This window comes from uncultured Campylobacter sp. (assembly GCF_937981295.1).
Classification (GTDB): domain Bacteria; phylum Campylobacterota; class Campylobacteria; order Campylobacterales; family Campylobacteraceae; genus Campylobacter_B.
Genome location: NZ_CALJPC010000080.1, coordinates 1 through 85465, shown reverse-complemented (window position 1 = coordinate 85465; position 85465 = coordinate 1). Strand labels below are relative to the sequence as shown.

At 47.6% G+C, this 85465-nt stretch carries 80 protein-coding genes and 6 tRNA genes; 39 read left to right on the top strand and 47 right to left on the bottom strand.

Annotated elements, in window-relative coordinates; genetic code table 11:
* Window positions 1-526 (top strand): DUF3883 domain-containing protein (locus tag Q0135_RS08050; RefSeq protein WP_297989687.1); only part of this gene is annotated, 526 nt, incomplete at its 5' end.
* Between the two features lie 722 nt (window positions 527-1248).
* Here Q0135_RS08050 and ttdB read toward each other — a convergent pair.
* From ttdB to Q0135_RS08005, 9 genes are all read right to left on the bottom strand, one after another.
* On the bottom strand, window positions 1249-1860 hold the full coding sequence (gene ttdB / locus Q0135_RS08045; RefSeq protein WP_297989686.1) for a L(+)-tartrate dehydratase subunit beta: 612 nt from the start codon (window positions 1858-1860) through the stop codon (window positions 1249-1251).
* The gene (gene ttdA, locus Q0135_RS08040; RefSeq protein WP_297989684.1) at window positions 1857-2756 is read right to left on the bottom strand and encodes a L(+)-tartrate dehydratase subunit alpha; all 900 of its coding nucleotides are present in this window, start codon (window positions 2754-2756) and stop codon (window positions 1857-1859) included. Before ttdA ends, ttdB begins: the two co-directional genes overlap by 4 nt.
* An 11-nt stretch (window positions 2757-2767) precedes the next feature.
* Window positions 2768-2977 (bottom strand): hypothetical protein, encoded by a 210-nt coding sequence (locus Q0135_RS08035; RefSeq protein WP_297989682.1) that lies wholly within the window; start codon window positions 2975-2977, stop codon window positions 2768-2770.
* Window positions 2928-4211 carry a DUF2809 domain-containing protein gene (locus tag Q0135_RS08030; protein WP_297989680.1) on the bottom strand — a complete coding sequence of 428 codons (1284 nt, stop codon included), beginning with the start codon at window positions 4209-4211 and terminating at the stop codon, window positions 2928-2930. Before Q0135_RS08030 ends, Q0135_RS08035 begins: the two co-directional genes overlap by 50 nt.
* Window positions 4212-4241: 30 nt before the next feature.
* On the bottom strand, window positions 4242-4988 hold the full coding sequence (larB, locus tag Q0135_RS08025) for a nickel pincer cofactor biosynthesis protein LarB (RefSeq protein WP_297989689.1): 747 nt from the start codon (window positions 4986-4988) through the stop codon (window positions 4242-4244).
* On the bottom strand, window positions 4975-5757 hold the full coding sequence (gene larE, locus Q0135_RS08020; protein ID WP_297989678.1) for an ATP-dependent sacrificial sulfur transferase LarE: 783 nt from the start codon (window positions 5755-5757) through the stop codon (window positions 4975-4977). Before larE ends, larB begins: the two co-directional genes overlap by 14 nt.
* Window positions 5729-7081 (bottom strand): nickel pincer cofactor biosynthesis protein LarC, encoded by a 1353-nt coding sequence (gene larC / locus Q0135_RS08015; RefSeq protein ID WP_297989676.1) that lies wholly within the window; start codon window positions 7079-7081, stop codon window positions 5729-5731. Before larC ends, larE begins: the two co-directional genes overlap by 29 nt.
* Window positions 7082-7083: 2 nt before the next feature.
* Window positions 7084-8334: a nickel-dependent lactate racemase gene (gene larA / locus Q0135_RS08010; RefSeq protein WP_297989674.1), complete on the bottom strand. Its 1251-nt coding sequence runs from the start codon at window positions 8332-8334 to the stop codon at window positions 7084-7086.
* A gap of 207 nt (window positions 8335-8541) precedes the next feature.
* On the bottom strand, window positions 8542-10209 hold the full coding sequence (locus Q0135_RS08005; RefSeq protein ID WP_297989672.1) for an anaerobic C4-dicarboxylate transporter: 1668 nt from the start codon (window positions 10207-10209) through the stop codon (window positions 8542-8544).
* A gap of 298 nt (window positions 10210-10507) precedes the next feature.
* Here Q0135_RS08005 and Q0135_RS08000 point away from each other — a divergent pair, with 298 nt between their 5' ends.
* The 20 genes from Q0135_RS08000 to Q0135_RS07905 all read left to right on the top strand — a co-directional run bounded on the left by Q0135_RS08000 (window position 10508) and on the right by Q0135_RS07905 (window position 32858).
* Window positions 10508-11665, top strand: coding sequence for a hypothetical protein (locus tag Q0135_RS08000; protein ID WP_297989671.1), 1158 nt, complete (start codon window positions 10508-10510; stop codon window positions 11663-11665).
* 12 nt (window positions 11666-11677) lie between these two features.
* Window positions 11678-14269, top strand: a complete 2592-nt coding sequence (gene nosZ / locus Q0135_RS07995) for a Sec-dependent nitrous-oxide reductase (protein WP_005870833.1) — start codon at window positions 11678-11680, stop codon at window positions 14267-14269.
* 42 nt (window positions 14270-14311) lie between these two features.
* Window positions 14312-15088: a cytochrome C gene (locus tag Q0135_RS07990; protein ID WP_297989669.1), complete on the top strand. Its 777-nt coding sequence runs from the start codon at window positions 14312-14314 to the stop codon at window positions 15086-15088.
* A complete protein-coding gene (locus Q0135_RS07985) occupies window positions 15085-16290 on the top strand; it encodes a nitrous oxide reductase family maturation protein NosD (protein WP_297989667.1) in 1206 nt (401 codons plus the stop codon). The genes Q0135_RS07990 and Q0135_RS07985 overlap by 4 nt, the downstream gene beginning before the upstream one ends.
* A complete protein-coding gene (locus Q0135_RS07980) occupies window positions 16287-17090 on the top strand; it encodes a 4Fe-4S dicluster domain-containing protein (protein WP_297989665.1) in 804 nt (267 codons plus the stop codon). Before Q0135_RS07985 ends, Q0135_RS07980 begins: the two co-directional genes overlap by 4 nt.
* Window positions 17087-17734 carry a hypothetical protein gene (locus Q0135_RS07975; protein WP_297989663.1) on the top strand — a complete coding sequence of 216 codons (648 nt, stop codon included), beginning with the start codon at window positions 17087-17089 and terminating at the stop codon, window positions 17732-17734. Before Q0135_RS07980 ends, Q0135_RS07975 begins: the two co-directional genes overlap by 4 nt.
* Complete coding sequence (locus Q0135_RS07970) at window positions 17731-18177, top strand: cytochrome C (RefSeq protein WP_297989661.1); 447 nt, start codon at window positions 17731-17733, stop codon at window positions 18175-18177. The genes Q0135_RS07975 and Q0135_RS07970 overlap by 4 nt, the downstream gene beginning before the upstream one ends.
* A 3-nt stretch (window positions 18178-18180) precedes the next feature.
* Window positions 18181-19083, top strand: coding sequence for a NapH/MauN family ferredoxin-type protein (locus Q0135_RS07965; RefSeq protein WP_297989660.1), 903 nt, complete (start codon window positions 18181-18183; stop codon window positions 19081-19083).
* A gap of 8 nt (window positions 19084-19091) precedes the next feature.
* On the top strand, window positions 19092-19730 hold the full coding sequence (locus Q0135_RS07960) for an ABC transporter ATP-binding protein (RefSeq protein WP_297989658.1): 639 nt from the start codon (window positions 19092-19094) through the stop codon (window positions 19728-19730).
* A complete protein-coding gene (locus tag Q0135_RS07955) occupies window positions 19714-20439 on the top strand; it encodes a hypothetical protein (RefSeq protein ID WP_297989656.1) in 726 nt (241 codons plus the stop codon). Before Q0135_RS07960 ends, Q0135_RS07955 begins: the two co-directional genes overlap by 17 nt.
* Before the next feature lie 652 nt (window positions 20440-21091).
* Window positions 21092-21919, top strand: coding sequence for an ABC transporter permease subunit (locus Q0135_RS07950; protein WP_291940222.1), 828 nt, complete (start codon window positions 21092-21094; stop codon window positions 21917-21919).
* A complete protein-coding gene (locus Q0135_RS07945; protein ID WP_297989654.1) occupies window positions 21916-22584 on the top strand; it encodes a nitrous oxide reductase accessory protein NosL in 669 nt (222 codons plus the stop codon). The genes Q0135_RS07950 and Q0135_RS07945 overlap by 4 nt, the downstream gene beginning before the upstream one ends.
* Before the next feature lie 216 nt (window positions 22585-22800).
* On the top strand, window positions 22801-25521 hold the full coding sequence (locus tag Q0135_RS07940) for a carbon monoxide dehydrogenase (RefSeq protein ID WP_297989652.1): 2721 nt from the start codon (window positions 22801-22803) through the stop codon (window positions 25519-25521).
* A gap of 884 nt (window positions 25522-26405) precedes the next feature.
* Window positions 26406-27398 carry an iron ABC transporter permease gene (locus Q0135_RS07935; protein ID WP_297989650.1) on the top strand — a complete coding sequence of 331 codons (993 nt, stop codon included), beginning with the start codon at window positions 26406-26408 and terminating at the stop codon, window positions 27396-27398.
* The gene (locus Q0135_RS07930) at window positions 27391-28167 is read left to right on the top strand and encodes an ABC transporter ATP-binding protein (protein ID WP_297989648.1); all 777 of its coding nucleotides are present in this window, start codon (window positions 27391-27393) and stop codon (window positions 28165-28167) included. The genes Q0135_RS07935 and Q0135_RS07930 overlap by 8 nt, the downstream gene beginning before the upstream one ends.
* A 618-nt stretch (window positions 28168-28785) precedes the next feature.
* A complete protein-coding gene (locus Q0135_RS07925; protein WP_297989646.1) occupies window positions 28786-30225 on the top strand; it encodes a DUF4139 domain-containing protein in 1440 nt (479 codons plus the stop codon).
* A 390-nt stretch (window positions 30226-30615) separates the two neighbouring features.
* Window positions 30616-31416 carry a hypothetical protein gene (locus Q0135_RS07920; RefSeq protein WP_297989644.1) on the top strand — a complete coding sequence of 267 codons (801 nt, stop codon included), beginning with the start codon at window positions 30616-30618 and terminating at the stop codon, window positions 31414-31416.
* 49 nt (window positions 31417-31465) lie between these two features.
* Complete coding sequence (locus Q0135_RS07915) at window positions 31466-31591, top strand: hypothetical protein (protein ID WP_297989642.1); 126 nt, start codon at window positions 31466-31468, stop codon at window positions 31589-31591.
* Between the two features lie 20 nt (window positions 31592-31611).
* Window positions 31612-32373 (top strand): hypothetical protein, encoded by a 762-nt coding sequence (locus Q0135_RS07910; protein ID WP_297989641.1) that lies wholly within the window; start codon window positions 31612-31614, stop codon window positions 32371-32373.
* A 116-nt stretch (window positions 32374-32489) separates the two neighbouring features.
* Window positions 32490-32858 carry a hypothetical protein gene (locus Q0135_RS07905; RefSeq protein ID WP_297989640.1) on the top strand — a complete coding sequence of 123 codons (369 nt, stop codon included), beginning with the start codon at window positions 32490-32492 and terminating at the stop codon, window positions 32856-32858.
* 533 nt (window positions 32859-33391) lie between these two features.
* Here the strand turns inward: Q0135_RS07905 and Q0135_RS07900 are convergent.
* A complete protein-coding gene (locus tag Q0135_RS07900) occupies window positions 33392-33964 on the bottom strand; it encodes an alpha/beta hydrolase (protein WP_297989639.1) in 573 nt (190 codons plus the stop codon).
* Window positions 33965-34022: 58 nt separating this feature from the next.
* Complete coding sequence (locus tag Q0135_RS07895) at window positions 34023-34844, bottom strand: DUF364 domain-containing protein (protein WP_297989637.1); 822 nt, start codon at window positions 34842-34844, stop codon at window positions 34023-34025.
* Between the two features lie 72 nt (window positions 34845-34916).
* Here Q0135_RS07895 and Q0135_RS07890 point away from each other — a divergent pair, with 72 nt between their 5' ends.
* Window positions 34917-35147, top strand: coding sequence for a hypothetical protein (locus tag Q0135_RS07890; RefSeq protein ID WP_297989636.1), 231 nt, complete (start codon window positions 34917-34919; stop codon window positions 35145-35147).
* Between the two features lie 309 nt (window positions 35148-35456).
* On the opposite strand, the gene Q0135_RS07885 is transcribed toward Q0135_RS07890, so the two are convergent.
* From Q0135_RS07885 to Q0135_RS07815, 15 genes are all read right to left on the bottom strand, one after another.
* On the bottom strand, window positions 35457-35966 hold the full coding sequence (locus Q0135_RS07885) for a hypothetical protein (protein WP_297989635.1): 510 nt from the start codon (window positions 35964-35966) through the stop codon (window positions 35457-35459).
* Window positions 35963-36916 (bottom strand): hypothetical protein, encoded by a 954-nt coding sequence (locus Q0135_RS07880; protein ID WP_297941331.1) that lies wholly within the window; start codon window positions 36914-36916, stop codon window positions 35963-35965. The genes Q0135_RS07885 and Q0135_RS07880 overlap by 4 nt, the downstream gene beginning before the upstream one ends.
* On the bottom strand, window positions 36913-37590 hold the full coding sequence (locus tag Q0135_RS07875) for an ABC transporter ATP-binding protein (RefSeq protein WP_297989634.1): 678 nt from the start codon (window positions 37588-37590) through the stop codon (window positions 36913-36915). The genes Q0135_RS07880 and Q0135_RS07875 overlap by 4 nt, the downstream gene beginning before the upstream one ends.
* Window positions 37587-38696 carry an FtsX-like permease family protein gene (locus Q0135_RS07870; RefSeq protein ID WP_297989633.1) on the bottom strand — a complete coding sequence of 370 codons (1110 nt, stop codon included), beginning with the start codon at window positions 38694-38696 and terminating at the stop codon, window positions 37587-37589. Before Q0135_RS07870 ends, Q0135_RS07875 begins: the two co-directional genes overlap by 4 nt.
* A complete protein-coding gene (locus Q0135_RS07865) occupies window positions 38686-38874 on the bottom strand; it encodes a hypothetical protein (RefSeq protein WP_295098450.1) in 189 nt (62 codons plus the stop codon). Before Q0135_RS07865 ends, Q0135_RS07870 begins: the two co-directional genes overlap by 11 nt.
* Entirely contained in the window at window positions 38871-39995 is a 1125-nt protein-coding gene (locus Q0135_RS07860) for a nitrous oxide reductase accessory protein NosL (protein ID WP_297989632.1), read from the bottom strand. The genes Q0135_RS07865 and Q0135_RS07860 overlap by 4 nt, the downstream gene beginning before the upstream one ends.
* Before the next feature lie 31 nt (window positions 39996-40026).
* A complete protein-coding gene (locus Q0135_RS07855) occupies window positions 40027-40860 on the bottom strand; it encodes a tetratricopeptide repeat protein (RefSeq protein WP_297989630.1) in 834 nt (277 codons plus the stop codon).
* Between the two features lie 10 nt (window positions 40861-40870).
* Window positions 40871-43561 carry a cytochrome c biogenesis protein CcsA gene (ccsA, locus tag Q0135_RS07850; RefSeq protein WP_297989628.1) on the bottom strand — a complete coding sequence of 897 codons (2691 nt, stop codon included), beginning with the start codon at window positions 43559-43561 and terminating at the stop codon, window positions 40871-40873.
* Between the two features lie 15 nt (window positions 43562-43576).
* Window positions 43577-44548, bottom strand: a complete 972-nt coding sequence (gene nrfD, locus Q0135_RS07845) for an NrfD/PsrC family molybdoenzyme membrane anchor subunit (RefSeq protein WP_297989627.1) — start codon at window positions 44546-44548, stop codon at window positions 43577-43579.
* 1 nt (window position 44549) lies between these two features.
* Window positions 44550-45257, bottom strand: coding sequence for a 4Fe-4S dicluster domain-containing protein (locus Q0135_RS07840; RefSeq protein WP_297989625.1), 708 nt, complete (start codon window positions 45255-45257; stop codon window positions 44550-44552).
* Window positions 45258-45285: 28 nt separating this feature from the next.
* A complete protein-coding gene (locus Q0135_RS07835) occupies window positions 45286-46059 on the bottom strand; it encodes an FKBP-type peptidyl-prolyl cis-trans isomerase N-terminal domain-containing protein (protein WP_005870892.1) in 774 nt (257 codons plus the stop codon).
* Between the two features lie 51 nt (window positions 46060-46110).
* Window positions 46111-48186, bottom strand: a complete 2076-nt coding sequence (locus tag Q0135_RS07830; RefSeq protein WP_297989623.1) for a cytochrome C — start codon at window positions 48184-48186, stop codon at window positions 46111-46113.
* A 104-nt stretch (window positions 48187-48290) separates the two neighbouring features.
* Window positions 48291-49709: a DUF3365 domain-containing protein gene (locus Q0135_RS07825; RefSeq protein WP_297989622.1), complete on the bottom strand. Its 1419-nt coding sequence runs from the start codon at window positions 49707-49709 to the stop codon at window positions 48291-48293.
* Window positions 49699-50388, bottom strand: coding sequence for a response regulator transcription factor (locus Q0135_RS07820; protein WP_297989621.1), 690 nt, complete (start codon window positions 50386-50388; stop codon window positions 49699-49701). Before Q0135_RS07820 ends, Q0135_RS07825 begins: the two co-directional genes overlap by 11 nt.
* Window positions 50389-50785: 397 nt before the next feature.
* On the bottom strand, window positions 50786-51391 hold the full coding sequence (locus Q0135_RS07815; protein ID WP_297989619.1) for a DUF6803 family protein: 606 nt from the start codon (window positions 51389-51391) through the stop codon (window positions 50786-50788).
* Window positions 51392-51701: 310 nt separating this feature from the next.
* Between Q0135_RS07815 and Q0135_RS07810 the strand changes: the two genes are divergently transcribed.
* On the top strand, window positions 51702-51920 hold the full coding sequence (locus tag Q0135_RS07810; protein ID WP_297895923.1) for a hypothetical protein: 219 nt from the start codon (window positions 51702-51704) through the stop codon (window positions 51918-51920).
* A 1246-nt stretch (window positions 51921-53166) separates the two neighbouring features.
* Here the strand turns inward: Q0135_RS07810 and Q0135_RS07805 are convergent.
* The 3 genes from Q0135_RS07805 to Q0135_RS07795 all read right to left on the bottom strand — a co-directional run bounded on the left by Q0135_RS07805 (window position 53167) and on the right by Q0135_RS07795 (window position 55832).
* Window positions 53167-53583, bottom strand: a complete 417-nt coding sequence (locus tag Q0135_RS07805) for a hypothetical protein (RefSeq protein ID WP_297989617.1) — start codon at window positions 53581-53583, stop codon at window positions 53167-53169.
* Between the two features lie 280 nt (window positions 53584-53863).
* Window positions 53864-55264: a multiheme c-type cytochrome gene (locus tag Q0135_RS07800; protein WP_297989615.1), complete on the bottom strand. Its 1401-nt coding sequence runs from the start codon at window positions 55262-55264 to the stop codon at window positions 53864-53866.
* Between the two features lie 10 nt (window positions 55265-55274).
* The gene (locus Q0135_RS07795; RefSeq protein ID WP_297895919.1) at window positions 55275-55832 is read right to left on the bottom strand and encodes a NapC/NirT family cytochrome c; all 558 of its coding nucleotides are present in this window, start codon (window positions 55830-55832) and stop codon (window positions 55275-55277) included.
* 200 nt (window positions 55833-56032) lie between these two features.
* Here Q0135_RS07795 and Q0135_RS07790 point away from each other — a divergent pair, with 200 nt between their 5' ends.
* The 3 genes from Q0135_RS07790 (at window position 56033) to Q0135_RS07780 (ending at window position 58863) form a co-directional block, all read left to right on the top strand.
* Window positions 56033-56878, top strand: a complete 846-nt coding sequence (locus tag Q0135_RS07790; protein WP_291940162.1) for a fumarate hydratase — start codon at window positions 56033-56035, stop codon at window positions 56876-56878.
* Between the two features lie 10 nt (window positions 56879-56888).
* Window positions 56889-57449: a Fe-S-containing hydro-lyase gene (locus Q0135_RS07785; protein ID WP_177389396.1), complete on the top strand. Its 561-nt coding sequence runs from the start codon at window positions 56889-56891 to the stop codon at window positions 57447-57449.
* Between the two features lie 385 nt (window positions 57450-57834).
* Window positions 57835-58863 (top strand): DUF3137 domain-containing protein, encoded by a 1029-nt coding sequence (locus Q0135_RS07780; RefSeq protein WP_297989613.1) that lies wholly within the window; start codon window positions 57835-57837, stop codon window positions 58861-58863.
* A gap of 359 nt (window positions 58864-59222) precedes the next feature.
* Here Q0135_RS07780 and Q0135_RS07775 read toward each other — a convergent pair whose 3' ends face one another.
* From Q0135_RS07775 to Q0135_RS07765, 3 genes are all read right to left on the bottom strand, one after another.
* The gene (locus tag Q0135_RS07775) at window positions 59223-60224 is read right to left on the bottom strand and encodes a hypothetical protein (RefSeq protein WP_297989612.1); all 1002 of its coding nucleotides are present in this window, start codon (window positions 60222-60224) and stop codon (window positions 59223-59225) included.
* A 190-nt stretch (window positions 60225-60414) separates the two neighbouring features.
* Window positions 60415-61866: a hypothetical protein gene (locus tag Q0135_RS07770; RefSeq protein ID WP_297989611.1), complete on the bottom strand. Its 1452-nt coding sequence runs from the start codon at window positions 61864-61866 to the stop codon at window positions 60415-60417.
* Between the two features lie 34 nt (window positions 61867-61900).
* Entirely contained in the window at window positions 61901-62620 is a 720-nt protein-coding gene (locus Q0135_RS07765) for a TerC family protein (protein ID WP_297943979.1), read from the bottom strand.
* A 326-nt stretch (window positions 62621-62946) separates the two neighbouring features.
* On the opposite strand from Q0135_RS07765, the gene Q0135_RS07760 reads away from it, so the two are divergent.
* Window positions 62947-63699 (top strand): hypothetical protein, encoded by a 753-nt coding sequence (locus tag Q0135_RS07760; RefSeq protein WP_297989610.1) that lies wholly within the window; start codon window positions 62947-62949, stop codon window positions 63697-63699.
* A gap of 580 nt (window positions 63700-64279) precedes the next feature.
* On the opposite strand, the gene Q0135_RS07755 is transcribed toward Q0135_RS07760, so the two are convergent.
* From Q0135_RS07755 to Q0135_RS07730, 6 genes are all read right to left on the bottom strand, one after another.
* On the bottom strand, window positions 64280-64843 hold the full coding sequence (locus Q0135_RS07755) for a ribonuclease HII (protein ID WP_297989608.1): 564 nt from the start codon (window positions 64841-64843) through the stop codon (window positions 64280-64282).
* Entirely contained in the window at window positions 64840-65265 is a 426-nt protein-coding gene (locus Q0135_RS07750) for an RDD family protein (RefSeq protein WP_297989606.1), read from the bottom strand. Before Q0135_RS07750 ends, Q0135_RS07755 begins: the two co-directional genes overlap by 4 nt.
* 95 nt (window positions 65266-65360) lie before the next feature.
* Window positions 65361-65972: an orotate phosphoribosyltransferase gene (pyrE, locus tag Q0135_RS07745; protein WP_297989604.1), complete on the bottom strand. Its 612-nt coding sequence runs from the start codon at window positions 65970-65972 to the stop codon at window positions 65361-65363.
* Between the two features lie 3 nt (window positions 65973-65975).
* Window positions 65976-66533: a ribosome recycling factor gene (gene frr / locus Q0135_RS07740; protein WP_297989603.1), complete on the bottom strand. Its 558-nt coding sequence runs from the start codon at window positions 66531-66533 to the stop codon at window positions 65976-65978.
* 101 nt (window positions 66534-66634) lie between these two features.
* Window positions 66635-67156 carry a preprotein translocase subunit SecG gene (gene secG, locus Q0135_RS07735; protein ID WP_297989601.1) on the bottom strand — a complete coding sequence of 174 codons (522 nt, stop codon included), beginning with the start codon at window positions 67154-67156 and terminating at the stop codon, window positions 66635-66637.
* A gap of 95 nt (window positions 67157-67251) precedes the next feature.
* Window positions 67252-67947: a Bax inhibitor-1/YccA family protein gene (locus Q0135_RS07730; RefSeq protein ID WP_297989599.1), complete on the bottom strand. Its 696-nt coding sequence runs from the start codon at window positions 67945-67947 to the stop codon at window positions 67252-67254.
* 130 nt (window positions 67948-68077) lie between these two features.
* On the opposite strand from Q0135_RS07730, the gene Q0135_RS07725 reads away from it, so the two are divergent.
* From Q0135_RS07725 to Q0135_RS07710, 4 genes are read left to right on the top strand one after another with little or no spacing between them, the layout of a single operon-like run.
* Complete coding sequence (locus Q0135_RS07725) at window positions 68078-68746, top strand: carbonic anhydrase (protein ID WP_297943776.1); 669 nt, start codon at window positions 68078-68080, stop codon at window positions 68744-68746.
* A complete protein-coding gene (locus tag Q0135_RS07720) occupies window positions 68712-70826 on the top strand; it encodes a mechanosensitive ion channel family protein (protein ID WP_297989598.1) in 2115 nt (704 codons plus the stop codon). Before Q0135_RS07725 ends, Q0135_RS07720 begins: the two co-directional genes overlap by 35 nt.
* Window positions 70819-70992, top strand: coding sequence for a hypothetical protein (locus Q0135_RS07715; RefSeq protein WP_005870938.1), 174 nt, complete (start codon window positions 70819-70821; stop codon window positions 70990-70992). The genes Q0135_RS07720 and Q0135_RS07715 overlap by 8 nt, the downstream gene beginning before the upstream one ends.
* Window positions 70992-71723: a superoxide dismutase gene (locus Q0135_RS07710; RefSeq protein WP_297989597.1), complete on the top strand. Its 732-nt coding sequence runs from the start codon at window positions 70992-70994 to the stop codon at window positions 71721-71723. Before Q0135_RS07715 ends, Q0135_RS07710 begins: the two co-directional genes overlap by 1 nt.
* A gap of 265 nt (window positions 71724-71988) precedes the next feature.
* On the opposite strand, the gene Q0135_RS07705 is transcribed toward Q0135_RS07710, so the two are convergent.
* The 5 genes from Q0135_RS07705 to Q0135_RS07685 form a co-directional block, all read right to left on the bottom strand.
* A complete protein-coding gene (locus Q0135_RS07705; RefSeq protein ID WP_297989596.1) occupies window positions 71989-72210 on the bottom strand; it encodes a hypothetical protein in 222 nt (73 codons plus the stop codon).
* A gap of 959 nt (window positions 72211-73169) precedes the next feature.
* Window positions 73170-74375 (bottom strand): toxin-antitoxin system YwqK family antitoxin, encoded by a 1206-nt coding sequence (locus tag Q0135_RS07700; RefSeq protein ID WP_297989594.1) that lies wholly within the window; start codon window positions 74373-74375, stop codon window positions 73170-73172.
* Between the two features lie 159 nt (window positions 74376-74534).
* Window positions 74535-75047, bottom strand: a complete 513-nt coding sequence (locus Q0135_RS07695) for a DNA-deoxyinosine glycosylase (RefSeq protein ID WP_297989592.1) — start codon at window positions 75045-75047, stop codon at window positions 74535-74537.
* A gap of 342 nt (window positions 75048-75389) precedes the next feature.
* Entirely contained in the window at window positions 75390-76601 is a 1212-nt protein-coding gene (locus tag Q0135_RS07690; protein ID WP_297989591.1) for a molybdopterin molybdotransferase MoeA, read from the bottom strand.
* Window positions 76598-77896, bottom strand: a complete 1299-nt coding sequence (locus Q0135_RS07685; RefSeq protein ID WP_297989589.1) for an MFS transporter — start codon at window positions 77894-77896, stop codon at window positions 76598-76600. The genes Q0135_RS07690 and Q0135_RS07685 overlap by 4 nt, the downstream gene beginning before the upstream one ends.
* A gap of 105 nt (window positions 77897-78001) precedes the next feature.
* Here Q0135_RS07685 and Q0135_RS07680 point away from each other — a divergent pair, with 105 nt between their 5' ends.
* The 7 genes from Q0135_RS07680 (at window position 78002) to Q0135_RS07650 (ending at window position 79262) form a co-directional block, all read left to right on the top strand.
* Complete coding sequence (locus Q0135_RS07680) at window positions 78002-78631, top strand: non-canonical purine NTP pyrophosphatase (RefSeq protein WP_297989588.1); 630 nt, start codon at window positions 78002-78004, stop codon at window positions 78629-78631.
* A 74-nt stretch (window positions 78632-78705) separates the two neighbouring features.
* Window positions 78706-78782, top strand: a tRNA-Pro gene (locus Q0135_RS07675).
* Window positions 78783-78787: 5 nt separating this feature from the next.
* A tRNA-His gene (locus Q0135_RS07670) sits at window positions 78788-78864 on the top strand.
* A 6-nt stretch (window positions 78865-78870) separates the two neighbouring features.
* Window positions 78871-78947, top strand: a tRNA-Arg gene (locus tag Q0135_RS07665).
* 15 nt (window positions 78948-78962) lie between these two features.
* Window positions 78963-79039: transfer RNA gene (locus Q0135_RS07660), tRNA-Arg, on the top strand.
* Between the two features lie 49 nt (window positions 79040-79088).
* Window positions 79089-79173 (top strand) — tRNA-Leu (locus tag Q0135_RS07655).
* A 14-nt stretch (window positions 79174-79187) separates the two neighbouring features.
* A tRNA-Asn gene (locus tag Q0135_RS07650) sits at window positions 79188-79262 on the top strand.
* A gap of 305 nt (window positions 79263-79567) precedes the next feature.
* Here the strand turns inward: Q0135_RS07650 and Q0135_RS07645 are convergent.
* From Q0135_RS07645 to Q0135_RS07630, 4 genes are all read right to left on the bottom strand, one after another.
* On the bottom strand, window positions 79568-79690 hold the full coding sequence (locus Q0135_RS07645) for a hypothetical protein (protein ID WP_291939188.1): 123 nt from the start codon (window positions 79688-79690) through the stop codon (window positions 79568-79570).
* Window positions 79691-79876: 186 nt separating this feature from the next.
* Window positions 79877-81853, bottom strand: coding sequence for an autotransporter outer membrane beta-barrel domain-containing protein (locus Q0135_RS07640; RefSeq protein WP_297989586.1), 1977 nt, complete (start codon window positions 81851-81853; stop codon window positions 79877-79879).
* Between the two features lie 15 nt (window positions 81854-81868).
* Window positions 81869-82243, bottom strand: coding sequence for a S8 family serine peptidase (locus Q0135_RS07635; RefSeq protein WP_297962011.1), 375 nt, complete (start codon window positions 82241-82243; stop codon window positions 81869-81871).
* A complete protein-coding gene (locus Q0135_RS07630; RefSeq protein ID WP_297962013.1) occupies window positions 82177-83142 on the bottom strand; it encodes a S8 family serine peptidase in 966 nt (321 codons plus the stop codon). The genes Q0135_RS07635 and Q0135_RS07630 overlap by 67 nt, the downstream gene beginning before the upstream one ends.
* Window positions 83143-83619: 477 nt before the next feature.
* Here Q0135_RS07630 and hcp point away from each other — a divergent pair, with 477 nt between their 5' ends.
* Window positions 83620-84948, top strand: coding sequence for a hydroxylamine reductase (hcp, locus tag Q0135_RS07625; protein WP_297989584.1), 1329 nt, complete (start codon window positions 83620-83622; stop codon window positions 84946-84948).
* Window positions 84949-85465 lie beyond the last annotated feature (517 nt).

The following is an 85465-nucleotide window of genomic DNA, read 5'->3' as shown; positions in this document are numbered from 1 at the left end:
TGCAAAATTTATTGCATTAGAGGGAATTGGGGATGCAAAACAACCTTTATCTAATAATAAAATTAATCAAAGAAAAAATAGTTCTCATATTTTTGTCGGCAGAAGAATCAACTGGTGTAGGAAAAGAGAAAGGAATACTGAGATAGGAAGTATGGGTGAAGAATTTGTATATGAGTACGAAAAAGAAAGAGTATCTAACTTTGATCTTTCATCTGTTGATCGTGTATTACATTTAAGTATATTGCAAGGAGACGGTTTGGGGTATGATATAAGCTCTGTTAATAATGATGGTAGCACTAGAAGAATAGAGGTTAAAACTACATCAAGTGGATTAGAAACCCCATTTTATATGAGTGAAAATGAAAAATTATTTTTTGAAACTTATAAAGATGATGGAGCGTATGTTTATAGGGTTTATGACTTTAATAGAGATACAAGAAGAGGTAAAATCGAGATAATAAGTGCAAATGATTTGCTAGATAATTACAACTTTGATCCTGTAACATTTGCGGTAACAAAAAAGTAATATCTTAGGCTATAAGAATGTTCTTTATTGTTGGATAATTTACAAAATGAAACCCGAGAATATATGCACCAATCTTGGGTTTGTAAATTTTCCCATATCTTTTTATTGCCTAAAAGACTTCATCTTAGCTTCCAAGACAATTAATGGGAGTCTTAATTTTCTATATACCATTTCTATCCTTTATTGATATCTTTAGGTTGCCAACTTGCTCCTAAATTAATATAAAGTTCAATTTAACATATTTTTAATAGTCTAGTTAAAGCCCTATAAGCTGACGCTACGCAAAATTACCACATTAGCCACACGTTATCATGTTGAATGCTTAAAAAGCATCGTCTATGAGTACTCTTTATACTCTTAATGTTCGTTTCTTGTATTGTATATCTCACAGATCGGCTGTTTTTTGAGTCTTTTATAGCAACTTTAACCATAGTATGCAAAAGGTTTGCCCAAATTTATAAATCTAACGCTAAACTTTAAACTAAACCTTGCACAAGTCCATAAAATCGGTCCAAATTAAAGCATTTTTGGGTGCCGTTAAGTCTACCAAGTTGCTTTGTCTGCACCTATGTATCAAGAGTCATAAAAATTTAGTTCTTGCTGAAGCGATAGAAATCTCAAAATTTTAACTACGCAAAGCGTTGCTGGCATGAGCAAATTCTTCTTTTGACTAGAGGTATTCGGATGTATTACTAAAATGCGTGCAGGCTAACCAAAATTGACTACTTTATAAATCCGACCTGCGGTAAAATTTCAGCCAAAGCCGCGTCCTTTTTCTCGTTAAATTTGATCTTATTTTGCTCGAAAAGATTATTTCCGTGCGCGTCAATCGAGACGATGAGCGGACCAAACTCCTTCACGCGGCACTTCCACAGCGTCTCAGGCATCCCAAGCTCCGTCCAGTCCGCGCTCTCGATCTCCTCGACCTGCGTCGCGGCCACTACCGCGCAGCCAGCCGGAAATACGCAGTGTATCGCGCCAAACTCCTTGCAGCCGCTCATTGTGCCCTCGCCCATGCCGCCTTTGCCCACGATCAGGCGCACGCCGGTTTTAGCGATAAATTCGCGCTCAAATTTCTCCATCCGCATGCTCGTAGTCGGCCCCACGGAGATCATCTCGAAGCACTCAACGCCCGTTTTTCTGATGATCGGCCCCGCGTGCAGGATCGCGCCGCCCCTGATATCTAGCGGCAGCTCGCGACCTTCCTCTACAACGCGTCTGTGCGGCACGTCGCGGCAGGTGACGATGTGTCCGCTGAGGTATATGACGTCGCCGATCTTTATATCTGCCAGATCCTCGGGCGCGATCGGCGTGGTTAAAATTTTCTTACTCATAGCGCGAACTCCTTGTGCGATTTTACGGCAAAGCTTAGCTGCTCGTCCCAGACGATATGGCCTTTGCGGTGCGACCAGCAGCCCACGTTTACGGCGACGGCGATGACGCTTGGGTGGCGGGCGCAGTTTTCGATATGTACGCCCATGACCGAGCTTGCGCCGCTCATGCCTTGCGGGCCTAGGCCGATTTTATTGATGCCATCTTCGAGCAGCTTTTCGGTTAGCGTGGCGCGGTCGTTTGGATTTCGCGAGCCTAGCGGCCTCATCAGCGCTTTTTTAGATAGCAGGGACGCCACGTCGATCGAGGTGCCGATGCCTACGCCCACTAGCAGCGGAGGACAGGCATTTATGCCGTAGCTTGTCATGATGTCCATGACGAATTTCACGACTCCCTCGTAGCCCATGCCAGGCATCAGCACGGTCGCCTTGCCGGGCAGACTACAGCCGCCGCCGGCCATATAGGTGTGTATCTCGCATTCGCTGCTTTGCGGCACGATCTCCCAAAATACGCTCGGCGTGCCCTTGCCGACGTTTTTACCGGTGTTGTACTCGTCAAAGGTCTCGACGCTGTTGTGACGCAGCGGAGCCTCGCGCGTCGCTCGCAGTACGGCCTCTCGCAGCAGCTCCTCAAGCTCGCCGATGAGCGGGAAGTTCGCTCCGCAGCGCACGAAAAACTGGATCACGCCCGTATCCTGACAGGACGGACGGTCTAGCTGCTTAGCTAGGCGCTGGTTTTCAAACATCGTTTTGTAGATCTCCTTTGCCAGCGGTTGCATTTCGCGCTCGGCGAGCTCGCTCAGCTTCACCGTCACGTCGTCGGGCAGCACCTTACCCGTGTAGCCGACGAATTTCGCCATGACCTCGGTCATCTTTTGCACGGCTTTTTGTTTATCCATCGCTTCTCCTTTTAAATTTCGTCCTCTAAAAACGGCTCGGGATTTTTAAGCAACCAAAGCACGAACAGGTATCTAAGCTTACCCACATCTTCAGCACGCCAGCTCTTTCTTAGATCATAAAACATCTCATCAAGCGCGTCGTCATTTAGCTCATCTAGCCTATCGCCTAGCTTAAAATATTTTTTTGATTTCGGCGGTGGTTTTATCGGTATAATCGTCATCCCATAAAATCCAACTTCCATATTCCCCGTTATAGTCCCAGTACCAGTATAAATTAGTAACCGCATGTATCATTTTATACTGCACGCTATCTTTTTGTCTTAAGAATTTCATCCAAAAATCATAGGTAAATTTACTGTATTCTTGCGGATCGTGTTTTTCCATATCCGTTGGATACTCGGGCACATATAGATATTCCAACCTTTTGCCGAAGCGGCGCCAAACATCTGTTTGTTCATCTGGTGATTTTGGTATAGTATTGTATATTATAAACGGCGTCATCTTATCCAAATCCCCCGATGCCTCTAATTGCATATGATATAAACCAAACATTAGCTTTTGCTCTGGATTAATGACATACTTTGATACTCTAGGCAGCATGTAATATACGTAATTGCACATTACGCCAAAATCAGTATTTAAAACCTCATTCATCTCTTTAGCATATTTATAAAAATAGGATCCGGGATGGGCTATAATTATTAGTTTTTGATGCGGTTTTAAATTTTTATATACATACCACATAAAATTTCTAAGGGGCGTCTCGCCCTTTTTATTTTTAGCGTTTATGTCGCCGCCTTGCATGATGATCCATTCGATTAAATTTGCGCCCATATACACATAGGGCGAGTTTGGGTCTTTTTTCTTGATATTTTTGTCCGCATGAAGCATATGCAGTATCGTGTTGCCGTCTTTGTCGGTCGCATTTATATCGAGGGCTTGAAATACCGCTTTGATCTTTTCTTCATCGCCGCTTTGCAAAATTTCATTAAAATTTTTAGGCAACCTTTTACGCCTCCATAGTCGCGCCTTATCATAAATGATACTTTCAGATACGTAAGCTAAAACACAGCCTATCGCGTAGCAGATGATGTCCGTCCAATTGAATGTTCCACCAAAAATTATCCGTAGCAAGGAATTTTGTATGCCTAAAATTTCAAGTACTTTAAAATATTGTGCAGTTTCGATAACTAGCGAGAGAACAAAGACCGCGAGCGCTAAAGCTTTAGGCGGCAGCCTAAACGCGGCTCGCCCGAATGCATAAAGCATCGCCGCGGCTAGCACATCGCCTAGATAGTAGCGTATGAAGCCGCCTTTGACGTAAATTGCGATAAAAATTTCAAATGCTAAAATAGCAATACCCGCCATCGCCCAGTTCATTCTAGTATCCCGACAATACTCACTTCTAGATGCGTCCGCAGGCGGAAGTACTGCTTTTTTCGTATCCTCTCGCAACTTTGCCCCTTACAAATTTTTTCTAAAATTTTAGAGATGATTTATCAGGCTCGCGTTGTACGCGGCGCCGAAGCCGTTGTCGATATTTACGACGCTCACGCCGTTTGCGCAGCTGTTTAGCATCGCTAGCAACGCCGCCAGCCCGCCGAAACTCGCCCCGTATCCCACGCTGGTGGGCACCGCAATCACCGGCACGCTCACGAGGCCTGCAAGCACGCTAGCTAACGCACCCTCCATGCCGGCTACCGCGATCACGACATTTGCGCCGCGTATCTCGTCTAAATTTGCGATCAGCCTGTGCAGTCCCGCCACGCCCGCGTCGCTAAATTTACGCACGTCGTTGCCTAGAAATCGCGCCGTTTCGTACGCCTCCTCCACTACTGCGCCGTCGGCGGTGCCGGCAGATACTATCGCGATGTAGCTTTGCGTGAGCGCGGGCTCTTTAAATTTGACGCTGATGACGCGGCCGCGAGCGTTAAACTCCGCCTGCGGCAAGATTTCGCGCAGCCGCTTGAAAACTCGCTCGTTCGTGCGCGTGATTAGGATATTTTGCCCTCTCGCGCCGATCGCACTAGCGATGCGCAAAATTTCATCATCCATCTTGCCCTCGCCGTAGATCACCTCGCCCGTGCCGTTTCGCAGGGCGCGCTGGGTGTCGATCTTGGCGCAGCCCACGTCCTCGTAGGGGTAGTTTTTCAGGTATTTTAGCGCCTCTTGCTCGCTCACGCGGTCGCTTTTTATCCCCGCGAAAAGCTCTAAAATTTCATCCTCTCTCATGCAAAACATCCTCTCTAAGCCCCTTTAGATCAAGCGTCACCTCCGCCGCGCCAAGCGTCACGAGCTGCCTAACGACGCTTTTAAATTTTGCGTCGTTTAGGAAGCCCCGCATGCTGGAAAAGGGCATTTGCAGCTTTATATTTTTGCGGTCGCACCGCGCGCGGACGTTTGCGTAGCCGCTTACGATGAGTAGATTTTCCGCCGCTTCGATCAAATTTAGCTCGCTCTCATCGATCTCGCGCCCGTGCGGCAGACGCGTTAGCAAACACGCGTAGCCGGGCTTTTCGGCGGTGGGTAAGCCCAGCTCGCGCGATAGCTCGCGGATTTCTGATTTGGTTAAATTTATTAGCGGCGAGAGCACGCCCAGCTCCTCTTTTGCTTTTAGCCCCGGGCGGTGTTCGCCCAGATCGTCTCGGTTCGTGCCGTCTGCGACGCGGCTAAAGCCAAGCTCGCGGGCGCGCTCGATCAGCCGCGAAAACAGCGCCTTTTTGCACAGATAGCAGCGGTTTTCGGGATTGTCTTTGATCTCCTCTGCGACGCCGAGCTCTAAAATTTCGTGCCTGATGCCGTAGATGCGGGCAAATTCTACGGCTTCGGCGATCTCGCGCGAGGACATGTAGGGCGATCTGATCGTTATGCCGATCGCGCGCTCACCCAGCGCGTCGTGCGCCGCGCGCAGCAGCAGCGAGCTGTCCGCGCCGCCGCTAAATGCGACTGCTAGCTCGCCCAGCCTGCGCAGATCAGCCTTTAGTTTTTCTAGTTTCGTCATAGATTTTCAGCACCTCTTTTCGCACCCGCTCGATCGTCGTGCCGTGCGCGAGCGCCGCGGCCTTGCAGTCCTCGAATTCGGGCTTGATTTTTAAAATTTCTCGGATGGAATTTGAAGCGGCGGAATTTTGTCGTGCGTCCGAATTCTGCTGCGCATTCAAATTTTGCTCCGCGTTCAAATTTTGTTGCGCGCTCGCGCCCGTTTCGCAAGCCTCGCCGCGCGAAATTTTAAGCCCTATCTCGCCGAATTTCGTCTGCACCCGCGCAAACTCGCGCTTTAGCTCGGTTTTAGCAACCTCTATCTCGCGAACGCCGATCGCCGTCGTGTGCGTAAAAATCAGATCCTTTAAATTTTGCGCGTCCTGTTTGCGGCACAGCGCGTTTAGTTCAAAGCCCGCGCGCCCCTTTTTCATAAAAATAGAGCGGCTAAATACGTCCAGCGCGCCGTTTTCTCGTAAAATTTCGCACGCAAGCGCAAAGCTCTCGGCATCCATATCGTCGATGTTCGTGGAGATTAAAATCTGCTTGCAAACCTCGCCGTAGCCAGCTCGTGCGGCTAAATTTGACTCGCCGCTTTTATCGCTTAAATCCGCCTCGCATATCATCGCGCGAAGTACGTTTGCAAAGCCCGCGGCGTCTTTGCCGCCAGCGCCGTAGCCGATCTTTTCGATACTAAAGCTCGCGCCGTCCATAAACTCGTCCGCGCAAGCCTTTAAAATCGCCGCTCCCGTGGGCGTAGTCATCTCGAAATTTGCGCGCCCTAAGCTTACGGGCACGCCTTTTAAAATTTCGCAAACGGCGGGTGCCGGCACGCTAAGTGCGCCGTGATCGCAGATCGCTACGCCGCCGCCAAGTTCGATTTTGGAGCTTAGCACGCGCGAGACGCCTAAATTTTCAAAAAGATATTCAAGGCAGATCGCCGCGCCCGCGACGTCGGCGATGCTATCTATCGCGCCGACCTCGTGAAAATGCACCCGCTCTATGTCCGTGCCGTGGACCTTAGCCTCGGCCTCGGCAATCGTGCGAAATATCGCGCCCGCTCTTTGTTTGCAGCGTCCGCTTAAATTTGAACTTTCTAAAATTTGCTTGATACCCGCGTAGCTTCTGGCGTGAGGCTTGGATTTTAGTGGCACGACGTCGATTTTTGTCGCGGCGATGCCGTTTTTTAGCACGTTTTTGCGCACGAGTTTAAATTCGCCGGCTAAATTTAACTTTTCTAGCTCGGCGCAAAGATAGCCAAAATCCACTCCGAGCCCCACCAGCGCGCCTAAATTCATATCACCGCTAATGCCGCAGCTCGCGTCGTAATATAAAATTTTAGCCAAGCCTAGGCCTTAGGCACCGTCATCGAGCCAAATGGCAGGATGATGATTTTAGCGTCCGCGCCCTTTTGCGCGAGCGCGTCGTCCACGGCCTTTTGGATGTCGTGATACGGTTTTAGATGCACGGCTCGCATCTCATCGTCGCTAAGCTCGCTCACCGCCCAGGTCTGCGCCCAGAGCGAGATTTCGGCCATTTTAGCGGCCTTGTGATAGCCGAGCTTAAAGCCCGCGCTGATCTTTTCGAGCACCTTTTTAGGCGTATCCGCGGATGCCATCAGATCAAAAAACGGCTTTGGCCCGATGCCTGTGCGGCACTTTGCGACCATTATTAAAATTCCGTCCTGTGCGAGTGCTAGTTTGCCGTTATCTAGGGCTTTTTGCGCTTGATAGAGATCGACGTCCATCGGATAGGGCGCGACCGAGATCACGATATCTGCCTTGCGCGGGATATTTACGCAAAAGACCTCGTCGGCCTTTTTCACGCAGTCGTAAAAGCTGCCGTTTAAGTCGCCCGTGCTTGCGTAATACACGCCGTGCTCGCTGTCAAGCACCGTCTGGATCGAAAAAACGTCGATATGCGCAAGAACTTTCATCGCGTCGATCATATCCTCGTGCACCGGGTTGCCCTCTAGTCGCAGAGCTTGCGCGTCGGAGCTTAGGGCGAGCTTGTGGTTTTGTGTGATGCTCTCATACGACGCGGTGCCAGGCAAAAAGGCCTTTCTGCCGCCCGTGTAGCCCGCGAAATAGTGCGGCTCGACCGAGCCTATGACGATCACTTTTTTGGCTTCTGCTACGATTTTGTTTAGATACATCTGCGTGCCGTTTTTGGACTCGCCTAGAAATACCATCTCGTCGTGCTTGGAGTCGTGATCGTGAACTTCGTTTTTGGCTCTGATTTCCGCGTAAATTTCTTTGCCGAAGATCATCTCGTATTCTTCCTGCGTGCCCTCTCTGTGGCAGCCGGTGGCGATGATGAAAATTTTATTTTTCTCGCAGATTTTCGGGTAAATTTGCTTTAAAATTTTTGCCGTCGGCGTCGGGCGTGTACCGTCGTTTACGATGACGACGATCTTTTCATCGCCTGCGATAAACTCGTCAAAGCTTTTTTGATTTATCGGATTTGCCAGAGCCTTTGCGATGAGCGATGTTTCGTCAAATTTAGCCACGGGGTTTGGATCAAAAACGCCGAGCAAATTTTTCTCGTTTATCTCTAGACTTAGATGATCGTCTTTGCCGTATGCGATAGGGATTTGCATATCTGCCTCCTGTGTGGAATTTGGCGGGATTATAACGTAAATTTTATTTAAAACGAATTAGCCTAGAGCGGGTTATGAACGGAATTTAGAAAGCTTTAGAATTTAAAAATTTAGAGCATTTAAAATTTCAAAATTTTATAAAATTTTAAAAAGCCACTGGGATTTAAAATTTAAAGCTCGCGAGCCATATGCCCGCGAGCGCAACTATTATAAATAGCCGTAAATATGAGCGAAGATAAAGCCCATCGCGCATGAAGTAAGAACGCCTATTAGCCCAGGGAAAATGAAGCTGTGGTTGATGACGAATCTGCCGATGTGTGTAGTACCGGAGCGGTCGAACTGTATCGCCGCAAGATCGCTCGGATAGGTAGGCAGGATATAGTATCCGTAGCAAGCCGGTGCAAACGCAATAATAAGGCCCGGATCAATGCCGATGCTAACCGCGAGCGGTACGAAAGTAGCAACCGCTGCCGCTTGAGAGTTAAGGAATTTACTAATTAAAAGCGAAACGATGACATATGTCCATGGATAGGCCTTAACGACCTCGCCAAGGGATGCCTTAAGCATTTCGATATGAGCAGTAAACATAGTCTCTGCCATCCATGAAATTCCATAAATGGCTACGAGCGCGATCATACCGCTATGAAAAATTTCATTTTTAGCGATATTGCCCGCTTTTATGCCCGAAACGATCATCATGATGGACGCCGCTAGGAGCATGAAAATTTGAATGGTTAAGACCATATTTAAATTTGTGGTCTTTTTCATCGTATCTTTTACGACAATGCTTGCGTTTGCGATGCTCTCGCTCTTATCGCCTGTCGTAATTACTACATTTCCGTCTTGAGCGACGATGCTTTGGGTAAGCTTTTTATCTTTGTCGTAAATTTCGACGCTATTAAATTTCGTCGCATCTTTGGCTTTGGACTCTTTGACGTTTGAGACGACCTTACCGCCGTCCACCATAGAAATGACCTGACCATCTTTGATCGTGATATTTTTGACCGTTTTTTTATCGACGATGATCTCTACGGATTTTCCAGGGACATTTTTAGTCCACGCAGGGCGTAAGCTTTTTTCGTAACCCAAAACCGCTACTAGCGCAATAGTTGCTAAGAAAATCCACATGCAAACCCACTTAATCCTAGGAAGCTTTTGACCTAGCAAGGTCGTGCTTTCGCCGTAGATATATTTTTTCTGCTCTGGATCTTTGATCTTTTCTTGGAATTCCGGATCTTTATCCAGATCTTTACCTCTAAAAATCGACCACGTTCCGATCGCAAGCATACCGATGAAAGTAGAAGGGATAGTGAGTTTTAGCAGATCCAAGTACGTACTAAAGCCCTCGATATGCACGCCTTGACCTAGCAAGATCGCGACCATCGAAACGCCGGCAACCGAAACGGGGCTAGCGATGATAGCAAGTTGCGAGGAGATCGTAGAAGCAGCCATCGGGCGCTCAGGGCGAATCCCATTTTTAATAGCTACGTCATAGATGATCGGAAGCAGCGTATAGACGGTGTGTCCCGTTCCGCATAAGATTGTAAGCGTCCACGCCACAGTTGGAGCGATGATACATACCATCTTCGGATGCTTACGAAGCAATTTCTCCGCTATTTGAAGCATTACATCAAGCCCTCCCGTAGCTTGTAGCGTTGCACTTGCTACGACAACTGCGAGGATAGTTAAAATAACGTCCACTGCCGGCTTACCCGGCTCTAATCTAAATCCAAACACTAAGATCACTAAGCCTATACCGCCTAGAATTCCCAGCGCCATACCACCTTTTTTAGCACCATAAAACAAACAGCCCAAGACTATAATGAGCTGCAAAAAGAATTGAGTGCTTTCAGACAAACTTGTCAGAAACTCCATAGTTTCTCCTTCAGTAAAATTTAAAACAAACTTTGGCGATTATACTAACTTTTTATTTAAACAAAATTAAAGGAGCGTTGCGAATTTTAAAAATCTGTCAAAATAAAAATTTACTGAAATTATAATTTTAAAGCGGAATTTATATAGCAAAAATGCGAAAAATAAAATTTTACTTAGAGCTATTTTTATATCGTAGAATTTCGTAACTTTTAAGAAATCTTAGAATTTCATTATAGCTCAAGCTTTAAACCGATTTTTAAGCCTTGGGGGAGTATCATTTCGCAAAGAGTAGATTAAGATGAATTTTAAAAAATTTTGTATTGCCCTTTTGATTTGTTTATCGCAGATAGCAGCAGCCGGCAGCTTTGATCTAAATGCCACGCTGCGTCTGGGCGCATTCGACGCAAGCTCGCACCGACTGCTTTTATGCGGCAGTGGCGGCGAGCTTAGGATGTTTGATACTGCTAAATGGAATGTGGAGTTCGCGCAAAAATACAGCGATAACGAAATCACGGCTCTAAATTTTAAAAACGGCAAAATTTATCTAGCTTGGGGCGGAGCCGAAATCGCGGTGCTAAACGATAGACTAAAGTTTTTACGCACGCTTAAGACGGGGCGTAGCGGCACAGCCCAAATAGATGTGATCTATGCCGCAAAAGACGCGATTTACGCGGTAGTGGATAAGAATCAACTAATAAGATTAGACGAAGACCCTGATAACAGCGCGGATGGCGGCTACGCCTCAGGCGAGAATTCCACCGCGAACGGGCAATCTTTAAATAGAAATTCCGCCCCAGATGGGCTGCGCGGAATTTCGTTTCATTACGGCAGGATCAATGCCGTTAGCCTGGGCGCTAACGGACTTTGCGTCGCAAGCTGGAACGGCGTAGCCTGTTTTAGCGCAGATCTTGTCGCGACTAAATTTAGCGGCATCAATACAGCGCCTAATCGAGCCGCGCAGGGAGAGCTTGGTAGCGTGAAATTTAAAGATGCAGAATTTAATAATGCGAAAAGCGCGCAAGGCTCCGAGCCAAACGAAACGAAAGCTGGCGGCGCAAAGAGCGCGGAATTTCAAAGCTTAGAATTCAAAGGCGCAAAATTTCAAGACGAGGGGCTTAAAACTCAAAGCGAAATTTCAGCCGAAGCTGGCAATAAAAATTTAAGCGGCTCTATAGCCACTGCGCTTGCAGACTGCGACGGGACGCTGTTTGTGGGCGATATAGAGGGGAATTTTATAAATTTAAAAAGCGGCGAGCGCAAAAGCGTGGGCTCTTGGATCAAATCCATCGTGTGCGCCCGCGGCACGCAGTTTATCGCTACTAAAGATAAAATTTACGAAAATCAAAAAGTAGGATTAAAGGAGGTTGTGGATTTAAAAAGCGAATTTTTAGCGATGTACGCAGACGGGGAAGCGATCCTCGTAGTCAGCAAATCAGGTAAAATTTTAAAATTCTAAGAAAGGATTAGTATGTTAAAAAGTTTCAAACCCGTGCTTTTGGGCTCGGTTTTGTTCGCCGCAAGCGCCCTGTGTGCCGCGGATAGCGACCTAGAGCGCGTGATGAAAGAACGAAATTTAAGCGAAAAAGACGTTTTAGCGGCGGCTAAGACCTATCAGCCGACCGGTAGGAAGGACGATTATATGGTCTTCTCTTCCGGCGGTCAAAGCGGACAGGTGATCGTTTACGGCGTGCCGTCGATGAGGATCTACAAATATATCGGCGTATTTACCCCGGAGCCTTGGCAGGGATACGGCTTTGACGAGGAGAGCAAGGCGGTCTTAAGATCGGGCTCCATTAACGGCAAAGAGATCAACTGGGGCGATACTCACCATCCAAATTTCAGCGAAAAAAACGGCGAGTATGTGGGCGATTATCTCTTTATTAACGATAAGGCAAACCCAAGAATCGCGGTTATAAATTTATCAGATTTCGAAACCACTCAAATAGTCGTAAATCCGGTAATCAAAAGCGATCACGGCGGCTCTTTCGTAACGCCTAATACCGAATACGTCATCGAAACCAGCCAATACGCAGCCCCTTTTGATAACGACTGGCACCCAATCGAGGAGTATCAAGCAGTCTATCGCGGTGCAGTAACGCTATGGAAATTTGACTACGATAAAGGTAAAATCGACGTAAATAAATCCTTCTCGCTAGAGCTTCCTCCATATATGCAAGATTTAAGCGACGCGGGTAAAGGCGAGAGTTTCGGCTGGGCGTTTACCAACAGCTTCAACTCCGAAATGTACACGGGCGGCATCGAAAAGGGTCTGCCTCCGATGGAAGCGGGTATGAGCCGCAACGATACCGACTACTTGCACGTTTATAACTGGCAAATTCTAGAAAAACTTGCTCAAGATAGCAAAAACTACAAGGTTGTAAACGGACACAGAATCGTTACGATAGACGCCGCCGTAAAAGCGGGAGCGCTATTTTTGATCCCTGAAGCTAAATCCCCTCACGGCGTCGATGTTAGCCCTGATGGTCGCTATATCATTATCGGCGGTAAATTAGATACTCACGCTAGCGTTTATGATTTCAAAAAGATCAAAGAGCTAATTGATAAGAAAGAATATGCAGGCAAGGATCCATACGGAATTCCGATCTTAGATATGCAAAAGACGCTTCACGGACAAGCAGAGCTTGGTCTTGGACCTCTTCATAATACCTTCGATTCACAAGACGGCGTAATCTATACATCACTTTACGTCGATAGCCAGATCGTAAAATGGAACTACAAGACGCTAAAGGTTTTAGATAGGATCAACGTTCACTACAATATCGGTCACCTTGATTCTATGGAGGGAAAATCCTCAAAGCCTGTCGGCAAATACGTAATCGCGCTGGATAAGCTTTCGATCGATAGATTTAATCCTATCGGACCGCTTCATCCGCAAAATCACCAGCTGATTGACATTACAGGACCTAAAATGGAGATGCTTTACGATCTTCCTATCGGTCTAGGCGAGCCACATGACGTAGTTTCTATCGCAGCCAGTAAGCTTCATACGAAACCTACCTATACTATGGGAACAAACTCTCGTACCGGCAAGCAACACCCTGCTATGACGCTAGCAGGTCAGGAGCGCATCGAGCGCGACGGCAAAAACGTAAAAGTCTATGCTACAGCGATCCGCAGCCATATTAATCCTGAGCACATCGAGGTTAATAAGGACGATAACGTAACGATCTATATGACAAATTTAGAGCGTGCCGAGGACGAAACTCACGGCTTTACGGTTGATGATTATGATCTGCATATGTCGCTTGAGCCGGGTAAGACTGCGAGCGTAAATTTCATCGCAGATAAAGAGGGCGTATTTCCTTTCTACTGCACGGAATTCTGCTCTGCGCTACACCTTGAGATGTTTGGATATCTATATGTAAAAGATCCGAATAAAAAATACACTTCAGCTAAAGCATCTATGCTAAAAGCTCTTAGCCCTGAAGCTCTAAAAGCCGAATACGACAAGGTAGTAGCTACGAATAAAGCCACCGACGACGTTATTCAATCGGTCGTTAAATTCTTAAAAGAGAAGAACTACGAGAAGTATCCTAAGGTCAAGGCTTTAGTCGATGACGCGCTGGATCAATACGGCAAAATTCCTGAAACCAAAGCCAAGGCAGACGCCGCGGTAAAAGCGGGCGATATGAACGGCGCGATACTTTGGGAAGGTCAAGTTTGGCAGTACCTAGTAAAAACCGCAGATGTCGGACTTCGCGCTAAAAACAACCTGATCCGCGAGCTCTCCACTCCTATGAGCGAGGCTGCATCTAACGGCGAGAAGGCTTACCTACGTGGAGGCTGCAACGGCTGCCACGTCATCGGTCAAGTAAGCTCCGGTCCTGATCTAACAGGCGTCCTACTCCGCCATGAAAACGGCGAGAAATGGGTAGCCGATTTCATCAAAGACCCTGCTAAATTCTACGAAGACGACTACGTTAAGGCAATGATAAATTACTTCAACCTTCGCATGCCAAATCAGCATATGAAAGACGAAGAGATCAAAGACATCATCGAATACCTAAAATGGGTCGATGAGAACGCGGGCCTTAACTAGCCCCACTCTCCCCCGCAAGGGGGAGAATTTAAAGGAGATGAAATGCCAAAATATAAAATTTACGCGATTTTAGCGCTGCTTATTATGACGGTCGCTTTTACCATCCCTACGCTCGGATTTTTCAAAGTCCAAGGCAAAATCGTATCGGGGCAGGTTAGCAGCGTCTCGCAGCTGCCCGCATACTCCGCACCGATATGGAATTTTTATACGAAAGCATCGTATAAAAATCACCTAATTCCTAGTGATGTTAAAAACGATCTAGGCGCGATGCTGGAGCATAAATTTGAAGTGGGCGTACCTAGCATACCGGTGTGGAAAATTTCACTTGAAGCGCCGAACTATCCGAAAGAGGCTTTCCCCGATGGAATTCCACTTTACGTCCACGTAGACGGCTTTAGCGGCGATGTCGGCGAGATGAATACCCTAAATCACTATATCGGCATGTATCCCGTCTGGCGCGGCGGCACGCTCGAGCACTCGCTATCGCCGTATTATCTCATAATCGCTACGATCGGCATACTTGCATTTTTGTACTACGACGGCAAGGGGCAGACCCTGCTTATGATCCTGCCGATCATTGCGCCGCTTATCTTCATCGGCTGCTACGTGGGTTGGCTCTATTGGTTCGGGCATAACCTGCAAGACTGGGGCGCGTTTAAAATAAAGCCTTTTATGCCTACAGCATTTGGCGACGGCAGCGTAGCGCATTTTACTACCCATTCATATCCGGCTCTTGGCTTTTGGCTGATGCTGGCCCTGTCGCTGCTATCGGCGTTAGCTCTACTATCTAAGAAAAAATTCCTACGAGAGCATAGATGAGGCTTTTGCTTCTAGCATTCTCGCTCGCGCTAAGCTTAGGCGCGGGCGAGCTTCAAGACGCGATCGATAGCGCAAAAGCGGGCGATATTATAGAACTAGCCGCGGGCGAATACCACGGCAATATTTTAATCAATAAACCCCTTACTATCGACGGACTAGACCGCTCCGCCGTGATCATAGGCGATCGCAACGCAACGGTCATCCGCGTCCGCTCTCCGCATGTTACAATCAAGAATTTAACAATTCAAAACGGAGGCTTCGAGCATCTTAGCGAGGATGCGGGGATCAACGTAAGCGACGTAAACAGCGTAATCATAAAAAATAATCTCATCAAAGACGTGCTCTACGGCGTCGTGCTAAGCAAGGCAAACGACGTAACGATCGAGGGCAACGAAATTTCAAGCAATACCTACCGCACGAGTTTTAAAGGCGACGGCATCAAGCTTTGGTATTCCAATGCCAATAAAATTTTAAATAACGACGTCCACAACGTCCGCGACACCGTTTTTTACTTCTCTAATGGCAATCTCGTCGCAGGCAATAAAGGCCACAGCTGCCGCTATTCTCTGCACTTTATGAACTCCGGGCACAACGTCGTGGAGGATAACTACTACGACGGCAACAGCGTGGGATTATTTTTTATGTTTTCAAGCGATAATATCGCCAGACGTAACGTCGTGCGCAACGCAGACGGCGCTTACGGCGTAGGCATAGGTATGAAGGATAGCTCAAATTTCAGGGTTACGGATAATAAAGTCATCTACAACGCCCGCGGATTTTATCTGGATCAATCCCCCTATCAGCCGGGCTCACTTAACGTTTTTGAAAACAACGATATCGAATACAACAGCATCGGCGTGCAATTCCATGCCACGCAGCTAAAAAGCGTATTTAAAAACAATAAATTTAAAGGCAATATGGAGATCGTACTGAACGATACGCCCCAATCCAAGCTCTTGCAAAACGAATGGAGTGGCAACTACTTCGACGATTACGACGGATTTGATCGCGATGGCGACGGCTACGGCGACGTTAGCTACAGCTCATACGCCTACGCGGATAGGCTTTGGGCGTATAAACCGAATGTGCGGTTTTTTTACGGCTCCAGCGGGATCGCGCTTTTAAATTTCATCTCCAAGCTCGCTCCGTTTTCAGAGCCTGAGCTACTGCTAAAAGATCCAAAACCTAGGATGAGGCAATGATAAAGAATAGACGCGAAGCGATAAAACTACTCGGCGGAGCGCTCGGAACACTCGGGGCAGCGAGCTTGTTTGCGGATGAAAATTCTGCCAATTCCGCGGGCAGTGAAGCGCAGAATTTAAACGAGCAAAATTCCATAAATTCCACAGGACAAAATTCCGCACCGAATTCTATAAAACAAAATTCTAGCGGGAATTCCGCCTCTTTATATCTGCGCCCGCCCGGAGCGCTAGCGGAACGAGGCTTCCGCTCTAGCTGTATCAAGTGCGGTCAATGCGTGCAGGTCTGCCCCTATCACAGCATCTATCTGCTCGATATTACGCATCTTTTTGATATCGGCACTCCCGTTATCGACGCGAAAGAGCGGGGCTGCTATCTTTGCGGCGCGCTTCCTTGCGTGCTCGCCTGTCCAAGCGGCGCGCTTAGCCACGAAACGAACGAACCTAAAAAGGTTGCGATGGGTATCGCCGTGATTAAAAATTTAGACGCCTGTTTGGCGTATCGCGGGCAAACTTTAAAGTCTAGCGATCTGCGTCTAAAGCCTGCCAAGACCGAGCAGGAGCGAGAGTTAAACTCCGCGCTGGCAGCCAAAGAGGGCAAGGTCTGCGATCTATGCGCATCGCTGTGCCCTTACCCGCAGCCATTTGATGCCATAGCTATGATAAAAGCGGGCGCGCATTTCGCCCCGCAGATCCGTAGCGCTTGCGTCGGCTGTGGCGCGTGCGCAGAGCTCTGTCCGGCGCGTATCATCGAGATAATCCCGCGGGCGGATTACAAATCAATCTATGAAGGAAAACAATGAAAAACTCTATTAAATTCTACCTCTACTCGCTAGCTGCGGCGCTTTTGCTGTGCGGCTGCGGAGATGATGGCGATTCAGGCTCTGCCGCCGCAAATTCTGCAGGGCAGAATTCCGTTTCGCAAGGCCCCGCAGGGCAAAATTCTGCGGATCAGAATTCCGCGAGTTCAAATTCCGCATCGCAGAGCGCGGAACAAAATCATACTGCAAAGCCTCGCATCAGCGTTAAAAGCGGGGAAGCGCCCAAGAAGGACGATAAGTTCGTAAGCTACGATTTTTACGGCGAGCGAAAGGTAAATTTTAACCTAAACGGCGATGTAAACGAAACGACCAAAAATATCGTGGCGTATTCAAGCATCAAAAACCAATACGAAAAGCTAAATTTCGACCTTATGAAAAAGCGCCTTGGGCATGATTTTATCCTGCGCTGTTCAGCGTGCCACGACGACTACGCCAACGGCATCATAGGTCCGTCGCTTCTGGATAAAACCGACGCGCAGATCGTGGATATGATTAAAAAGTATAAATTCAAAGAAAAGCCTAATCCTCTTATGGTGCAGCTCGTAAACGGCATGAGCGAGCAGCAGATAGAGACGATGGCGAAAGAAATTTACGAGTTCAATCAACAATTTAAGGAGCAGAAATGAAACCGGGCAAAATTTTAGCTTTGATGTTGGGTGTAGCACTGATCGCGCTGATGATCTTTATGGCTAGTTCGGACGATTCTAGCGCGCCGCAGCAAGAAGTCAAGCCGCAGGTGCAAGCAAAACCGGCGCCGCAGAGCAAGAGCGTCGATCTCATCGACGATAAGGACGTAAAAAATATTAAAATTTTAGAGCAAAGCGTCAAAGAGCGCGATTTTAAGGTTAGTAGCTCCTATCTGGTAAGCTGCGCGCCCTGCCACGGCGATGACGGACGCGGCAAGATCGCTCCGCCGATCGGTGGCAAGAGCAAGGATCAAATTTTAGCAAGCCTCAAAGATTATAAAGCGGGTAAGATCAAAAACAGCCTGATGAGCGGACTTTTAACCAACGTAAGCGACGAGAGCCTAGATAAGCTCGCGGATGAAATTTCAAAATTTAAAGAGTAGCTCTTGGATAAATATAATTCGCGATGCACGATCAAAAATACGAGCTTTTTCTCGACCTTCGCGCTTAAAAACAGAAGCGGCAAATGGCGCCCCAGCATTCGGGCGCTGCGCTATGCTACGGTATTTTTGGTGCATCTGCTTTTCGTGCTTTCATTTCGCGCCGATATTCAAATTTTAGAAGGCGACATCAGCGGCTCGCGAATACTTGGCTTTCACCTAGCAGATCCCTTTGCCACCCTTGAGGTGATCGCCGCGCACAAGGATCTGCCGATAAATCTGCTTATCGGCTCGGGCACTATTTTGCTGTTTTATTTCATCGCGGGCGGCAAGGCGTTTTGCTCGTGGATCTGTCCTTACGGAGCGCTTAGCGAGATCGGCGAAAAGCTGCATAATACGCTAATCGCTAAGCACGTCATCAAGGAGCGCGCCCTGCCTCGCGGTATGCGATATGCGATCTGGGCGGTGTTTTTGCTGCTAAGCGCGATTACGGATCTACTCGTTTTTGAAATTTTTAACGTCGTGGGAATTTTATCGCGCCTCATCATCTACGGCTTCTCGCTGGCGGGACTTTGGATCGTTTTTGTGTTTTTGCTCGAAGTATTTTTTAGCAGACGGGTGTGGTGCACGCACCTATGCCCGCTAGGCAGTACCTATTCGCTTGCGGCGAAAGCTAGCCTTAGCAAGATTACTTGGGATAAAAACAGGTGCGATCACTGCGGCGTTTGCCAAGACGTCTGCTTCGTCTCGCACGTGCTAGACATCACTAAAAAAAAGGCGTCCGAAAACCTGGGCGATAAGAGCAAATTTATGTTAAAAGGGATCGACTGCACGCTGTGCGGACGCTGTATCGACGTGTGTCATCAAGACGCACTCGGTATCGGCAATAAGCTAAAAGATATGATCTAAGGAAGCCTATGATAGAGATTAAAAACGTAAGCAAGAAATTTGCAGATCAATTCGTTTTAAAAGATATCGATCTAAATATCGCGAACGGCGAGCAGGTGCTTTTCGTCGGGCAAAACGGCGCGGGCAAAAGCTCGCTGATGCGGACGATTTTGGGCGAATACATACCCACAAGCGGCAGCGTCGCCATCGACGGATTTGATTCGTTTAAGCAGCGCAGCCGCGCTCTACGCGGTATCAGCTTCGTGCCGCAAACCCCGCCGCCGCTTAAGCTGAGCCTAAATGAGCTCATCTATTTCGCCGAGCGCACGGCGGACGCAAGTAGAGCGGACATAGTAAAATTTTGCGACGAAATGGAGCTTGATCTGAGTTCAAATTTAAACAAGCCTTTCTATAAGCTATCCGGCGGTATGAAGCAGAAATTTTTAATTGCGCTAGCATTCGGCAGAGCTAGCAAGGCGATGATTTTCGACGAACCGACCGCTAATCTCGATCCGAGCGCGCGCGAGCGTTTTAAGACGCTTTTGCACAACCACGCAAAAGATAAGAGCTTGATCTTTATTTCGCATAGGCTCGAGGAAGTGGGAGGACTGGTAAAAAGAATGATTTGTATGGATCTAGGGAGGATCGTAGATGATAAAAATGTTTAAAATTATGCTTTGCGCACTTGCGGCGCTTACGTTTTTAGGCTGCGGCGACGAGAAAGACTACGGCAACGTCCACTACGACAGAGACGTGTGCGAGCACTGCCAGATGGCGATCAGCGACAACCGCTTCAGCGTCGATGTGCGCGTGGACGGTAAAAACCACTACTTTGACGACATCGGCTGCTTGGTGGATTTTATGGTTACCAACGACAAACTAAACTGGCTGAAGGACGCCAAAATTTACATCAACGACGCTAGCGGCAACGGCGAGTTTATCGACGCACGCACGGCGCATTTTTACAAGGGCTTTAAAACCCCTATGTCGTTCGGCTGGGGCGCGTTTAAAAACAAGCAAGAGGGCAAGCAAGACTTCAGCTTCGATCAAGTAGTCGCGGCGCTTAAAGCGGGCGGCGGCTCGCACGGCATGGGAATGGGCGATATGGGTCGCGATGCGCACGGCGATATGGGAAGCATGCACGGACACGGCGACATGGGCGGAATGAGTGGAATGCAAGACCCTCACTCCGCAGAGCACGGCATGAGCGAGCCGCAACACGATATGGGCGGTATGGGGCATACTCACGGCTCAGATCATGGCATGAGCGGCGATGCGGGCAGCACGGCGCACCCTCAAGGCGCGCCGCACGATATGGGGCAGATGCACGAGGGTAATGGCACGGCACACGGTATGCCTTCTGGGCACGCGCATTAAGGATGTTCAGCTAAGATGAAATTTTAAGCGGCCCATGTTTTGCGCTAAATTTAAAGCGTAAAATTTCAGCGTGCCGCCCGTGCCGCCATAGATGAGATAAAATTTTAATTTGCAGCTGCGGCGTGAGGCAAAGCTAGGCTTAGAAAACGACCGCGAAATTTTATCTTGCGACGCGGCTAAATTTAACGCGCGGCATGAAATTCCGCTTTGCACGTTAAATTTACGCGGACGCGCCAGTTTAAAATTTTGCCGTAAATTTAAAATATCCGGTGCAAAATCTCGCTGCCTTGAGATTTTTAGAATTTTAAAATTTTATGCTGCGAGATACGCCTGGTTTTGAAATTTTACGGAGCTGAAATTTAAGAGGTCTCGTCAAGCGGCTAAATTTTAAAACTACGACGGATGACGGATAGCGGGCGGCAAACCGCGCGCTGTTTGAGTGCGCCGCAAGCGAGCCATAAATTTAAAATTTATGCGCGGTCCGCAGTCGCAGGCGGCGGATAAAATTTCGCCGCTTGTTTAAACGCTAGACGGGCAAAATTTAAGGCCACGAAATCCGCGCCGCAAAACGGAGCCGAGCTTAAAAGCGCGCATTTAAGCTGCGCGAGCATCTAAATTTAAAAGCGCACCGAGGCGCAATAAAGGAATATGAATGAAAAATTTACTCACCATCGCCGCTTTGGATATCAAAGAGTCCTTCCGCTCGCGCTGGTTTTTGCTCTATCTGTTGATCTTTAGCGGGCTCGTGGCGGCGTTTTTCATCACGGGGGTGACCGATTCGCGCGTGCTCGGTTTCAGCGGGCTTTCGCGACTGCTGCTGCTGTTTATTCAGATCTGCATCATCATCCTGCCCGTCTTCGTGCTCGTAACCACCAGCAAGGCGATCCTAGCCGACCGCGACCTAAATATCTTAGAATACCTGCTAAGCTTCCCGATCTCGCAGGCGCAGTATTATTACGGCAAGGCGCTGGGAAGGCTATTTGGAGTGTTCGTGCCGATATTTTTGTCGCTGCTGCTTGCGATCGTTTGGGGCGCGATCAAAGGCACGGGCATTCCGTGGGCGATCTGCCTGCTTTATACGGGGCTGCTTTTTAGCTTATGCGCGGCGTTTTTAGGGATCGCGTTTTTGATCTGCGCCGTCTCAAAAAGCCAAGAGATGGGGCTTGGGCTCGCGTTTTTCGTCTGGCTTTTCTGCCTCGCGTTTTTGGATCTCGTGCTGATCGGACTGCTCGCAAAAACGGGAGTGAACGAAAATTTAATCTTTGCGATCGCCCTAGCAAACCCGATGGAGGACTTCCGCATCGCCGCCATCAGCCTGTTTGATCCCGATCTTGCGGTCATCGGTACGACGGCGTATTTTATCCTAGATCACTTCGGGCGCGGGCTTTTTATCGCCTTTTCACTGCTCTATCCGATCGCTCTGGGCGCGGCGAGCCTCGTTTTGGGCTATTTTATCTTTAGATCGAAGGATTTAGCGTGAAATTTCCACTCATTTTGGCGGCATTTATAGCGCTTTGCGGCGCAGCGGAGATGCAAAATTCCGCGGCTCAAAGCTCCGGCTCGGCACAAAATTTAGACACACCTGATAGTATAGGCTCCGGCTTGGTGCAGAATTCTAAAAGCATGCGCGAGATCGCGTGGCTTAAAGATATAAATCTTACCTGCGCCAAATACGGCATCGATACTAGCGCGCACCCGGAATTTCGCGCCTATGCAAGGCTCAAAGACGGCAGCGCGCTAGCGTTTGCTTCGCCCAAGGCGATGTTTGCGTATTTTTTCGAGGGTGAGAGCTCGGGCGCAAATTTTAACGGAGCTTCCGCAAAGATGAATTCTGAGAATGAAAATTCTTTGGGAGCGAATTCTGCGAGCAAAAATCCAGTTAACGGCAATTTAGGTGAGGCAAATTCCGCTGATGCAAATTTTGATGGTGCGGAGCTTTACGTCACTGATTACGCAAACGGCGAAATTTTGCGGGCGCAGGACGCGTTTTATGTCTTCGGCAGCGTGCTGCAAAGCGCCAGAGGCGACGATCTCATCACGTTTGCGAGATTGCGCGACGCGCAAGACTTCATGCGCGAGAAAAAGGGGCATAAAATTTTGCAGTTTCGCGAAATCTCCGCCAAGCTAATCGATTATCTAAGATGATCGAGCCGCTTGGCGAAATTTAAACTAAGTTATTTAGTATATTTTATTCATAAAAATTTATCTTTTATTTTAGTGCGCTATTAAGGGAATTTAAAGCAATTAAAAAATACAATCACGTTAAATTTTATCTATAAGAATTAGATAGTGTAGTTTTTTAGTATATTTATTGAGGGCTGCATTCTCGCTTATTTTTAAAATAAATTTCAAGGAGACGTCATGGCAAACGACAAAATCGCAAAACAAAAAGGCTCACGCAAGAAGGCTGCGACGGATGAAAATTCCGCTGCGAATACGGGAGAAAATTCCGCCGCAAATGCGGTCAAAAGCTCCGCCGCGTCCGTTTTTGATAAAAGCGCAAATATCGCTCAAAATTCCGCTGCAAATTCTACGACTTCCGCCTCGCATACTCGTGACAAAATTTCTAAAAATCGCGCCGCAGGTGAGAATTCCTGCGACGAGTGCGACTGCGAAGCCAAAAATTCCGCACCGAGTTACGATGATAGCGCAAACTCTGTTTCAAGCACGAACTTTGCGGCGCACTCAAGCACTCAAAGCGCAGGCAACGCCCAAAATTCCGCGATAGGCTCTACGACAAATTCCATGGCTGATTCTTTGACAAATTCCATTTCAAATCCTGCAAAGAGCCCAAGCAGCAAAGGCCACATCTCTTGCTCGCACGAACATAGCGATAGCTCCGCAATCCACTCGCATCTACACGACGAAGATCTTGCGACCCACCCACACGATCAAGAAGAAAACCTCGCAGCCTATTTGCACGAATACGGTGCAAATTCTGCGGCGTATTCGCATGAGCACGACAAAGATTCCGTCATCAGCTCACACGAGCACGACAAACATTGCCATGATCACAAGCCTCACTCTCACCGCGCGATTATCGGATTTGACGAGCACGGCATCCCAAAAGTTTTAGTACCCGCAGAGGCTAGTCCGCACACGCATAAAGACGCACAGGGCAATCTTTTCGAGTATTTTCACGAGGCGGAATTTACGGCGGATTATATGAAGGCGGTGCTTGAATACAAAAAGACCTTCCCCACAAAACAAGAAGTACTTGAGAAAACCCCTGATCCCGCCGTGCGCGAAATGATGCTTAGGATGGAGCAGATCGGCGTAGATACGGCGTTTGATCGCTTCGATAAACAGATGCCGATGTGTAGCTATGGACTTACCGGAGTATGCTGTAAGATCTGCAATATGGGGCCTTGCAAAATTACTAAAAAGGCCGATCGCGGCACTTGCGGTGCAGACGCCGATCTCATCGTATCGCGCAACCTATTGCGTCAAGTAGCTGCAGGCGTAGCTCAACACGGCGCGCACGCCAGAGAGCTTCTGCTGTCGCTAAAATGGGCGGCGCAGGGCAAGCTAGATCTGCCAATCATAGGCGAATACAAAATCATCAATACCGCCAAAGCCTTTGGAATTCCAACTGAAGGCAGAGAGTTAAAAGAGGTAGCGATCGAGCTTGCCGATACGCTTTTGACAGATCTTTCGCAAAGTAGCGGCGAGTATAAAACCATCACTGCGCTCGCACCCAAGGAGCGTCAAGAAGTATGGCGGAAGCTAGATATCTTGCCGATTAGTGCATATAACGAAGTCTTTGAGGCGTATCACCGAACGGGTGTAGGCACGGATGGAGACTGGCGCAGCGTGATGCAGCATCTTTTGCGCTGCGGGCTTGCTTTTACATTCACTGGCGTAGTAGCTGCAAATATCGCTACGGATGCGCTATTTGGCGTAGGAGATCGCGTAACTTCCAAAAGCAATATGGGCGCGCTTAAAAAAGGCTGGGTCAATATCGCCGTGCACGGACATCTGCCGACATTAGTAAGCCTAATAGTAGAGATTGGAAATTCTAAAGAGTACCAAGACAAGGCTCGCGCAATAGGCGCGCAGGGGATCGCATTTTACGGCGTGTGCTGTTCTGGACTATCGGCGATGTATCGCAACTGGGGCGTCGTACCGCTCTCAAACGCCGTAACTGCCGAACTCGTCATAGGCACGGGAGCGCTTGATCTGTGGGTCGCCGATGTCCAAGATGTCTATCCTGCGATCATGGACGTGGCTAACTGCTTCCAGACCAAGGTCGTTACCACAAGCTCATCAGCTAGGCTTCCCGGAGCCGAGCATATCGGCTACGATCATCACCATAGTAATATCGCCGAGACTAGGAATTTAGCACGTAAAATTCTAGACCGCGCATTGCAATCTCACGAAAAGCGCAAGGGGCTGCCGGTATATATCCCGCCGTACGAAGTTGAGGCCGAAGTGGGCTTTTCGGTAGAATTCGTCCATAAACACTACGGCGGCATGGAGCCGTTAGCGCACGCGCTAAAAAGCGGTGAAATTTTAGGCATAGTAAATATGGTCGGCTGCACCAATCCTAAAGTGCCTTATGAGCGCGCTATCATAGATGTCGCACAAACCCTAATCGAAAATAACGTCCTAATCCTAACCAACGGCTGCGCATCGTTTCCGCTAATGAAGCTGGGCTTTTGCCAAAAAAGCGCGTATAAAAAAGCGGGCGCGTCACTGCGGGCGTTTTTAGAAAAAGATGAGCTTCCGCCGATATGGCACGTGGGCGAGTGTATCGATAATACCCGCTCCAGCGGAATTTTCGCAGGTATCGCAGGAGTGCTAGGCAAAAATCTCTACGAGCTGCCGCTTGCCTTCACCTCTCCCGAGTGGGCGAACGAAAAGGGTGTCGATGCCTCGCTCGGATTCCGCCTAATGGGCATCGACTCGTATCACTGCGTCGAGTATCAAATCCACGGCTCCGCAAATGTCATACACTTTTTCAAAGAGGGCACCAGGCGTGCGCTTGGCTCTGTGATGCACGTAGATACCGATCCGGTCGCGCTTGCGTTAAAAATGGTAAGCGACATGCGCTTAAAACGCAAAGCTCTAGGCTGGCAGTAGCGACGGATGGATTCATTTCGCATCGCATTTTAAGCGATGCGAAATTTCATGATAAAATTTAACCTCTTGCGGGCAAATAAAATCCCGCGGCCAAACGGCAAGTAAAATTCTACAACTAAGTGGCTAGCAAAATCGCGATCAAATAAAGAGAAAATTTTCGCGCAGCATTCGTTTGTGAAATTTTAAATCAAATCTTCAAATCCTACGTAAAATTTTGCCGCGCGTTGCGTCTGCTGCTAAATCGGCGGAATTTAGCCAGGCAAAATTCTGCCATCAGGTTTAAGTCTATCTTTCGCGAACGGATGAAATTTTAAAATTCCATCTCAGCATAAATTTCGTAGACGCTCATCTGAAATCCGCAAGCTAAATTTTGCTAAAAGCCTTATTGCACGGAGCTGCACGCCATTAGATTCGCTCACATACGCTCACGTATATGAAAGCCGAAATCATAAAAATTTAATATGATATGTGCTAAAATGCCACATCTGTTTAAGGATTTAGATGTATAAATCAAAGTCGCTGCAGCCACTGCGTCATCATCGGCAGAAGACGTCGCACGAGGCGGAGGCGCTGCTGTCAAGTCCTGCGTTTCGCAGCTTGAGACGGTGCAGCAAAAGTGCGTCTATGCTGTACCTGCAAACATTTTCGGCTGAGACCACACGGGCGCGAGGACGTCACTGCAAATCTTGCAGGCGGCTAAAATTTTCATCCGGATCTTTTCTAAAATATTGATCTTGGAGCTATCACGAAAGAATTTTACCGCAAGCCTTTCGCCTACGAGCTGGAAGGCGGAATTTAAGGCGAAATTTTAAGCGGGTTTCGATAAAGCGAAATTTCAAAGATTAAATTTAATGCAAAAGATAAAATTTAAAGCAAGGGAAGGTATGAAAAATTTTAAATTTATGCTCGTGCTGCTGATACTGGCGATGATCGCGACGATCGCGATATCGCTTTGTATAGGGCGCTTCGGCCTAAGCATCGCCGAGGTGCTAAAAGCGCTTAGCGGCGGCGAGGTAGCGCAAAACGTCCACAATGTCGTCATGCAGGTGCGCTTGCCGCGTATCATCGCCGCAGTGCTCGTGGGCGCGGCGCTGGGCATCAGCGGCACGGCGTATCAGGGCGTCTTTAAAAACCAGCTCGTCTCGCCCGATCTTTTGGGCGTCAGCGCCGGAGCTTGCGTGGGCGCGGCGATTGCGATCCTGCTTGATCTAAACATCCTTTTGATCCAGCTTTTCGCCTTCATTTTCGGGCTTGCGGCGGTTTGCGTTACGCTTCTGGTTACGCGAGCGCTGCGTTCCAGCGCCACCATAATGCTCGTGCTTGCGGGCATCATCGTAAGCGGTCTGATGGGCGCGCTGATCGGATTTTTAAAATTTATGGCAGATCCCGAGACGAAGCTTGCAGACATCGTGTATTGGCAGCTAGGAAGCCTCGCGAAGGTCGATCCCTCCGTGCTAGCGATGATAGCGCCGGTGATGGGGGTTTGTATCGCTATCTTGGTACTGATGAGTTACCGCATAAACGTCCTATCCATGGGTGATGCGACCGCGGCGAAGCTGGGCGTAAACGTCGTGCTGGAGCGAGGAATCATCATCGTCTGCGCGACGCTGCTAACCGCAAGCAGCGTGTGTATTAGCGGCATAGTCGCGTGGGTGGGGCTTTTGATGCCGCATCTAACGCGCATGATCGTGGGCGTGAGCAACACCAAAGCGATCCCCGCGAGCATATTTTTAAGCGCGATCTTCGTGCTCATCGTAGACGACGTAGCGCGCAGCATAAATCAGAGCGAGATCCCGCTAGGCGTGCTTACGGGCTTTATAGGCACGCTATTTTTTATATTCATCCTGCTTAAAAACAAAAGGAAGCTAAATGGTTAGGGTTGAGAGCTTAGACTTCGGCTACGTAAAATCCGCCCCTCTGACGCTGCGCGACGTGAATTTCAACCTCGAAGCGGGCGCGATGCTGACGATTTTGGGGCAAAACGGCGCGGGCAAATCGACGCTTTTAAATTTAATCAGCGGCACGCTTGAGCCTCTGCGCGGTAAAATTTCAATCGACGGCAAGGATATGACGAGCCTCAGCGCCAAAGGGCGCGCCGAGATCATCGGCTACGTCTCGCAAAGCGAGGTCTGCGAGTACGACTACAGCGTCTTTGAATACGTCCTGATGGGGCGCACGGCGCATATCGGGATCTTTTCGCAGCCGAGCGAAAGCGACTACAAGCTCGCGCAGCGCTACATGAAAATGCTTGAAATTTGGCACCTAAAAGACAAGATCATCACGCGCCTAAGCGGCGGCCAGAGACAGATGGCGTCTATCGCACGCGCCCTTTGCAGCGAGCCTAAGATCGTGATTTTCGACGAGCCCACCTCGGCGTTAGACTTTGCCAACCAATACAAATTCCTCCGCGCTACAAAAGAGCTTCTCAAAAACGGCTACACCGTCGTTTTGGCCACGCACAATCCGGACTTCGCGCTGCTTTTGGGCGGATACGTCGCGCTCGTAAAAGGTGGCGGCGAGGTCGCATACGGAAAGGCCGAGCAGATCATAAAGAGCGAAATTTTAAGCAAGCTATACGATCTGAAGCTTGACGTCAGCTACAACGAAAAGGTCGGTCGCGTCTGCTGCTTGACGTATCCATTCTAGTCTTTACTTCGCGGACGAGCACAGCTCGTCCTTGCGAGCGGGAGTGCAAGCACTCCCTGCACCTGAGCGGAGCAATACGAGCAAGCGTTAAGACGCTTGCGAAGTCTCCGCGAAAGATAGTCAGAAATTTTACTGCGTAAAATTTTAAAATTTATCGGTTTAACTTCGCGTGACAACTAAGCCACCGCTGCGATGAGGAGCTTCACTATTTCTCGTGAAGACTAGGAAGCGCCCCGCGCTTCCTTCGCATTGCTTCGCTCGCCTAAAGTTTCAGAAATTTTACTGCGTAAAATTTTAAAATTTATTGGTTGGCTTCTCGGGGGTAGTTGGCTGTGTAAAATTTTGAATTTATAGTTTTACTTCGCGGAGGGTACAGCTCGTCATTAATAATAGAAGCTTCGAAATTTTAAAATTTTATCGCTTAGGCTGCGCGAGTGAGAGGACTTAATGAACGCTATTGGCAGTAAAATTTTAGCGCCCGCGGCGGAGTTTTTACGGCGGCGAAATTTTAAAATTTCAAAGCGGGCGGCGGGGCCGGAATTTTAAAATCGCTCCGAATTTTAAGCATAAAAATCAAAATTTATCGTTACAATTACGTAAAATTTTTAAGGAGCAAAAATGAAAAAAATAGTGCTTTTAAGCGCAGCTGCGGCGCTTACCGTAAATTTGAGTGCGCAGGAAAATAGCCTTGAGATCTACGCGAACTCCGCCTTCTTGCACCAAAACTTCGGCGCGCAAAAATCAAACTTCAGCGTGAACGTGCCGGAGTACTTAGATATCCGCAGCATCGAGATTGTGGGCTCTTGCGAAGTGCGCGAATTGTCTTTGGAAGAGAGCGAGCCCGTTAAAAACGCGGAATTCGCCAAAAAAGAGGCGGACGAAAAGAGCTTGCGCGAGCTAAACGACCGCCTGGTCGCGCTTAAGGCGCAGCAGCGCTTTTTAAGCGACTTCGCGAGCTTAAAAGATAGAAGTTTGGCGAGTTTAAAAGCGGATTCGCAAAAAGTTTACGACGAAGTTCTGCTTGTAGCGGGCGAAATTTCAAAGACGGACGAGCAAATCGGAAAGCTCAAAGAGAAAATTTCAAAATACGCGATCAAAAACGAGCGCCGCTTAAATGTGAGCTTCGATTGCGATCCGAGCTTCGTTAAGATCAGCTACCCCATTGACGTAAGCGCCTACACGCACAACGAGCTCTCGGCAGATCTTGCTAGCGGCAAAATCGAGGTCGCGCAAAAACTCTCGGTGCAAAATCCGCTAAACGCGGAGCTAGCGAATTTAACGATCGCGCTGTATCCTTACGAATACTCTTCGCAGACCGCGCCGCAGCCATTTTATCCATGGTACGAGGGCGAGCCTGCAAAGCCGGCGCCCGCAGCGGCTTATAAAAAGGATGTGATGCTAGAGGAGGCAACTATGGATAGGGTCGCGCCTGCGATGGAGACTAGATCGTCGTATGCAAGGACGGGCGCGAATATCGAAAGCTCGCTCTCAAAGGTGTGGAAAATCAGCGGCGTAAGCCTCAAAGCGGGCGAAGCGGGCGAGTTTAGCTTCGACAAACAGAGCCTGGATGCGAAATTTGATCTACTCATCGACGGCTACGGCAGCGAGGCGGCCTACGTGCGGGCTAAATTTAGCCCTGAAAGAAACATAGAGGAGAGCGAAACGCTAATAAAGCTCGACGGCGTGCAGATCGGGCTCGTGCATCTAGGCTTTGCCGCAAACTCCGAGGCTACGGCGTATCTGGGTAAAAATAGCCTGATCGAAGTCAAAAAAGAGCAGGCAAACAACTTCACAAAAAACTCATTTTTCGGCGGCGAAAGCAAAAATTCCATGGCTTGGGACTACGAGATTAAAAACGGCTCCAAGCGCGCGTGGAACGTGGTTTTACAAGAGCGAGCGCCCGTTTCTACGCATGAAGACGTAAAGGTCGCGCTGAAAAACTCGCCCGAGCAGAGCAGCCTCGGCAAGGACGGACTGCTTAGCTGGGACTTTGAGCTAAAGCCGGGCGAGAGCAAAAAGATCCGCTTCGGCTATGAGCTAAGCAAACCGAAGAGATAACGAGCTTTGGCGCGGCGCGGATAAATTTTGCGCAGCGGAGTAGCTTTTTGCGGCGCGATTAAATTTTGCCGGCATAAAACTAAGGCGCGGCTTTAAAATTTATCTGAAATTTTTGGCGCCGCACCGCTGAATTTTACGCGCCGTGCCTAGAGAAATTTGAGCGTCGCGAGAACCAAAAATTTAAATGTTGCGGCGATTTAAAATTGGCTAGCGCGAGATATGAAATTTAGCGACGCACGGGATTTTGGCTCTAGGCAGAAAACTTTGAGCGTCGATAAAATTTATCTCAAATTTAAAAAGGTCGGGGCGATGAATGTGGAGCGAAGGTATAAATTTAACGCGGCGGCGAGGTGTGTGGTTTGTTTCAATGGCGGCATTTAAAGGATAGTTATGAAATTTCACAAACTTAAATTTAAAATCCTAGCCGCGGCGCTACTTTTCTGCGCCCTGTTTATCCGCATCGTGCCGGATTACTCCGCTTCGCAGGGCTCCTGCATAGTTAATATTTTTAGCTATTACAAATATCAAAAGGGATATTGTCTAAAAGAGAATAGAATTCTGAGCAACGAAGAGTTACTTCGAAATGCCGCTATAAATTATTTTAAAAGATATCACGACTATGAGGTTCTGCGAAATACCATTATCGATGAGCACGATATAAAAAATTTCGGCCATAGTTTTTATACGGCGCACATCTCCAAGCTCTATCTAATCGGCGATTTCAATGAAGAAAACTGGTTTGATTTTTTAGTTGAAAATACCGACAGAAAGAGTTTTGATTATGAGATAAAAGACAAGACGCAAATAGATATCTCCGATCTATCAAAATATTTTGTATATAAGGATGAAATTTTGGGCTTTAGACAGCCTATCATCTTGTCCGAAGAGAAAAATCCATTTCATAACGGAAAAATGTTTTTAGAAAAATCATTTTTAATAAAAGAGAATCAATTTTTTGTGAATTATGTTGATGTCGATGATATAAGTTTTTACATTGAATATAATGTTATTAAAAATTTAATGGCAATAAAAAGCGGATATGAGAGTTTAGAAAACTTTAACAAAGTCTTGGCTTATACTCATATGAAACATTATAGACGTAAATTCTCATACGATAATTGCGGAAATATAAATTTTGATATCAAAGCTCCGGCGGAACAGGAACTGGATATGTGGATTCACGGTGGATAAGATTGGTTGAAATTTTATCTTAACGAATGTAACCGAAAAAGGATAAGAGATGAGCAAAAAAGAAACTGATCTAAGATTAGAATTAGAGGGTAATTACGGAGCCGATATATTGAGTTATTATTTGTGGGGGAAGAAAACTCCTCCTGGTCCGGAAAGATTAGCCTCTAACGAATAGATGGATAGAAAAGGACTGATATGAAATTCTACAGGTCTATTAAATTTAAAGCCCTAGCGGGCACGCTGCTTCTTATAATAATACTTTGTGCCGCATTTATTCGTATAATTCCCGATTATTCCACCCCGCGAGGCTTCGCGATAGTTACTACTTCCGACTACGACAAATACAAGCAAGGATACTGCCTCAAAGAAAATAGAATTTTGCCGAAGGAGGAGCTGTATAAAAAAGTAGCAGGAGCATATTTAGATAATAATGTAAAATTATACCAAATGATCGATGCTTATAGGTTGAAAACCTTCGGTAGTCTTTGGTCCAGTAGATACGAGGTTGCATACTATGAACTAGAAAATATAAATTTATCGAATTGTTTTGAAGTATTAGAAAAATATTATCAAGAGGGAAAAACGACCGAGCAGATACTGATGAAAGAGCTAAAGGCTAAAAAAACCGATCCAAAGAAATATCTAAAAATAAATTTGAACGATACGAGCGTTGGATTTGACAGACCGATAGTTAGGGTTGACGGTGGCGAGGAAGAAGTCACAGGCACTTTGTTCCTTGATAAATTCGCTATATTTAACGGTAATTATATGCAGTTTAACCATTCGGAGTATCTGTGCGATACGATAGGAAATTTTATTATCGAGAAGAAATACTATAAAGAGAGAAAAAATGCCGTAGTCGGTATCGGAAAAGGTTTTAAATTTGATAACTGCGGGAATTTAAATTATCCGCTAGAAAAATACTATTTGGGCGGTAGAGATATAGAGATGCGCTAAATTCTCTAATATGAATTTTGTTAAAAAATTTAAGGGACTTAAGACCGATGAGTGCAGAGCAAAAATATAAATTTCATAGGACGGCGAAGTATTTGCTCGCTTAGCGGGTGGTTTTCTTGCTTGATTGGTGGGCGGCGGCTTTGATTTTAGCAGTTTTGCCTTTGGCGGGCGCGCCAAAAATCGCCATTTTTGCCGCAATATTTGCGATTTTGGCTTGCGCGCTGTTTTGGTATTTGTTCAAAAGGTATAAAAACTTTAAGCCAAGCAAGCTGTTTGTAAAAAATCCAAATCTTAGTTTACTGCTTTTTGCGGTAGAAAATTTATCGCTCGGCGCTTTTTACGGCGGGTTTTTGGCATGCCTCTCGGCGGGGTATTTTTGGGGCGAGCGTGCCGCCGGCTGGAGCGTGGCGTTTGCATTTGCGTTCGCGCCCGTTCGCCTGATCGTTTTTGTGATTTCGTATATGTTTAACGAAAAGAAAAGCTAAACTTATGCGTCTTTCGCGCCCACTAAATTTTATCTCTCGCGCAGCACGGGCTTAGGCACGGAATTTAGCCCGCGCGGGCCAAGCGAGATTTGAAATTTCATCATCCCGCTTGCTTTAAAATTTTAAAATTTCATCGTCGCAAAAGCTCCGGCGCGGGCTCTAAATTTTATCTTCTACGCGACACGGGCTTGAGCACGGATTTAGCTCGCACAAGCCGAGTATGAAATTTCGCCGCGGACAAAAATTTTGCGAACTGATAAAATTCTCGCTAGCCGCCATGCTTTGACATTTATGCAGAACACGCTTATGTCGCTGCGACATTTACAAAATTTTAAAACCGCGCGGAACTCGCCTCGCAAACGACGATTACGCCGCAGGCTTATCTATTTATTTATGCGGGTAGCGGAAGCCTTCGGCGGGCTAAAGACGAGACTCTTATCTTAGCCGCAAATCAAATCCAAGCTTCGGCAGAGAAAAACGCGAGCGGCGAATGCAGAAGCAAAACCAAGCGGGCGGGCGTGTTTGCCCCAAATCTAGCCCTTTAGCTTCATCATTTTTTCTAAAATTTCATAGACTAGATCAAACTTCGTAAAGCCGTCCCTGTCTAAAAAATGCCCGCCCTTCTCCACCTCGTAAAACTTAGCGTCCATCTGCCCCGCTAGCTCACGGCTGAAGCTAAACGGCACGATATAATCGTCCTTCGCAGAAATTACAGCGCGCTGTTTTGCGGCGGCTTTTATGCGCTCAAAATCAAAGCCTTTATCCATAAACTCGTCTAAAATTTTAAATTGCGGATCACTAAGCGGCTTTGCAAGCCCCGAAACTAGCACAACGCCCTCTACTGCGCCGCCCAAAGCGTCGCTTTGCAAAAAATTTAAGATCGTAGGGCAGCCGAGGCTGTGTCCGACTAGATAGACTTCGCCTTCAAATTTTACGCTTTCTCGCAGAGTTTTCAGCCACTCATCAAGCCTTGGGTGCGCAGGCGTGGGCATCGTTAAAATTTCCGCCCTCGCGCCCGATTTTTCGATCTCGTCTTTGAGCCAGGCAAACCAATGCTTCTTAGGCGAAGCATCGTAGCCGTGCACGATATAGACGCACTTTTGCATATTTTCTCCTTTAAATTTAAGCCCTTTGCGCGCAAATTTTAAAATTTCAATCCGCGCCCTAGCCCTTGCAAATCGTGATTTTATCAGCAAATTTACCCAAAAAGTGATACCCAGAGCCCGCCTGCGCGATGATATCGAGCACCGCGTCGGCATCCCGCACGAGCGTGCCGCCCGCAAAGTCCACGCCGCGCTCAAACAGCGCCTGCGGCAGTAGCGGCGTGGTAGGTCCCACGAGCACGAGCTTGGCGCCGCTTTTTTTCAGACGCAAAAGTCCATCGAGCGTGTCGTTGATGAGCGTCGTAGCCGTGATTATCACATTGTCGGCGCGCGGCACGACGCTGCTAGCCTCGCTTGCGGGCAGGTAAAACGGCAGCTCCGCCTGCTTGAGCGTACTTTTGTCAAGCTCTAAAATTTTAAAATCCGCGCCATTTTTCATCAGCGTCTTGATGTAGGGTACCAGCGCGCCCACGACGACGCTAAAGCTGCCGCGCTCAATCCGTAGCTGCTCAAAGGGATCGGCGCCGAATTTCACGTCGTAATCCGCGCGGATTTTATCAAAACACGCCCTTCCAAGCGCATTTAGCGCGGCAAGCGCGAGCGTCTTTTTAAGCGGCGCGGCAGAGCCCAAATCGCGCAGCAGATAGCGCACGCTCTTGCCTGCGATATTGCCCGAATCGGGCATCACGCTTGCTTGCGAGGGGCAGCAAACGGCGCCCGATAGGGACTTTAGCGGCGTATAGCTAAGCCCGCACGCGCCCCCTTGCAGCTTCACGCCGCTAAAAAACAGCCCCACGACCGCGCGCTCGATCTTAAGTTCCAGCGCCTGGACGCCTAAAATTTCTTTCGCGCGCTCCAGCGTCTGATCTAAAATTTCGCTCATTTTCGCTCCTTTAATGTGGAATTTGGCGCCATTATAGCTTAAAATTTCGGCGCCCGTATTGATATAAATTTATTGATCGCGCGACGGGCGAATGCGGCTTGGAATTTTAAACTAATCGGCGGCGCGGACGAAGCGGCAGGCGCGAGCAAGCGGTGCGGGCGGGTCAAATTTAACGAGCAAGCCGATGCGAACCCAGGCAAATGCGAGCTAAATTCCATAAGAGCGGACGAGCAAGAGCTTGGACATAGACGGGTAAATTTAACAATGGTAAGCCGATACAGGCTGAATTTTAGGCTAGCTTAATGAGCGAATGCGGGATAAATTTCAATGAATACGAATGGGCGCGAGCTTGGGCGGATACAGGTTAAATCTAATGAAAGTGGCGAGAGCAGGCTAAATTTAACGAAAGCGGCAGCGGGCAAAATTTAATAAAAGGTGCGGGCGCGGGTAAAATTTTCAAGCCGCACGCGGATAAAATTCAAACGACGAGCCGTATCTGCGACAAGTCGCGCTCGCTGAGGAGTTAAATTTTATTTCCTACCTGCCACACGGCTAAATTTTATTTCCGATCCATCGCGGGACTAAATTTCATTTTTCGAATTCGCCGCGAGGCTAAATTTTATTCTCCGAAAGCAGGATGTTGATGAGCGGATTTAGCAGCGTCTCGCCGCGCGCGGCGCACAGCACGATCTCGTCGTAGTAGTAATCGCTCCTGCCGTAGTTGTGAAACTCATATGCGCCAAAGCCATATCCCATCGGCGTGATCTCGACGCGCGAGTACCAGGCGTCCTTAGCGATGATGTATCTTTCGGTATCTTGCGAATAGACCCACACCACGATCTCATCTTTGTTTTTTTGCCGCATCAGCCACATAAAGACGTTTGCGATGTCGTTGAAAAAATATGTATCGCCGTTTGGCATAACGGCCTGAGCGGTGTTGTACAGATCGTTTATCACCGTGCCGCTCTCGTGGCATAGATATTTGCCAAATTCTATCTGCAGCGGCTGCTTATCGGTGTTGCCGTGGCGCACGGAAATTTTGGATTCCGCTATATCCATGGACGATATGAGCAGCCCCATCACGCAGGCGAGCAAAACCGCGGCAAAAATTTTCTTAATCATAGCAGCGCGCCCCGCACGAAGTAGTATTTGACGACGTAGGCGCTGCAGATGAGCGCGTTTAGAATGAGCCAGAACGAGGAGTATTTAAGCAGGTGGGTGTAGGCGCGCTTAGTAATGAGCTCCGTTAAAAACGGCACGATGCCGAAAAATATACCCAAAAACAGCGAGCCCCAGATCGCATAGCCGACGAAGTAATAATCCTTCAAAAGCATGCAATACGGGCATTTATGGTTGGGCTGCTCGTAAACGTAAAGCCCGAAAAAATAGGTGATCGCGTAGTATGCGACGAACAAAAAGAGCAAATTCAAAGCAAAGCTCGCCATCGACTGCTTTAAGAAATTTAAGATCAAAATGGCGCCCAATATCGCGTAGAAAAAAGTCGCCAAAAGCGCCTGCGTGTAGCCGAATGGGAGCTTCGGCGCGCGAAATACGACCGAGCAGCAAAACACCGGCACGCGCAGCGGGATGTTGGTAAAAAATAGAATCTCTAAAATAAACTCCGCCAAAACGCCCGTAAAAAGGATGGTAAAGATCAGGTATTTGCGCTTTAGATAGGGAAATTTGCCCGCTTTAAGATCGAGGCTGTTTAAAATAAGCCAGAGCCCAAAGCCGAAGATCAGTAAAATTTTTAAAAGCAGCAGGATGTTGCCGTAGCGGTTCGAGCCCACGACGCCTGCGGAGCACATTGCGCCGGGCACGATCGAAGAGAGCTCGTTTAAGCAGAGCGCGAAAAATATAAATAAAATGATCTTGCACGCTATCGTGAAAAACAAAATAGTGTTGATGAGATAGTTTCTTTTCTCCAGGGCGTATTGTAAATTTGAGGTGGCGTTAAAGTCCCAGTAGCGCATAATCCGCACGATGTGAAACTGTGAGATCGCCATCAGCGCTATTACGATTAGTTCTACGGCCAAAAACGCGATCACGCTACCCGATAAAAATACGCTCATGCTGAAATTTCTCCATCTTTTAAAAACACATATCGATCCACGAAGCTTAGCTCGTCGAAGAGTATGTCGTGCGTCGCGATCAAAACGGTCTTTTTAAGCTCTTTGAGCTTTGAAAGCATCTCGATAAAACCGAGCGAGTTTTGTTTGTCTAAATTTGCCGTCGGCTCGTCGGCTAAGATGATCTGTGGCCCCATCACGAGCGCCCTTGCGATAGCGCAGCGCTGCTTCTCGCCGCCGCTAAGGCTGGAGACGATCTGATCTTTTTTATGCGCGATATTAGCAATCTGCATCGCTTCGTCTATGCGCGCGCTAAGCTCATCTCTGCTCAGCCGCTCAAGGCTAAGCGGCGCAAGGACGTTTTTATAGACGCTAAGCGCCTCAAGCAGGTTGAATGACTGAAAGATAAAGCCGATTTTTTTATGGCGATACGCGGAGCTTTCGATATCGGCGAGCTTGGAGACGTTTGCGCCGTCCACCAAAACCTCGCCGCTGCTAGGCTTAGCAAGCGCGCCTATGATGGATAGAAGCGTGCTTTTGCCGCTGCCGCTAACGCCTTTTAAGATTACGATCTGCCCTTCTTCGACGCTTAGGCTTATATTTTTCAAAGCGCGAAACTCATTCGCCCTGCCCTCGTTGTAAATTTTAAAAAGCTGCTTAATCTCTATCTTGCTCATTTGACCGCCTCGCTCATATCGCCTATAGCGATGCGCCAGGATGGGATGATGACGAACGCCAAAAACGGGATCACACTAAAGACGAAGATCAAAAAGAGCATATTGAAATTTATCGCAGGCGTGAAAGTGATGAAATTTCGCAGCTCGCCGCCTAAAAATATATCGCGCAGAAGCGGCGCATCCAGGATAAAAACATAAGCATACGCAGCCGCGACGCCGAGTAGATAAGCGCTTAGCGAGACGATGAAATTTTGGATAAATTTCATCGCGATGATGTCCTTTATACAAAAGCCGATGCTGCGCAAGATCGCGATCTCCTTTTTCTTCTCGCCGTATGCGAGCGAAATTTGATTTTTCAGCAAGATGAAAAATGAGATCATCGCCACGGCGTAAAGCACCATAAAAATTCCACCCTTGTAATAATACAGATGCCTCACTTCGGCTACCGCGTCCTCCGCGCTAAGGGCTTCCGTGTTGGGGTATAAATTTACGATCTTAAGCGCCACTTCGCTTACTTCGTTGGGGTTGGGCACGCTTACGTAGAGCTTGGTGTATTCGCCCTCCTTCAGGCTTAGCACCTCGCGCGCGGTATCGGGGTTGAGATAGATCACGTCGTTTGAGACGATGCTGCTTTCGTGCGGCGAAATTTTATTGATCTTAATCGCGATTAGGCGCTGTTCGGTTAAGAAGTGAAACTCATCCTCGTAGTACCACTCGCCCATCGCCGCCTTTACCCCCTCGCCTACGATCATTTCGTTTTCGCTCAGGCTTTCGTCGCCTACGATATGAAACCAAACGCGCTTTTGAGCGAAGTAATACATCCCGTCCACGGCGCCCTGCACTTCGCTGACGCCCGCGATTTTGGCGATATCGTAGATATAGCCGTCGTGCATCAGATCGCGTTTGCCCGCGCGCAGAGCCTCTACGACGATGTCGGGTCTGAGCTTGATGACCTTCTCAAGATCGTTTTGAATGGAGCCCGAGATAAAAAGCACCGAGCTTAAAATAAAAACGATAAATGCAAAGATTGCGAAGCTAAAAGCGTGATCGGCTCTGTCTTTTCGCAGCAGAGTTACGGAGTAGTCGATAAAATTTTTATTTATCATAGACGAACTCCGCGTAGGCTTTGCTCTTAAAGCTGCTTGAGAGCCGCACGTCCTTTATCTCGCGCGCTAGCTTTTGCAGGCACTGCTCGCCCTTTGCGCGATCAAAGCTTACATAATGCACCGCAATGAGCGCGTAAAGGGCGGCAAAAAAGATCATTAAAGCGCAAATGAGCCTCATAGCCCTTCTATTACGCTCTCTTGAATTTCATCAAATTTAAGTACGTTCTTACCGCCGTGATCTTTAGCGAAGGTCTTAGCCGCGCTCTCGCTCTCAAATGGAATGAGCTCGTCGCCCATCGGCCCTAAGACGTTGGAGCCGAGCACAAAAAAGGCGCTTTTAGCATCGATCTTATGTAGTTTGTAGTAGTCGGTTACGAAAATTTTATCAAAGCCCTTGCCCTTTTGGAAGTAGTATTTCATCATATCTTTCACGCCGTCAAAATACAAGTTCTCGCCGCCTTGAACCTCTATCATCGCCGCCCAGTTAGGGTTTTTGCCCACTAGCATGCCGCAGACCGGGCATTTAGCGCCCTCAGGCACGACGATCTTTTCAGGTTTTTTCACTTTTGCGTTTTTGTCGCTGCTGCCTAAATTTGCCGGCGCGTCCCATAGATACAGCGCTGCGGCTTGTAGGTGCTTGTCGTATTCAGGAGCCTTGCTAGCGCCCTTTGCATCGCAAGTCTTTTTGAGATGAGCTTTGAGCTCGGATATGGCTTTGAAGCTTTTCGCTTCGGTTTTAGCGCAGTTTGTTTCGTAAAATTCTTTACCGTGCGCGTAAACGCCGCCCTCGCGCTTGGCTTTAATCATCTTGTTATCGCCCTCAAAATCCTGTCCCGCAATCTCGTAGGCTTTGGCGAAATTCATTATCTCGCCGCCGTTTTCGGCTTGGAATTCTTTCGCGTCGGCTTCGGTTGAAAAGGCGTATTTGCTATTACGCGTCATCGTGCCTTTGACCTTGCTGCCCACGACGTAAAAGGCTTTATTTACGTTGATCAAATTTAGATTTTTCGTATCGACGACCTGCGCATCGCTTGGAATTTTCCCCTCCGTTAGCTCGTACAAGCAGTGCAGAGAAGCTACTTGCTTGCCGTTCCAAACGTGGTTGGTTTTATAGAATTTAACCAAATTCATTCCGCAAACGGCGCAGTATTCTTTGCCCTCGCCGCTTCCTACGAGCGTAGCCTTGCTAGGATCCACGCTTTGAAACATCGGCATTTGTTTGTCTTTTTGCTCATTCATCGAAGCGCCGCAAACCGCTGCCGCCAGTAAAGCCGAAGCCAAAATAGAACGTAAAATCATACTATCTCCTTAAAAATTTGATGTTTTAAATTTACTTACTAATCGAGTTTAAAAATTCCAAATTCTCGCATCCCATCTTGATGCCGCCGTCGCAGCTTTTTTTGAAAAGCTCTTTTGCTTTAGCGTTATCGGACTTCACTCCTTTTCCTTCTGCATACATTATGGCTAGATTATTGCAGCCGTCGAAGTGGCCGAGGTTGCACGCCTTTTCATACTGCTGCTTTGCCTGCTTATAATCCTGACCTACCCCCTGCCCGAAGGCGTATAGATAGCCTAGGTTGTTGCAGCCGATGCCGATGTCACCGCCGCAAGCCTTTTCGTAAAAAATTTTAGCCTTTGCGAAGCTTTGCTGCACGCCTTCGCCCTTCAGATACAGATAGCCCAGGTTGTTGCAGCCCATCATATCGCCGTAGGTGCAGGCCTTTTCATAAAGGCTAGCGGCCTTGGCTACGTCTTTCGCGAGCCCGGCGCCGTTTGCGTATAAAAGCCCGAGCGATGTGCAGCCCTCGTTATCTTTGCAGGCTTTTTCGTAATAAGCCGCGGCTTTGGTGAAATTTTGATCCGCGCCGTTGCCGCTTTCGTAGATATAGCCTAGATTGTTGCACGCAAGCGCAAATTTAGCGCTGCACGCCTTCTCGTAGAGGCTGATCGCTTTTTCGAAATTTTTCTCTACGTTGCCGGTACCCTCAAAATACAAAACGGCTAGATTATAGCAGCCCGAAGCTTTATTTTCCAAACCGCACGCTCGCTCGTAAATTTCTGCGAGTTTTTTATGATCGCCGCTTTGCTGAGCTTGAATGCCCTCGCTGATAAAGCCCGCGTTTGCTGCGGCGGCCAAAATCAGCGCTATTAGAAATTTTTTCAAATTTACTCCTTTATATCGTTTTTACGTCCCTGCCTCTGAAGGCAAGAGCGATTATTAAAAAGATCGCCGCTATTATACAATAAAACGGCGCGGGTATCTGCGGCGCATCGCCCGCGGCGTAAGAGTGCATGCCGGTGAGGTAGAAATTTACGCCGAAATAGGTCATTATAATCGAGCTATACGCGAGCGTCGAGCTCACGCAATAAACATAGATCGAGCCGAGCTTCGGGATCAGCTTTAGATGCAGCACGATCGCATAGACGATGATCGAGACATACGACCAGGTCTCTTTGCTATCCCAGCCCCAGTATCGCCCCCAACTCTCATTCGCCCACACGCCGCCGAAGAAATTTCCGAGCGTCAGCATCGAAAGCCCCACGATGAGGCTAATCTCGTTGATCGCCGTTATATATCTGATCTGCGCGTTGAGCCGCTCGCGATTGGCGCCGTTTTTAAGCGCCATCAAAACAAGAGCCAAAAGCCCAAGCAAGCAGCTAAGCCCTAAAAATCCATAGCTAGCCGTGATAACCGAGACGTGGATGCTAAGCCAATACGACTTTAACACCGGCACGAGGTTGGTAATCTGCGGGTTTACGAAGCTCATATGCGCTACCAGCATCACGATGCTGGCCAGCAAGCAGCTCGCGCTTAGCGTAAGTAGGGACTTTCTAAAAAATATGATCCCCGCAAGCGCCGCCGACCAGCCGATGTAGATCATCGACTCATAGCTATCGCTCCACGGCGCGTGAGCCGCCACATACCAACGCAGCGCGAGCGCGAGGGTATGTGCCGCAAAGCTTGTAGCAAAGGCCGCAAATAAAATTTTTTGCGCGAGCATGAAGCGCTTACCGCAAAGTGCGCCTAAAAGCGCCAATATTAGAGCTATGCCGCCTAGGATCATATAGCAATAAACGAGCTTTTTAAAAACCGAAGCTTTGTTGTAAAACACCTCGGCTTTGACGCGGTTTTCACTCGGAAGTATAGCTGCCGAGGTAGCCCTTTGGTAGTTTTTCAGCTCTGCAAGTGCTGCATCCGCTTTATCCCAATCATTATCCGAAATTCCATCCTGCAAGCCGTTTAGATAGTCGTTTAGCACGCCTTTGATCTGCGGAGCGATACTATAATCCGCGAAGGCGTCGTTCGGCGAGAGCCAGGTGTTTTGCGGATCGTTCGGCACGGGAATAAATTTAAAAAACACCCCTCTAAAGGTCAGATACGCGATATTTAGCCGCTCGTCGAATTTAATCAGCTCGTTATCGAGCACGCTGCGGCGCGAGGCGCTTTTTTCATTCGCCTCGTCCAGGGCGTGGGCGAGCTTGTAGTTGCCGTTTTCATCAAAGACCGAATTAAAGCTCGCATATCGCTCCTGCGGCGCTAAGCCCAGCATCTTTTTGATCTCGTCGTTTTTGATCTTGATGATCTTTTGATCGCGCCAGAACGCGGGGTTTAGGCTCATGCCCAAGATCATCTGCTCGGCGCTTAAGCCGTAGAGCGAGTCCGTGCCTGAAATTTTATTTACGATCTCGCTTGCTTCGGTGCTAAGCGGCTTGATCCTGCCCATATAATCTTGCACCAAAAGCTCCGCAAACGCGCCGTTTGCGTGAACGCGCGAGTTGGCTTTAAGGTTTGCTAGATAGTTCTCATCCGCGGCGTGAAGCTCAATGCTGAAAAAAAGCGGCGCGATTAGAAGCAGCGCGGCGGGTGCGTTGTTTTTAATAAATTTAGCGAGCTTTTTAAACCTACTGCCCGCGGTAAAAAGATTGCCGATAAATCCGACGCAAAGCAAGAAATAACCGAAGTAAGTGGGGATTTTACCCGGATCGCGGTTAAGCTCCAGCACCGTACCCAGCTCGTCGGTGTCGTAGGAGGATTGAAAGAGCTTAAAGCCGCCAAAGTTTAGCGGATGGTTCATATAAATTTCATACTCCCCCGCGCTCTTGCCCTCTTTTAAAATTTCAACGTCGCTGGCGTAGGATGACGGGCTTTGCGAGCCTGGGTAGCGCTCGAGTTTAAATTTCAAAAGCTTTACCGCAAACGGAAGCTCTATGAGCTTCGAGCCCCAGCTTAGCATTATCTCCTCGCCGTCAAAATTTAAAATTTTGGGCTCACCCAGCCAGCCAGCGCCGCCGCGCAGCTGCGCTTCTTGCTCGCTTCCGCCCTCAAAGCCCGCTTTCACCGCAAGCGTGCCCTGCTCGCCTTTGGGCGCGGGTTTGTAGGAGCCAAATTTGACGGTGAAGCTTTTGGAATTTATACTTTGCGTGAAGCTAAAATCGTTATCGCCGATCTGGCTTAAATTTAGCGGATGCTCAAACAGCGCGTCTTGCGTGCGGATTTGCAAGTATGGTTTGACGCTTACCATCTCGCTTTCGCTCTCGCCCGCTCTTACGTGCAGCACGCCTTCGGTGCCGAAATAGCGCGTTAGCGCCGCGCCGATAAAGATGACGATAAATGCCGCGTGCAGAACGAAGGAGCCGAAGCGGCGCCACATTTTGGTTTTAATTATAATGCCGAGCAGGCTAAGCGTCGCAGCGCCCATGACGCACTCATACCAGCGCGCCTCATAGACTAAAATTTTAGCAGTTTGCGTGTCGTAGATACTCTCTAAAAAGGTTGCGACGCCGGCACCTGCGGCTAGGATAAAGAGGAGGCAGAGCGCGAACTTATAAGAGATGAAAAATTTTAATATTTTTAGCGCGCTCATTAACCCTCCGCAGTTTTACATTATTATATCGTAAGTTTGTCCCGCATACAAAATAAACATCCTAAGAAGCAGCACGCCCATGACGCTGGCAAGCGCGCTAACGTAGAATGCAAACGCAGAGTGAGCGATCTTTTTGCCCAGTGCGAAATTTAAAACTAGCGGTACGCAAAAGCCTACGCCCACGACGCCTAGCCAAAACATCTTCGCATAAAATCCCTCGTTAAATGCGGCGCTCGCGGCTTTTTGCACGTCGCTGCCCGTGACGAGCGAAACGAAAATCATGCCGATTAGTAAAATTTCCATCGCTAAAACCGGCCACTCGACGGCGTGTAAAATTTTAAGATCGCCACCGTGCGGGTCTGCTTTAAAGAAAAGCGCGGCTATCAGGCTTGAGCCTGCGATGCCTGCCGATAAGCCAGACGCCACGAAAAGCGCAGGCAAAACGGCTGTATTAAGGATAGGAAATCTAACTAAAACCGAGATCAAAAAGCCCGTATAGGCGCAGATCGCGACCGCAAAAACTAGCGTAAGCGCAAGAAGCAGCGGGCGAAGCGCGTTTAAAATTTTCATCGCAAGCTCGAAAAGCCCTTTTAAAAAGCTAAGATTGTGCGTCAAAAACTCTCTAAGGCACTCTTCAAACGCGTAAAGGCAAGCTACGAAGGTAAGCGGGATATAGACGCAAAGGGCCGCCACGCCCACGGACATAACCGATGTGAAGTTATAATTAATCAAAATTTTCCAGAAAAGTAGCGGTCGCTCAAGGTCGGCTACCAGGCAGACCATGCCGAGTAAAATCGTGACGAAAGATAGCAGCGACGCAGCTTTAAATAGCGGCGTGCTTTCGGTCTGTTTTTTGTAAAATTTGACGAGGATCGCGACTATCAAAGCGCCGCCGCTCATACCCGCTAGCAAAAGATAAACCGCTATCGGCCAGCCCCACTCTACGCCGTGCGAGAAGGTCGCAGTGAAATTTATAGCTCCGTTCATATCACACCCCCAATTTAACCGCAGGAATATAGCGAAGGCTCGGCTTCGTGCCGCACTCAGGATGCATTCGTAGGCTGTCTTTGACGCGAAGCAGCTGGCTGATGTGCGAGTTTTCGTCGTTTAGATCGCCGAACACGATCGCCTCGTATCTGCACGCCTCGATGCAGGCAGGCTCGTGACCGTCCTTTAAATTCGTATCCAAGCAGAAATTGCAGCTCTCTGCGGCTTTGGTTTCGTGATTTATAAAGCGCACGTCGTAAGGACAGGCGACGATGCAGTATTTACAGGCGATGCAGTCGTCGGTGTTCATCGTCGTGATGCCAGTTTTTTCGTCTTTGTGGCAGGCTTTCGTCGGGCAGACGTTCACGCACGGCGCGTCCTCGCACTGCTGACAAGAAACCCTAACGTAGCGCTTTTCTTTCAAATTTAGCGGATCGGTTTTATCCTGGATAAAAAGCCTCATTTGACCTTTCGGAACCAAATTTACCTTTTTACAGGCGATCTCGCAATCAGTGCAACCCACGCATTTGTTCTGATCGAATATCATGCCGTAGTGTGGCTTTTTCGGCTCTTGCTTTTGAACGCTCGCATTTGCGTCCTGCGCACTTTTATCCGCGCTGTTTTGCGCGAGTAAGCTTGAGGCGATTGCGCCAAGCCCTAAAGAGCCTAGTGCGGCGGATTTTATAAAATTTCTTCTTTGCTTTTGCATATTCTCCTCCGACTAAATTTAAGCAAAACTACTTTGTTTTATTCGCGTCGTGAAAGCTTTTAGCCTCGCTCTCGCTAAGCTTTTTGGCTGCATCGGCAAGCTCACCGGGCTTTAAAACTTTTAGTAATTCGGCTTCAAAAATCACCACAGAACCTGCAGGAATTCTATCTACGTCCACGTTGCCGTAGGCTAAATTACTAGGGATTGTAAATTTATATTTAGAGCCCGTATTCATCAAAAGCAACCCCTCGCGCAATCCGTCGATTAAGCCTATCATAGAAAGATGCGCCGGAATTTTAGACGCGAAAGTATCGTCAAATACACTACCATTCGTCAAATACGCCTTGTAGTTCATCACTACTACGCTCTCAGGCTTTGGCTTTTCGCCCATACCTAGCTTTAGAATTTCATATTGAAGACCGGATTTTGTGGTTTTAACGTCCGGATTTTTGGCATTTTTCGCCATAAATTCCTTGCCTGCTTTTAAATTTTTATCAAGCTCCGCTTTGGAATTTGTTTCTACGATCTTATTTAGCTTATCGGCTCTTTGATTCAAAAGCGCAATAATTTCCTCATCTTTTAGCTTCTGCTGCTTTTTAAGAGCATCCAAAAACCCCTCTATCACCGCATCTAAGTCGTATTTGACGCCTAATGCGGCTTGTGAATGCAGCTGGTTTGAAACATAGCTTCCAGTAGAAGCTCCGATGCTATAAGATTCTTTTTGTTCTTGCGTAGTTAAATTCGCGCCCAACGCGCAGCTTGCCAAAACGATAGGCAAGAAAATTTTTAGTCTTTTTTGCATACATTTGCCTTTTAAATTTCGGGGCCGCGAGCTTACGCGACCCCGAAAGAATTATAAATTATTATTTAAAATTCTTTGAGCCTCTTTGATATACTCTTTAGCGGCTTCTAGCCTTTGCTTAGTATATTTAAAGCCATGCATTCCCCATGAGCCGTCTTTTTCGATAAGATCGACGGTGTCTTGAGCTTTTTCTATTAGCTCGTAAACGCGAGTTTTGTCGCTGGAGTTAAGCTTTTTAGTCTCAAGGATAGAGTAAATTCCTTGAATACCGATCTTAACTTGCGAGAAGTCGCTCTTAATCGGAGTTTGCCAGCCCATAACCTCATCGTAAACCTGCTTTTGGTTCTTGAAGTGAAGCGTCTCTTTTAGCTCGGAGACGACTGGACTATGGCAGCCTTTGGTATCTTGCATATCTTTATCAGCCCACGAGGTTCTCGCGCACGACCACATAAGATCGACGAAATTTCGTCCCTCTTTATTTCTTTGGAAGTGCCAATCTTTCGCATCTCTTGGACCTTTAGCGGCATCGCCTGCGACTAGAGATTTTCTAGCAGGATCGATGTCGATCTTCCAGATGTGAGATCTTCTTTGAGTATCGAATCCCGCGTTGTCTTGAAACTGAATAGCGTAGAAGTTCTCGCAGCTCATCATAAACGGCATGTGGCAAGATGCGCAGGTATTGTCTTTATGCGTATCGGCTCTTGCAGCGATGTAGGCTTGCTCTTGGTGGCAATCTTTGCACTCTTTTGTGATCTTAGGCTTTGTATAAAACGCGCTCAAATAGCCCTGCTCTGAGTTATAATTTACGCCCTTGACGGTTTTATCACCAACTACCGGTCCGGTGTTATCGTGCGGATCGTGGCAGGTTACGCAGCGCATACCCTTCTCGTAGTGAGCGGTGAAGTAGGACTGAGAGCCTTCAGAGCCACATCCTGGTCCCATAGATTTAAATTTAGAGCTAAGAGATAGATCGGGATTTCCGTTGTTTAGTGGATTAGCACGAGCTAAATCAGGGCTATAGTTAAATCTTTGGTGGCAGCGTTCGCAGTTTGAGGTTCTAAAATTTGTAGCGCCGTCAAGGTGACCGCCCGCTCCATGGCACTCTTCACAGGTGATACCCTTGGAGATAGTGTGCTTTTGAAGCTCTTTTGCGTTACCCAAAGCGGCGTAAAATTCTTTCTTAGTTTTAAAATCGAATTTGAATGGGTGGCAGACTTCGCAATACGAGCTGTTTGCTTGGAAAAACATCGATTTTTTGTATTTCGCAGCATATGACGCAAGACCTCTTACGTAACCACCGTTATCGCCGTATTCCTCAAGCGTACCCGGGAATTCCGGAACGATCTTTTTGATCTTTTTGACCGTCTCATCGTCTAAATTTAACGCCCAAGTCCTTTGGAATTGGTTGCCACCGGCTACGATTTGACCGGTGCCATCTCTTAGCAAGCCGCCCTCTACATGATAGGTTCCGCGTAGAAGCCACGCATCTACGTAGCCAAATTTTGTCCTTAGATGTCCCACGGTCGCATAAATTACGTCAGGGGTAATACCTTTTGGAAGGATCGACGCCGTATCTGGGCTAAATACAGGATCGGTTAGGTTGTTATTAACCTCCGGGTGCTCGCCCGGGAAGCGGATAGTAGTGGCGTGGCGCGATCTGCTCCATGTCTCATACTGCGCGGGGTGGCACTCGCCGCATTTTTCAGGACCTATGAATTTATTCGGAAATTGCAAAGAAGAGCCCGCAGGGATTCTATACATCATAGAGCTATAGCCCTTGCCGTCGTCTCTTTTACTCGCCTTTGAAAAGTCAAATCCATGACCTTCCGCAAGCCACTCCAAACCTCGGTCATGTACATCCATCTTACCGACCGTCTTACCGCCGTATTTGGTAAAAATCGGGTGATTTTTAAATAGCCAGTCATACATCTCTCGCTCTTCTACGACGTAGTCCTGCAAGGATATGACGCCTCTGCTTTGCAACGTGCCCTTAGGATTTGCGATGACGTCGCGCGATTTTTGCGACATTTCCATCTCATGCCCCATGCCTTCATCAGCACAGGCTCCTGCGGCAAAAATGCTAATACAGGCTAGCGCGCCTAGTAGCATCTTATTCCATTTTTTCATGGCTCCTCCTTTGAAAATCGAAATTTTAAATTAGCAAAGTTCTACGCTCGAAATAATATCAACAAAAAAGGGTGAAAAAGGGAGAAATTTAATGAAGTCTAAATTTAACGAAAAGAGATCGTAAATATCGCGCCTTCGTCGGAATTTGCAGCGCTTATGCTCCCTCCGTTTTTTTCGATTATCATCTTGCTCATATATAGCCCTAGCCCGCTGCCCTGCTGTTTTGTCGTAAAGTGCGGCTCAAAAATTTTATCTAGCTGCGCTTCGTCGATGCGGCTTGCGTTATTTTCGATCGTGATTACCCGCTCGCCCTGTTTTAAAAACGAGCGGATTTTAATCTCGCGCCGTTTAAGCGGTACGTCCAAAAACGCCTCCTTTGCGTTATTTATGATATTTATGATCACCTGGATTAGCTCGTTTACGTTGCCGTAAAGCGTGAAATTTTCCTCTATCCGCACGCTTATGTCGATGACGTGTTTTTTAAGCGAGGCGTTTAAAATTTTACGCGCCTGCTCGATCGCCTCGCTGGCGTTAAATTCCCTCTTCGGCATATTCGGATTGAAGAAATTTTTAAAATCCTCGATCGTATCGCTCATAAATTTCACCTGCTCGCCCGCGTCTTTTATGCCGTCTTCGAGCCTTTCTTTTGAGAGCTTGCCTCGCTCGTTGTAAAGCTCTAAATTTATGAGCGTAGAGCTGATCTGCGATAGTGGCTGGCGCCACTGGTGCGAGATATTGCCGATCATCTCGCCCATGAGCGCGAGGCGGCTTTGATTTATCAGTAAAAGCTGAGTCTGCATCTTTAAAGTCGCGTTTTTTTTGTGAATTTTATAGATACAAAATATGCAGATCAAAAACACCACAAGCAAGCTTAGACCACTAACGACAAACTCTTTGGTGTGATAAAGCAGAATGCTTTTTATCGGAATTTTAAAGCTTATCATCGCGATCGTATCGCCCAGGTCGCCTTTGAAATTTCCCACATCGCCGTAGAGCTCTTGCATCTTTTTAGGCGCTGCGTTGATGCTGTGGCACTCAGTGCACGAAGGCTGAGAGTTTGTTATCGGCAGGCTCAAAAGATATGAGGCGCCACCTTTATCATAGATGACTCTGGAGTATTCTTTATATCTGTTTTCTTTAAAGCCCTCTAAAATTTCATTCTCAAACTCGCTTCCTTCGTGCTCGGGATTGAGTGGATCGGTGGCGACGAGCTTGTAGTCGTAGTTGATGTGATTTTTGGCGAGCTGAATTTTATAAATTTCGCGCGTTATGTAGGTCGAGGACATTAGCCTCGGATCGAAAAAATCCTCGCTTAGAAGCTTTTTCTCTTTAAGCTCGTTTATTAGCGGGCGCTGCACGGTCGAGACGTAATCGCGCACCGCATTCATCGTATCTAGGATATAAAACGCCTCGCGCCTCGTGTCCTTTAGCGCAAGCTCGCGGTAGAAGTTAAAAACCAAAGCCGTAATTACGATATATAGCAGCACGAAAAGCGCTACGATAAATTTAAATTTATACTTCAAAGAGATACCCCACCGCATATAAATTTTTGATCACGTCCTTGCCGATCTTGCGGCGTAGCTCTTTGACGATCGCCTTGATCGCCTCCTTGCTGGGCTGCTCGAACTCCCACATATAGTTGAATAGCTGCTCGTAGGTTACGGTTTGATTTTTGCGCGCTAAGAAGTACTCCAAAAGCTTGCTCTCGCTTTTGGAAAGATGACAGGCGCTGTCTTTGACGTAGATGATCTTTTTGGCAAAATCATACTTCAGCTCACTGCTTATGCTAAATATCGGCGCGTGATTTATCAGCTCCGCCGCAACGTCTTGCAGCGCCTTTATAAAGGCGTTTTTGTCGTACGGCTTAGGCAGATACCTAGTGATCTTAAGCTCCACCGCCCGCCACAGATACTCCTGCTCGGTGTGGCTCGAAAGTATCACGATCGGCACGCCGATACCCGCGGCACGGATCTTTTTAACGACCTCAAGCCCGTCCATATGCGGCACGCCGATATCAAAAACCAGCGCGTCGTACGAGCCGCTCATCGCCTCATCAAGCGCCTCCAGCCCGTCCTTAACCCCCACTACTTCGCCGAAAAACAGCTGTAGCGATTCGGTTATATTTTTTAAAATCCCGGGCTCATCCTCCAGGCAAAGAACCCTTTTATTGGACAAAACGTCCAATAATTCGTAATCTTGCATTCTCTATCCGCCTCCAAACTTAGCGCATTTCATTCTTAATCGCCTCTTAAAATATAACTAGACTTAGATTATATAAATTTAGCATTAAACTAACGTTAAAAAATATACCAAAGTGGTTCACACGTAAATTTAAACTGGAAACTACCTATACGTGAGCTTTACGTCTGCATAAGTCGAATAAAAATATCACAAGAACATAAAAAGGCAGGGCGATAAGCTTGATATTAAATTTTACCACCTCGTAGGCGACAGATGAAAGGCAGTAAAATTCTATTTTAGAGGGGCTTGCATATGCATTTCGCAGACGAAAGGCAATCAAATCATGAAGTATTTATCAACCCCGCGCTATCGGCGAGATAGAATTTTAAAATTTAGCCCAAGCTGAGCATGCTAAAAGTTAATGCGAATGCTCCATCTTTGAGTGATCCATGCCACCGTGATCCATGTTCTCCATCGAGCCATGATTCATATGCGAATGATCCATCCCCTCCATCGAACCCATATCGTGGCTCATCCCGCTCATCGAGCCATGATCCATCATAGAATGATCCATGCCGCTCATACCGGGATCGGTCATTCCAAAAATCATCGCGACGTGTCCTAGCACCAAAAATACAATCAGCGCCAAGAAATGAAATTTAAGCCTAGCTCTAAATTCCGCTCCTTTTGCGATAACTCCGAGCTCCAAAAGTAGCAGCACCAGCGCAGGCAGCGCCGCCGCTACGTATGCCGCCAAAGCTAAGGTGTCCGCAGCGCCACGTAAATGAATAGCGGGCAAAATTTTAACCGCTACGTAAATGATTAATATCGTAAAATAAGCGCCGAGAATGATGCTAAGGCATTTATTGATTTTTAGCGCCAAAGAGCCCTCCTTCGCGCGGTACAAGCTAAAAAATTCGCTCGCTACTATCGCTTCTGCTAAGCCCATCGGCACCGCCATAAATAAAATCAAATTCCACGGCTGATTTGCCATCAAAAGTTCCATGTAATTCGTCATTGCCATGTTTTCTCCTTATTTTGGTTTAAAGGGCGTAATTCTAGCAGCTTTCGGTAAAAAATTTTAAAACAATAGATAAGATTAAGTGCGCCTTTAATCTTATCTTTCCGTAAAACGATTTGGGCTGCGTCTTAAAACTCGCTCACAAATATTAAATTTATCTCGCCTCGCACGCCGCCTCTTCGTATCTAACGTGAAATTTAGAAAATTTATATTTGCAAAAGCAGATGCATTAAATTTAGCCAAAACGCTTTAAATTCCGTAAAATTTCAGCTTTGCAAAGATAGAATTACAAAATTTTTTAAAAGGATTCAGAATGAAAAACTCCCTCTTATTCGCCTGCGCAGCGCTGTTTGTATGCGCTTGCTCCAATCCTGAGCATCCAGAGCCCGGCGTTTCGCATTGCAGCGAGCCCAAAATGGACGAGGCGTCGCATCAGATGATCCAAATTTGCGGCGAAAGCGAGGATCCGCAGATAGAAAATATGCAGTGCAACGAAAACGGACTTTGCTTCGGCACCGCAAAAATCAGGTAGCCGAAGCGTCTCGCGGGCGCAGAGCTAAATTTAACTATTTTAAAGCCGAGGTCGAGCGCCCGCAGGCGATCTAGGCCACGCTTTAAAATTTAGCCAGCGATTTAAATTTAGCCCCGCTTCACGCGCTGATGCATTTTATCTATCTTATTTTTACTGCGTCCGCCGATTGATCGAGCTGCTCTTGGCGCGATGAAATTTTAAAATTTCATCGCCAAACATGGTGTGGAATTAGGATTTAAAAGTAAGTGCGGGTCAAATTCATAAGTTTAAAATTTTAAAGTGACATGCAATTTAAAATTTCAGGTCTCTCACATGCTAGCGGTGCGAAATTTTACGCAAGCTCAAAATCCGCGCTAGAAGATTTCGTGCCGCTGCAAAATTTCTAGATCACAACTCCGCTCGGTAGAATTTTTTGGCGGTGCAGATGGAGGCGCAAAATCTGCGCCATCTAATCCTGCACGGATCACACCATGCAAATTTCTATGTCGTGCGTCAAGGCTCATAGCCTAATCTCGCTACAAGATCGCTTGCGAAATGGCGCAGTATCCTTAGTCGCATAGCGCAGCGCAACCTTGCTCACTGCGTGGTCGAGATCCATAGCTGTAGTGCGAAATGGCGTGGAATTCTTTGTTGCGCGGTCGAAGTTCTCAGCCCACAAAAAGGCGCGGTATCCTCTATCGGCGGTGCGAATTTATAGTCTCTAACTCGCACCTTAAAATTCCGCTTCAAACTCATTACTTAAAATTTCGTCTCAAAAAATCACGTATGAGAAATTCCGCTTTATCTTTACGGCTTAAAATTTCGTACGGATTGCACCGAGCAAAATCTCGTCACTGCGCGACGTAATCTTAAAATTTCAGCGGCGAACTCGCCGCATATTAAATTCTGCTTCATTATTACGACTTAAATTCTATCACAAGCCCACAGATTTAAAATTTTACTTCAAACGACGCCGTGAAATTTCTACCCTTGCCTAGGCGCATATCTCTCGGTGCCTGCGCCGCTCGCACTTAGCGGCGACGCTATATCTTTGCCGATAGCAACCCTCGCACAGGGCGCCTGTCACAGCCCATAGAAAATAAAGTGCGTCTCTTTCGTAATCGTAGCCTCTAAAAAATTTTAAGCGACCGCAAAATTTTAAAATTTAAAAGCAGCCTGCGATTAAGCCGATTTTTATAAATTTAGATTTGCTTTGTAACAGCACAATCTGGCGAGTAAGGCGCAACTATAAGTTACGCAGCTAGCTTTACGTCAGCTGCTTAAACATTTCGATCTGCTCCTTCGTAAGCTCGATCAAATCATCGTTTGCGTATTTAAGCGATGTCTCCAGACTTGCGATGAGCTCCTTACGGACGAAGCTCACGCTAAAAAGCGTCGCCCAAAATCGCGCTCCACTGCCCGTGTTTGGATCCTCCAAGACCGCTCTAATCGCAGCTACCGCAGCAGCATCGTCCGCCGCGCCCAATACCTCGTCCACGAGCGGATATTCACCTGCGCCGTCGCCCTCGTTTAGCGAGCGCAAAAGCGGCTCAAGCGCCTCGTCGCAGGGATTATCACGCAAAAACTCCCGCACCGCGCGAAACTCTGCCGCGAGCTGATCTGAAAGCTGCGCAGGCATCGGCTGATGAAGTCTCAAAAAGTCTAATGCCGTTTGCTTGTCCATAAAATTCCTTTTAAATGATATGCGCGATTGTAGCTAATTTTGGATTGCAAAGAGATAAATTTACTCTAATTTATAAGCTACTTCCGTCATAAATTCTCAATAATCTTAAATAATTAGATAGTGATTTTGCAGTGGCTTTTAGGGGCGATTTTCGATGGGCTTTGCGCGGATTACAAAATAAAATTCCAAAATTTTATCCAAACAAAAAAGCCCCTGCGAAGTGCAGGGGCTTACAAGCTTGATCTGTTTAGTCCGGCAAAATTTAGCAGACTAAGAAGGATTATTCCTCGATCTTGCCGGTTTTGATGCGGCGCTCGTAGATTTCGCGCATCTCTCTAATGTCGTTTTTGACCTCAAATACGCCGTGCCAATGCGAATAATCAGGTCCGCCCATTAGCGCGCCTTGGCGCATTCTGCGACCCTCGTGGTGCCATGAAACATAGTAGATTCGCTGGAACGCATCCGCCCAAGGATCGTCTTTTAGAAGTTTCTTTTCCTTAAGCTCTTTTAGCATCTTAGTCGCTTCGTCGTTGTAAACGTTATATAGAAGTACCTGCTTATCGCCCACCTCAAAGAAATTATTCGTATGGGTGCTTGCATGGCACTCTTTGCATACTTGCTTCATCTCGGCACGTGCCGCCTCAGGACCGTTTAGGTTACCTGCCAAAGGATTGCCGACGTTTAGTTTGCCGGTATTTAAAAACTCGCTTACCGCAGTCTCATTACCGCCGGTGCGTAGATTGCTCTTAGGCTGCCACAAATTCCACTTCAAGCGTTGAGATACGTTGTGAGTGGAGTTTAAATCGCCAACACCGCCGCTCATATGGCAGGTCGCGCATGTAGGGGCGCGGTAATCAGGAACCGCCCAAGTACCAGGAGCGCTATCGAATTTCCACTCATTGCCTTCAGCGTTAAATACGTGTCCGTGCATTGAGTTATTGTAAATTTCAATATCCGGATGATCAGGTCCTAAGTGGCAAGATGCGCAAGCAGCAGGCTTACGAGCTTCGGCGATCGAAAATTTATGACCAGAATGGCATGATTTGCATCCGCCTACGCTACCGTCCGGATAAACTGTACCGATGCCGTAAACGGGCCAGGTCTCTTTGGTAGGCTTGTTATGCTCATCCATTTTAACGACGCTACCGTGGCATTGAGAGCAGCCGGTAATATCAGGTGCATGTTTAAGATCAGGGATATCACGTCCTTCGTAGTGATACATTAGATCAACTATTCCTTTGTTGGCTTGCATTTGCATAGCGCCTCTTGCGTGACCGCTGTTTTCAAACTCTTTAACCTCGTTGCTGTGGCATTTGGCACAAGTTTTTGGGCTAACTAGCACCGAAATATGATTGTCTGTGTCTTTCGGATGCGGCTCTTTAGCTGCCATAGGGCTATCTGCTGGCTGCGAGTGGCAGTCGGTACAGCTAACGCCTACGTGAGCGTGGCGGCTCATCTTCCAATCCGCAACGACGCCCGGAGTTTTTTCGGCATGGCACTCGACGCAGCGTCTAGCTAGCGGCGTAAGCTGCCTATTTACCTTTAAATTTTTCGTAAGACTAACGTTTACGGAATTGCTTACGTTCGCGTCCGACGCGGACATATTCGCATGTTGCGCGGGCATTTCTGCGAATGCGAACGATGCGATACAGGCTATTAAAATAGCGACTTTTTTTAACATTGCTTCTCCTTTACTTGGTTTTGTTATTTTCTAGGTTGTATTTATCCCAATATTTGGTGATCTCTATACCCATATTTTTGTGACCGACGTTTTCGTGGCACTGCACGCAGGTTTTGCCGGTAGTGCCCGCGAAATAATCCCTATGTGCGAGCCAGGCTTTATTTACTTGGTTATTCTGCTCTTTTAAATTTCGATGGCAGCTTAGACAGCCGCTTTCATAAACGAAATGATTTCGCTCCTTGCGTTTTTCTTGCCAGTCGATCTTATCGGCATCGGTAAAGACCGTTTTGTAGACATCATTTGCGGAGGTTAGAGCTTTAGTCCAAAGATACATAAAGGTATTTTCATGAGAAACGTGACAGGCGACGCAATCGGCCTTGAAGCCTTGCGGGTTATTGCCGCCGTGAACATCATTGTGAAATGCGTTTGCCATCGGCTGCATCGTATGACAGGATACGCAGAATTTATCGGTGCCCGTAAGGTGAACCATCTCCGCAATCCCAAGAGAAAGTATCATTCCTATAAGCACACAAGCGCCCACGAGCAGCACAAGAGTTTTCTTTTTCATAAGTTTCCTTGATTTTAAAATTTCTTCGCAAAATTTTTAGTATTTGATAATTTCAAAAAATGGTATTTTATTATAAAAAGATTAAAAACCGCTTATTTTCTAGCCTTTTGTTAAAATTTATTAAATGAAGATAAAATTTTAAACTAAGTTTTTAGTTTAACGGAATATAATCCATTAAAATTTCAATACAAGGAGAGATAATGAAAACGATCCAAGCGGCTGAGATTACAAAAGTAGTCAGCGAGCTTTGCAAAAAAGCCTGTTATCAAGTCACGCCTGATATGCGCGCGGCATTTGAGAAAGCGCGTGAGAATGAGACTTCGCCTATCGGCAAAGATATCTTAGGCAAGCTCTTACAAAATGCCGATTTGGCGGCAAAAGAGGTCGCGCCGATCTGCCAAGATACCGGTATGACGGTGGTTTTTGTCGAACTCGGTCAGGACGTGCATATCGAGGGCGGATATTTGGAGGATGCTATCAACGCAGGCGTCGCGGACGGCTACGTAGGCGGCTATCTGCGTAAATCCGTGGTCGCAGAGCCACTTTTTGAGCGCAAAAACACCACAAACAATACCCCTGCGGTCATCAATACCCGCATCGTCCCCGGCGACAAGCTTAAGATCAAAGTAGCCCCAAAAGGCTTTGGTAGCGAAAACAAATCGGTACTAAAAATGCTCGTTCCCGCAGACGGCATCGAGGGGGTAAAAAAGGTATTTTTAGAGGCGGTCAAATACGCTGGCCCTAACGCCTGTCCTCCGATGGTCGTAGGCGTCGGTATTGGCGGCACGATGGATAAGGCGGCGCTTTTAGCCAAGCAAGCCGCGGTTCGTTCGATCGATAGCAGAAATCCCGACGAGCGCTACGCCAAGCTAGAGGATGAGCTGCTGGAGATGGCGCGCGCTACTGGCGTCGGTCCGCAAGGTTTGGGCGGCATAAACACCGCCGTTAAGGTAAATGTAGAGTGGTATCCGACCCACATAGCGGGGCTTCCGGTCGCCGTTAATATCAACTGCCACGCGGCTCGCCATGCCGACGCCGAACTATAAGGAGGAAATTATGTCAGAAGTTAAAAGAATTACCGCGCCTTTCGATAAAAGCGTAGTAAAAAGCCTAAAGGCGGGCGATAACGTCCTAATCAGCGGCACCATCATCGCAGCTCGCGACGCCGCACACAAGGCGCTAACCGAAACCCTCGCTCGCGGCGAGAAGCTACCCGTAAGCTTAGCCGGCGAGACGATATATTATTTGGGGCCGACTCCTGCCAAACCCGGTCAGGCAATCGGTGCTGCTGGACCTACGACTAGCGGACGCATGGATAAATATACTCCTACGATGATAAACGAAGTGGGCATCAACGGCATGATCGGCAAGGGCTACCGCAGCGACGCTGTAGTTGAAGCGATGAAAAAATCAGGCTGCGTCTATATGGTCGCTATCGGCGGCGCGGGCGCCCTAATCAGCCAAAGCATCAAAAAATATGAAGTATTAGCCTACCCTGAGCTCGGCCCCGAGGCGGTCGCGCGACTTACGGTCGAGGATTTCCCAGCTATCGTAGCGATCGACAGCGAGGGCAATAACTTCTACGAAGTCGGACAGGCGCCTTATAGAAAAATTTAAATTTTTCTAGCGGCGTCCGCGCGGTGCTTTTTGCGGCGCGGGCGTCCGTAAATTTATCTACGTTCGCTCACGGGTGCCCGTAAATTTTTGCGGCATAAACTACGGCGTTTATTTTGCGAAATTTTACGCTGTCGCGCAGTGAAATTTTAGAGCAAAATTTAAATCGCGTCCGTAAAATTTTGTCTCCATTCGCGGCGCGGAATTTTAAAATTTTGCGCCGCTTAAATTTCTACAGAAATTCCGTCTTTGTTTCATTTAAACAATCTGCCGCTAAAATTTAACCGAAAATTTACGCAAGTCTAAATTTCAAAATTTTGGCGCCGTTCGTAAGCAAATTTAAAGCCCGCAGGCGTCATAATCCATCTTAAATTTAAAAAGGAGCAAAATGGGCGCGAGCGAGCTGGAGAAGATCAGACTGGGGCTTTTGTATAAGGCGAAAAGAAATACGATCTTCGCAGCGGCGTGCATGCTCGGCTACGGCGCGTTTTCGGTATGCAAACTGCGCGACGGAGGAGGCATGGCGGATTTGTTGTCTCTTATCGGATTATTCGCGGTTGTTCTTATAGTAGCCGTTTTGTGCGATCAGGCCTCCATAAAAGCTACGATAATCCAAGCTGCGGGTCTTTTTATAATTTGCCTATTTCTAGATGATTTACAAAATCGACCCACGACTTCCAAATATATCTTACTCGCGATTATAACTTTAATCTTGGCTGCTTCGAGCTTATTTGTATTGTTTAGAGGCTTTAAACAAGATTATTCGGTAAAATTTCAGTGCGCTTTTAAAGAGCACTATCTAATGCCTTATTTTAAAGCGTTCGGCTATCGATACGATATTGGAGGCAGTATCGATCCCGTCAAGCTTAAGCTCTCGGGGCTCTTTTTTCGACTAGATAAATTCAAAGGCGGCAACGACAGGGTCTCGGGCGTTTATGACGGCGTGAAGTTCGCATTTTGTGACGTAAGTTTATTTAATAGATTTTCGGAAAGCGAAATCCTCGGCACCTTTTTCTACGCGGAATTTCACAAACGCATAAGCGCCAAAACCCTGATCTTTCCCGCTTGCGCCGGTGCGCCGAACACCATCGGGCTAAAGAGGATCGATATGGACGATGCGGAGTTTAACGCCGCCTTTGCCGTGTATTGCGAGGACGCGGCGGGCGCGATGTATATTCTGACGCCCGCCTTTATGCGGAGGCTCTTGCGCTTCGCAAGCGCCGTGGCCGCGCCCGTTAGCCTTAGCTTCGCAGATAGCAAAGTTTACATTTTCGTAAATACGGGGCGCGACAATTTCGAGCCCGACATAGACGAAAGCGTGCTGCGTCGTGATCCTGCCGCACTAATCAAGCGCGAGCTTTCGCACTTTTTGGCGATCGTAAAAAACCTAAAACTAAACGAAAGAATTTGGAGCTAGCGGACGGGCGGCTCGCCGTGGCTTTGCGTGTCACAGCCTCGCGCACTATAGCTTCACGCTCCGTGCTGCGACCTCACGCGCCGTAAAATTTGAAATTTTAAAATTCCGCTTTTTGATTTCGTGCTTTGGAATTTCACGCGCCTTGAAATCCCGCACGCTTTGAAATTTAAAATTTTAATCCATGCCGAGGAATTCTGCACTGCAAAATTTAAAATTCTGAAATTAAAATCCGCATCTTGAAATTCTACGCTTTAAAATTTAGAATTTTAAAATTCCGCGGCCGAAATCTTACGCACCTAAAATTTGAAATTTTGTCGCGCCTTAAAATTTAGCGCACCCGCCAAGCATCACGGTACCCATCAAAGCCCCTGCGCGCTAGAGGGCGCGACTAACTCCTCTATAATTTTACCGGGCTCGCAATGAATTATTTTACTCTCTATCGTAAATTTTTCGCCGTCAAATTTAAAGTATTGATATTCATCGACAAGCTCGCCGTCCGGGTATTTATCGCTATATTTTACCTTAAGAGCGCCCAACGTGCCGTTTTCAAAGGTCAAAAACGTCCTTTTAGCGTATTTATTCTTTATCTCGTCACTGCCGTCTAAATATGAAAAAAAATCATATTCTATGCCGAATCGAGCGGAGTCGTGCGGCGGCGGCACCAAAGAGCTCCTTTTAGAGCAGTCGCAATCTCCGCCGCATGAACGGACGTAGTGGAATATATTCGCTAGGTTTATACCCGCTTCGCTTGCTTCTACCGCCCAAAATTCGTCGTTTGTGAGCTTAGTAGAGCCCTTTGATGCTCCGTAAATAAGATATAGATTTTCTTTAACTTTAAAAACTTTTATCACTCGATCGCCGCCCCATGCGGTACCGACTGCCCAATCGTCGCAGGCGCAATCCCGCCTGCCGCCAAGAACGCATTCTTGCATCTGCTGCGCACCTTTGTCTGCAAAATCCATAATGAAATTTTGCCCGCCGCTTGCGTATTGATACGCTACGTAGCTCGCGCCCATCGTGCCGCCGGTGCTGATATCTACCGAATATGCCCGAAACTTGCCGTCCTGCGAGATCGCCATATTCGGGGCGAACCTCAAGGATTTTAAAATTTGAGGCGCTCTCTCGCCCGCGCTTTGCAAAAACTCCATAAACGCAGCCCTTAACCTAACGATGCTCTCGCAAGGCGTACCATCGGGGCGATGCCTGGCTTCATCGATTTCTTTCAGCGCCGCGTCTAAATTTGCCGTTAAAATTTCTAGGTTTTGATCCTTTTGAGCGCTGTTTGCACCTTCTGCCAAAGCGGGCGCTGCCTCGGCGAACATGAAGCTTAATAAGCACAAAAACGAGATTAAAATTTTCAAGTCGCATCCTTTAAATCTTTGATTTTCGCTAGATTATAGCGCAAATTTGCGCCGCGCGAGATTTGGATTTAGAATTTGCGCCCTCAATTTAAAACCCGAATCCGCTCGCTGCAGAATTCTGCGAAATTCCGAAATTTGAAATTCCTTGAAGTTGCAAAATTCCGCGAGGTTATCGCTTGAAATTCGCCTTTCAAAGCATAAGGCTAAGCAGCAGCAAAAATCCGATGAAGCTTAGGGCGTTGCCGAAGGAGCCGCCGATGTGATCGCCGAGCTGCGTCAGCACGAGCGCGCCGCCTAAACGCAGACCTATTTGTAGCGCCACGCTCGCGATAAAATCTATCACGCGCCGAAGTCCGCTGCGCGTATCGCCGAGCTCCATGCCGCGGCTTTGATTCCATAGTCCGCTTACGCGGTAGTCTTTGTAGCGAGCGCGGAGAATATCGCCGTTTTGCAGCTCGAAGCTCTGCGAGGCGTCCTTTGCCTTGACGGATACCGCGACTTCGGCAGAGTGGACGGAGTTTATAGAATTTGCTGCGTTAGTAGAATTTACAGAGCTTGTGGAATTCGCTGATTTCGCAAAATTCTTAATACTCGTAGAATTTGCGGAATTTTCTGCGTCTAAATTTTTAAATTTCGTGCAATTCTCGCCGTCCGCAAGCTCCGCTAAATTTTGATCTGCGCGTAGCGCGCTGGAGACGATACGCCGTTTGCTATCGCCCGATAAATACAGCCCGTCCAGCGCGAAGCCATAATAATAAACGTCGCCGCTTTGCAGTACGCGCACGCCGCTAGCATAGCCCTCCGCTTCGCCGCTTCGCTTGGGCTCTTTGGAGTGCGCGAGAGCCGCAAATATGCGTCCGAACTTCGCGGCGCGCCAGTCTCTTCGCATAAACTTGAAGCTGCAATACGCAAAAGGTGCGAGGATGAGCAGGGCTAGCAGTCCCGCAGGAGCCCTTGCATCAAAGATAAAAATTATGCAGTAGATGCTCATCGCGGCTAGCGCTACGCCGAAGGCTGCGAATATCGCGGCGAGTGCCGTGCTGCCGGCGTCCCTCCAGCGCTGCGCGCCCAGGCTTAGATTAACGAAATCTAGCGGAGAGAAGGCGGAGCTTGCCGAAGCGCTGTGCCCCTCGCGGGTAGAATTTAAGGAGAGAGGACCGCTAAAGTCTTTACGGATCAAACCCAAAACGGCGGAGTTTATGCCGCTGCGATCTTTGTCCGATAAATCAGATACTGCAGAATTTTGGCGCGCACTTGCCGCCCTATCGCTATATGCGTCGCGGTTTGAATTTGCGGCGGTGGAATTTTTGCTGTTTGGAGTTTCGCGGCTAGGACGCGGCGCGGAATTTTCGCCGCTTAAATCGGCGCCGCTTAAAGCCTCGCGATCGGAATTTAAGCCCCTCAAAGCCTCTCCGCCGGAATTTGAGCTTGAAGCCTCGTATATCACCGCTAGCTCGTCGCCCTCGCGTATCGGCAGATAAAGTCCGTCACGCTTTAAGTCCAAATTTTCCGCAAAGTGCAAGCCCTCAAGCGTAAAGCTAAATTTAGCCGTGCCTGCAGCCGCGGGCTCAAGCTTCAAATCTCTAGCCGTGCCGCGAGCAAGCTTGATACGTCGCGGCGAAAGAAATTTAGCAAACCCCATTCGCGCCTTTCAGATCCTGCAAAATTTCGCCCCTCTATTTCGCGGCGGATTTTTTGCGGATCTGGATATTGATGAGCTCCACCAGCAGCGAAAACGCCATCGAGAAGTAGATGTAGCCTTTAGGTATGTGAAAGCCCAGTCCATCGGCGATCAGTGAGACGCCCACCAAAATCAAAAAGGCAAGCGCTAAAATTTTGATCGTCGGGTTTGCGTCCACAAAGCGCGCGATCGCGCCGCTAGCGAGCATCATCACGCCCACGGCGATGATGACTGCGAGGATCATCACGGGCAGGTGCTGCGCCATGCCCACGGCGGTGATGACGCTGTCGAGCGAAAAGATGATGTCCAAAACGGCGATCTGCACGAGAGTGCCGCCGAAGCTCGCCTTGCCGCCGCTAGCACTATGCTCGTGTGCCTCGCCGGTGGCGCTGGAGTGGATCTCGAGCGTGGATTTGACGAGTAGAAACAATCCGCCGCCGATCAGCACGAGATCGCGCCCGCTAAAATCGCGCGCAAGCACGCTAAATAGCGGCTTGGTTAGCCCCATGATCCAGCTTAGGCTAAGAAGCAGGAGTATGCGCGTGATCATCGCAAGCGCAAGGCCGATTATACGGGCGCGCCCGCGCTGCGCCTCGGGCAGGCGGCCGCACAAAATCGCGATAAAGATGATATTGTCGATGCCAAGCACGATCTCAAGCCCCGTGAGCGTCGCCAGGCTGATCCATGCCTCGGGTGAGGCGATCCATTCAAACATCGGTTTCCTTTGGGTGAAATTTAAGCCGTGATGATAGCGAAAGTTTGGTTAAAATTTCTAAATTTTACCGCCTTCGCGCGCGAAACAGCGCGTGGAATTTCGGCGATGCGATGCGGACGGTTTATCTTGTAATTTTACCGCAAGATTATTTCGCTAAAAGGCGTAAAGCGCCGCATGCGCGGCAGAATTGCGGCGCATGGAATTTAGTGGATTGAGAGAGCGAAATTTTTGCGGCGAAATTTTAAAATTTAAGCTCTAAATTTACCCGTTTTTAAGCAGGGGGGGGGGGTAGCATTATTTTCAGAATTTATTTCAAAGGAGTGAAGATGAGATATGCACTAGGTGTCGCGCTTGCGACGTTAATTTTTACGGGATGCGGCGCAGACGAAGTAGAGCTCGTGAAAAACTACACTTTGCCTGATTTCAAGTCTATGAGTATCGGCACGGCAATCGAGGGCTCGAAAATGTGTAAAAATATCACGTGGAGCAGAGAGGAAAACGGCGGATTAAAGACAGTCAAAATGGTTTGCGACTTGGATATGGAGAAAGTACTGGCAAATATTATAGAATCAAATAAAAAGCGCGAGCAAGATATGTTGAGCCGTATTTTAGATAGCGCTATGATCTTTTATGGAGGAAAGACTTATGATAAGCAAGATCTGCTTAAGATAGCGAACGAGCATTGCAAAATAAACGATGCGAAATTTCAAGAAACGATCAAGACTAAAGGGAAAATAGCTTATGACGATCAAAAAATGCTAGTTGATTGTGACGATAAGCTAAAAGATGAAATATTAAAGCCCGGCGATTCTAGAATTAACGAAACAAATTCTATGGGTGAGATTATGATGTTTTTGAAAGAAGCCGTTTATTTATCTCAGCTAACACCCGAACAAGAAAAAGCGCAGCTAGGAAAAGCGGCAAAGCTATCATCCTCCACGATTGAACTAAATTTTGTGGTAAATGCCGACAAGAGCGTAAGTCTGTCCGATAAATTTAAATTTACCCAAGACGGCAAAGAAGATTCTAATAATAGAATAAGCTCAAAAAAGATTCTTACGGGCTTCTACGAAAGATAAAAACACTTTTTACTCGCGGCTAAATTTTATGAAATTTTAAAATTTAGCCGTCTATTTTATATCAAAATTTCATTCAAAATTTTACGCGCGGTTTTAAATTTAAAGCGCAATGCCTTCTCGTCGTCAAGGCTAAATTTAAATTTTAGCTTTATTGCGGCGTACGGGCTAAATTTTCGCTGCGCGGAATTTTAAAATTTATTCGGGCGCGGATAAGCTAGCGAGCCGAGCTTGCGGTTTTAGATAAAATTTCGACCTTGTACGGGCTCTTGTGAGATACGAAAGTGCGGTGAAAATTTCAAATAGCGGTGTAAGAGTAGGCTTTAGCCGCGCAGGGCGGGAGGTGCGGTTAAAATTCTGACGAGCTAGCCAAAAAGCGGATTCCGCCCGCCGAAACTAGCGACTCGCCGTATTAACCAAAATTGGAAGTTTGTGCCTTCGAGTATGAGTTTCGGCGCCGTTTTCCGACGGAGTATTAGTCGAAATCAGCGCACTTCGTCTTTGGATATTAGTTTTGTACCGTCCAAAATATCAACCGAAATCGGCGGTTTTCCCTCGCTGATCAAACAAGCTTGCTGCTGCGTTAATCAAACAGCGAGGGTTGCAGCGATTTGATCTTGTAGCTTGCGCGGTGAAAAGGCGTGAGCCCGTAGCGTTCGATCGCCGCGATGTGCGTGCGCGAGCCGTAACCTTTGTTTTGCGCGAAGCCGTATTGCGGGTAGCGCTGCGCGAGCTCATACATCGTGCGGTCGCGCGTGACCTTGGCGAGGATGCTCGCTGCGCTTACTTCGGCGATTTGCGCGTCGGCCTTTACGAGCGTCTGAAGCCCGCGTACGCCGAAGGTTGCGTTGCCATCGTAGATGATCTGCCCGCTAAAACCCATAAAATACGCGAGAATCTGCTCAAGCGCCAATCTTAGACATGCGCTGAGTCCGATCTCATCGACCTGTGCGCTTGAAATTTCGACGATTTTGTAGCGCGAGTTTTCGATGATCTGAGTGTAGAGTTCCTCGCGGCGCTTTTCGCTTAGCTTTTTGCTATCGGCAAGTCCTGCGATTTCGCGCTGCAGCACGCAGCCCGCGACGCAAAGCGGCCCCGCAAGGCAGCCGCGCCCCGCCTCGTCAATGCCGCAAATTTGCCCGCTCACTGCGCGTCCTTTCGCACGACTGGCGCAGCCCCGCTTAGCAGGTCGTGTAAATTTAATCTATCTTTACGAAAGAAGCAGATCAAAAGCCCGATGACGCTAAAGCCTGCAAATACGAAGCACGCAAAGCGAGCTAGCGCCTTAAAAAAGCTTACTTTGCGCCCACTGCGAACATCGATGAGATAAAGCCCCGCGAGCTTATAGCCCGGCGTCTGAGCGCTGCGGGCGTAAAATACCGCACAAATAGCGCCGTACGCGAGCCAGATAAGCGCGATCGCGGCTTGGTTACGCCACAGAGCTTCCTTTGAGCCCAAGATGAGATAGGTAACGCCGTAGAATAGGGGCATCGCGATGATGAAAAGATCAACGATGAAGGCCTTTACGCGCAGAAAAATCGGTGAAATTTTAGCTTTTTGCTTTGCCATTTTGATCCGTTTTGGATTAAATTTTAAAATTCCGTCGCGCTAAAGCCGAAGGATAAAATTTAATCTCGTTGCAGTTTGCTAGCGGCAATCGGCGCCTAGTTTCCGCGACTGCCCGGCTTGATCGCCTTGCTTCCAGTAGCACAAAGCGGGCAGGTATCGGGCTCGTAAATTTCAAACTCGAAATTGCCTAGCGCAAAAAACGGCTTATCTGCGGGCAGCTTGGCGCCAGCCTTTGCACTGCTGCCCGCTAAATTTGCGACCTTGCAAAATCCGCGATTGGCAAGCGCGGCAAAGCCCACGACCTCGCCGCCTAGGTTTTCGATGAGCCTAGCGCTCTCAAGAGCCGAGCCACCCGTCGTGACGATGTCTTCGCAGACGATAAATCTTTCGCCCTTGCGCACTTCAAAGCCGCGGCGCAGGCTCATTACGCGATCTACGCGCTCGGTAAAGATGAAACGCTTTTTCGCCGCGCGAGCTAGCTCGTAGCCAGCTAAAATTCCACCCAGCGCGGGCGAGCAGACGCTGTCAAACTCCACGCCCGCTTTTTCGATGATAGCGGCGAGTTCGTCTGCGAGCTGTCCCGCGAGCCGCGGATCCTCAAGTACTTTGGCGCTTTGCAGATAAAATTCCGAGTGGTTGCCGCTTGAAAGCAGAAAATGCCCTCGCAGATATGCGCCGCAGTCGCGATAGATTTTTTCTATATTCACAGCTCAGACCTTCAAAAGCTCGGCTTCTTTGGCCTTAACTGCGTCGTCGATTTTACTTGAGTAAGAGTCGGTGATCTTTTGTACCTCGTCGTAGCCTTTTTTGGCGTCGTCTTCGGAGATCGCTTTGTCTTTTTCAAGCTTTTTGATCTCGTCGTTGGCGTCTTTGCGGACGTTGCGAATGCCGATTTTTGCTTTTTCGCCCATCGCTTTGGCCTTTTTTGCGTTTTCTTGGCGTTGCTCGATCGTCATCGGCGGGAAAAATAGCTTTACGCTCTCGCCGTCGTTAGTCGGATTGACGCCGATATTCGCCGCTGCGATCGCGCTTTCGATCGCCTTTAGCATCGGCTTTTCCCACGGCGTGATCGAAATCGTTACCGCATCGGTCGAAAGGACGGTCGCGACCTGATTTAGCGGAGTCTGCGAGCCGTAATAATCCACGAAAATATGATCCAGGATCGCCACGCCTACCTTGCCGGTGCGTAGCGTCGTAAAGTCCTTTTTCAAAGCCTCGATAGCTCGATCGCCGTTTGCTCTTTGCTCTTTGTAGATAGCTTCTAGCATTCAAATCCTTTAAATAAAATTTGCGAAATTATAGCGTTAAAAAAATAAGAATAGCATTTAAAAGCGCGGGTTTTGCGCTTTTAAATTTTAAAATTTAGAGTTTATTTGGTTGTATTTTGATCTGCGGAAGCAGCGCTGGCATTGGTATCACTTGATGCTTGCGACCGAGCAGGTGCGCTAGCTGCGGCAGTATCGGTCGTAGGAGCTGCGGGCGCTTCGATCTTCGGAGCTGTTGAATTTGCCTCGCTGCTATTTACGGGATTTGCCTCGATGCTTGCCGGGGCGAAATTAGGCTTTGCGCCTGAAGCTGGGATGGATGGCACGCCAGGGACAGCGTTTGGCACGGATTTAGTAGCATTCGCTTTGATCTTGACGCGATCGACTACGGAAGATTTAGCATCTTGCTGATAGAAATACGCAAGCACGAGTGTATTTATCACAAATAAAATTCCCATCGCGGCGGTAAATTTAGCTAAAAATCCCGCCGGACCCTTCGCTCCGAACAAGCTTTCGTTGCTTCCGCTGTATGCGCCAAGCCCAATAGAAGAGCTCTTTTGCAGCAGAACGGAGATCGTAATTATCACGGCGAAGACGACTTGTAAAACCAAAAATAACGTAGTCACTATAAAAACCTTTTGAAAAAATTGAATTTGCGATTATAATAAAAGATTTATAAATTTTAAGTTAAGAGTGCACCGCACGAAGCGGTGCGTAAAATTTAGTCTCTGCTTGCGCCGAAAATTCTTAGCAGCGAAAGGAAGAGGTTGTAGATGTTTAGATACATATCTACGGCAGCCATTATCGGTGAAGTGTAGGTGCCGTTTATAATATTTTTAGTATCGTAGATGATATACATCGAAAAGATTAAAGCCGAAAAAGCTGAAATCGCTATATCAAGCATGGTACTTTTGAAAAAGAAGTAGTTCAAAAGGCTTAACACGATAATAGCCACAAGCGATACCAATAGCGGCTTGCCCCAAGAGTCGAAATTTGTCTTTGTATTCATCGCATAAACGGTAAGAGCACCGAAAGTAATCGCTGTAGCCACAAACGCATGCGTTACTACGTCTCCAGCGCCTGCTGCGATATAAATAGCGATCAATTTACCTAGAGTAAGACCGGTAATAAAGGTAAATGCAAAAAGCAAAACTAGCGCAATCGTATTAGCGCCGCGATTTACAGCTGCTTGCATACCAAAAATTAGCCCCATTAAAAGCACTAGATATAAAAATGGATGAATAGCCAAGCTCACACCAAAGCTCATCGCCACAAAAGCCCCTGCTGCCGCAGCTATCATCGAAGCGGTTAGAAGCGCGTAGGTTTGTTTGATAGTCTGAGAGATTCGTCCTTGTTCCAGTGACGCGTCCGATAGCTCATAGCCGTCCGCGTAATTTCGTCTGTCGTATAGACTCATATTTTCTCCTTCTTTTGATTTATGAGGGGGGAGTTTAGCGAAAATTTGGTAAATATATAATTAAAAATTCCCAGAATTCTATCTATTTATGAAAGTAATATATAATTCCCGACTTTTTTAAGGAGAAAGTATGCCCAGCCAGTTAATAAATGGAGCTATTAAATTTATGGAAGAAAATTTTGCCGAGCATGCCGAGCTTTTCGGGAGTCTGGCAAATCATCAAAAGCCCCACACGCTTTTTATCGGCTGCTCTGACTCGCGCGTGGTGCCAAGCTTAATTACCTCGACGCTTCCAGGAGAGCTTTTCGTCGTGCGAAATATTGCAAACGTCGTTCCTCCATACCGCATTAGCGAGGAATTTTTAGCGACTACCTCAGCGATTGAATACGCGCTATATTCGCTAAATATCAAAAATATCATCGTTTGCGGACACAGCAACTGCGGCGGCTGCGCGGCGCTGTTTTATGACGCAAAAAAGCTTGAAAAAATTCCAAACGTAAGGCGCTGGCTAAATTTAATGCAGCCTGTAAAAGACGAGGTCGAAAAGCTCAAAGATCTCGGCGCCGACAAGCGCGAGTGGATCACCGAGCGGCTAAATATTATAAATTCCATGCAAAATTTACTTAGCTTTCCTGGCATCAAAGACGCCTACAAAAACGGCGAGATTAAAATTTACGGCTGGCACTACGTCATCGAAACGGGCGAGCTATTCAACTACGACGACGAAGGCGCGCATTTTACGCTATTAAATAAGGGAATGGATTATGAAAAAATCTATAATCAGCTTTTTAACGATTAGTCTTTTTAGCACCGCTTTAGCGTTTGCAGACCTCAACACGACCGGTGAGGGAAGCTTTGTAGAGACAAATTCTTCCGCGCCCGAGGCAAATCTTACTTTAGAAAACAACAAAACCGAGATCAAAAAAGAAGTCGCTAAAATTCTATCCAAATCCCTCGGTGCGGAGGATGGAAATAAAACTGAAGTAATAAATATGATCGCAGAAAAGGTCGCCAAAACGGAGACTTCACAGAAAAAAGCTCCTAACGGCGAGACGCTTATCTCTGTAATCAAAGAGATTAAAAAGCTAAATTTGCAGCGCGCCTCCCTGCTTAACGGCGGCGATGCCAACGCGAGCAAAAACGAATTGGACGCCATCGATCGCAATAAAGCTAAGCTCTTTGATCGCTTACCTTTCGCGATTACGCAGCAGGATATGGATATCGAAAGCATAATGTCGTATGCGCAAAATAAAAAGAACATCCAAACTACGCTAAAAAAATACGCCAAAAAGCAGAGCTCTCCCGAATACGTAAATGCAAGCGCGGATTTAGAAAAGATGGAAATGGCAGAGATCTTTTATACCTCGCTTATGAAAATTGAGGATATGTTTGTAAACGGCGCAAGCAGAAGCGCGCTTGAAAGCGAGCTGAGTAGTACGCTACTAAATATCCAAACTAGGGATTTTAGCAAACTTAATGATTTGAAAAATAATCTAAGCAGTCAAGAGCAGATAGACGCCTTAGAGTCTAAAATCAACGATTTGAAAAACGACAAGCAGACCTACGACGAGGTGCTTACGTATCTATCGCGAAATAGCGATCTACTCGCAAGCAGCGTGGTTTTTACGAGCTTAAATTTTAAGTCGGTGATCGATTATATCAACGATAAAATTCCGTTTCAGCTCAGCCACGTAAATTTCGGCAAGCTCATTCTAATCACGCTGATTACGCTATTTTTCTACTCGCTTCGCAGGCTACTTGCCAACATCATCTATTTCGTGTTTAAATTCTTCAATAAAAGCTTTTCACTAGATAGCGAAACTCTAAAAACGCAAGTAGTGGGCATTATCAAGCGTCCGATGGGTATTTTGCTGATTGCTTATTCGGTTGATATCTGTCTTAGTATCTTTTATTATCCGGCGCCCGTACCGATAAAATTTGCAAATTTATTCTCGATCGTTTACGTGGTACTTTGGGCATGGCTCATCATCGAAATCATCGACGGTTACGGCATTGTCGTGCTTGGAAACATCACGAAAAAAGGCGTCAGAAAAGATATCATAAATCTAGTCGTTAAAATTCTATACGTCATCGTAATCATCATTGCCGCACTTTTGGTGCTAAAGCGTCTAGGCTTTGACATCTCGGCGCTTATGGCATCGCTTGGAATCGGCGGACTTGCGATCGCGTTTGCGACCAAGGACATCATCGCAAATTTCTTCTCATCCGTGATGCTATTATTTGATAATTCATTCTCGCAAGGAGACTGGGTCGTATTAGGCGACATAGAAGGAAACGTCGTAGAAACGGGCTTTAGAAAGACGACGATCAGGACCTTTGATAACGCTCTTGTTTTTGTGCCGAATTCCAACATAATGGCGCAAAATATCAAAAACTGGAGCCGCAGGAAGGTAGGACGGAATTTAAAGCTTACCGTAGGCGTCGAATACGGCGCGAGCACGGCTCAACTGCGAAAGTGCGTAAACGACATCAAAGAGATGCTAAAATCTCACCCGGGCATCGCTCAATCTGCCGATACAGCGCTAAATTCTAAAGATTTTCGTATGCGCTATAGACAAAATATGGTCTCTATCGACGATTTAGCGGGCTATAAAAGCACTATGTTCGTGGCGTTAGATAGCTTTGGCGATTCGTCTATTAATATTTTAGTTTACTGCTTCACAAAAACCGTAATATGGGCAAATTTCATCCAAACCAAAGAGGATGTTTTATTTAAAATAATGGAGATCGTAGAGCAAAACGGACTATCGTTTGCCTTCCCATCGCAGAGCGTTTATATCGAAAATATCCCGGAAATAGCAAGCGAATGCGTAAAATCAAAAGTAAATTCCAACGACAAAGGAGAGCAAAATGGCTGATTTCGATGACTTCGAAGACGAAGAGTTCGATGAGGACGAATATGAGGACGATGATTTAATCGGAGGCGACGAGAGTTACAACTACAACTACGACGAGGATGATTACAGCTACGAAGACGACGACGGTTTCAACGATTATAGCGATTTGGACAGCGAGGATTATTAGTGTTTAGATCCAGAACGCTGCCTTTTGATCCGAGAGCGAATAAAATCGCGAGCTTGCAAAGCTTAAAATTCCATCACGGCGAGCTTTGCGAGGACTACGTCTCCACCCTAAATCGAGACATTGCGGATACGCCGATACAAAACGCGGATCTTTTTACGATCATCACGCAGTCGTTCAAAGAGGCGCGCGACGAGGAGTGCGATTTTTCGCAAATTTCAAAGCTTTATAAAATTTGCCTAGGTTTTAGCCGTATTTTTAACAACGCCTCTGAAATTTACAACCACGATTTTTACTTCGACTGTATCGCGCAGCCAAGCGAGCCTAGCGGCGAGCTCGCGAACGCTTTGGCGCAGGCTTTCGGTGGGATGGAAAATTTTAAAAACGAGTTTTTAAAGCACGCACTGGGGCTTTTCGGTAGCGGCTGGTGCTGGCTCGCGTGCGACGAGCGCGCGGCGAATTTAGAAATCATCACGACGCAAAATGCGGACACACTGATCGCACGCGGCAAAATTCCACTGCTTGCCTGCGATCTTTGGGAGCACGCCTATTATGTCGATCATCAAAATGCTCGCAAATTCTACGTGGAGAGCTTCTTGCGTTTTGCGGACTTCGGCTTTGCAAGCGACGCATACTTCCAGGCGAAAAAGCAAGGGCTTGACTCCGTGAAGCTCTACATCGGCGAGCTTCACCCCGCCGCATCTTCGCGCTGCGATTGTGGCTGCTGCGGGTAGATTTGAGCTTTCGTTACACAGCTTCGAGCGCTGCGGATTCTCGGCTCCCTATGACCGCCGCGCGCTAAATTTCAAATGGCTACGTCTTTCAATGCCCGTATTTTGCCGCACGAATACTGCGCTATATAGCCTGTAGTGCTCTGAGAGCGTCCCGGCTTGCCGCGCTCTAAATTTACGTAAATTTGATTTTGAACCCATTTGGCGTCCGCGGATTAAAATTTAAGATTTTTAATTTGAAGTTTGTTTGACCATAGCTCACCACTCGTTACGTGCCAAATTCCGAGTGCTTCTCCTTTTCAGCGCTTATATCTTGTGCGCAAATACCGCGTTGCACAGACCTTATGTGAAATTTCGCTTTATCTAGCTCTGCTTTCTTAAAATTTCCACCGCCCGCGTATGGAAATTTAACGCTACGAGCGAGCATCTTGCAAAATTTTAAAGTTGCAAATAAGCCCACGAAATTTTCATACCAAAATAAGCAGCGCATTCTTTGCTTCCGTAATTATATAGAGAGGCACTCTCTACCTCCCTGCCTTGTTCACCCATGCCCTATTCGTAAAATTTTGTTTAATAAAGCGGTTGGTAAATTTTAAAATATCAGCCAGCTAAAATTTGCTGCGTCAAAGGCGGGGTGCGGCGGGTTTGAAATTTACACCCGAATAGCACGGCTTACGAACCGCGGGCCAAATTTAACAAAATTTGATCGTCAAATTTTACTTTTTGGCAGTTGAAATTTTTAGCGTCGTTTCGGCTTGAAATTTCGCTTTAAATTTTAAAAATTTGCACCGCGCCAAAGCTGCTCGTTACGCAAAAAAGACAAGCCGCATCGAAATCAAGCTATGTCGCGTTGGGCGATACCTGCGCGCTATGTGTGCCAAAATACAGCGTGAAATTTTAACCGCATCAGCTCAAATCACGCGACGAGCTACGCTGCACGAGACCTAGTTAATTAAAGCGCCGAGCCGTATTCGCGCGCTGTGTAAAGCCGCTCGGCGTAGAATTTTACTCGTTTAAATGCGACACGCCGCTCTACAAATACAAAGCCGCATCATTTAATGCGCCACTTGACGGTGCGGTATATGTAGTCGAAAACCGAAAACGCAAGGCTCGCTCGCTTAAAATTCAAAGACATACTCAATAAAATTCAAAGCCGCACCCCAAAAATATAAAAACCGCACTCGCTCGAAACGTAAAGTCGTGTCTATTTAAAGTATAGAGCTACACCTAATAAAATTAAAAACCGCGCTCGCTCGAAAGGTAAAGCTAAATTTATTTAAGACGTGAAGCCTACGCTTCAAAACGCAAAATCTCGCTCGCTTAAAACACAAAGCCGTGAGCGCTGAAAATGCAAACCCGCGTCGTTAAAACGTAAAGCTGCGCCTACTCAAAATTTTTAAGCTTTTTCAAAATTCCAAACCCGCTTAAAATTTTAAAATTTAGTCCGCTTTACTCTCTTGCGAGCCCGTTTTTATCGGATTTATCGCTGATTAGTTTGCCGCTTTCGTCGTATTTTTTGGCGCGCACGAGCCTGCCACGCTTAAACTCGCCCTCGGCTTCGAGCTTGCCGTCTGCGTAGTAGTGCTTCACCGTGCCCATCTCCAGACCATCCTTGAACGTCACTCTAGCCTTGAGTGCGCCGTTTTCGTGGTATGTTTCGTATAGCCCGTGTTTGCGCCCGTCTCTGAACATTACCTTCGCCGCAAGCGCGCCGCTTGCGTAGTATTGCTTACTCGTGCCCGTTTGTTTGCCGCGCTCAAACTCGTATTCGCCCTGCAACGCGCCGCCCCTGTAGTATTCGCGTACGGCGCCGTCGCGCTCGCCGTCTTTGAAATTTTCGACTACGCGCGTCTTGCCGTCCTCATAAAATAACTTCCAAACGCCCTGTTTGCGGTCATCCTTGTATGCGCCCGTCTGCTTTAGCGCGCCGCTTTCGTAGTAGCATTTTTCCACGCCTTGCCGCTTGCCCCCTTTGTATGTTCGCACGCCGCGCACTTTGCCGCTTTTGTAATAATTCACGTCCTTGCCGTTTCGCAGCCCGCCCTTATACGGATGGCGCGCGCTTACTTCGCCGCTTTTGTAGTAATCGGTGAAAACACCCTCGCGCCTATCCGCTTTATACGCGCCCTGCTGCTTTAGTTTGCCGCTTCCCTGATAATACAGCTTGTAAAAACCCTCGCGCTTGCCGGCTTTGTATTCGCTCTGCGATCTCAGCTCGCCGCCGTCCGCGTAGTAGCTCTTCGCGACGCCGTCGTACAGGCCGCCCTTTAGCGGATATTCGTTTGAGGGCTTATCTCTGCCGTCAAAGTAATCGCGCTCGCGCACTGCAGTGCCGTCCTTTACGTCAATCTCTCTGATAAGCGTCGGCGGCAGCGGCTTTGCTCTGGGGTAGACGACGCCCATAAAGTTTACGTCGTAGAGATCCTCGGCGCTGTAGTGCAGCACCTTGAGCGTCCCGCTGTAGGGCTTATCCGCTACGAAATACAGGCCGTTTTTTAGGACCGGCTCGGGCTGCATTACGATTTTTGGCTCCAGAGCTTGCGCGCCCAGCGCCAAAAACGGAAGCAGGAGTTTTAATGCGCTTGAAAAGCTAAAATTTCGTATTAAATTTAAACCCGAATTGAGCGAATTTTGCGCGGCTTTGCGGGTTTTCATATTTTGCTTCCTTTGGCTCGCTTAAATTTGAAGAATTTTAAAATTTGAAGCTAAATTTTAGATAAATCCTCGCGGAGTTTGGGCTACGGATTTGGTTTATGGCGCCGGACGCGTGCCGCGCCCGTAAGCCTATTGCGCGCTGTTTAACGGAGCTGAGCGCTAAATTTCGGCGTACTTCAACACATCCGCGACGATCGTCCACTCGCGCACGAGCCTCTCAAAGCTAAAATTTGCATTCGCAGGGCTCGTGGACGGTAGCTTAACAGGCTCTTTGCCCGTTGCGTTTAAAATTTGAGTTTTTAGGTATTTTTCGCATATTTCATGCGCCTTGCCGCCATTTGCGAATACCTGCGCGATGTGCGCGCCGCTAAAGATCGGTTCTAAATTTGCTGGCACGACGGCGGTCATTTTGGCGTCGCTCGAGCCCTTTATCTCGCAGCAGATCGCCGTGTCGTAGACGGCGATGCCGCGGGCGAACAGGAATTTTATCTTTTCGTCCGTGCTTGCAGGCGGCGGCGCGTTTAAAATTCGCGCCAGCACCCGCCAGAAGCGATTTTGCGGATTTGCGTAGTAAAAGCCAAATTTACGAGAAACGACGGAGGGAAAGGAGCCGAGGATTAAAATTTTAGAATTTTGATCGAAAATCGGCTTAAAAGGGTGGGTCTGGCTCATTTTGCGCCTACTCTGTATTTGCCGAAAACGCCCGCCGGAGCGCTATAAAATTTATCTTTCATTTTTACTTTATCTCCCCCAAATACCCGAATTTCACCCGCAAAGCAGCTTGGAGCTGAAGTTGCGCGGCGGCAAAAATTTTACCGCACTCGCTGTATAGCGGCGTGCGGTAAAATTTTGATCAGCCTGCTACGGCGCGCGATTTGGGTCAAAATTTAAACTTTTCAAAACCACAAAGTAGAGCTTTCGCAGCCAAATTTACGCCTCGCGACGGCAAAATTTTAACCCTCGCGGCAGTTAAAATTTGGTCCGCCGCCGCAACCGCCTCTGAACTGCCGCGCGCTAAATTTTAGGTACCGAGATCACGCGTACGAGCTCGCCTTTTTTGAGCTCTTTGACCTCGAGCGGCGCGACGAGCAGGACGCTATCGTCGTCTAAATTGTTCAAAATCGCGCTGGAGCCTTGCTTTTTGCTTTGCAGGCTAACAAAAAGCCGCCCCTCTCTGTTTTGCAAGACGGCGGGCATAAACTCAAGCCACGGCGTCTTTTTTACGTAGTCATGATCCAAGATTGCGCTAAATTCGGTGTTTTCGTGCACGCCGAAGGATCTTTGCAAATATACGCGCAGAAACAAAATGCAAGTAATGAGCGCCGAGAGCGGGAAGCCTGGGAATGCGAAGATATATTTTTCGCCGGTTTTGGCTACGCGCACGTGGCGGCCCGGTTTGATCGCCGCACCCTTTACGATGAGCTCAAATTTTGATTGTAGCGTGCTTTGCACGAAGTCGTAGTCCCCGACGCTCACTCCGCCGCTGGTTAGAAGTATGTCGGCACTCTGTAAAGCCGATAGGATCGCGCCTTCTAGCTCTTTTTCGTCATCGCGTACTAGAGGCATTATCATCGCTTCGCAGCCTAGTTGCGTTACTAAATTTGCAAGCGCGATGTGGTTGGAGCTGTAAATTTGAGCGTCGTTTTCGAGCCTCTCGCCGAGGTCTTTTATCTCGCTACCGGTGGCTAGAATCGCTACTTTTGGGCGGACGAATACGCTTATGTGAAATAGCCCTAGCTCGGCTAGCAGCGCGATCTGCGAAAAGCCAAGCTTCGTGCCGCTACGAAGCAAAAGCTCGCCCTCGCGGTAGCTCTCGCCCGCTGCGCGCACGGCAAAGCCCGCTGAAACGGGCTTTGTGACGATAATTTCGCCGCCTTGCACCTGCACGTTTTCGATCGGCAGAAGCGTGTCGCTGCCCTCGCACATGAGCCCGCCGGTGAAGGTTTTGACGCACTCGCCCGCCTTTGCCGCGGCGCCAGGCATTTTGCCTGCAGGCGTCGTGCCGACGATCTTAAATTTAGCTCCCTCGCTCAGATCCGCGCCCTTTAGCGCGTAGCCGTCCATCGCGGCGGTCGGGCGGCGCGGAGTGCTAAAAGGCGCCGCGACGTCGCTTGCTAAAATACGCCCTAGCGCCTGAGTGATCGCGACCCTCTCGATGCGCGATGACTTTTGCACCGTATTTGCGAAGCGCTCCATCGCGCTTTCAAATTTTTCGAATTCCATCATTTGCCTCCTACGATTTTATAAATTTGATCTTCATTTATCAGTTTCGAGTTAAATTTCACAACGAGTTCGCTATCGGTCTCGTAAATTTCAATAATGCCCTTTACGCCCTGTAGTGTGGAAAAATCGCCGCCTTTAGGAAAGTATAAATTCTTAAAAAGTTTCGGATCGCTCAGCCTAGAAAGTAGCACAAGCCAGATCACACCCAAAACCGCGACGCCAATGCCTAGCGCTTCGATGCCGATTTTGCTAAAAAGTGCGCCACCGCATAGTCCACCCAAAAAACTGCCAAAAAATCCAAAGGAATTAAAAATTCCAAGTGCGGCGCCTTTTTGAGCGACTTTGGCAAATTTGGACGCAAGGCTTTGCATAATGGGCTCATGCGCGTTAAATCCCACGAAAAAGAGCATCACACCCACCACGAAAGCGCTCGCCCCGCTAGCAAACGCAAAAATCAAATACGAAGCGATGAAAAAGCAAATGCCGATAAGTAGAATTTGCTTAGCTAGCGCGCGCTTTTCGCCTAAAGCACCGCTCGCGCCCATCGCGGTAAAGCCGAAAATGGCGCCTAGAGCATAAATTTTGGTCAAATCACTTTTGGAAAGTCCGAATTTTTGCACGAGCAAAATTGGAATTAGAAAAAACGCTGCCGTCATGAAAGCTTTTTGAAAAAAATTCGTTAAATTCATAAGCATTAAATTTTTGTCACTCAAAAGTGAGCCGAGCGGGACCTTTTGGCGCAGGGAGCGGATATGCGGTTCGGTAGGTACTACGAAAAAAAGCAGTACCAAACATAAAAGCGTAAGCGCCGAACTTAGATGAAATAGGCTGGCAAGCCCAAATTTAGCGCTTAAAAGCGGGCTTAAAATCATTGCGACACCAAAGCTCACGCTTATCATCGCGCCCATTACCGCCATCGCCTTACCGCGCTCTTCCTCTCGCGTAAAATCGCTAATTAGTGCGGTAGCTACGGCTCCTACAGCACCGCAGCCTTGCAAAAAACGCCCAAAAATCATCGTATAAATGCTCTCGCTAGCCGCGCAAACGCAAGCGCCCAGGATAAAAAGCGCCAGTCCTATCGCAAGGGTTTTTTTACGTCCGATCTTATCGCTTAGCACTCCAAATGGCGTTTGCAAAATCACTTGCATAATCGCATAAATTCCAAAAAGTAGCCCCACTAGGCTTTCGTTTGCGCCGTGTAAGCTCAATGCATACAGGCTAAGCACGGGCAGCAAAATAAATAATCCAAAAAACCTCGTAGCGATGATAAAACTAAGCGGAAGGACGCTTTTTAGCATAATCTTAGACCTCAAATAATATGAAATTTGTGCCGATTATAGCCAAAAATCGTAATGAATTCTTTGATTTTGGGTAAAATGGCGCATTAAATTTAAGGAGAGCGGATGAAAATTTTACTTGCGACGAGCAACGCGGATAAAGTAAAAGAGATAAAAGAATTCTTCGCAGAATATGAAATTTACGCGCTTGGCGAGGTGCTGGATCCTTTTGAGATCGACGAGTGCGGCGCAAGCTTCAAACAAAACGCGCTTATCAAAGTTCGCGCAGTGCATGAGGCGCTAAAAAGTAAAAATTTACAGAGCGAATTTTTTGTGTTAAGCGACGATAGCGGCATCTGCGTGGACGCGCTAGGTGGGGCTCCGGGGATATTTTCGGCACGCTTTAGTGGAGAGGGTGCAACGGATGCGAGCAATCGCGAGAAATTAGCCGCTAGCCTACGCGCGCTGAGGCTAGAGGAGAGCCCTGCGCATTACACCGCGGCGATCGCGCTAAAATGCGCTCTGGGCGAGTTTTGCACGCACGGCTTCATGCACGGCACGGCGATAACGCAGCAGCGGGGGCAAAACGGCTTCGGATACGATTTTATGTTTATTCCGCGCGGATTTGACCGCACGATCGGGGAGCTACCCGCTGCGGTGAAATTTGAAATTTCGCACCGCACGAAGGGACTGGCGCTGATGCGAATTTTATTGAAAAATTTAGAAAAACAGATGAGACTTGCTAAATTTTATTAAATTTAGAGCCGTAAAAAGCGGAATTTAAGAAAAAATATATATAATACGCTTTTCATTCAATCCACGAAAATCTACGGAGCGTAGCGCAGGCTGGTAGCGCATCTGGTTTGGGACCAGAGGGTCGAAGGTTCGAATCCTTTCGCTCCGACCATTGTGGTGAGTTTAGCTCAGTAGGTTAGAGCATCAGATTGTGGTCCTGAGGGTCGTGGGTTCGATTCCCACAACTCACCCCACTTTATGCGCTCGTAGCTCAATTGGATAGAGCAACAGACTTCGGATCTGTAGGTTGAAGGTTCGACTCCTTTCGAGCGTACCACTGATTTGATATTTTGCGCTCATAGCTCAGTTGGATAGAGCAACGGCCTTCTAAGCCGTAGGCCAGAGGTTCGAATCCTCTTGGGCGTACCATATTAAGCTCATATTAAGAGCTTTTTGGCTAATATGCGCTTTCTTTTTTGCGGATGTGGTGAAATTGGCAGACACACCAGACTTAGGATCTGGCGCCTCACGGCATGAAGGTTCAAGTCCTTTCATCCGCACCATCCATTCTACGCGTTCCGGATTAGCTCAGCGGTAGAGTAGGCGGCTGTTAACCGCTTGGTCGCTGGTTCGAATCCAGCATCCGGAGCCACTTGTATTCAAAATCCCTTTAGATTCAACGATGTTTGAAAGCATCTGTTAAATTGCTTTCCTAGCCTAAATTTTAATACGAATAAAATTAAAAATTTTCCTCTACAAAAGCCTAGATTTAGAATTTTATTGTTGCAAAAAGTGTCGTTATTTGCGTCGGTCGTGCATGTGCTCGCAAAGAATAAAATTTAGTTTTACGGGACCTGCTTTTAAGGTTTCGGCGGGCGCCTTATCTTTGCGATTTTTGCCGCTTTGGCTCACATTGCCATTTTAAAAGTGAAATTCGCCCCCGTGAAATTTCAAAACTCATTGTGCGATAGGATATGCGGCTAAATTTATCTTGTCTATGTTTTTGATCACTCCGTCCGCAAAAGCGCTTGACGGGCTCGGCGCTTCGTCTTGCAGAAATAATTTATGTCGAGATTGCATTAAAATAGGCTCTTCGCCTTTCTCTAGCTACGCAAATATCGCAGTTTAGCGATTTTATGTGTATTTTGCTGCGGTTAAATTTTAAAATTTCAAGCGCCGCGGGCTAAAGTAAATTTTACTCTAGCCCGCCGCTTTGCTTTTGAAGGCTTTAAAATTTGCCGCCGCTTTGCAGTAGGGTGAAGCGGGTTAAAACGAAACCTCGATCTTGGCGTTTAGGCTATTTGATTTCACGTCGTTTCCGAACGCGCCGGTGTAAGATAGCCTAAGGCTCGTATTTTTAAATATCGCGGTCTCCACGCCCACGCCCGCGGTGGCGAAGTCTCTAAGCTCTTTGCCCTCTAGATCCACGTATCCTGCGTTTGCGACGTTTACTCCCGCGCCAGGTCTCGTGTCGCCGAAAAATCTATTGTAGGCTAGATCGAGCTGTGCGGACGAGCTCATGCCGCCTATTTTAAACGGTACGCTCGGACTGATACCCGCCGTTAGGATATTCATGTTTCTAGATTTTTTATCCGTACTCATCACGAACGGACCCACATTTTCGCTCATGCCGCCCGTTCTAGCATAGATGCGAGAGACGCCCAAATACGGATTTATCTCGAAATTTTCGCCGTTAAAGCCGCCGTATGTCGCGCTAGCAAACATATTTATAAGCTTTCCGTCGCTCTTGACGCCATTGTTGGCGGTGTATTGCACTATCGTGGAGCTGCCGGTTTTTTTGCGTTTTATGTCCGTATATACGGTGCCTAGATCAAATTTAACGGTCTCTAAACCCACCTGTGCGTAAAGTCCCGCGTGTCTGTTCGTGTGATCAAACTCTTTGCTGCCATCTTCTTTGGTTTTAGTTTTTCCTGTGCCCAGCACGACCCCCAGTCTTAAACTCTCGCTCAGCGCGCCGTCTAAGCCGACAAGCTGCGTCACGGACGTGGATTTGAAATCCCCGCTTCCCTCATCCGAGTTAAATTTCATGACGTTTCCCGCAGTGTTCGCCCAGAAGTTGATCCCCATTTCCTCATCTATGCTTAACGCATTAAAATTTCTTTTGCGGTTTAAGACGGCGTTTCGGATCAGTACGTTATCGATCACAGCTGCATTTTGTGCGGCGAAATTTGCCTCGTTCGCGAACGTTTTTAGCGTGTCGGAGGCCTGCTGCGGCGTAGCAAAGATGAAATTTCTATATAGATCGCTCGTTCGCACCGCAGGTCTGCTTCTAAAAACGCTCATTAGGGCGGGTTGATTGCTCGAGCCCTCTATTGCGGCGGCGATCAGTTTTTGATTTTTACCCTTTGCGAAATCCACCATACCCTCGCTGCCCTTTTTGAAGGTGAACTCTAGCTTGGAGTCGTTAAAATTTTTAACTAAATCAAAAAACGCGTATTCTCTTAAAATTGTCTGATCGTAGCCTCTGAAGCTACCTTCTACCCAGTATCTCTTTGATTTTGCAGGATCTTTATATATCTTTTGCGCATCTTCGAAAAGAGGATTTTCTAGATCTACGATGGAATTTTTTTCAAACGTGAGGTTCAAATTCGTAGCTCCTGCCGAAGACATGCCGACTATACCCGCGTGCGATACGACGTATCTGCCGCCTTGCTTTATCGTCGCCGTGACGGTATCTGAGGTAGCGGTTCTGGTTTTATTTACGAATTCTTTCGGCTTATTGAATACGTCGGTTTTGACCTCTTGGACGGTTAGGCTCTTTTTGATCTTCAAGGCGCCGCCGTTTTCTACGGTCACCTTGCTGTTTTTTAAAGACTGATTTAGCGCCGTGATCTGCCCGCCTTTTATGATCGTATCGCCGCTGTAGGTGTTATCGCCCGCAAGCGTTAGCGTGCCGCCGCCTCTTTTTATCAGCGTTCCTTTATAGCCTTCCGCCGCTCTATGCGCTCGCGCTTGCTCTCTGGCTAGCTCTACATTGTATTCGGCTCTTTCTTCTGCGGTCAAATTTCCGCCCTTAGCATCGAGCTGTGCTTTGCGCACCGCCCAAGCCGCCGCATCCGCATCGTCCTCGGTCTTTCTAAATTTTATCGCCTTGTCCGAGATGTCGTTGGACCAGACGTCATCTACGTCCATATTTACGTCGAATTTCCCTAGAAACTGACCTGGTCCGAACATTGCCTTGCCGAGATCTACTATGCCCCAGCCCCATCTTTTATCGGGCACACCAAGCTCGCTCGTTCAGCCCGAAAGCTTGCTAGTATCATTCTTTTTGAACGAATACTTCGTCTGTCTCGCCGTTGTTAGTAAGACATCTCGTGCCTGCTCGTTCGTCATATAGTTATATCTGGACATTATGACGCCCAAGGCTCCCGTTACGTGAGGTGCCGCCATAGACGTGCCGCCCCAAGAAGCGTATCCCGCCTTGCCTGTTTTGACATCTACGATAGAGGATTTTATCTTTACTCCAGGCGCTGCTATGGTCCACCATTTAGAATCTCCCGCGGTATTAAATCTTTGGGCATTGCCGTCAGTTTGTCCCGTTACGTTTAGCCATAGCTTTTCCACGTCGGGGCGAAAATACGGCAGCATCGCCCTTGTGTAGGATTCTTCCATGCCGTCTCTATGCCAGCGGTAAAGACTTGGATTATTCTGTATTTTTTAGCGACTTCGTATGCGGCATCTATGAAGCTTTTCCGGCCGTCCACTACGAATTGATAATAAGCTTTTTTAGCGGTATCTATATCTTTGAGGTATAGATGATGATTAGGCTTAGTAGGATTAGCCGCCGTACCGGGAATCCCGCTGTAACCTTCCGCGCCCGGATAGGAGGAATTTACTCTTCTATTTGATCCCCAGCTATTATTTATCGCTCTTACGCCCGATTTAGCAAGCTCGTTATATACGGCGTAGAAGTATCCGTAGTCTTGATTTGGGCCGTAGGTCATGCCGTCGTTTCCGCCTGTATTTCCCGAGTATAATCTCGACTCCCATGCCACGCCGTGCGTGCCGCGTCCGTCGCGGTTGGCCCCTATCGTGCCTCCTACGTGCGTGCCGTGCGAGTCGTTCGTCCCGGCTATCCAATCGCCGTTAGTTTCAAATTTTTGACCTTTTTTAAATTTGCCTTTATTTGTTTTATCATATTCGTCACTGCCTTTTTGTTTAAAGGGCGCGTTGCCGAATTCTGCATCTGGGTAACGCATGCCGTCTTTGGAGTACTCGCCCTTCGCGGTCGCTCCCGTAACCCTGCCTCCTGCGAATTCTTGATGACTTAAAAGCATGCCCGAATCAACTACACCCAGTTTTACATCTCTACCAGTGGCACCTTTGGCGTAGGCTACCGATGCGTTCATGCTACTTAGACCCCAGTATGCTTTATACTCGTCCGTCTCCCAGCTTTTTATATCGCCTACTTTGCCGGGTTCTATATACTGTGCTTCACAGACATTTGTAAATAGCACGGCGCAAACTGCTGCAGACAGCACATGGGCTCCTTTGAAATTTAGCTTTCTCATACGATCCCTTTCTTTATGGTTTGGTTTTTATAAAAAAATTATTTAATTATAATAACCTTTAAATGAAAATTTAATTAAATATTTTAAAGATTTTATAATAATTTACTTATATTTAAACCCATATCGCAGGTTCCGATTAAGTGCTAGGATATAATGCGGAGCCGCGTTTAGGTTGGCTTAGATACGATTTAACTCAAGACACTTGACTAGAGGAGAACGTCTCGTCGCGAAATCGCGTGCTCGACAGCGGTTTGGTCTTAAGCGCTTATTTCGTGATAGTGCCCAGCCGCAGGCGTTTGCTTCACAGCAGCACGCTCGTTGCGCTATTCGCACCGCACGCCGCATAGGTTTAAATTTCAAATCGTTCTCATTTTAGAAGCAACTTTGATAAAATTTAGCCATTTATTGATTATAATCAATTTTTTTGCCTAAATAAAATCTTAAAATTACCAACTAAATTTTTTATAAAGGATTTCTATGAGCGACAATCTAGAGATGTTCTGTCATCAGTGCCAAATGAGCGCGCCCGAGGGCTGCGGCGCCAAGGGCCAAGACCGCGGTACCTGTGGCAAAAATTCCACATTAAGCCTGCTTCAAGACACTATGGTTTTCGGGCTTAAGGGCCTTAGCGCCTACCGCCACCACGCCCGTGAGCTCGGCGCCGATACTAGCGCAGTCGATACCGTTATGGCGGATACGCTATATTTCACGCTGACGAACTCAAATTTTAACTTTGACGAGCATATCGCGCAGCTAATGGCCGTCGGAAGCGCGGGCGTGCAGATGATGGATATTTTAAGCGAGGCACATACCGCAAAATTCGGCGTACCAACCCCGGTTAAAGTTAGCCAAAACAAGGTCGAGGGCAAGGCGATTTTGGTTAGCGGCCACAACCTGCACGCTCTTGAGGCGCTACTAAAAGCGACCGAGGGCAAGGGCATCAACATCTACACCCACTCCGAGATGCTTCCTGCGCACGGCTATCCGCAGCTTCGAAAGTATTCGCATCTAAAGGGCAACGTCGGCAAGGCGTGGTTCGATCAGACCAAGCTTTTCAACGAATTTAAGGGCGCGATTTTGATGACTACCAACTGCATCGTGCCGCTTCGCTCATCCTGTAGTTACGCAGACAGGCTGTTTGGCTACTCTATCGCGGGCACCGACGGCATCAAACATATCCAAAACGACGATTTTACGCCGCTCATCGAGTGCGCGCTTGCGTGCGGCGACGTGAGCATGGATAGCGACGAGAGCTTGGTGACGGGCGGACACTACAAGACAATTTTGAGCCTTGCGCCGCAAATTTTAGAGGCAATCAAATCTGGCAAAATCCGCCGCTTTTTCGTCATCGCGGGCTGCGACGCGCCGGGCAAAGGACGCGAGTATTACCGCGAGCTAGCGCTCAGCCTGCCGAAGGACTGCGTGATTTTGACCTCGAGCTGCGGTAAATTCCGTTTCAACGACGTGGATTTCGGAAACGTGCCCGGCACCGAGCTTCCGCGCTATATCGATCTAGGCCAGTGCAACGACAGCAACGGCGCGGTCAAGATCGCCCTTGCGCTTAGCGAGGCTACGGGCATCGCGGTAAACGATCTGCCGGTCTCGATCGTGCTGATGTGGATGGAGCAAAAGGCGGTCATCATCCTGCTTGCGCTGCTTAGCCTGGGCGTTAAGAATATCAACGTGGGACCTACGGTGCCTGAGTTTTTCAACGACGAAATTTTGGGCTTTTTGGTGCAAAATTTCGGCCTTCGCCTAATCAGCGGCGACGCGCAGGCGGATTTGAAATATTTCCTGGGCGAATAAATTTCATAGATAGGCAAATCGGGTAAATTTAAAATTCGGCAAAGCTCTGTTTTAAATTTACCCTTTATATGGCGCTTTTAGCGGAGCTAGCCGATCCACTCCGCGGCTATTTTGCGCCCGACGCTCATATTTAAATTTCACGACTATGCCGTCCTTCTTAATTTAAATTTTAAAATCATATAATCTCGCCAAATGATTAGAAAAATTTAATTAAGTGCTTTTTTACACATTCAAATTCCAATCGTCTTTGCTATTACAATCCTTCTTTTTCTGTGCAAGTATTTATCTTATCCGCATCGCTTCCGCTTATAGTAATCCTATGGTGTGCCTCATTGATGCTTGATATTGCATAAAATTTTCCGTATTATCTCATTTTTCGCTATCAGATATTGCAATTTAGTGCCGTTAAAATTTTAAATAAATATAGTATTTTCGCAGGATTTTTAATCGGAATTTAAATACGGATTTTAATCTAAATTTTACTCATAAATTTTGAGATTATTTTATAAGTGCATGG

Coding starts and splice junctions, on each gene's coding strand:
- Q0135_RS07955 (WP_297989656.1), top strand. CDS start 19,714: ATGATAAAAATGTTTAAAATTATGCTTTGCGCACTTGCGGCGCTTACG.
- Q0135_RS07700 (WP_297989594.1), bottom strand. CDS start 74,375: ATGAAAACCCGCAAAGCCGCGCAAAATTCGCTCAATTCGGGTTTAAAT.
- Q0135_RS07860 (WP_297989632.1), bottom strand. CDS start 39,995: ATGATTTTACGTTCTATTTTGGCTTCGGCTTTACTGGCGGCAGCGGTT.
- Q0135_RS07895 (WP_297989637.1), bottom strand. CDS start 34,844: ATGAGCGAAATTTTAGATCAGACGCTGGAGCGCGCGAAAGAAATTTTA.
- nrfD (WP_297989627.1), bottom strand. CDS start 44,548: ATGAACGGAGCTATAAATTTCACTGCGACCTTCTCGCACGGCGTAGAG.
- Q0135_RS07685 (WP_297989589.1), bottom strand. CDS start 77,896: ATGCTAAAAAGCGTCCTTCCGCTTAGTTTTATCATCGCTACGAGGTTT.
- Q0135_RS07830 (WP_297989623.1), bottom strand. CDS start 48,186: ATGAAAAAATGGAATAAGATGCTACTAGGCGCGCTAGCCTGTATTAGC.
- larA (WP_297989674.1), bottom strand. CDS start 8,334: ATGCAAATCCCTATCGCATACGGCAAAGACGATCATCTAAGTCTAGAG.
- Q0135_RS07680 (WP_297989588.1), top strand. CDS start 78,002: ATGAAAATTTTACTTGCGACGAGCAACGCGGATAAAGTAAAAGAGATA.
- Q0135_RS07870 (WP_297989633.1), bottom strand. CDS start 38,696: ATGATAAATAAAAATTTTATCGACTACTCCGTAACTCTGCTGCGAAAA.
- Q0135_RS07730 (WP_297989599.1), bottom strand. CDS start 67,947: ATGAGTCTATACGACAGACGAAATTACGCGGACGGCTATGAGCTATCG.
- nosZ (WP_005870833.1), top strand. CDS start 11,678: ATGTTAAAAAGTTTCAAACCCGTGCTTTTGGGCTCGGTTTTGTTCGCC.
- Q0135_RS07690 (WP_297989591.1), bottom strand. CDS start 76,601: ATGATGGAATTCGAAAAATTTGAAAGCGCGATGGAGCGCTTCGCAAAT.
- Q0135_RS07795 (WP_297895919.1), bottom strand. CDS start 55,832: ATGAAAAAGAAAACTCTTGTGCTGCTCGTGGGCGCTTGTGTGCTTATA.
- Q0135_RS07880 (WP_297941331.1), bottom strand. CDS start 36,916: ATGAGCGTATTTTTATCGGGTAGCGTGATCGCGTTTTTGGCCGTAGAA.
- Q0135_RS07805 (WP_297989617.1), bottom strand. CDS start 53,583: ATGGACAAGCAAACGGCATTAGACTTTTTGAGACTTCATCAGCCGATG.
- Q0135_RS07985 (WP_297989667.1), top strand. CDS start 15,085: ATGAGGCTTTTGCTTCTAGCATTCTCGCTCGCGCTAAGCTTAGGCGCG.
- Q0135_RS08035 (WP_297989682.1), bottom strand. CDS start 2,977: ATGACGATTATACCGATAAAACCACCGCCGAAATCAAAAAAATATTTT.
- Q0135_RS07630 (WP_297962013.1), bottom strand. CDS start 83,142: ATGAGAAAGCTAAATTTCAAAGGAGCCCATGTGCTGTCTGCAGCAGTT.
- Q0135_RS07810 (WP_297895923.1), top strand. CDS start 51,702: ATGAAAAACTCCCTCTTATTCGCCTGCGCAGCGCTGTTTGTATGCGCT.
- Q0135_RS07715 (WP_005870938.1), top strand. CDS start 70,819: ATGGCTGATTTCGATGACTTCGAAGACGAAGAGTTCGATGAGGACGAA.
- Q0135_RS07705 (WP_297989596.1), bottom strand. CDS start 72,210: ATGCGCTGCTTATTTTGGTATGAAAATTTCGTGGGCTTATTTGCAACT.
- Q0135_RS07975 (WP_297989663.1), top strand. CDS start 17,087: ATGAAAAACTCTATTAAATTCTACCTCTACTCGCTAGCTGCGGCGCTT.
- ccsA (WP_297989628.1), bottom strand. CDS start 43,561: ATGAGCGCGCTAAAAATATTAAAATTTTTCATCTCTTATAAGTTCGCG.
- larE (WP_297989678.1), bottom strand. CDS start 5,757: ATGACGAAACTAGAAAAACTAAAGGCTGATCTGCGCAGGCTGGGCGAG.
- ttdB (WP_297989686.1), bottom strand. CDS start 1,860: ATGAGTAAGAAAATTTTAACCACGCCGATCGCGCCCGAGGATCTGGCA.
- Q0135_RS07785 (WP_177389396.1), top strand. CDS start 56,889: ATGTCAGAAGTTAAAAGAATTACCGCGCCTTTCGATAAAAGCGTAGTA.
- Q0135_RS07920 (WP_297989644.1), top strand. CDS start 30,616: ATGAAATTTCACAAACTTAAATTTAAAATCCTAGCCGCGGCGCTACTT.
- Q0135_RS07960 (WP_297989658.1), top strand. CDS start 19,092: ATGATAGAGATTAAAAACGTAAGCAAGAAATTTGCAGATCAATTCGTT.
- larB (WP_297989689.1), bottom strand. CDS start 4,988: ATGAGAGAGGATGAAATTTTAGAGCTTTTCGCGGGGATAAAAAGCGAC.
- Q0135_RS07915 (WP_297989642.1), top strand. CDS start 31,466: ATGAGCAAAAAAGAAACTGATCTAAGATTAGAATTAGAGGGTAATTAC.
- Q0135_RS07780 (WP_297989613.1), top strand. CDS start 57,835: ATGGGCGCGAGCGAGCTGGAGAAGATCAGACTGGGGCTTTTGTATAAG.
- Q0135_RS07930 (WP_297989648.1), top strand. CDS start 27,391: ATGGTTAGGGTTGAGAGCTTAGACTTCGGCTACGTAAAATCCGCCCCT.
- Q0135_RS07885 (WP_297989635.1), bottom strand. CDS start 35,966: ATGATTAAGAAAATTTTTGCCGCGGTTTTGCTCGCCTGCGTGATGGGG.
- Q0135_RS07790 (WP_291940162.1), top strand. CDS start 56,033: ATGAAAACGATCCAAGCGGCTGAGATTACAAAAGTAGTCAGCGAGCTT.
- Q0135_RS07800 (WP_297989615.1), bottom strand. CDS start 55,264: ATGTTAAAAAAAGTCGCTATTTTAATAGCCTGTATCGCATCGTTCGCA.
- Q0135_RS07720 (WP_297989598.1), top strand. CDS start 68,712: ATGAAAAAATCTATAATCAGCTTTTTAACGATTAGTCTTTTTAGCACC.
- Q0135_RS07760 (WP_297989610.1), top strand. CDS start 62,947: ATGAGATATGCACTAGGTGTCGCGCTTGCGACGTTAATTTTTACGGGA.
- Q0135_RS07635 (WP_297962011.1), bottom strand. CDS start 82,243: ATGGAAGAATCCTACACAAGGGCGATGCTGCCGTATTTTCGCCCCGAC.
- Q0135_RS07950 (WP_291940222.1), top strand. CDS start 21,092: ATGAAAAATTTACTCACCATCGCCGCTTTGGATATCAAAGAGTCCTTC.
- Q0135_RS07900 (WP_297989639.1), bottom strand. CDS start 33,964: ATGCAAAAGTGCGTCTATATCGTGCACGGCTACGATGCTTCGCCTAAG.
- Q0135_RS07750 (WP_297989606.1), bottom strand. CDS start 65,265: ATGGCAAAGCAAAAAGCTAAAATTTCACCGATTTTTCTGCGCGTAAAG.
- Q0135_RS07875 (WP_297989634.1), bottom strand. CDS start 37,590: ATGAGCAAGATAGAGATTAAGCAGCTTTTTAAAATTTACAACGAGGGC.
- Q0135_RS08000 (WP_297989671.1), top strand. CDS start 10,508: ATGAATTTTAAAAAATTTTGTATTGCCCTTTTGATTTGTTTATCGCAG.
- Q0135_RS07815 (WP_297989619.1), bottom strand. CDS start 51,391: ATGGCAATGACGAATTACATGGAACTTTTGATGGCAAATCAGCCGTGG.
- Q0135_RS07990 (WP_297989669.1), top strand. CDS start 14,312: ATGCCAAAATATAAAATTTACGCGATTTTAGCGCTGCTTATTATGACG.
- Q0135_RS08005 (WP_297989672.1), bottom strand. CDS start 10,209: ATGGAGTTTCTGACAAGTTTGTCTGAAAGCACTCAATTCTTTTTGCAG.
- Q0135_RS07935 (WP_297989650.1), top strand. CDS start 26,406: ATGAAAAATTTTAAATTTATGCTCGTGCTGCTGATACTGGCGATGATC.
- Q0135_RS07925 (WP_297989646.1), top strand. CDS start 28,786: ATGAAAAAAATAGTGCTTTTAAGCGCAGCTGCGGCGCTTACCGTAAAT.
- Q0135_RS07970 (WP_297989661.1), top strand. CDS start 17,731: ATGAAACCGGGCAAAATTTTAGCTTTGATGTTGGGTGTAGCACTGATC.
- Q0135_RS07980 (WP_297989665.1), top strand. CDS start 16,287: ATGATAAAGAATAGACGCGAAGCGATAAAACTACTCGGCGGAGCGCTC.
- frr (WP_297989603.1), bottom strand. CDS start 66,533: ATGCTAGAAGCTATCTACAAAGAGCAAAGAGCAAACGGCGATCGAGCT.
- ttdA (WP_297989684.1), bottom strand. CDS start 2,756: ATGGATAAACAAAAAGCCGTGCAAAAGATGACCGAGGTCATGGCGAAA.
- Q0135_RS07770 (WP_297989611.1), bottom strand. CDS start 61,866: ATGGGGTTTGCTAAATTTCTTTCGCCGCGACGTATCAAGCTTGCTCGC.
- Q0135_RS07820 (WP_297989621.1), bottom strand. CDS start 50,388: ATGCAAGATTACGAATTATTGGACGTTTTGTCCAATAAAAGGGTTCTT.
- Q0135_RS07725 (WP_297943776.1), top strand. CDS start 68,078: ATGCCCAGCCAGTTAATAAATGGAGCTATTAAATTTATGGAAGAAAAT.
- hcp (WP_297989584.1), top strand. CDS start 83,620: ATGAGCGACAATCTAGAGATGTTCTGTCATCAGTGCCAAATGAGCGCG.
- Q0135_RS07910 (WP_297989641.1), top strand. CDS start 31,612: ATGAAATTCTACAGGTCTATTAAATTTAAAGCCCTAGCGGGCACGCTG.
- Q0135_RS07695 (WP_297989592.1), bottom strand. CDS start 75,047: ATGAGCCAGACCCACCCTTTTAAGCCGATTTTCGATCAAAATTCTAAA.
- Q0135_RS07840 (WP_297989625.1), bottom strand. CDS start 45,257: ATGCAAAAGCAAAGAAGAAATTTTATAAAATCCGCCGCACTAGGCTCT.
- Q0135_RS07645 (WP_291939188.1), bottom strand. CDS start 79,690: ATGCAATCTCGACATAAATTATTTCTGCAAGACGAAGCGCCGAGCCCG.
- Q0135_RS07865 (WP_295098450.1), bottom strand. CDS start 38,874: ATGAGGCTCATTTGCGCTTTAATGATCTTTTTTGCCGCCCTTTACGCG.
- Q0135_RS07835 (WP_005870892.1), bottom strand. CDS start 46,059: ATGCAAAAAAGACTAAAAATTTTCTTGCCTATCGTTTTGGCAAGCTGC.
- Q0135_RS07940 (WP_297989652.1), top strand. CDS start 22,801: ATGGCAAACGACAAAATCGCAAAACAAAAAGGCTCACGCAAGAAGGCT.
- Q0135_RS07765 (WP_297943979.1), bottom strand. CDS start 62,620: ATGTTTGAATGGATCGCCTCACCCGAGGCATGGATCAGCCTGGCGACG.